The sequence below is a fragment of the Chimaeribacter sp. YP20170169 genome, from assembly GCF_056739715.1.
Genome location: NZ_CP176824.1, coordinates 2,515,661 through 2,631,003, shown reverse-complemented (window position 1 = coordinate 2,631,003; position 115,343 = coordinate 2,515,661). Strand labels below are relative to the sequence as shown.

Sequence of the window (115,343 nt, the reverse complement as noted above, 5' to 3'; positions counted from 1 at the left end):
GTGCGGCTCTGGGGCGCTTTTAACTTTGAGGGCAGCCTGGCGGTAGACCCGAAAGGCAACATCTTCTTGCCTAACGTTGGCCCGATGAAAGTTGCTGGCACGCCGAACGGCCAGCTCAACAGTCTGGTTACCAGCAAAGTGAAAGAGGTCTATCAGGCTAACGTCAACGTCTACGCCTCGCTGGTGCAGGCGCAGCCGGTCAAGGTATTTGTCACCGGTTACGTCAACAACCCCGGCCTCTATGGCGGCGTGGCCTCTGACTCGCTGCTCTCCTACTTGAGCAAGGCGGGCGGGGTGGACACCGAGCGCGGTAGCTATGTGGACATCGAGGTCAAGCGCGGTAACCGTGTGCGCAGCCACATCAACCTGTATGACTTCCTGCTGAACGGCAACCTCAGCCTGTCGCAGTTTGCTGACGGCGATGTGATTGTGGTCGGCCCGCGCCAGCATACGGTCAGCGTGCAGGGCGAAGTCTTCAACAGCTATGACTTTGAGTTCCGCGATGGCACGCTGCCGGTCAGCGAGGCGCTGAGCTGGGCACGTCCAAAGCCGGGCGCCACCCACATGACCATTATCCGCCAGCAAGGCACCGTCAAACGCAGCGAGTACTACCCGCTCAGTCAGGCGAACGGCCGCTTCTTACAGGATGGCGATCAGCTGATTGTCAGCGCTGACCGCTACGCCGGCACCATTCAGGTACGCATTGAAGGCGCGCACTCCGGCGAACACGCGGTGGTGCTGCCCTATGGGGCCACTATGCGCCAGGTACTGGCGCAGATCCGCACCAACAACATGTCACAGCTTAATGCCATCCAGCTGTTCCGCCGCTCGGTGGCGGAGCGCCAGAAAGAGATGCTGGACCTTTCCCTGCAGAAGCTGGAGGAGGCGTCACTCTCTGCTCAGTCCGCTACGTCGGAAGAGGCCAACCTGCGGATGCAGGAGGCGCAGCTGATCAGCCGCTTTGTTGCCAAGGCGCGCAACGTGGTGCCTAAAGGGGCGGTGGTGCTCAATGAGAACAACCTCGATCAGGTGATTCTGGAAGATGGCGACATTATCAACATCCCGGAGCGCACCTCACTGGTCATGGTGCACGGCGAAGTGCTGTTCCCGAATGCCGTAGCTTGGCAGAAAGGGCTGTCGCCGGAGGATTACATCGCCAAGGTTGGGGGCTTGACCCAGAAGAAGGGCAACGCGAAGGTCATCGTGATCCATCAAAACGGCGAAGCGGATGACGCCGACAATGTTGACACCCTGCAACCGGGCGATGAACTGATGGTGCTGCCGAAGTTTGAATCGAAGAGCATTGAGGTCACCCGTGGCATCTCGACCATCATTTACCAGATCGCCGTCGCCGCCAAAGTTATTTTGACACTGTAATAAACTACGCTTGAGTAAAGGATATTAGTAACAGATGAACGTATTGATTTGGAACTCACCATGGATTGCACAGGGCGATATTCTTTTTTATAAGAATTGTTTTGTGAAGCACTTGGTGCCTCAGGCAAATATGTTACTCAGCATTGGCCACAATGTAAGTGTCGTCACGCATGATTTGATCAGCGATGAAGCAAAAAAAATCAATGCGAAAGCTTGCATCATTAATCTGTCACTTTCTGACGTGATTGGCATGGTAGGAGTACTTTCCGACCCTTCACAGGCGTTGTATGCCGATGCGCAGGGTGAAAAAACTGCGGCCATCCAGGCCGGGCTGGAAGGGCGGCTTGACGACCATTACGATCTGATTTTAGTGTGGGAAACGCCAGTGCCATTCCTGGAGGCCCGTTACCCTGATGCACTGGTGGTACACCAAATGCCAGGTGCGTTCTGCCGGGCGCCGTTCCCTCATATGGTGACATTCGACCCAATCGGCCTTTACAAACAAGGCTCCCTGTACCGCTATTTTGATCAGATTGTGGCGGCAGGCAAAGGTTATAGCGTAAATAGCCCGGCCAGCCAGTTTACCTCCAGCGTAAAAGAAGCGATTGCCCAAGTTTCCCCGTTTAGCCCGCAGGATTTTGACCCTAAAGGGCAGTTCCGCAACCTAGCACTGCTGCCGCTGCAGACGAGCGGGCACTACGCTTTTCTGGCCGATACGCCCTATATCTCGCAGGCGGACTACCTGGTCGACGTGTTGAGCAAAACGCCGTCAGATACCGGGCTGGTAGTCACGCAGTATGTGACGCCGCGGGTAAAAGATACGGTTCTGAGCAATGATGTGCTGCATGCGCTAAAACAGCAGTGGCCGAACCTGATCTTCGATGAGAAGTTTGACCAGATCAACAGTATCTCCCAGTACATTCTACCGGCGGTGGATCAGGTGATCAGTTGCTCTTCATCGATCGCTTTGCAATCAATGATCTGGAATAAAGAGATCATGGTGCCGCATGAAACCTTTATCCGCCCGCTCTCTGCAGATGTGCTGGCTGAAAAAGGACTAGAGCGCCGCCACGCTTATGCATCGGTGCTGGATTTCATTATTAACCGCCAGCAGCCACTGGCGCAGAACATCCTGACCAATAAACACTTCTTCTCCACACTGATTGAGGACATGGTCGCGCGCAAGCAGTCCGGCAAAACCGGTCTCGATCTGTTCGCCAATTTCACTGACATCGACCCAGATTACCACCAGAAACTGCATGACCAATTCAATATCGGCCGTGCAGCCCGTGATATCGATCAGGCTAACAGCGCTCTGGCGGCACAAAATGCGGATGCCCTGAAGCTGGATCGCATTATCCGGCGTGAAGGGGTAGAGCATATTACCTTTGATGTGTTTGATACCCTGATTGACCGGCCGGTAGAAACTCCGGCAGATGCCTATAAGTTCCTGGAAACCAAGGCGTTGCAGCTCAGTAACGGCCTGACCGAGGATTTCTATAAAGTACGTCTCATGGCTGAGGTAGAAACCCGCGCCAATAGCAATGCTGGCGAAATTACTCTGGATGAGATCTATCAGGCGATTGCCACCCATTATCAGCTGGATGACACCCTGACAACCCGCATTAAACAGGCGGAAATTGAGCTGGAGATTGGGCTTATCCAGACGCGCCCGGCCGGTAAACGTCTGTGGGACACCGCGATGCGCTCTGGCAAACCGGTATCCATTATCTCCGATATGTACCTGCCAGCTTGGGTTATTGAGAAGATGCTGGAGAAAGCGGGCTATCAGGGTTATCAGAAACTCTATGTATCCAGCGAATATGGCGTTCGTAAAAAAGAGGGTGGCCTGTTTGACCTGGTACTGGCAGAGCTGGATGTGCCGCCGGAAAAAATTATCCATATCGGTGATAACGCAGCGGCAGATATCGCAATGCCGAAGGCGCGCGGTATGCTGACCTTCCGCCTGATGCGTGCCCTTGATCGGATGCGCGGCAACCGCTATTACAAAGAGATTTTCCACCCACGCCGCGGTGCAGGTGAAAAACCGCGCAGCATTATCGCGGGTCTAATCGCCACTAAGCTGTTTGATATGCCAGCGGGTGACGAAGGGGAAGATACCATGTTTATGGGCAGTGCTTATAACCTCGGTTATGCAGCGATTGGCCCGATGCTGGTAGGGTATATGCAATGGTTGACGCGTCAGGCGCAAAAAGCGGGATTAGGTCGGCTCTATTTCCTGTCACGCGAAGGCTGGGTACTGAAGCAGATCTATGATGCTCTGAACAAAGATAACCTGCAGGCCGTTCCAAGCCACTACCTTTACTCGTCACGCCGAGCGGTACGAGTTGCGTCAATCCGCAGCCGTAACGACATTCTGAACGTTGCATCGCAACCTTATAGTGAAGGGGTCACAGTTGGGCAGCTGCTCAGTTACCGGTTTGGTTTATCTGCCGAAAATATTGATGCAGAGGTGCTATCTGGTTTCGGATACCTAAGTTGTGATGAAAAGCTGGGGATCACCAGTGCAGATAAAGTGCGCTTTAGCCGCCTTTGCCAAGCGCTAGACGCTGACATCCTGGCGCAGGCAGCCCATGAGCGCGATGCCTATCTACGCTATCTCACTGAAGCAGGCCTGATGGATAATAAGGAAGCAGGGATTGTAGATATTGGTTGGAAAGCTAACATGCAAGGATCGCTGGGCGCGTTATTGGGCAAGCGCCTGCATGGTTACTACTATGCGACTTTGCAGGGAGCAGAAGTCTGGCTGGCGAAAGGGCAGCATCTGAGCGCCTATGCTGGTGACTTCGTGACGCTGGAAAACCGTAGTTCAGCAGTCAATAATCGCCATCTGGTAGAGTTCTTGACTTGCCACATTGAGCGTAGCCTGGTCTCTATGAGCGTGGACTCGGCTGGGAGTTTGGTGAGGACTTACCGTGATGAACCAAACCATGCCATGCGCGCCAAGCTAATCGACGATGTGCATAATGGTGCGATCTGCTTTGCCCGCGACATTTCTACCCGTTTCGGCGCACTGGCGCAACAAGCCTATATTGACTGGACGCTGGCAGAAAAAGTCTTCTCCTATTTTGTTAATAGCCCGGCAGAGTTGGATGCGCGTCTCCTAGTGGGGCAGAGTTTTGAAGATTCCTTTGGCGGTATCAGCAAAAAATTTGTCATCGGTAGCCGTGCCGATCAGCTCTCTGTCTGGAAAAAAGGCGAAGAGGTGATCTACCCAAAAGTTAAACCTGCCCCAGCGAAAGCTATCGCGAAAACAGCCGCGCCAAAACCTAAGGTCATTACACCGTCGCTTAATACGAAACCGCAGCTCTCACGCCAAGTGCCGGTGCCACGCATCTATACCGGGCTGGAAAAATTGATGTTTACGCTGTTCCTGTCGAAACGGAAGTACAGCAAATATCTCAAAGACCGTGACCTATTCTTTACGGATACAAAAGTGAAGATGCTCAGCCGCTGGTATGACATGACCATCCGCAGCGAATAAGGCAACGACACGATGAATATTCAGGATTACGGTTCAGGTAACGTGGTGCGTTTCCCAGAGGAAACGCCTCCCGTTATTAAAGAAAAATTCCAAATCACCTTCAAAGGCTCGAATAACAAACTCGTATTTGGCGAAGGAGTAACCGGCAAACGGCTGCTGGTGGATGTGAACGGTGATAACAACAAAATCTTGATTGGGAAAGCCTGTGTGTTAAACGGGGCGATCTCTATGAAAGGGGACAATAACACCGTCAACATTGGCAAATTTACTACCATGGTTTCCGCCCGAATTGAGTGCGAGCATGGCACTGCCATCACGTTAGGCGTCGACTGTATGCTATCGAAAGATATCGTCATCCGCTCAGGTGATAGCCACTCGATTATCGATCTGAAAACTGGAGAGCGAATCAATTACAGCGCGTCAGTGGAGATTGGCGACCACGTCTGGATCGGCTATGGCGTCAGCATTGGTAAAGGTGCGGTAGTGCAGCGTAATACCATTATCGGTACTGGCTCTTTTGTAAATAAAAACATTACTGAAGGCAACGTAATCCTTGCGGGCACGCCAGCTAAAGTAGTGAAGCGCGATGTAATTTGGGACCGCCGCTATCTTACGGGGCCAATTCCCTCTTCTCATTTGGAGGCTCTGAAAACGCGTTTTATGTTTGATGAGAGTCTGCGCATCGGCTAATCCAGCGCACTTTTCACCTCCAGAACAGTTCTCCTATACAGCTCCCTGGCCGCCCGGCCGGAGGGCTGCTTTGGGTGCAGTATAGGCAATGGCGTAAACGTGCAGGCAAACAGATGATCGGTATCCATTCAGCAGGTATCCGGCGTATTCCGGCGCTGGGCAATTTTTTGCGGCAAGCCTTTTGTCCGCTCTCTCTTTCACGCCGGTCGGCCGAAGGGCTAACCGCTGTGGCTGTCTGGGGGCAACGGCCTACGGCCCGACGGCCAGCGGCTTGGGCAGCACGGCACGGCATTCCTTTGCTGCGGTTGGAGGATGGCTTTATCCGCTCGCTGGGGCTAGGCGTCTCTGGCGATCCACCACTTTCGATGGTAATGGATAGCCTCGGCATCTATTACGACGCACGCCAGCCTAGCACGTTGGAACAGCTGATCCAGCAGCGCACGGATGATCCCGCGCTGATAGCGGCAGCCCAACAGGCGATGGCGTTTATCGTTGAACAGGATATCTCCAAATACAATCAGGCCGCACCGTTCACAGGTCGGATACCGACCGAAGGGGCGGTGCTGGTTGTGGACCAGACCTTTGGAGATATGGCCGTGGCCTTTGGCCAAGCTGGCGCAGAGGATTTCACTACCATGCTCTCTGCGGCGATAGCTGAGCACCCCAGCGCCGAGATCTGGGTCAAAATTCATCCGGATGTTTTGAGTGGCAAGAAGGGCGGCTATCTGGGGAAGGAAGCCTTACTTGCAGCTACCCGTAATAAACGGGTCAAACTGCTGGCACAGGATGTCAGTCCACAGTCACTGCTACGGCACGTCAGTGAGGTCTACGTTGTGACCTCTCAATACGGGTTTGAAGCTCTGTTGGCTGGGAAGAAGGTACATTGCTTTGGGCAGCCTTGGTATGCCGGCTGGGGCATAACAGATGACCGCCATCCAGAGGCAACAGCCCTTCATGCCCGGCGCGGTAGTGCCACGCTGATGGATCTTTTTATCGCCGCGTACCTGCGTTACAGCTGCTATATCAATCCAGTGACAGGAGAATCGGCGACCCTGCAAACCGTGCTCTACTGGCTAATGGCGGCCAGGGAATACCGGAAAAGCCGCACTGGCACGCTCTATGTGCCGGGCCTGAGTATATGGAAAAAAAGCATTCTGCATCCTTTCCTGCACAGTGACGGTGCTTCGATTCGTTACTGTGGACCCAAACCACAAGGAAGCGCCTGCGTGGTATGGGGGATAAAGGGAGAGCGTCGCTGGCAGGCACAGGCTGAGCAGTCCGGGCTGGTGGTGTGGCGAATGGAGGATGGCTTCTTGCGCTCTTCTGGACTAGGGTCTGACCTTTACCCGCCGCTCTCACTGGTGCTCGACAAGCGCGGTATTTATTACGATGCCACTCGTCTGAGTGACCTGGAAGTCTATTTCACCACCCAATCGGTAACTCTCGCACAACAGCAGCGGGCGCGGGCGCTGCGTACCCGCTTAGTGGCTGCGAAGCTCAGCAAATATAATCTTGGTGCCCCCTTTGCCTTACCGCTAGAGGCTGCTGGTAAGCAGGTGCTGTTAGTACCAGGGCAGGTTGAAGATGACGCCTCCATTGCGACAGGAGCATTGGGCATCGCCACTAATGAGGCACTCTTAGAGACAGTACGTACGCGCAATCCAGATGCGTTCATTATTTATAAGCCACACCCCGATGTACTGGCTGGTAACCGCCGCGGCCACATTGACGTCACGCTGATGGAGCAACTGGCAGACCAGATAGCAGAGGATGCCGATATCATCGATTGCATTCATGCCTGCGATGAGCTGCATACTCTGACTTCGCTTGCCGGTTTTGAGGCTCTTTTGCACGGCAAAAAAGTGTTTTGCTATGGGATGCCTTTCTATGCGGGGTGGGGGTTGACGGAAGATGCTCTAACTCTTGAGCGGCGTACCCTGAGACTGTCATTGGATGCACTGGTTTACCACACGCTGATCAGTTATCCCACCTACATCCATCCACAACGGCGCCAGCCAATGAGCGCTGAACAGGCAATCGACACTATAGAAATGATGCCGCGTGCCGATATGTCTATTGGTGATAAAAAATTCAGCACTCTGAGGCGCCAATACCGCAAGGCCCTGATGTTGATAAAAGTTAAGTTAAAAATTTTATAACTTATTTGAGTAGTTATGGAAAACACAGCGCTTCAGACCCTGCTTGCAGGAAAAAAATATCTTTTACTGCAAGGCCCGATGGGTCCCTTTTTCAGTGACATGGCAAACTGGCTGGAAAGCATGGGGCGGGAAGCCGTCAATGTCGTCTTTAATGGCGGTGACGAGCACTATTGCCGCCACCGTAATCCCTTGGTTTACCGCAAGACGCCTGATGAGTTTGCTTCATGGTTGAGAGAGCTTTATCGGCACTACCCTTGCGATACTATTCTCTGTTTTGGTGACTGTCGCCCTCTACACCGGGTAGCGGCACGTTGGGCAAAATCCAAAGGTATCCGTTTCCTGGCATTTGAAGAGGGTTACTTACGTCCGCACTTTATGACGCTGGAGCAGGGCGGCGTGAATGCGCACTCTACATTGCCGCGGGCCGCAGAATTTTACCGAGCACTACCGGAAGCGGCCCCGCTGGTAGTTGATGTGCTTTCGCCCTCATTTTCTCTGCGGGTGCGGCGGGCAATCGGTTACTACGCGCATGGCTGGCTGCGTCGCCATCGTTATGAGGCCTATCGCCACCATAAATCGTTCTCGCCTTGGTATGAGGCACGCTGCTGGCTGCGCGCTGGTTGGCGTAAACAGTGGTACCGGGTTCAACAGCGCGGAATAGTGCAACAATTATCGGGCAACTTAAGTCAGCGTTATTACCTCGCTATTTTGCAGGTATATAACGATAGCCAAATTCGTCATCACAGTCCTTATGAAGATGTCCGTGACTATATCAATGAAGTAATGCACTCCTTTGCCAAGAAAGCGCCAGCTTCAGAGTGGCTGGTGCTCAAACATCACCCTATGGATCGCGGCCACCGACTCTATGGGCCGTTAATCCGTCGTCTGGCCAGGCTATACAAAATAGAGGATCGGGTGCTTTATGTGCATGACCTGCCGATGCCGGAGCTGCTCACTCATGCCCGCGGCGTAGTAACTATTAACAGTACGGCCGGGCTGTCTGCGTTGATTCACCATAAACCTCTCAAGGTGATGGGCCGCGCACTTTATGATATTCGCGGATTGACCTTCCAAGGGCATCTTAACCAGTTCTGGGGCGCGGATTTTCAGCCGGATTGGGCCTTATTCGAAAAATTCCGCCACTATATGCAGCAGACCACCCAGATCAACGCCGTATTCTACGGAGAAAATCGGATACTGTTTGAATCACGGCATGTTGCGGGAGAAGAGGGGAGCCCGGTAGGGGCGGTATCCCTTAGACAGACGTCGGTGTTAGAGATGGAATAAAAAAGAGGGGCCTACAGCCCCTCATCCTGCTGGTACACTGTGATGGCCTCATCCACGGTGTCGTAATAGGTCACCTGGTTATCACGGCCGATAAATAGGGCGGCGTCGCAGTATTCACGCAGGCTGTTAAGGCTGTGGGAGACCATCAGAAAACTTGATTCGGCGTGACGTGCCTTGAAGAGTTCCGCACATTTCTGTTTGAAACGCGCATCGCCTACTGCCGTGACTTCGTCTACCAAGTAGTAGTCAAAACGGAAAGCCATGCTCAGGCCAAATCCAAGGCGCGATTTCATGCCGGAGGAGTAGGTCTTGATCGGCATGTCGAAATATTTGCCCAGTTCGGCAAACGCCTCTACAAAGGCCACTTTCTCTTTCAGCTCCGCCGCGGGGGCGTAGAGCCGCGCCACAAATTTTACGTTTTCTCGGCCAGTCAGACTGCCCTGAAAGCCGCCCGCCAGCCCTACCGGCCAGGAGATGCTTTTGCTGGTCACGACCCGGCCGCTGTCCGGGCGGTCGATGCCGCCGATCATTCGTAACAGTGTCGATTTCCCAGCGCCGTTGCGGCCTACTAGCGCCACGCTTTTGCCTTCAGGCAGTACCACGTTCAGATCTTTATAGACGTAGTGGCGGCCGGCCGGGGTGCGGTAGGATTTGGTCAGGTTCTCAATGGTGATCATGATGTCAGCATCGCCTCTTCGCGTACCCGGTAGAGCGCAAGCCCAATAAACAGTACCCCCAACGTGCAGATCGCCAGATAGCCCAGGCTGACGCCATCGCTAATGTAACCGGGCATCACTGCCTGGCGGCACAGTTCGACCACATGTACCAGCGGGTTCCAGAGCAGGTAAGGCCAGTACTCTTTGGGGATGCTGTGCAGCGGAAACATCACGCAGGAGATGAAATAGAGCGGCTTGATCAGAATCGGCAGAAACTTCTCTGTCTCAGGGAAGCTTTTTCCTACCACCATGAAAATCAGTCCGACACCGCTGGCAAACAGCACCAGCAGCAGCCAGACGCAGATCAAAGTGATCAGCTGTGTAATGGCAAACTGCTCGCCCAACAATCCGACGCCCAGCATCAGCACCAGATAGACCACGCCATAAATCACCAGCTCCAGCCCGGCACGCGCAATAATAGTGTCGATCGGTTTGACCGGGCGATAGTTAAACAGCCCTTGGTTGGCCTCTATCGCGCCAATTGAGCGGTTGCTGATGTTGCTGAAAATAAAGAACGGAATGATGCCGTTAATCAGAAATACCGGGAAGGAGATATCGGGCATAGTGCGGTGCATGATATAGCCGAATATCGCCAGCAGAATCACGATATGGGCCGCTGGTTCCAGCGCCGCCCAAAGATACCCCAGGCGATACTTACCGAATCGGGTTTTTATCTCGCGTAAAAAAAGCGCTTTTACTGCGGCTTTTTGTACTTCCAGTCCACTACGGGCCATGAAAAATCCATCAGATAATAAAAGGTGTCCATGCGCTGCCGCGCCCTACTGCAACCCATCAATCTGGGCGACGGGCATGATAGCAACACCGCCATGACAGGGCCGGATAGTGCGCAGCCATGCCGGTCAGAAGATAATAATTTGATTTAAGGTGGTGTAATGCGCAGATAAAGGCACCAAAATTATGGTTATTTACGCAACGGGTTCTGGAAACTGCGGGGCTATTATCCGGCGGGGTTCCATCAATACACCTAAACAAAGTGTGGCGCACGTTACAGGGAACACCGGAAGGGAGTAAAGATGCTTTGCGCTATCAATAATCATAAAATCATTCACTAGCCCTATCAATTTAAGATAAGTCTTAGGTGCTGTCTGAAATTAACTGTTTTTCATAAGCTTACAGATAGGCTGGAAAATAAAAAAGGCAACCCTGGGGGGTTGCCTCTCTGGCTGGCCTTGCAGGCCATCACGATCAAAGTGCTGTATAACAGCGCCGTGGCGCGGCGCTACGACAGTTACTCAATATTCGATTCAATGAACCACAGGAATTTATCTAGGTCGCGGGAAGCCGCTGTCAGGATGTCAGCGGTGTCTTCATCTTGCACCTGCGTAATCGCTTTGCGGGTTTCGTTCGCGGTCACCGCATAACGGTCTGCCAGCGCTTTGACATGCTCCTGCACACTGTGGATGTTGGTCGGGTAGCTTTTCAGCGGGGTCTGGTCATTGACCACCTGCACGGTGCCCAGTGCCACGCCGCCCAGCTGCACCACACGCTCTGCCATGGTGTCCTGGTGATCGGTGATGGTGGTACGGAAGCCGTCCAGCATCTCATGTACGCCGATGAAGTTGCCGCCGCGCATGTTCCAGTGCGCCTGTTTGGTGATCAGTGACAGATCAATAAATTGCGCGACCAGACGGTTCAGCACCCTGATGGTTTCCAGCTTGACGTTCTCGTCTACATCATTGCGCGTATAGAGGAGCTCAGAAGAATTGGTTTTTACCAGTTTAGCGGTACTCATGTCATTATCCTCTTGATTGTCGGTTGCTGACTCAATAGGGATTAAGTATAGCAGCCTTTCCCGATTCTGCCGGAAATGTCAGGTCAGTGTTAAAATAATCCCTGACGGCAGTTCCCTTCCCGGCGTGAGTAATTTTTTCGGCAGTGCCGTGTTGCTATAAATAAACCTAAGGGCGATGGAGGATGAATTCAAGGCCATGTCGGTAATTTTTTTATAGTTCGTTGATTTAAAATAAATTTTATAGGGTTTCTGTAGGGTTGGTGATTATTCATTGGTGGGGGATGAGAATGATAATCCGCTGTTTTAGGATTTCTCTTGCTTAGCGATGGATTTATTATGGCATGAAAAATAAATTCACTGATCTGTAACAAAAGATAACGTGTTTACGGCCAGAAAATTGGCCCGGCAGGACACGGAAAATAAACGCCAGGCCGGGCAGGGGGTTATATTTTTTTACGCGCGACGATAAACAGTCGCGGGAAGGCCAGAAGCACCCGGCCATCACGGCGGGTTGGGTAGGCGAGATCAATCTCCGACTGGTAGTGCTGGAGGAAGGTCTCCTGATCCACCTTATTGAGCGGCGCAAGGAAGGGGCGCAGACCAGTGGCGCGCACCCACTCCACCACCGACGCCGGGCTGGGCAGGCTATGGAAATAGGTGGTGCGCCAGATATCCACGCTCTCCGCCTCCGGGGCCAGCAGGTCATAGTACTCGCCAGCGCTCAGGATCTTCACCCGCCCGGCCGCTTCCGGCCCAATCTTCTCCCGCCATGCATCCCGCGCCGCCACTTCACGCATCAGGCGATGGGATGGCTCCTCGCGGTTGTCCGGCATCTGGATCGCCAGTGAGCCGCCGGGCGCCAGCAGCCCCATCAGCCGTGGCAGCAGGCTGGCGTGGTCATCCAGCCACTGTAGCGAGGCGTTGGCGTAGAGCAGATCCTGTGCCTGCGCTGGCTGCCAGGTAGCGATATCCGCCTGCTCAAACTGGCAGTCCGGCAGCCGGGTGCGGGCGCTCTCCAGCATGGTGCCGGAGTTGTCGATGCCCGTGATGGCGGCGTGGGGGTAGCGCTGCTTCAGCAGCTCGGTTGAGTTGGCTGGCCCGCAGCCCAGATCGGTGATGTGTTGCGCTGGCTGGCGGGCCACCCGCGCCAGCAACTCCTGCGCGGGCCGGGTACGTTCTGCCTCAAACTGGCGGTAAAGCGCGGGGTTCCACTCCTGCATACCATTCTCCTCGAGGATGCTGTTCCATGCCTTTCAGTATAGAGCGCCTCAGTGCGCCCGCTTCACCGTCATGGTGGCACCGGCAGAGGCGACAATGATGGCGCTCAACGCTAGCCACTGCACCAGCGTCAGGTGCTCATTCAAAAACAGGATGCCAGAGAGGGCGGCCATCGCTGGCTCCAGGCTCATCAGGGTGCCGAAGGTGCGCGCAGGCAGTTTGGTCAGCGCCACGATCTCCAGTGAGTAGGGCAGCGCGCTAGAGAGGATGGCGATAGCCAGCGCCACCGGCAGCAGGGCGGGGGCGAACAGCACACTGCCCGCCTGCATCACGCCAATCGGGCAGTAGATCAGCGCGCCAATCAGGGAGCCGGCGGCGACGGTGGCCGGGCCGTTCTGGCTCCCCGCCCGCTGGCCGGAGAGGATATAAATGGCCCAGCAGCCACCGGCACCCAGCGCATAGAGCGCGCCCACCGGGTCAATGGTGCTGGCGTCATGGCCGATTGGCAGCAGGAACCACAGCCCCAGCACTGCCAGCGCCACCCAGACGAAATCCACCGGCCGGCGTGAGGCCAGCATCGCCAGCAGTAGCGGCCCGGTGAACTCCAGCGCCACCGCCACGCCGAGCGGCACGGTGCGAATCGACTGGTAGAAGAGGAAGTTCATGCTGCCGAGCGCCAATCCATAGACCAGCAGCGGCAGGCGATTGCCCGCGTGGAGCTTCATCCGCCACGGTTTGAAAATAGCGACTAGAATCAGTGTGCCCAATCCGAGGCGCAGGGCGGTGATGCCCGATGCGCCGACGAGCGGGAACAGGGTTTTGGCCAGCGCCGCCCCGCCCTGGATGGAGGTCATGGCAATCAGCAGCAAACAGACCGATCCCCATACTGGGGCCGGGTTGGAGAGCGGCGGAACAGAGGCGGTGGTCTTCATGGTTTTCCTTATCAGCAGGGAAGCGCCCGTCAATGGGCCAAAACCTGAGTGTAAGGGAGGGGGGAGGGCGGCGGGAAGTGGAAAATCCATGTCTGCGCCCCTAAACCGTGGTTCAACGGGATGGTGAAAATCGTGCGAATGGTGACCAAATTTTTAGGATTTTTCTGTATTGGCGAAAAAGTTCAATAAGATTGTCTTATAATCTTCATAAAGAAAAATGCAGTAAAAAGAAGGCGATAGGTTGTATTGGAAATTTCCTGTTACACGATATTATGGCTTAGACACCTGAACTCGGGCAGAGTTTCCTACGGATTTTTGTTATATTTTAATCGTGAAGGTACTTAATTTCTCATTTGAGGTGGTTATGAAAAAAATTGCATGTCTTTCCGCTCTGGCTTGTGTACTGGCTGTAGGTGCAACTAACGCTTTCGCTGGCGAAAGCACCGTAACCGCAGGTTACGCGCAGGGCGACCTGCAGGGCGTAGTAAGCAAAGCTAAAGGCTTCAACCTTAAATACCGCTACGAGTTCGACGAGAGCCAACCGCTGGGCGTCATTGGTTCTTTCACCTACCTGGAGCACAACGATGATGTCTCTGGCGCATACCGCAAAGGCCAGTACTACGGCATCACCGCAGGTCCGGCATTCCGCATCAACGACTGGGCCAGCATCTATGGCGTCGTGGGTATGGGCGTAGGCAAATTCCAGAACAACGCCATCAACGCGGCAACCGCTGACGGCCGTGACAAAGAATCCTCCAGCGATGTAGGCATCTCCTACGGCGCAGGTCTGCAGTTCAACCCGATGGAAAACGTCGCGCTGGACTTCTCCTACGAGCAGAGCCGCATCCGCAGCGTCGATGTAGGCACCTGGATCGCAGGCGTCGGTTACCGCTTCTAAGCCATACCGCCTGGCCCCTCAGCCAGGTGTTATGCTGTGTCTATAAAAAATCCGCCCTCGGGCGGATTTTTTTATGCCTAGATGCCGCTGAACCAGTTGTAGCCCTGATCCTCCCAGTAGCCGCCGGGGTTGTCGTTGGTGACGCTGATCGCCGCGATGTGCTTGGCGTTTTTGAAGCCGAGCTTGGTCGGCATCCGTAGCCGCAGCGGGAAGCCGTACTCATCCGGCAGCGCCTGCCCATCGAAATCGAGCGCCAGCAGCGTCTGCGGGTGCAGGGCGGTCGCCATGTCGATGCTGGTGTAGTAGCGGTCGGCGCAGTGGAAGCCAACATACTTCGCCCGCGTGTCCGCGCCTACCCGTTGCAGCAGCAGCCGCAACGGCACGCCGCCCCACTGGCCGATGGCGCTCCACCCCTCAATGCAGATCAGCCGGGTGATCTGGCTGGCCTGTGGCATCGCCTGCAACCGCGCCAGCGTCCAGGGCGTTTTGTCCTGCACCTGGCCGCCCACCTCCAGCGTCCAGCTCGCCAGATCGACTGCCGGCACGTTGTACTCCGGGTAGAAGGCGTTGAACGGGAAGGGACGGGTGATCTCCGCTGGCGTGTAGGTCTGCGCCAGCTTCTGGCCGTGGAACAGCCACGCCTGCACCCGATCATTCCAGCGCGACATTGCCCACAACACCTTGTCAACGCTGTCGCCATCCTGCAAGTTGCAGCCGCTCAGCAGCGACACCGCACCGAGCGTCAGGCCGCCGCGCAGGAGCATACGGCGTTGCAGGTTGACCAACTGCTTGCGCTGGTCTGGCTCCAGCACCAGCCGCGTGCGCTTCTTACTCATCACTCATCTCCTTGCCGCCGGTGATCATGGCCGGCAGGGTTTTCGGCACCAGTAGCACCATCAGCACGTGGATCAACACAAACAGCAGCACGCCGCTCATGGCGAAGAAGTGGACGTAGCGCGCCACCGCGAACCCGCCCATCAGCGCCACCAGCCCGCTAAGCTGCACCGGTTTCCAGATTGCCAGCCCCGAGAGCACCAGCAGCGCGCCCAGCAGCAGCACGCCGAGGTACATCGCTTTCTGCACCGCGTTGTAGTGCCCTAGCCGGTGCGGCAGGCGCAGCGTCACCGCGCGCCACGTGTCCTGCCAGATGGCGCGAGGCGAGAGCGGCAACAGCGTGCGCCGCAGGTGGCCGCTGGCTATGCCCCACAGCAGGTAAACCAGCGCGTTGGCCGCCAGCAGCCACATCACCGCCAAGTGCCAGGCAATGGCGCCGCCAAGCCAGCCGCCCAGCGTCGCGCCGGGCGGGAAGGTGAAACCAAACAGCGGCGAGGCGTTGTAGATGCCCGAGCCGCTCATCACCATGGCGACCATCACCGCCACGTTGAGCCAGTGGCAGAGGCGTACCGGCCACGGGTGGGCCGGTCGGGAAGATCGGGTCATGATGCCCTCCTTGCGCCATTACATCGGCGGTACGATGCCATCCTTGCCCACGGAGATGCCGCGTGCCGCCAGCGAGCCATCGGCCTGCTTGTTGGCGAACAGCACCACGTGCGCCCCCGGCGTCAGCAGGCTGCGGTCGCCCGGTGCCAGCGTCACCACCGGCACGTCATCCGGCACGATCACCGTCTTCTGCTGGTCATGGTACTTCACGGTCAGGGTGCGGCCATTGGACTCCACCAGCTTGCCGACGGTGCCATTGGTCATGGTGTTGACCTTGCCATCCGCTGACTCAAACGGGTTGAAGCCCTCGCCGGAGCCGCGCAGGCTCGGCGCGAACACATGCACCTCCAGCGCCTTCAGGGTGCCGTCCGGTTGTGGCGCGGCGGCGGTGCCGATGAAGCTGTCAGGTTTGATGTCGCTGATCTTGCCGGTGGCGACGCTGTTGATTCGGGTCTGGTCGGTCAGGCCGACCTCCACTTTCGCGCCGCGGCGGTCGGTCAGGGTCAGGCTGTGGTCAGTCACCTGATCCAGAGTACCGCGCATCGGCTTGATGATGTCGCCCGCCGGGGCGGCGTGGGCCGCGCCGCTCAGGGCGAGGGCGGCAATCAGGGTAGTGGCGAGACGGGACAGGGTACGCATGGGATTCTCCTTGGCAAAAGCAGCCGGCGGCTGCGGGTTGACCTGACTACTGTGGCCGGAAAACCGGCACAGTGGGATGACCGTTGGATGACAATAATGTCATCAAAGCCGAGGGGCGAAACTGATAGACTCCAGTGATTAACCAGTGGGTGTGAATACGATGCGATTATTGGTTGTGGAAGATGACGCCAGCACTGGCGACTACCTGAAGAAGGGGCTGACCGAGGCTGGCTACTGTGTGGATCTGGCGCGCAACGGCACCGACGGGCTGTTTCTGGCGCTGGAGCAGGCGTATGACGCCATCGTGCTGGACGTGATGCTGCCGGGGCTGAATGGCTGGCAGCTGATGGAGGTACTGCGCAAAAAGCAGGAGACGCCGGTGCTGTTCCTCACCGCGCGCGATGACGTGCAGGACCGTATCCGTGGGCTGGAGCTGGGCGCGGATGACTATCTGGTCAAGCCCTTCTCCTTTACCGAACTGCTGCTGCGCCTGCGCACCCTGCTGCGGCGCGGTGCGGTGCGCGAGGCGGATGCCTACCAGCTCGCTGACCTGCATGTGGACGTGCTGCGTCGGCGGGTGACGCGCCGCGAGCAGCCGATCCTGCTGACCAACAAGGAGTTCATGCTGCTGCACCTGCTGCTGCGCCGTGAGGGCGAGGTGCTGTCACGCACGCTGATCGCCTCACAGGTATGGGACATGAACTTTGACAGCGACACCAACGTGGTGGACGTGGCGATCAAGCGGCTGCGCGCCAAGATCGACCGCGACTATGAGCCGAAGCTGATCCACACGGTGCGCGGCATCGGCTACGTCTGCGAGATCCGGCCATGAGGCGGCCGGTCTCCCTGACGCTGCGCAGCACGCTGCTGTTCGCGCTGGTGGCCTCGCTGGTGCTGAGCGCGGTGGGCGTCTGGCTCTACAGTGAGATGGCGCAACAGCTGGTGCGCCGCAGCGAGTACCAGGTGATAGGGCGGGTGCAGTACTTCCGCCACCTGCTGGCGGATGACTTCTTGCTGTCGCAGTTGCGCCACAACCCCGGCCTGTTTGAGAACATGCTCGGCAACGAGCACGATATCCTGCGCTTCAAGCTGCACGACGGCGAGACGCTGGTGGATGTCAACTCCGCCCGGCTGGTGCTGCCGCCGGTGGCGGCGCTGCCAGCCAGCCAGCCGCTGACGCTGGCGGCGGCCCACGCCAGCGAGACGCCAGACGGGGTGCCGCTGCGCTACGTGGTGGCGCAGGTGCGGCTGATGGATGGCCGCCTGCTGGAGATCACCGCCGCCCATGTGATGACCAACGAGCAGCACCTGCTGGCCGCCTTCCGCTGGTCGCTGGTGGGCGCGGTGGCGGTGGCCTTTTTGCTGATCGCACTGCTCGGCTATCTGGTGCTGCGGCGCGGGCTGCGACCGCTACGTCGGCTGGCGCGCGAGGTGGCGGCAATTCACCCGGCCAGCCTCAGCACCCGTCTGGATGAGGCAGGGATGCCGCGCGAGCTGCATTTGATGACCGGCGCCCTCAACGCGATGCTGGCGCGGCTGGCGGAGGGCTACCAGCGGCTGACGCAGTTCTCCGCCGACCTGGCCCATGAGATCCGCACCCCGGTCAACGCGCTGATGGGCCACTGCCAGGTGGCGCTCTACCAGACACGCAGCGCGGCGGAGTATGAGACGCTGCTGGCGAACAACATGGAGGAGCTGGAACGCATCTCACGCATGGTGGAGAACATCCTGTTCTTGGCGCGCGCCAGCGACGCGCAGGCGGGCGTCAAGCCGGTGCCGCTGTCGCTGGCGCAGGAGGCGCAGCGCATCTGTGACTATTTCGAAGGGGTGGCCGCCGAGCGCGACATGACGCTCCAGTGGCGCGGCGCGGGCGAGATCCGCGCCGATGGCCTGATGGTACAGCGCGCCCTGAGCAACCTGGTGGCGAACGCCATCCGCTACGGCGAGGCGGGCGAGATTGTGCTGACCATTGAGCCGCAGGCGGGTGGGGTGGCGCTGCACGTCGATAACCCCGGCGCGCCGATCCCGGAGGCGCAGCAGGCGAAGCTGTTTGACCGCTTCTACCGCGCCGATGCCGCCCGCAGCGACGGGGCCGCCAACGGGCTGGGGCTGGCTATCGTGCGCGCCATCATGGATCTGCACCAGGGCCGCGTCACCCCCGACTGCACCCTGCCGGGCCGGGTCAGGTTCACGCTCTGGTTTCCTGCTGCCGGTGGGCAGCAGGCGTTGAAAGGGGCACTACGGGGGTAAGGTCAGGCGTGGTGTGGGTTAATCGTTCACTAAAAACATCACGTTTCCCCGGTAATAGGCGGACACCGCCAGCCGTTGCTGCCAGTCAGCCGCCCAGTCGCCATGCTGGATAATGCCGATGCGAAACGGGAGTCTTAACGCCAGCAAGGCCGGTAGATAGTCGCGGTAGCGCGGCACGGTCTGCCGCCCCTGATAGGTCTGCACCACGATTTCATCAACCGGCAAGGTATTCAGTTGCCTGACATCCCCGGTGCTGGCCCAGTCCAGCAGGCCGGTAACGCTCAGCCCACATGCAGGTGGGAGATGCGAACGTACCCGGCGCAGGAACCCGGCATAACCCGCCAGCTGATAACTGCCTGCATCAAAATCGATCTGGATGCCTTTTACCCGGTTACCGGCGGCTTGCCAGCGGCGGCAAAGCCTGGCGAAGCCCGTCAATAGGGTATCAGGCAGCGCCAGCGTCTCCAGCCGGATCGTCAGCCACAGGGCAGGCACTTTTACCCGGCTGACCGGCAGGCCGGGATTCATCCAAACCGCGTTTCCCATCCGCTGAACGACCTCGCCCTGATAGAGATAAAGCTCTGTTGCCTGACGCAGCACCGGCTGTGGGCGCACACCTGCCCACAGCCAGAATGCCTGGTCGTTAGCCGCCGTGGCGCCGGCGCGCACGCCAGTCGCCAGCATCAGCAGGAGCAGTAACCCGGCCCTCACCAGTAATACTCAGTTTGCTGATCCCAGCGTGACCCCTTATACCCCCGTTTCAGCGCCTGGAACCACGCCTTCCGGGTCTCTTGCGGCACTTCATCACTGCCGCAATGGTTGTAACTGCTGGGTGCAAAGCAGTGGACGGCACGGTAAAGGGCGTAACTTTTGTCCTCTGGTTCAAGGCCCGGCATCTCAATCACCTGCCAATAGAAATCCAGCACGTCATGGGGTGTACCGGCAAAGGTGGCAGGTGCCTGGGTCAGTTGCCATTGCATTCTCCACTCCGGCGTATCATTAACCCTGAGGTCGGTGAGGCGGAAAAATTCGCCCATGCAGTTGAGGGCATGGCCATCGTGGCGATTTTTAGCCAGCGCTTCGGCGGTGGCGGTCAGCCCAGCACAGAAATAGCCCTCCTCAACGTCGCTGCCGTCCCAGTTGAACAGGCTAAGGTCGGTATCGGTCTCCGCCTCAGTCTCAGTCTGGCCGGCATCTGGCTTGCCCTCCGTCAGCCCGGCCAGCAGCGCCCGGTCTTGCAGGTAGTCCTGATAATGCCCATTGAGCAGGTCACGCGTCAGTAAAGTGTGTACCGCGATGATTCGCTCTTTCTCCGTCAGGCCGGAAACTGCCTGACGCCGCAGCACCGGCGCATCCGCGAGGCGCTTCAACACCAGCGCGCGGATGCGCAGGTTAGTCACCGGGCTGTCCGGTGCGAAGATTTTCCCCGGCTGTTCCTGGAAGGCCAGAGCATTGGCCAGCATCAGCTGGACGAAACGCTGCTGAATCGGTGTGATGCGGCGGGTCAGGAGATGCCGCCAGTGGGCCTCAGCCTGCGGCCACTTCTGCTGCTGATGCATGGCCAGCCCGCGCAGCGCCTGATGGCTGAACGCCAGCGTACTGGTCAGAGGTATCTCCCCGGCCGCAGGAATAGCCGCTTCCACCCCGGCGTAGTCCTGTTGCTGATAGCGTGACATTAACACCAGATAATGGCTGAAATCGGCGTGCTGCTGTTCAGTCAGGCGCGCCGGGATCAGGGTGAGTTCTTCTTGCGTCAGCGGGTGCTGGCGCGGGGTGCCATCCTCATGGGTACGCAGGCGGCGCAGGGATTGGATAAAGGTCAGGATGGGGCTTTCGTCATCACTGAGAAACAGCGGCTTGTCTTTGCGATAGTAAAAATATTGGCTCAATAAACGCTGATCCAGCTCATTACTCAAGGCGACCAGTTCCGGCATATCGCCTGCCTGATGCAGCGCCGCTTCGGCAGTTTCCGCCAGCTGCGGGAGATCGCCGGTTGTCCAATAGACGCGGCGGTAAAGCCCCTTCAGGGAGTGGAGCCAGCGCCCGTCCGGATAGGCAGCCTGATAGCGGTCGCCCGCCTCAATGGCAGCGGCGGCCGTGGCCTTGTCGCCGTAGCCTGGCCCAAAAAAGCCGTACTCATCCAGGGCGTTGGCGGTCAGTTTATTCAGGGCGACCCGGAACAGCATATAGTGCGCCGCCTCTGCCACCCAGGGCTGCGGGCTGGTAGTCAATGCACTGAAGCGCTGTTGCGCCTCGTCAAATTGCTGGGCGTAGAAGACGCCAGCCGCTGACAGGTAATCCGCCAGGGCCTGAGCGTGCGATCCGGCCGGGAACGTGGCCTCCTCGATCTTTTCCAGCGGATAACCGGCCAGCATTAACCGCTGATACGCCAGTTGCCGGCGCTGCGGCGGGCTCAGCGTGGTATCCGCCAGCAACGCCTGAATAAATTCACGTTCCGCGCGGTCATCTTCATGTATTACCGGCGTGGCGGTCTCTGGCGAAAGCTGGAGCCCCCACTCGCTGATCAACGCATGTAAAGGAATGACCGCGCCTGTTTCAGCGGGATCCGCTGCTGGGTTAATCAACGCAAACGGGTTGTCACGGCGTTCTGTGGCGCGCGTTGAGGAATCGGGGAAGGGCGCGCTCAAGCCTTTCAGGTCAGCCATCAGCATCACCAGGTTGGCGCGGGTATCATTATCAGCAGATAAAAACGGGTAAGCGTCAAGCTCACAGGAGGGGTACCAGAAGTCGCAGCCATCTTCATCCATGTCAAAAGAGGCCAGGGCCGGCTGGCCTGCCATTGCTGATAACAGCAACGCCAGAGAACACCATCGTTTCATGTTTCTTCCTTGAGAAAGCGGGATTGGAGGGCGAGCATACGTGGGGTCATAGCGGAACGGCATTGCGGCATATCAAGGGCGCGGGAGATTGGCGGCGTTTGATCATGATCCCCATCCTGTTGAATCACTCCAGCCGAATTAATGCCTTGCATCAAATTTGCGTGAAGGCGGGTATAGGTATCATAGGCCGATAACCTTAATAGAAGCAGGGTGATTCATCATCCCGCCAGAAAATCAGGGCCACTATGTATACCCAAAAAGGATGTTCGTTTTGCCGGCGTGTGGGGCTGCCGATATTACCGGTACGCCCGTCGGCCATGGAAAAAACGACTGCCTGCCTGCGTTGCCGGGAAGTATTACCGTTCCGGTGGCGGCAGAAGGTGACACTGAATACACCGCCCGGCTACTGCGTCTATTCCTGTGGGAGAAAATAATATTCCGGCAGTTTACAGCGAGAAGCATGAACTGGAGGCCTTTCAGGCCCTGAGCACGGAGGCAGCCCATGTTTAAGCGCCACGCTTTTGACCCTTCCTGGATTCACAGAGAAAAGTTCAGCACTATCAAAGATAAATGCATCCTGAGTCGTTACTCTCAGCAAATGGGCAACCCGGCGGTGCCGTCTATATCCGGGCTGGATAACGTAGTGCGGCTGAACTCCACCTATCTGGAGTTCGCCGACCGACAACATTTTTGGCGCGGGGCGTTAACATTGTGCGGTGGATTTTTCTTTGGCCTGATGTTTATCGCTATTTTTCTCTGGCAACTGGTTGATATTTTATTACAGGGGGGAATGGAGCCGCTGGGCTGGGGCATACTGATTGTGGTCTGGGCCTTTATTGCATTACCCGCGTCCTGGGCATCAGCCAAGCTGATGCTGGGTGAAGTGTTTTACAGCACCTACTACCCGATCCGCTTTAACCGTAAAAACAAGATGGTGTATGTGTATCGGGAGGGTAACCCGGTGCTGGCGGTGCCCTGGCAGGAGATTGTGTTTGTGCTGGCATCGAATGGCGGTAAGTCGGAAACTTGGTCAATTTATGGCTGTGTAACGGGTGAGGATGGTGAAACAGTAACCGCGATTATCCCTTTGCCGGTAAGCCTGAACTGGGGCGCAGAGTATCTGGCGATCTTCTGGGAGTTTATCCGTTGCTATATGGAAGAGGAGGCCTGTCTGGCCGACCTGGCCGATACCATCCCTTACTGTCTGCCGCTGGATAAGCAGAAAGAGGGCTGGCTGTTTGGCCTCGCCTATATTTGTAAGCAAAACGGCCGCCTGGGGCTGCTGGTGAACTTTCCGCTGTTCCCGCTGTTGCTGCTGGTCAGCATTTCCCGCTGGTTGGTGATGCTGACCTGCCGGATACCGGTCTGGCCGCCGGAGGTGGAGGCGGCCTGTGCGGTAGCCGCGGATGACCCCATCAATAGAGGGGCAGAGACTAACCCGCCGCAGGTCTGGCGGTCGATGCTGGCGGTACAGGGGAGAGCGCGCTATGCGCGGGCGTTGGCCCGAGAACGCGGGGCGATGGATCGGATCATTGCTTACCTGAAAGAAAAATATGGCGAAAAAGCATAGGGCAGCCGTTGAATTGACTGACTTAACCCTAAGAATGCACTGAATTTTCAGGCAGGTGGCTGCCCGGGTTGGCAAAAGCGCGCGCAGTGTCATATATCTTAAACATTACTGCGCGCGCGTGCGGGGTACAGAACAACCACCACCCTCCGGTCACAGGTCACCATGCAACATTTCAGACGCCTTTCCCAGCAGCAGGTCATGCTGTTTATCGCCATCTATGTCGGGGTGTTCCTTAACGCCCCGGTTTTCTACCGCCGCTTTATGCGCGAACCGCATGATGGCCTGCTGATGCTGGCCGCCGAGATGCTGGCCGCCTTCTCGCTGGTCTACTTCCTCTGCCTGCTCGCCTCGCTGGGCGGCCGCTGGCTGTTCCGCCTCTTGATCAGCATCATGGTGCTCTGCTCGGCGGCGGCCAGCTACTACATGGCGATTTTCAACGTCGATATTGGCTACGGCATCTTGGCGGCGGTGATGACCACCGATCTGGATCTGTCGAAAGCCTCCATCGGCTACCACTTTATTTTGTGGATTGTGCTGGCTGGCCTACCGCCGCTGGCGGCGCTGTGGCTCAATGTCGTGCCGTCGGCGAGGCCGGGCCGTCGGCAGTGGCTGCGCAAGGGCGGCGTGCTGCTGGCGGCGGCGCTCGGCTGCTGGCTGCCGCTCAAGCTGATGGGCGAGGTGCGGGTGATTGATGGCGGCAACCCGCAACTGGCCGAGCAGTATGATGACACCGTGGCCAGCACCTATCTGCCCTCCAACTGGCTGTCGGCGCTGGGGCTGTTCGCCTACAGCGCTTACACCCAGCCGGAGGAGATCGCCAACCTGTTCGACCCGGCCAAACACTTCACCTACCTGCCGCCGCAGGACGTGGATGACATCGACGTGGTGTTCGTGATTGGTGAGAGCGCGCGCCGCGACCACTTCGGCCTCTATGGCTATGGGCGCGACACCACGCCCAACCTGTCGAAAGAGAAGAATTTGGTGGCGCTGAATGGCACCTCCTGTGACACCTCCACCAAGCTGTCGCTGCGCTGCATGTTCGTGCGCCTCGGTGGCACCACCGAAGACCCCTCGCGCACCCTGAAGGAGATGAATGTCTTCTCAGTGCTGAAGCAGCAGGGCTTCAGTTCGGAGCTGTTCGCCATGCAGACCGAGGATTGGTTCTACAGCAAGACGCTGGCGGATCGCTATGTGCTGCGTGACAGCATCGAAACGCAGGCGCGCAACGCTGGCAAACCGATCGGCGACATGCTGCTGGTGGGGCAGATGCGTGGCTCGCTCGAGCGCCACCCGCATGGCCGCCACCTGATCATCCTGCACACCAAAGGCTCGCACTACCTCTACTCGGAGCGCTACCCGCGCAGCTTCGCCCGCTGGCAGCCAGAGTGCATGGGCATTGATGAAGCCTGCTCCACCCAGTCGATGATCAACGCCTATGACAACTCGGTGCTCTATACCGACGCCTTCCTGAAGCAGGTGATCGATCAGGTACGCGATCGCAAGGCGATTGTCTTCTACGCCTCTGACCACGGCGAGTCGATCTCCGACAATATCCACTTCCACAGCACGCCGCGTGACCGCGCGCCGCCGGAGCAGCGGGCGATTCCCATCATGGTGTGGGCCTCCGACACCTTTTTGGCAGATCCGCAGCACCATGCCGCTTTCGCCCAACTGCGCCGCATGGCGGCGGAGCAGCGTCCGGCGTTCCACGGCAAGCTGTTTGACAGCCTGCTGGGCTGCATCGGTTTCAGTTCGCCGGATGGCGGGCTGATCCCGCAGCGCAACTGGTGCCAGACCCCGCCGCCCGACTAAATTTCACGGCAAAGCCGGGCGGAAACCGATAACATGGGTGAATGTTTCAGGGGTCACAACATCAAGGATAAGTTGGGGAATGGAGAGTATGCGGATACTGTTCAGCGTATTGACGGTGATGTTGACCGTCCTGACGCTGTTGCCGTTTTGGCGTTGCCAGGTGTGGTGGGTACGGATTTGGGACTTCCCACGGTTGCAGATGACCACCCTTGCGCTGCTGCTGCTGTGCGGTGAACTGTGGCTGCTGCCCGGCTCCGGTGGGCCGTCGTGGGCTGGCATCTCGAGCGGCGATTTGATCGTGCTGCTGTCGTTGGCCTGCACCCTCTATCAGGCGCACTGGATTATCCCCTACACCCGGCTGTGGCCGGTGCAGGTGAAGCGCTCGCGCCTCAGCGGGCGGCCGACGCTGCGCATCCTGACCGCCAATGTCCTGATGACCAACCGCAACGCTGGCGCGCTGGTAGAGCGGGTGCGCCAGGCCCAGCCGGATGTGCTGGTGGCGCTGGAGACCGACCGCTGGTGGGAGCGCCAGTTGGACGCACTGGCCGACGACTACCCGCACCAGTTGCGCTGCCCGCAGGAGAACCTCTACGGTATGCACGTCTACTCGCGCCTGCCGATGAAGGATGCGCTGGTGCAGTATCTGGTGGCGGATGGCATTCCCTCGATGCACTTCCGCGTGGTGCTGGCGTCCGGCGACGAGGTGGTGATGCACTGCCTGCACCCGATGCCGCCCAGCCCGACCGAGGATGAGGAGTCCACCAACCGTGACGGCGAGCTGGTGGCGGTCGGCCACTGTGCCGCCCGCGCCCGCTACCCGACGGTGGTCACCGGCGATCTGAATGACGTGGCGTGGTCACGCACCACCCGGCTGTTTATGAAGGTGAGCGGGCTGCTCGACCCGCGCCGCGGCCGCGGCATGTTTAACACCTTTCACGCTGGCATCCCCTGCCTGCGCTGGCCGCTCGACCACGTGTTCCATAGCCGCGACTTTACGCTGGTGCGGCTAGAGCGGCTGCCGGACATCGGCTCTGACCACTTCCCGATCCTTGCCGAACTGGCGCTCAACCCGCGCGTTGGCCGCCTGCAACAGCCGATTGAGTTGGAGCCGGGCGACCGGTTGGAGGCGCGGGAGAAGATGGTGTCAGCGGGGATCGTCAGCCGTCAGGTGCACAGCGCGGAGAACTGATCCGCGCCGAAAGGTTAGCTGTGGTTGGCGTTATGGATGATAGAGAGCACCGAGTGGAGATCGCTGGCCTCAATCTGGCCGGGCGCGGAGGCCTGGCCGACCATGCCGAAGGTGAGGGCGGAGCCGGTCAGTTCGCCCGCCAGCCGTGACACCACGCCCGCGCCGCTCATCGCCATCGTTAGCAGCGGCCGCTCGGCGTAGCGGCTGTAGACCTCCCAGGTGGCGCTCATCAGCCGCAGCACGTCGCCGGAGTCATGCGGCATGGTGGCCATCTTCAGCACGTCCGCCCCCAGTTCCTGCTGGCGGCGCAGGCGCTGCACAATCTCCTCCGCCGGCGGCGTCTGCTGGAAGTCGTGGCTCGACATCACCACTGCGATCTTCGCGTGGTGCGCTCGTGCCACCAGATCGCGCACAATCGCCTCGCCACGGAACATCTCCACATCCAGCAGGTCAGCCTGCCCCTGCTCAATGATCGCCTGATAGAGCGCGGCGTACTCCTCGTCGCTGATGGCGGTGTTGCCGCCCTCAGCCTTGGTGCGGAAGGTCACCAGCAGCGCCTGCGTGGGCAGCAGCGCGTGGGCCTGACGGGTAAGGGCCACCACCTGCGCCTTGTCCCGCGCGATGTCGAGCGAGTCAACCCGCAGCTCCACCAGTTGGATCGCCGGGTCGCCAGCGTATTTCTTGATCGCCGCCAGCGCCTCGTCGGCGGTTTTAGCGGTGGTCGGCACAATTAGCTTTGGCTGCCCCTCGCCAATCACGATGCCCTTGATGGTCAGGGTCTTGATGGGGTTGTTGGCTGGCGGCATCAGGGCGCTGCCCTGCTCCGGGGTGGCCTGGGTGGCGGCGACGGCATGGCGCATCACCAGTGAGCCAGCCGCCAGCGCGGCGCCTGACAGCAACAATTCTCGGCGTTTCATCATCTTGTCCTCTGTTGGGTTCCCTCTCTTACAGTCTAGAAGCTGACGGAGAAAGCGCCCGCCGTCAGGGTTTGAAGTCCGGGATAAAGCGCGACACGTCCACCTCCTTGAAGCGCGAGCGCTGGAACTGCGCCTTCATCTTGAACGGCACCGTGCAGTCGAAGATGGTCTTGCAGGTGATGCCGTTGTCCTGCAACTGCGGGTTAAACTCGGGCGACTGCGACGGGTCTAGCGGGTGGCAGCGCACGCCGGGAATGAACAGGGTACTGACATCGCCCTGATAGCGGGTCTGCATCGCCCACAGCACGTCGTTGGTGTCGAAAATATCGACATCCTCATCCACCAGAATCACATGCTTTAGCTCACCGAAGGCGGCGAAGGCCAGCAGCGCCGCCTGCCGTTGCCGCCCCTCATCGGTCGGCGCCGCCTTTTTGAACTGCATCACCGCCAGATATTTGCCGCCGCCTGACGGGTGGGCATAGACGTTCAGCAACCGGCCCGGCATCGCGCGCTCCACCATCTCAAGGATGCTCGCCTCGGTCGGGATGCCTGCCATGTTGACGTGCTCCTCGCTCGGGCCAATCACCGTTTGCAGGATCGGCTGCTTGCGGTGGGTGATCGCCTTCACCTTAATCACTGGCACCGCGGGCTTGGCCTCGCCGGTGTAGCCGGGGAACTCCGGCATCGCTTTGCCGGTGTTGGTGTTCTGGTCTTCGCGCACCCGGTAGTCCGGCACCAGCTCGCCCTCAATCACAATCTCGGCGTTGGCGATGGCGCGCGCGTCCACCGAGACGCACTTCACCAGCTCCACCGCCCGATCGCGCAGGCTACCGGCCACCGCCAGCTCATCGTAGCCGAGCGGGGTGGTGGGCGGCTCGAAGCAAGCGCCAATCTCAATCGCCGGATCCACGCCGATGCTGATGGAGATTGGCAGCGCCTTGCCAGCGGCCTCCGCCTTCTGGCGGAAGGTGTCGAGGTGACGGCCGGGCACAAAGTACATTGAGATCTCATCGGCGCTCTGGATGCAGAGGCGGTGGATGGTGACGTCTGACTCGCCGGTCTCCGGGTCAGAGGCGTAGCACATGCCCATCGTGAAGTAGGGGCCGGCGTCCTCCTCGGTATTGGTCGGCGCGGGCAGCAGCTTGCGCACGTCAAAGCCTTCGTCACTGGCGCGGTGCACCACCTCCTGGCAGGGGGCGTGCTGGCTGTCGATCACCACCGGCGGGATGGGGTTGTTGACCGAGTCCTTCAGCAGGAAGCCCAGCTTCTCCGGCTCGGTGCCGAGCAGACGCGCCACGCGCTGGCGCGAGGCCATCAGGCCAATCAGCACCCGCACATCTTCATACCCTTTCACCTTGTTGAACATCATCGCCGGGCCGAGGCGGGTCGGGCGCATCACGGTGCCGCGCGCGCCAACATAGCGGTAGACGCCGCTGATCTCGGCATTCGGATCAGCCTCGACATCCGTGCTGATCACCTCATCCGGGTAGCGCGCCAGCAAGGCCAGGGCCGATCGCAAATCATAAACCGTGCCGCGTTCCAGTGTCGATTTCACCATGTTTTCACCGTATTCTTGAGGGGTTTGGAATAAGCATAGGGTGCCGCACTGGCAGTGGGTAATACCGTTTAGGCGACGTGCCCCATACCAAAAAGGTTGTTAACGGCAGCCATCCATACTGATCTGGCGGGCAGCCAATACCATCAGGGAGGAGATATGGATCTAAAACGGTTACGGTATTTTTGTGTGGTTGTGGAGCAGGGATCAATCACCGGCGCGGCGCGGGTGCTGAACATCTCCCAGCCGCCGCTAAGCCGGCGCGTGCAGGAGCTGGAGGAGGAGGTGGGCGTGCCGCTGCTGGTGCGTGAGGGCGGCGGCATCCGGCCCACCGAGGCCGGGCGGGTGCTCTACCAGTACGGTTGTGACATTTTGCGCAGCGTCGAGGAGGCGTGCAGCGCGGCGCGGCAGGCAGGCAGCCACACCACCCAGTTGGTGCGCATCGGCATCTCCTACCTCTACCAGCACTACTTCAGCCCGCTGGTGGCGGCCTTCTGCCAGCAGGGCGAGGGCTTCAGGATAGAGACGGTGATTGCCGACTCCAGTTCGCTGGAGGCGATGTTGGCGGAGCGGCGGCTGGACGTGGCGCTGATCCAGCAGCCGCAGCGGCAGGAGGGCTACCAGTGCATCAGCCTGCCACCGGTGGCAGCAGTGGCAGTCATCTCGCGCCAGTTGCTGGCCGAGCCACCCGCCGGGCCGATGCCGCTGGCCGAGCTGGGGCGGCTGCCGCTGATTGTGATCCGCCGCATCCAGGGCGAGGGCACCTTTGAGCAGATTGCCAACCAGCTGACCCAATTGGGCGTGCGGCCAGAGGTGATCCTCTCCGCCAATGAGCCACGCATGGTGTTCGACATGCTGGCGCAGGGCATCGCCGCCGCCGCGCTGATGCCCGCTTCCGAGGTGCCCGCCACGGCGCACGCCTTCTGCCACGTGGTGGCGCTCTCCCCGGCACCGAACCTCTTCTTCCCGACCTTTGTCCGGCTTGCCAGTGCGCCGCAGCACGCCGAGCTGGTCAATATTCTGTTGCGTCACTCGTTTGTCGGCGATGGGGAGGCAGAGCCGTCGCCTGCCGGATAATCTGGCGGCTCTGTTTCAGCATCTTTTTGATCAGGTCATTGTCGACGCGCGCCCAGAAGATCGCCTGATCCATGCCAGCCCACTGGTGCAGGGTATGGAGGCGGAACTGCAACACGCCGTCATGGTTATTGACCAAGGTGAGCTGGCGCTGGCGCGCGTCGGCCACCTGCTCCTGATAGAACAGGATGATGAAGCAGCGCTTGCCCCCCTGCTCAAAAAATTGCTTGAAGGTGGCAAGCTTGCGCGTCAGCAGGTCGAGGTTGGATTTTTGGGTGTAGCGGTGGTGGTAGAGAAAGACATAGTGCTTTTGCCCAATCTCCTCATTCATCCTTTTTACGCGGCGCATCAGTGCCGCTTTACTTTCCGGGTGGGCCAGCCAGTCGTGGTGGGTAAATTCAAACCCCTGCGTATGCAGTTCATGGTAAATATCATCATCCAGCGTGTAGCTGATATTCCTCAACACTTTCTCTTGATCAACATAGCCATAAGTGGCATTGGCATCGTCAAATAGGCCACGGTAACCCTGCCGGTGCATGGCAATATTATAATCAATGTTTGAACGCCCGGACGCATAAAGAGAGCTGTAGCTTTTTAGGTAAAACCTTTTCAAAATATCATCAGAGAGGCAATTTTCGCCCAGAGATATCCACACGACGCCATCATCCTGATTCATGGTACATCGCATGCGGATATATTTTTGCTTCATCGCTTTAAGCGTGTTTTTAACTTTTGTAGTCATGTTCGTTTCCCTGAGTCAGACAGAAAATAAAAAGGAATAGTGTTCCTTTGGTTAATTAAATTCATGTCCAATAATCCGAAAAAGATTACTCGTAAGAATAATTCATCATATGGCTTAAATTCCCTGCCCGCCGGGCAGGGGAAAAGGCGCACCCCAGCGGGTACGCCTGCGCGTCTTATTTCGCCAATGTTTCGCCGGCCAGCGCCATCGGCTGGCCCCGGTAGCGGGTGGAGATTTTCTTGATCAGCGGCTTCTCCAGCTTGAGGTGGAACAGGATGCCGCACACCACCGCGCAGAGGGAGAGGGCAATGCCAATCAGGTCATCATTCAGGGCGCTCTTGTCGCTCAGCAGCTTGCTGATGATGGCAAAATTGAGGTGGATCAGGTAGATGCTATAGGAGGCGTCGCCCAGCAGCATCAGCGTGCGTTTGAGGCGCGAGGGCGGCAGGTCTGTCGCCTGGATCAGCAGCAGCACCACCATAAAGGCCGGCAGGCCGTAGATCACCAGCCGAGGCAGCCCGTGGTTGGTCAACTGGGTGGTCAGCAGGGTCAGCGCCAGCACCCCCAGCGCAGCCACGCCAATGTTGAGGCGCAGCCTGAGGTTCGCCTGCACAATGAAGAAGCAGAGCGACCCCAGCAAGAAGTCGAGCATCAGCGGATCGCCCACCATAAACTGGAAGTTAGTCCAGCCCAGCCGCTCACCGCGCAGCTCCAGCAGGTTGACCGACAGCACCATTACCAGAATGATGGCGCAGGCGAGCAGGATCGCCTGTACCCGGCGGCGCGAGAGCAGGATGGCAGCGGCGTAAATAAGATAAAAGAACATCTCATACACCAGCGTCCAGGCAACGCCGAGCAGCGGGCCATAGGTGGGCGAGCCGGTAAAGGTGGGCAGCAGCAATAAATTGCCCAGCAGGTGATAGGAGGTGAGCGCCGCAAACAGATCGGGCGCGCTCGCCAGATATTTCAGCACAAACGGGATGAGCAGAATTAAGTAAACCGGGTAAATACGGATGATGCGTTTAATAATAAAGTCGATGGCGGCTTTTTTCGGGCTGGCAAAGGTCTCCTTGAGGGTATAGCTCATGATAAAGCCGCTTATCACGAAGAATATATCCACGCCGAACCCGCCCATATGCGCCAGCCCAAGGCTGGTCGAGATCGCGCCCTGTTGCCAGGTATGGTTGAATACCACCAGAAGCGCCGCAAAGGCCCGCAGGTATTGCAATGTATCGATTTTTCCGGTCACAGGTAAATCCTCACGGGGTGAAAGTAGAAGAATTACAGTGCTGAAAATAAGAAAAAGGGAGGCAATAAATTAGAGTTTTTATGGGTGTAAAACGCCAGTCGGATATTTATCACTCCATTAACCTAGCTGCTGGCCGATTATTCCGTCAATACCTGTTGGCCGTTTAGGAGTATTCCCAACGGGCAAAAAAAATGCCGGCACAGGCCGGCATGGTGACAAAAAACGCGTTATGTCGGGTAGGTGAGTACCGCCCCCGGCGCCTCGCGGTGGAGGTGCAGGAAGTGCAGGTGGCGCTCGTACTGGTCGAGGATGTCGTTGATCACCTGCTCCTTGCTGTAGTCCATCAGGTCATTGCCCTGCGTGCCCTCCAGCAGGAAGGTCTCCAGCCGGTAGTAGTGCGACTTGCCGGCCCGCGCGCGGTAGGTGAAGGCGGGCACCGAGTAGCGCTGCGGCCAGATCTGGTAGATGAAGTTCTGCTCATCCCCCAGCTGCACGTGCAGCTCCAGGTGGCTCAGGCGCTCATCGCCCTGCGGCGGCTGTTCGCTGAACTCCACGCGCGCGCCGCGTACCGCCAGCTCGCGCGCCACCTCTTCCATCGCCGGGCGGCAGACGGTGTCCAGCATCTTCTGGGTGTAGGTGGCACCGGGGTGGTTCATCACTCGCGCCAGACGCTGTTTCCAGTTCAGCACGCCATCGCGGGAGACTGGCACCGGCGCGTTCTGCAACGCACTCGCCTTGCGGTAATCCTCGACTTTCAGCGACTTATAGAGACCGGCCATCACGAAGAAGATCACGAAGCTAAAGGGCAGGCCCATGATCACCGTGGTGTTCTGCAATGCCGAGACCCCGCCTGTCAGCAGCATCCCCAGCGTCAGCAGGCCAATCGCCACCGACCAGAAGACCCGCAGCCAGTTTGGCGCGTCATTGTTGATGTCCGCCAGCTTGGAGGTGAAGTTGCCAAGCACCAGCGAGCCGGAGTCCGCCGAGGTGACGTAGAACAGCAGGCCGGTGATGGTGGCGACCGAGGCACTCAGGCTAAAGCCGGGGTACTGTGCCAGCAGGCTGTAGAAGCCGCGCTCCGGGTAGGCCATCACCTCTTGGGCAAATGCCAAATTGCCATGCAGGATCTGGTAGAGCGCGCTGTTGCCGAACACCGACAGCCACAGCAGGGTGAAGACGAACGGGATAATCAGCGTGCCGCAGACAAACTGGCGGATGGTGCGCCCGCGCGAGATGCGCGCCAGGAACAGGCCAACAAACGGCGACCACGCCACCCACCAGGCCCAGAAGAACAGTGTCCAGCTGTTCATCCACTGCGTCGGGCGGTCAAAGGCGAAGCTGTTGAGGGTCATGCCCATAAAGCGGTTGATGTAGTCGCCGACGTTGAGCACCAGCGCGTTCAGCAGGAACTCGGTGTCACCGGCGAACAGCAGGAACAGAATCAGCCCCAGCGCCAGCAGCACGTTCAGCTCCGACAGGAAGCGAATGCCCTTGTTGACGCCGGAGGTGACGGAGACCGTCGCCATGATCACCGACAGCAGGATCAGCGCCGCCTGCACCGTCAGGTTCTCCGGGATGTGGAACAGCACCTTCAGCCCGTAGTTGAGCTGCACCACGCCAATCCCCAGCGTGGTGGCGATGCCGAAGATGGTGCCGATCACCGCCGCGATGTCCACCGTATGGCCAATCGGCCCGTTGATGCGCTTGCCAAAGATCGGGTAGAGCGCCGAGCGAATGGTCAGCGGCAGGTTATAGCGGTAGCTGAAGTAGGCGAGGGCGATGCCCATCAATGCATACATCGACCAGCCGGTCAGGCCGTAGTGGAACAGCGTCCAAACCATTGCCTGTCGCGCCGCCTCCAGCGTCTGTCCCTGGCCCTCGGGCGGCATCATGTACTGCGTCACCGGCTCGGCCACCGAGAAGAACATCAAGTCGATGCCGATGCCCGCGGCGAACAGCATCGCCGCCCAACTCATCATGCTGAACTCGGGCTTGGACTGCTCCGGCCCCAGCTTGATGTCGCCGTAGCGCGAGCAAGCGATGAAGATCACGAACACGATGTAGAGGGTGGCGGCCAGCAGGTAGTACCAGCCAAAGGTGGCCGATACCCAGTTCAGGGTGGCGGTGATCCAGCGACCCGACTCGGCGGTGAAAAAGATGGTCATCAGCGAGAAGGCCAAAATCAGCCCCGCTGAGGTAAAGAACACGACGGGGTTCAGTTGATCGCGCTGTGGTTTAACGTCTCCGGGTGTACTCATGGTTTCCCCATTGTTGTCTCAAGCCAAACTCTGCCGGGCGAGGGAAGCGCGCTTAGCGCATGTCAAAGGGCGTAAAAAAACGCCTGTTACAGGGCATCCGCTGAGCTCACTGGCCATCACCCTCGGTCAGAATAAAAAGTTTGTTGTTTGCGTTAGATCAAAAAAGTGGCCGCAAATCAACGAGATTAATCCTTAAATTACACAATTACATAACGTGACGGTAATAAAATATATTCATTTTTAATTGAACGTTCAATCAAAAAAAAGTTTAATAGAGCTCGAACAACGCGCCGCAGCCGGAAATGTGTTGCCCGGTTCTGACGCGAATCCAGGCTTTTTTTACCCGGAGAGGGACCATGCCTAAGGTGGGAATGCAGCCGATCAGACGGCAGCAATTGATAGAGGCGACGCTGGCGGCGGTGAACGAGGTGGGGATGCATGACGCCTCCATTTCGCAGATTGCGCGCCGCGCCGGGGTGTCCAACGGCATCATCAGCCACTACTTCCGCGACAAGAACGGGCTGCTGGAGGCGACCATGCGTTACCTCATCAGCCATCTGGGCGAGGCGGTGCGCCAGCGGCTGCAACCGCTGAAGGGGTGCGACGCCCGGCTGCGGCTGCGGGCCATCGCCGAGGGCAACTTCGACGAGAGCCAGACCAACAGCGCGGCGATGAAGACCTGGCTGGCCTTTTGGGTCAGCAGTATGCACAGCCCGCAACTGAAACGATTACAACGGGTCAACAGCCGCCGGCTGTTTTCCAATTTATCTGCCGAGTTCCGCCGCAGCCTGCCAAAAGCGCAGGCGCGCCGCGCCGCCAAAGGGGTGGCCGGCATGATTGACGGCCTCTGGCTGCGCAGCGCCCTCAGCGGTGAGGAGTTTGACCGCCGCGAGGCGCTGGCGCTGACCTACGAGTATATCGACCAGCTTCTGGCTGCCCGATAGCCTCGGCATCCAACAGAACAGACAGGAGAGACGTATGTCCCGCTACGGTTTGCAAAAACTCTACATCAATGGCGCGTACACCGATGCCGCCAGCGGCGAAACCTTCGACGCGATCAACCCGGCCAATGGCGAAGTGATCGCCCAAGTGCAGGCGGCGGGCGCGGCGGACGTTGACCGGGCGGTGGACGCCGCAGCGAAAGGGCAGAAGGTGTGGGCGGCGATGACCGCCATGCAGCGCTCGCGCATCCTGCGCCGTGCGGTGGACATCCTGCGTGAGCGCAATGATGAGCTGGCGGCGATCGAGACGGCCGACACCGGCAAACCGCTCTCCGAAACCACCACGGTGGATATCGTTACCGGCGCGGACGTGCTGGAGTACTACGCTGGCCTGATCCCGGCGCTGGAGGGGCAGCAGATCCCGCTGCGCGACAGCGCCTTCGTCTACACCCGCCGCGAACCGCTGGGCGTGGTGGCGGGCATCGGTGCCTGGAACTACCCGATCCAGATCGCGCTGTGGAAATCCGCCCCGGCGTTGGCCGCGGGCAACGCAATGATCTTCAAGCCGAGTGAGGTCACCTCGCTGACCGCCCTGAAGCTGGCGGAGATCTACACCGAAGCGGGCCTGCCGGATGGCGTGTTCAACGTCCTGCCGGGCAGCGGCCGCCAAGTGGGTCAGGCGCTGACCGAGCACCCTGGCATCGCCAAAGTCTCCTTCACCGGCGGCGTGGTGAGCGGCAAGAAAGTGATGGCCAACGCCGCTGGCTCGACGCTGAAAGAGGTGACGATGGAGCTGGGCGGCAAGTCCCCGCTGATCGTGTTTGATGACGCCGATCTGGACCGTGCCGCGGACATCGCGATGATGGCCAACTTCTACAGCGCCGGGCAGGTCTGCACCAACGGCACTCGCGTATTTGTGCCAGCGGCGTTGCAGTCAGAGTTCGAACAAAAGATTCTGGCGCGCGTCCAGCGCATCCGCATCGGCCAGCCGACCCAGCCGGACGTCAACTTCGGCCCGCTGGTGAGCTTCGCCCACATGGAGAACGTGCTGCGCTTCATCGAGAGCGGCAAAAAATCCGGCGCACGCCTGCTGGCCGGTGGCGAACGCCTGACCGACGGCGTGCTGGCACAGGGTGCCTGGGTGGCACCGACCGTGTTCAGCGACTGCACCGACGAGATGAAGATTGTGCAGGAGGAGATCTTCGGGCCGGTGATGAGCATCCTCACCTACGAGAGCGAGGAGGAGGTGATCGCCCGCGCCAACAACACCAACTTCGGTCTGGCAGCCGGGCTGGTCACCCGCGATCTGGCGCGCGCCCACCGCGTCATCCACCAGCTGGAAGCGGGCATCTGCTGGATCAACACCTGGGGCGAATCCCCAGCCGAGATGCCGGTCGGCGGCTACAAGCACTCCGGCGTTGGCCGTGAAAACGGCATCAGCACGCTTGAGCACTACACGCAGATCAAATCCGTGCAGGTGGAGCTGGGCGACTTCAGCTCAGTGTTCTAACCCCCACCACCCTTTTGTCAGGGGCAGCAGGCCCGCCCGCCGGGCCTGTGCTTCCTTGCGCCGGGGTGTGCCATGCCGCACCCCCGGACGCCGCACCCGTTTTGCGGCCCGCCTTGCCCCGACCCACAGCAATCACATTGAGGAGACATTCAATGGAATACGATTACATCATCATTGGCGCCGGTTCGGCTGGTAACGTGCTGGCGACCCGCCTGACCGAAGATCCGGGTGTCACCGTACTGCTGCTGGAAGCTGGCGGCCCCGACCACCGCCTGGATTTCCGTACCCAGATGCCAGCTGCGCTGGCCTTCCCGTTGCAGGGCAAGCGCTACAACTGGGCCTATGAGACTGACCCAGAGCCGCACATGAACAACCGCCGCATGGAGTGCGGGCGTGGCAAGGGGCTGGGCGGCTCCTCGCTGATCAACGGCATGTGCTACATCCGCGGCAACGCGATGGACTTCGACAACTGGGCGAAAGCACCGGGGCTGGAGCACTGGAGCTACCTCGACTGCCTGCCATACTTCCGCAAGGCGGAGACCCGCGACATCGGCCCGAATGACTACCACGGCGGCGATGGCCCGGTAAGCGTGGCGACGCCCAAGGCTGGCAACAACCCGCTGTTCGAGGCGATGATCCAGGCTGGCGTGCAGGCGGGCTATCCGCGCACCGACGACCTGAATGGCTACCAGCAGGAGGGCTTTGGCCCGATGGATCGCACCGTGACGCCGAATGGCCGCCGTGCCAGCACCGCACGCGGCTATCTGGATCAGGCCAAGGCGCGCAGCAACCTCACCATCCTGACCCACGCCACCACCGACCGCATCCTGTTTGACGGCAAGCGCGCCGTGGGCGTCAGCTACTTCCACAAGGATGAGTACAACGCCAAGACCGCGCGCGCCAGCCGCGAAGTGCTGCTGTGCAGCGGTGCCATCGCCTCGCCGCAGATCCTGCAACGCTCCGGCGTCGGCCCGGCCGCGCTGCTCAACAGCCTGGATATCCCGGTGGTGCATGACCTGCCGGGCGTCGGCGAGAACCTTCAGGATCACCTGGAGATGTACCTGCAATACAGCTGCACCCAGCCGGTGTCGCTCTACCCGGCGTTGCAGATGCACAACCAGCCGAAGATTGGCGCGGAGTGGCTGTTCAAGGGCACCGGTGTGGGTGCCAGCAACCAGTTCGAGGCCGGTGGCTTTATCCGCAGCCGTGAGGAGTTCGAGTGGCCGAACATCCAGTACCACTTCCTGCCGGTGGCCATCAACTACAACGGCAGCAACGCGGTGAAGGAGCACGGCTTCCAGGCACACGTTGGCTCCATGCGCTCGCCGAGCCGTGGCCGCGTGCAGGTGAAGTCCAAGGATCCGCGCCAGCACCCGAGCATTCTGTTCAACTACATGGCGACCGAGCAGGATTGGCAGGAGTTCCGTGACGCGATCCGCCTCACCCGTGAGATCATGGCGCAGCCAGCGCTTGACCCCTACCGTGGCCGCGAGATCAGCCCCGGCGCGCACGTGCAGAGCGACGAAGAGCTGGATGCCTTTGTCCGTGAGCACGCCGAAACCGCCTTCCACCCGTGCGGCTCCTGCAAGATGGGTACTGACGAGATGGCAGTGGTGGATGGCGAGGGGCGCGTCCACGGCATGAATGGCCTGCGTGTGGTGGATGCCTCCATCATGCCGCAGATCATCACCGGCAACCTCAACGCCACCACCATCATGATCGCCGAGAAGATGGCCGACGCCATCCGTGGCCGCCAGCCGCTGCCGCGCAGCACCGCCGACTACTATGTGGCGGGCGACGCGCCAGTGCGCACCGAGCCGCTGAAGAAAACTGCCTGATTGTCAGGCCACTTCCCCGCGATGCCCAAGGGCGCTGCCGATGCAGCGCCCTTTTTTTGCGCACGTCCTGCCACACCGGGATGCCCCTCCCGTTATACGCTTCATATATGTTTCATATATACCGCGTAGAGTGACTGACCGATGGGCATCATCAAAATTTCTGACTTTATCCATGACGAACTGCGGGTCGCCAGCGACGCCTACTGCCGTTCCATCAATGCGCAGGCCGAGTACTGGCTGCGCATCGGCCGGCTGGCAGAGCAGAACCCCCACCTGAGCTATACGGAAATTACCCAGCAGCTGCTTACCCCCCAGCCTGCCACCGCCGACAAGGAGCAACCATGAACAACATTACCCTGCACACCGCCGCTGACATTGAGAAAGCGCGCCTCGCTGGCCACCTGGCAGCCGAGGTGCTGGCGATGATTGGCGAGCACGTCAAACCCGGCGTCACCACCGAGGCGCTGGACGCCCTCTGCCACCGTTACATTGTGGAGACGCTGGGCTGCACCCCGGCCAATATCGGCTACCACGGCTACCCGAAAACCATCTGCACCTCGGTCAACCATGTGGTGTGCCACGGCATCCCCACCGACAGCAAGACGCTGAAGGCGGGCGACATCGTCAACATCGACGTGGCGCTGATCAAGGATGGCTGGTACGGCGACACCAGCCGCATGTACTTCGTCGGCGAGCCGGGCATCCGCGCCAAACTGCTGGTGGAGACCACCTACGACGCAATGGTGGCGGGCATCCGCGCGGTCAGGCCGGGCGCGACGCTGGGCGACATTGGTTACGCCATCCAGAACGTGGCGCATGAGAAGGGCTTCTCCGTGGTGCGTGACTACTGCGGCCACGGCGTCGGCACCGAGTACCACACCGAGCCGCAGGTGCTGCACTATGGCCGGCCGGGCGAGGGGTTGGTGCTGAAACCGGGGATGATCTTCACCATTGAGCCGATGATCAACGCCGGCAAGGCGGCAACCAGCGTGCTGGCCGATGGCTGGACGGTGGTGACGCGCGATCGCTCGCTCTCCGCGCAGTGGGAGCACACGGTGGCGGTAACGGAGGAGGGAGTGGATCTGCTTACGCCGTGGCCGGACGGTCTGGGGAGTTACCCGCCGATTTAACGCGAGGGAACCCCTGCCCGGTGTGCCGGGCAGGGGAGGGGCTTACTTGGCGTAGGCTTCGGTGGAGATGGCAATCACCACGTCGTCGCTGACGGCCGGGACATATTTGTCCAGCTTGAAGTCAGAGCGCTTGATGGTGGCGGCGGCGTCAAAGCCAATCGCCTGCTTCTTCACCATCGGGTGCTCACCCTGCTTGTTCAGCACGGCGTGCAGGGTCACTGGCTTGGTGATGCCCTTGATGGTCAGGTTGCCCTCGACGTCATACTTGTTGTCGCCAGCGTGGGTCACCTTGGTGCTGTGGAAGGTGGCAGTCGGATATTTGGCGACGTCGAAGTACTCCGCGCCCTTGAACTCGCTGGTCAGCGCGGCGACGTGGGTGTCGATGGTGCTGATCGGCAGGGTGACGTCAACCTTGGAGTTGGCCAGATCGTCGGCGTCAAACACGAGGGTGCCGGTGACGTTGGAGAGGTCAGCGGTGGGGTGCGAGAAGCCGAAGTGCGTCCAGGCTACCACCACGGAAGTATGGCCAGGGTCCATCGCGTAGGTCTGGGTGGCCGCCAGCGAAACCTGGGAGTAGAGGCCGAGGCCCAGCATGGCAGGGAGCAGCACTTTTTTCATGACTGACATTATTACGTCCTTTTGCAGTGAATTCAGGGTCAACAAGACCAATCAGTCTGTAAGAGGGCGCGCCGCGCTGCCAGCTAATATATTTGACCGGTATATTCAAAAAATTTTACTAATGGATTGGGGAAATTGCTCTAGCGGCATGGCCCAATAAAAAAGGCTGCCTATCGGCAGCCTTTTTAATCGCCTCAAAAACTTACTTGAAGCTGACGTTGTCGCTGATCGCCTTAACCAGCGCCTCATGCGCGGCCATATCATCAGAGATGGTCATGATCTGGATATTGATCATCTGTGCATTCTGCTGGGTGGTCAGGCTGGTGCTGATGGCCGCCCGATCCTGCTGTTTGATTTTGGACTCAAACTGGTAGAAGGGGTGGCCGGAGAGGGAGACCATGCCTTTTTTCAGCACATTCACGCTGGAGTACTGCTTTTTGAAGGTCTCAAGCAGTTTCGGGCCATTCTCTTCCAGCGCCTTTTTCAGCGCCTCGCGGTCAGCCAGCGGCGTCAGGCCGCCGTAGTTGACCAGGGTGACCATCTGGTTGGTGGTAGGGTTGGCGAAGATGCGGGTCAGCACGCGATCGCCCTCTTTTGGCGCGGGGGAGCGATCGACAAAGCCCTTCGGCAGCGTGAAACTAAGGCGCGGCTGGGCAGCTTCTGCGGCTGCAGCGGGCTGCGCGGCGTTGTTGGCCGGGGCGGCTTTCGCGTCTGCGGCAGCTTGCTCGGCCGGGGCGGCTTTCGCGTCTGCGGCAGCTTTCTCGGCCGGGGCGGCTTTCGCGTCTGCGGCAGCTTTCTCAGCCGGGGCGGCGCTGGCGGCCGGGGCGGCTTTGTCAGTGGCAGGTTTCTCGGCAGCGTTGTCACACGCAGTCAGGCTGGTCAGCATCAGGGCCGCCAGGCCATATTTCACAATTGGTTTCATGGTTACGTTTTCCTGGAAAAAAGATTTGGCGGAATATACTCAGCTGATGAGCAGGAACAAGCGAATCATGATTTCACGATTGCTACATTGACGGAGTTGAGTATAATTATATGATTTTTAAGGGATAATATTTTCCGCCGGTGAGTGGGGAAAACGCGTGGGGAAAATAGGATTTTTATTATAAATAATCTAAATGATTAACTTGGGAATTATTATGGCTGACATGTATTGGCAAGATCTGCACCACAGTGAACTGGGCGCCGCGCCGCTCTACGCGCTGCTGGCGCTGCGTTGTGAAGTGTTTGTGGTGGAGCAGACCTGCCCCTATCTGGATGTGGATGGGCGCGATCTGGCATCGGGCACGCGCCACCTGCTGTGCTGGCAACAGGGGCGGCTGGCGGCCTACGCCCGCCTGCTGCCGGGCGAGGAGGTAGCGATTGGCCGGGTGGTGGTCGCGCCCTTTGCGCGCGGACAGCAACTGGGGCGCACGCTGATGGCGCAGGCCCACTTGCAAGCGTTCTACCGCGATTTTGGCTTCTCGCCCTGCTCGGAAGTCTATGATGAGGATGGGATTCCCCATATCGACATGCGCCGAACTGTCTGAATTTCACGCAGGCACGATTTTTTGTCAAAAAAATCGGGTAACGTGGGCCTTCCCCCTGCTTGCTGGAGAGAACCAAGATGCCAAGAACACTCTCCCGTTACCTGATGGTGGTCACCGCGCTGCTGGTGCTGGCCGCCTGGATGACCATCACTGCGCTGAGTGACCTGCCACCCAGCACGCCGGTGCTGCTGGCGGCGCTCTCCGCGCTGCTGGGGGCGCTGGCGATCTGGTGCCTCTACTATGCCGCGCTGGCACAGCCGGTGCGCCCGGCGTGGCCGGGCAGCAGCGGCCACCTGACCCATGTGGTGATGATCATCGCCCTCTGTGCCTGGACGGTGGGCAATGCGCACGTCATCGCCTACCCGATGCAGGCCACCCACCTGCCAGCCGCCTGTGTGCTGGTCGGCGCGCCGCTGGCCTGGCTGGCGGCACTGATGCTGTGGCAGTACCGGCGCGGCCTGCGGATACCACGCCAGCACCTGATTGGGCTGCTGGCGCTGGCGCTGCTACTGCCGGTAAGCGGCTATGCCGACCTGCTGACCACCAATGGTCTGGCGACGCTGATCCTGCTGGCAGTGCTGCTGTGGGAGCCGCTGGCGCGCAGCCGCCGCGCTGCCTGGCGATCGCAATAGGGCGCGGCGAGATGCCCGCCCACTTCCCGCCCACTTCCTGACCTTTCCTGCCTGAAAAGCCAGCAAACGGACGCCACCGATTGCGTCTGGCTAAGTAAACGATTGCGTGGCCGCAAAAAAACAGTATCTTTACGGCCCGTTACAGATTGTGATCGTCCTCACGAAAAACATGTATCACTATGCAACTAAAATTGACATTTTTTGACATAATCGCATATTAAGTGACACCTGATTATTGCCGGTAACAAGGTTTGGAGCGCCGCCCCTCATTACGGCTGCTCACCGACCGGCTAAGTGGCTCCTGATGACACACCTGAATGAGCAATAACGCTGCCGCATGTTGTGTGGTTCACCACATCCCCGTTTGGCAGGGAACCGCCCTTTAAAGCACTGGTAATGACAATGAATAAAACTCTTCTCGCCGCGGGCGCTCTGGCTGCCCTCTCTTACAGCGCCACCTCAATGGCGGATGACACACAGGGTGAGTACCTCTCCGACTGGTGGAAACAGAGCGTCAACGTGGTGGGCAGCTACCACACCCGCTTCGGGCCGCAGCTGAACAACGATCTCTACCTGGAGTATGAAGCCTTTGCCCACAAGGATTGGTTCGACTTCTACGGCTATGTGGACGTGCCAAAAGCTTTTGGCGTCGGCAATGGCAACGACGTCGGTATCTGGGACAAAAACGGCTCCCCGCTGTTCATGGAGATCGAACCGCGCTTCTCCATCGACAAGCTGACTGGCACTGACCTGAGTTTCGGGCCGTTCAAAGAGTGGTACTTCGCCAACAACTACATCTTTGACATGGGGCCGGACAGCGACAACCGCCAGAACACCTGGTACATGGGTCTGGGCACCGACATCGACACCCACACTCCGCTGAACCTGTCACTGAACGTCTACGCCAAGTACCAGTGGGAGAACTACAGCGCCGCCAACGAAAACAGCTGGGATGGCTACCGCTTCAAGGTGAAATACTTCCTGCCGCTGGGCGATGTCTGGGGCGGCCACGTCAGCTACATCGGCTTCACCAACTTTGACTGGGGCTCTGACCTGAACGAAAACGGCAACAAGGCGCGCACCAGCAACTCCATCGCCTCCAGCCACATTCTGGCGCTGAACTACGCGCACTGGCACTACTCCTTTGTGGCGCGTTACTTCCACAACGGCGGCCAATGGCAGGATGGCACCGAGCTGAACTTCGGCAAGGGCAACTTCGACGTCAAGTCCACCGGCTGGGGCTACTACGCGGTGATCGGCTACAGCTTCTGATCCCCGTCCCAGACGCGCAAACCCGGCCCCGGCCGGGTTTTTGCTTTTTTGGCTGACTTTTTGCCCGTCTGGCTAAGTTTTGCGCAAAATCCTGCGCGATCCCGCCTGCCGGTTGTGGCATAATGCGCGCCTCATCACATTCCAAACCAAGAGCGAGCGTTGTGTTAAGTACTAACAACATCACCATGCAGTTCGGCAGCAAGCCGCTGTTCGAAAATATCTCCGTCAAGTTTGGCGGCGGCAACCGTTACGGTTTGATTGGCGCCAATGGCTGCGGCAAATCGACCTTCATGAAGATCCTCGGCGGGGATCTGACGCCGAGCGCGGGCAACGTCTTCCTCGACCCGAACGAACGTCTGGGCAAGCTGCGCCAGGATCAGTTCGCTTATGAAAACTACACTGTGCTGGACACCGTCATCATGGGCCACGTCGAACTGTGGCAGGTGAAAGAGGAGCGCGACCGCATCTACGCCCTGCCGGAGATGAGCGAAGAGGATGGCTACAAGGTGGCTGACCTCGAAGTGGCCTACGGCGAGATGGATGGCTACACCGCCGAGGCGCGGGCTGGCGAACTGCTGCTGGGCGTCGGTATCCCGGTGGAGCAGCACTACGGCCCGATGAGTGAGATCGCGCCGGGCTTCAAGCTGCGTGTGCTGCTGGCTCAGGCCCTCTTCTCCGACCCGGAGATCCTGCTGCTGGACGAACCGACCAACAACCTGGACATCGACACCATCCGTTGGCTGGAGCAGGTGCTCAACGAGCGCAACAGCACCATGATCATCATTTCGCACGACCGTCACTTCCTGAACATGGTCTGCACCCACATGGCCGATCTGGACTACGGCGAACTGCGCGTCTATCCGGGCAACTACGACGAATACATGACCGCCGCCACGCAGGCGCGTGAGCGCCTGCTGGCTGACAACGCCAAGAAGAAGGCGCAGATTGCCGAGCTGCAATCTTTCGTCAGCCGCTTCAGCGCCAACGCCTCCAAATCCAAGCAGGCCACCTCGCGTGCGCGCCAGATCGACAAGATCCAGCTGGATGAGGTGAAAGCCTCCAGCCGCCAGAACCCGTATATCCGCTTCGACCAAGAGAAGAAGCTGTTCCGTAACGCGCTGGAAGTGCAGGAGCTGTCAAAAGGCTACGACGACGGCCTGCTGTTCAAGAAGCTGAACCTGATGGTGGAAGTGGGCGAGAAGGTCGCGGTGCTGGGTACTAACGGCATCGGTAAGACCACCCTGCTGAAGACGCTGGTGGGCGAAATTGCGCCAAACAACGGCACCGTGAAGTGGTCTGAGAATGCCTCCATTGGCTACTACGCGCAGGATCACGCCGAAGAGTTCGACTGCGACCTGACGGTCTTTGACTGGATGAGCCAGTGGAAATCCGAGAAGGAAGATGAGCAGGCGGTGCGCAGCATCCTCGGCCGTCTGCTGTTCGGCCAGGACGACATCAAGAAGAAGGTGAAGGTACTCTCCGGTGGCGAGAAGGGCCGTATGCTGTTCGGCAAGCTGATGATGCAGAAGCCCAACATTCTGGTGATGGACGAGCCGACCAACCACCTCGACATGGAGTCCATCGAGTCGCTGAACATGGCGCTGGAGATGTATGAAGGCACGCTGATCTTCGTCTCCCACGACCGCGAGTTCGTCAGCTCCCTCGCCAGCCGTATTCTGGAGATCACCCCGAACAAGGTGGTGGACTTCAGCGGCAACTACGAGGACTACCTGCGCAGTCAGGGCATCTACTGATCGGCCACGCCGAGCAGCCAGAGATAAAAAAGCCGGGGACGCCCCCGGCTTTTTTTATGCCTGTGTCTCAGCGCTGCCAGGTGTCGCCCTCGACGCCCTCCACCAGCAGGCGGCGGGTTTCACCAGCCGGCAGGGTGAGGCGCAGCGCCTGCCAGGCTGGCTGGTAGTGACCGCGGCGCTGGAAGGTGAGGCGGATCTCGGTGTCGGTGCAGGCCATCTCCCACGTCAGCCACAGCGCCTCATCCTGTTGGTAGCCCCATGACTCGCCATCATCCTCAAACAGGCTGCCGTGGCTGACGCCGTGGCCGCGCAGCGGGTAGAGGCGCAGCTCGCGCTGGTCATCGGCCTGTGCGTCAACGTGCGTGATGCGGCTGCTGTGCGGCAGGGCACTGCCAGCGCGCGCCAGTAGCGGCAGGCGCTCCAGCGGCGCGTCGAGGGTGACCCACTGGCCACCGGCGTACCACTGGCCGGTGTAGTAGTCATACCAGCCGCTCTGGTTGTCCGGCAGCCACAGGCGGCGCTGGCGCTCGCCCGGCTCCACTACGCTCGCCACCAGCAGGTCACGCCCCAGCAGGAACTCGTCGCACTCGGCGAAGGTCTGCGGATCGTGCTCATGGTCGAGGAAGGTGGGGCGCAGCAGCGGCTCATCCTCGTCATGTGCCTGCCACAACAGCGTGTAGAGGTAGGGCAGCAGCCGGTAGCGCAGCGCGATGGCGTCGCGGATCGCCGGGGTGACGGTCGGGTACATCCACGGCTCGTTGACCGTCTGGTCATCGTTCCAGGAGTGGATGGTGAAGCGCGGGTGCATCACGCCATTCTGTACCCAGCGCACAAACAGCTCGGCGTCCGGTTTGTCGCCAGAGAAGCCGCCGACGTCGTGGCCGACGTTGTACAGCCCGGACAGGCTCATCCCCAGCCCCATGCGGGTGTTGTAGCGCAGCGTCTCCCAGTTGGTGCGGTTGTCGCCGCTCCAGGTCTGCACGTAGCGCTGCATCCCGGCACAGCCAGAGCGCGAGATGAGGTAGGGGCGCTTCTCTGGGGCGAAGGCTTGCTGCGCCTCCATCGAGGCACGCATCATCAGCAGCGGCATCACCGGGCGGATGTGCTTGATGGCGATCTCGCGGCCAAAGCCATGGCAGCGCGCCTCGCCGTCCCACACCTCATACTCGTTGTTGTCATTCCAGGTGGAGTCGATCCCCTTTTCGAGCAGCTGGGTGGTGACGCCCTGTTGCCACCACGCGATGGCCGCCGGGTTGGTGAAGTCGAGGTGCGATCCCTCATCATCCCAGAAGCTGGAGCGCTCCGGGCAGGGCTGCTCGGAGTCGCGGATGAACAGCCCGCGCTCCGCCACCTCCTGGTAGCGCGGGTGATCCTGCAACAGGCAAGGTTTGATGTTCGCCGCCAGCTTCAGGCCAGCGTCATGGAAGGCGCGGCTCATCACTTCCGGCTGTGGCACCTTGTCGTAGTTCCAGTTAAAGACGTAGCGCTTGTTGTTGATGGAGGTGTAGCCGGAGGAGAGCTGGAACGAGTCGCAGGGGATCGCCTGCTCACGGCAGAGGCGGATAAAGTGCATTAGCTGCTGCTGGGCGTCCGGCGCGTCGGTGTAGTGCATGGTGGAGCCGCTGTAGCCGAGGCTCCACTTCGGGCCAAACAGCGTCTTGCCGGTCAGGCGCACAAAGGTCTTGGTGACATCCAGCACGCGCGGGCCGAGGAACAGGTAGTAGTCGATGTCGCCCGCCTCCGCCTGCCAGCGGCGGTAGGGCAGGTGGTAGTTGTCCAGCTCATTCCCCAGATCGAGCCAGCAACTGCTCAGGTTGTCATAGAACAGGCCGAAGCTGACGCCGGGGCGCTGGGTGATGGTGAACGGGATGTGCTTGTAGAGCGGGTCGGTGCTGGCGGCGTTGTAGCCCATCGCGTCCAGGTTGCGCATCTCATAGCGCTTGCCGGTGCGCTGCAACGGCCCGGCCTTCTCGCCCAGCCCGTAGTAGCGCTCCTCCGGGTAGCGGCGCTGGTAGTGCGCCACGCCGTCGCCGTGGGCGTTGAGCTGGTAGGCGCTGGTGGGGCGGTCGCTGGCCAGCGGCTGCCATGCGCCAGCCTCGTCGCGGTGGTGCCACTCCAGCCACAGCGGCTGGTGCACGGTAACGCGCAAGCGATCGGTGCTGACGCGCAGGCCGCCGTCGATCTCCTCCAGTTCAAAGCCGGGCAGGGTGAAGCCCGCCAGACTCTCGCGTGGCCGCCCCTCCCACGGCGTCTCCCCCTCTGGCGCGATGCTCCAGGTACGATCCAGCGCCAACTGGTTGCGGCGCTTGAGCAGCACGCGGAACATGCCGCTCTCCAGCACATAGAGGCAGAGGCGGTGGCTGCCCTCCACGGCCAGTTCCACGTGGTGGGCGTCTGATGACAGCAGTGACCAATTTTTCAGGATTTTCATCATTCACATTCCATTTCAGGCACGCGCGGTGCGGCGTTCAGCAATAAAGGCAATCAGGAAAATCGCGCCAATCAGGTCGAAAAAGCCCATGGCGATAAACAGCGGGTTGAAGCCGATGCGGTCGGCGGTGACGCCAATCAGCAGCGAAAACAGGAAGCTGGCGATCCAGGCGGCGGAGCCGCGCATCCCGTTCACCGTCGCCATCTGGCCGCGGTCGAAGGTCTCCACCACCAGCGCGCTCAACATGCAGGAGATGATCTGGTGGCCGAAGCCGCCAATCGAGATCAGCGCGATGGCGATATAGGGGTCTTCCGTCAGGGCGACCAGCGCCAGCGCCACCATCATGCAGGCACCGGTGACGGAACTGGCGACCACCGAGTTGATGCGGGTGCAGCCAAACAGCTTCACGTAGAGGCGGGTCAGGTAGCCACTGGCGGCGCTGCCGAGGTCGGCGGCGAGGAACGGCAGCCAGGCAAACATGGCGATCTGTTTCAGATCCATGCCGCGCTCATTGGCGAGGTAGAGCGGCACCCAGAAGCTGAGCACGGCCCAGGCCGGTTCCGCCATAAAGGCCGGGATGGCGATGCCGTAGAAGCGGCGGTTCTTCGCCACGTTGCGCAGCGCGGTCAGGAAGGGCTGCTTGACCGGCGGCGGCTCGTTGTCCTGCTGGATGAAGGCCAGCTCATCCTTGCTCAGGTTGGGGTGGCGCTCTGGGTTGTGGTAGCAGAGCCACCACAGCACCACCCATGCCAGCGCCAAGCCGCCGGTGAACATGAACGCGCCCTGCCAGCCGAAGGAGACGTGGGCGAAGTAGACGATGGGCGGGGCCAGCATCGCGCCGATGGAGAAGCCGACGCCCGCCCAACCGGCGGCGATTGGCCGCTCACGTTTCGGGAACCACTCACCAATGGTTTTGGCGTTGGCCGGGGTGGCCGCTGCCTCCGCGCCGCCCATGAAGAAGCGCAGGATCGCCAGATGCAGCCAGCTACCGGCCCCGGCGTGCAGGATGCAGATGATGGCCCACAGGGTGGCGCAGATCATGAAGCCCAGCTTCAGGCCAATCACGTCAATCAGCCAGCCGCACAGTGGTTGGAACAGGGTATAGGCGAGCTGGAAGGCACCGACAATATAGGAGTACTGCTCGGTGGTGATGCCGAGGCTGGTCTTCAGCTCGGGTGCCAGGATGCCGAGGGAGTTGCGGGTGATGTAGTTGATGGTAACGCCAAGCAGAAACAGCACCAGCACCCACCAGCGTAGGTGGCGGAAGGTGCGTTTCGCCTTCACGGCGGTGACATCCTGATTTATGCCATGACTCATGGGGGTCTCCACGTAGCAATGATTCTCGGATTGGTATAACAACTTAATTTGGCAATCAGTGGTTTAACTTTTTGAATTTAATCTTTTTTATGTGATCTGACGCAGCATTGCCGGGGCAGGCTGTTCGACAAGTCGAGACTAATTGAGTTATAAATCGACCAACAGAGGAATTTATGAAAGCTTTTTCACCGTTACGGTAAAAACCGGTTTACGCAGCGGGAAATGCCATAGGAAAAGCGCATTTTTCCACCGTGAAAATTTTTTCATTGGCCAAATGGGCAGAGATCACAAAATGGAGAAAAAGCTAAAAATCAGCCAGATCGCCGCCCAGACTGGGCTGTCGATCAGCACGGTATCGCGGGTGCTGGCGGGCAAGGCCAACACCAGCGAGGCGGCGCGGCGGCAGGTGCTGGCCTGCGCGCAGCACAACGGGGTGTTGCAGGGGCTGGCGGCCGGGCGGCTGCTGCTCAACAGTTTGGTGGTGTTTGCGCCGCAACGCGCCTTCGACGAGCGATTGGATGTCTTCTACTACCGGGTGATTCAGGGCATCAGCAAGGCGCTGGCCCCCCATGAGGTGCGGCTGCGCTACTGCGCGCTGGAGGAGCATGACAGCGACGCCAACCTGTTTTTGGCGAAGATGAGTGAGGCGGAGAGCGAGGCGGCGATCTTGATCGGCATTGACGATCCGCACATCCACGATTTGGCGGCGAACGTCGGCAAGCCCTGTGTGCTGGTCAACTGCCGTGACCAGAAGATGCGCCTACCGGGCGTAGCACCCGATCACCAGCTGATTGGCGCGGGCGCGGCCAGCTACCTGTTTGAGCAGGGACACCGGGCGGTGCTGAACCTGCTCTGCCTGCGGCGCTACACCATGGAGCTGCGGCTGGCGGGCATCCGTGACGCTTGGGCAGCGCATAACCTGCCGTTTGACGAGGCGCGGCACCTGATCGCCGCGCAGGGCTTCAGCGCCCGCGAGAGCGAGCAACTGATCGCCGACTATCTGGCGGCCACGCCACGCGGCCAGTGGCCGAGCGCGCTGCTGGTGGGTGGGGATTTCATGGCCGCTGGCGCGGTCAGCGCGCTGCAAAAGGCTGGGCTGCGGGTGCCACAGGATATGTCAGTGATGAGCATTGATGGCTTTAATCTGGCGGCGATCCATGACGTGCCGCTCACCTCGCTGCACGTGCCGCGTGATGAGCTGGGAGAGGAGGCGGTGCACATCCTGCAACAGCGGCTGATTCGCCCACAGGCACCGGTGGGCAACTGGCTGTTCGGCGGCACGCTGGCGGTGCGCGAGTCGGTGCGCCGGGTGCGTCTGCACCCCGGCCACAGCCCGGTGAAGGATGCCGGGCTGTATGATGAGTGACGGCTAGTGGCCGCCGCACACCTCGCATTTCGGGTTTTTCGGCAGTTTCAGGCTACGGAACTGGAGGGTCATCGCATCAAACAGCAGCACCCGGTGGGTGGCTGGTTCGCCGTAGCGCGTCAGCACCTTGATCGCCTCCATCGCCTGCAAGCTGCCCACGGTGCCGACCAGCGGGGCCATCACCCCGGCCTCGACGCAGGTCAGGGCATTCTCACCGAACAGGCGGCTTAAACAGCGGTAGCACGGCTCATCCTCCTGCCAGGTGAAGACGCTGAGCTGTCCCTCCATGCGGATCGCCGCACCCGAAACCAGCGGCGTGCGCGTGGCGAAGCAGGCGCGGTTGAGCTGGTTGCGAGTGGCCACGTTGTCGCTGCAATCCAGCACCACGTCGGCCGCCGCCACCTCTGCCGCCAGCGCCTCCTCCTCGAGGAGCTGGTTCAGGGTGCGGATACGCACATGCGGGTTGATGGCGGTGAGCGCCAGCGCCGCCGATTCCACCTTCGCCATGCCGAGGCGCGCATCGCTGTGCAGCGTCTGGCGCTGCAAATTGGAGAGCGACACGGTATCGAAATCGACCAGCGTCAGCGTACCGATGCCCGCCGCCGCCAGATACTGCGCTGCCGCGCAGCCAAGGCCGCCGAGGCCAATCACCAGCGCGTGGCTGGCCTTCAGCGCCTCTTGGCCGTCAAAGTCAAAGCCGCGCAGCACAATCTGCCGGTTGTAGCGCAGCGTCTCCTCGTCGCTCAGTTCCGGGTGCATGGTCAGCCCCCCAGCAGGGCGTTGAAGAACTGGATGGTGACGGTCTCGCCCTCCGCCACCGACCCGCGCTCGCGCTCCAGCACGATAAAGCAGTTGGCTTGGCTGAAGGAGCTAAAGATGTGCGATCCCTGATGGCCGGTGGTGCGCACCGCCAGTTCACCCTGCTCGTTGGTGAAGGCGATGCCGCGCTGGAAGTCGAGCCGGCCCGGCTGCTTCTTCAGCCCGCTGGCGGCGACGGCTTTGAGCATCGGCGGCAGTTGCCAGTCACGGTGGCCGGCCAGCCGGGCGATCAGGGGCTGCACCAACTGGTAGAAGGTGAGGGCGGCGGAGACCGGGTTGCCCGGCAGGCCGCAGAACCACGACTGGCTGAGGCGGCCAAAGGCGAAGGGTTTGCCCGGCTTGATCGCCAGCTGCCAGAAGCCGATCTCGCCCAACTCCTCCAGCATGGTCTTGGTGTAGTCCGCCTCGCCCACGGAGACCCCGCCGCTGCTGATCACCAGATCCGCCGCCGCGTCCGCCTGCTGGAACGCCTTGCGCAGCGCCTGCGGGTCATCCGGGATGATGCCGAGGTCAACCACCCGGCAGCCGAGCTGCTCCAGCATCAGCCGCACGCCGAAGCGGTTGGTGTCATAGATCTGGCCCGGCTGTAACGGCGTGCCGACCGGTTGCAGTTCGTCACCGGTGGAGAAGACCGCCACCGTCAGCGGCTCATAGACCGCCACGTCAGTGACGCCCAGCGACGCCAACAGCGGCAGTTCCGCCGCCCCCAGCCGCCGGCCCACCGGCAGCACCGTCGCGCCCTGGGCGATGTCCTCACCGGCACGGCGGATGTTCTGCCCGGCCTTCACCGGCGCGGTGAAACGCACGCCCTGATCCATCACCTCGCTCTCCTCCTGCATCACCACCGCCTCGCAGCCCGGCGGCACCGGCGCGCCGGTCATGATGCGGATGCAGTGGCCCGCTGGCCACTCGCCGTCAAAGGGCGCGCCAGCGAACGCCTTGCCCGCTACCGGCAGCGGCTGACCGCTGGCGGCCTCCTCCACGCGCACGGCGTAGCCATCCATCGCGGAGTTGTCGAACGGCGGCACCTGCACCGGCGAGGTCACTTCAGCGGCGGTGATGTGGCCAGCGGCACTGGCCAGCGGGATGCGGGTGGCGATGCGCTGGCAACTGACCTGCGCGAGCATCTTCTCCAGCGCGTCATCCAACGACAGCAGGCCGGCAAGGTGGGGGTGTTGTGGGGTCATCAATTACTCCGTTGTACGGCGGCCGCGCCGGGAGGGCAGGCGGCAAAAAATCGGGGGAATCTGCCCATTATGGCAGAGAACGCCGGGCTGACCAATCTGGCCGGCCACCCCGTTTTGCCCGGCGGCCAGAGAAAGCGGGCAGCGGCGCGCGGCGAAATCGGCGGCCCACGGGGCGAAATCCTGTGATTTTGGTCACAAAGCACGGGGGAAAGCGGCGAACTGGCGCGGCAAGGGTGCCAGCGGCGCGGCGGCGGCATAGCATAGCCCTATTGACGCCGCCCCCCGGCGGCCCCCAGCCATAAACCAAAGAGAGTACAGCGATGAGTCAATCTGATTGGTCAATTTCCCCGCCGTTACCGACGCTGGAGTTCCACTGGGAAGAGGGCAAGGACCCGCAGACCCCGCAGGAGGTAAATCAGTTTTTCTACAGCGACGCGCTTCAGGTGATCAAACAGCGGATGGTCGCCATTGGCCAGCGCATGTGGCAGAAAGACTACGTGGATGGCAACGGCGGCAACATCTCGGTGCGCGTCGGCGACAACCTGGTGCTCTGCACCCCCACGCTGATCAGCAAGGGTTTCATGACGCCGGATGATATGTGTCTGGTGGACATGGCGGGCCGCCAGAAGGCGGGCAAACGCCCCTCCACCAGCGAGATCAAGACCCACCTCGGCATCATGAGCCGCGTGCCAGCCGCCAAGTCCTGCGTCCACGCCCACCCGGTGCACGCCAACGCCTTTGTCATCACCGGCAGCGTGCCGCCGACCGGCATCATGCCAGAGCCGGACATCTTCTTTGGCGAAGTGGTGCAGGCGAAGTACGCCACGCCCGGCACGCCGGAGAACGCCGACAACGTTGGCTCGGTGTCGCCAGACCACCAGTGCATCTTCATGGAGAACCACGGCGTGATCGTCTGGGGCAACCATGTGGAGGATGCCTACTGGAAGCTGGAGAACGTGGACTCCTACTGCCGCATCCTGCTGCTGGCGACCCAGCTCAACCTGCCGATCCAGCAGGTCAACGCCGCCTCGATGCATGACTTTATCGCCCTGCGCAAAAAGCTCGGGATGCCGGACAACCGCGACCAGCGCGGCACGGACACCCTGTTCAACGCGCGCGAGTTTGCTGGCAAACCGCTGAAATCCCACCCGGACGCCTGATCTGCCCTGATGCCCCGCCTGCCGGGGCATTTTCCTGCCATCTGCCTGATGTTGCGCAGCAAAACCGTGATCCCCATTCCATAATTCCGTTCCGATCCCCAAATTGTCATGCGCCACAGAGTATGCTGCCGGAGTCATTGCCGACGTGGAGATTGACCGGAGCATGAAAAACACCCGCCATGAAGCACTGCTGAAATTGATCGCCGAACAGGATGTGATGAGCGTAAACCAGCTCTCCGAACAGCTGAGCGTCTGCCGGGAGACGATCCGCCGGGATTTGAGCGAGTTGCAGGAGCAGGGGTTGATCCTGCGCCGCCACGGCAAGGCCAAGCGCATCATCCAGCAGGATGACATTGGCATCCCCTTCACCCGCCGGGTGAAGAGCCACCTCCATGACAAGGATGACATCACCCGCCAGGCGCTGGCCTACATCGAGGCTGGCATGGTGCTGGCGCTGGATGCCAGTACCACCTGCTGGCATCTGGCGCGCAAGCTGCCAGATGTGCCGCTGACGGTGCTGACCAACAGCGCCCGCGTGGTGCGCGAACTGGAGCGCCGCCAGTATGTCAGCGTGGTCTGCACCGGCGGCGAGCTGCTGCGCAAGGAGGAGGTCTACCGCAGCCCGGCGCTGCTGTCGCTCATCAAGCACTATGAGATTGACCTGTTTATGTTCTCCTGCGAGGGGCTGGACAAGCAGGGTACGCTGTGGGACTCCAACGACCACAATGCCGAGTTCAAGGCGTTGCTGGTGAAGCGGGCGGCGCAGTCGCTGCTGCTGATGGACAAGAGCAAGCTGTGGCGGCAGGGCGTGGCGCGCATCTGCGCCTTGCAGGAGGTGGACATCATCATCAGCAACCGCGAGCTGTCGCTGCCGCACGCAAGCTGCGCCTGATCCCCGCCGCGCCGCTTCCCCGCTGGCGCGCGCTATTTCCCTGAATAACTTGCGTAAATATCCGCATAACGCAGGCTAAGTTTCTGCTTTACTTAGCTGGCGCGGCTAAATATAGTCAAAAAAAAGCAGTCCCAGCCATTCAGTGCCACACTGATTTATATGACGATCATTCCGCCTACGGATTGGTCGCGCTGGCTAAGCCACGAAAACACTGTGTCAGGACGCGCCAGAACGTGCGCGTTTTTTATGGATTGAGTGATTAACAGGGTGCAGGGCCTCATGCAGAGATCAATGATGACCGTTCATGACGGGCTGGCCGCACGGGCCATCTCCCCTCCGGCCGGGCAGGGCGGCCACCGGCCGCGCCGGTGGCGGGGGCGATGCGTTGAACGGCGGAAGTAAACCGGTAAACGCCGCCCACGCCTCGCTGGCTGCCATGCTGCCGGAGGAGCAGGTGCTGGCGGTGCGCGATCTTAGCGTCAGCTTCCGCGCCGGACGCCAGCCGGTGCAGGCGGTCAGCCAGCTCAGCTTTGATGTGCGGCGCGGCGAAACGCTGGCGATTGTCGGCGAGTCCGGCTCTGGCAAGTCCGTCACCTCGCTGGCGCTGATGCGGCTGGTGGAGCAGGGCGGCGGCGTGATTGACCAAGGGCAGCTGCTGTTCCGCCGTCGGCGCGGGCAGGTGCTCGATCTGGCGCAGGCCGCCCCCGGCACGCTGCGCAGCCTGCGCGGCGCTGACATGGCGATGATCTTCCAGGAGCCGATGACCTCCCTCAACCCGGTGTTCACCGTCGGCGAGCAGATTGCCGAATCCATCCGCCTGCATCAGGGCCGGGATCACCGGGGGGCGCGGCAGGAGGCGCTGCGGATGCTCGATCAGGTGCGCATCCCCGAGGCGCGCAACATCCTGGATCGCTACCCGCACCAGCTCTCCGGCGGGATGCGCCAGCGGGTGATGATCGCGATGGCGCTCTCCTGCAAACCGGCGCTGTTGATTGCCGACGAGCCAACTACCGCGCTGGATGTCACCATCCAGGCGCAGATCCTGCAACTGATCCGCGTGCTGCAACAGGAGTTGCACATGGGGGTGATCTTCATCACCCATGACATGGGCGTGGTGGCGGAGGTGGCCGACCGGGTGCTGGTGATGCACCGCGGCCAGAGCGTCGAGCAGAGTGACGTCAACAGTCTGTTTGCCGCGCCGCGCCACCCCTACACCCGCTCGCTGCTGGCGGCGGTGCCGAAACTCGGGGCGATGCGTGGCCGCACCTTCCCGGCGCGCTTTGACCTGCTGAATGCCGAGGGCCGCCCCGGCGACCAGTTCGCCTTGCCACAGGACACGGTGCCCGCGCGGGCGCAGCCGGTGTTGCAGGTGCAGGATCTGGTGACGCGCTTTGACATCCGCAGTGGCCTGCTCAACCGCGTCACCCGCCGGGTGCACGCGGTTGAGCGGGTGAGCTTCGACCTCTACCCCGGCGAGACGCTGGCGCTGGTCGGCGAGTCTGGCTGTGGCAAGTCCACCACCGGGCGCTCGCTGCTGCGGCTGGTCGAGAGCCAGGGTGGCAGCATCACCTTCGATGGGCGGCGCATCACTGACCTGCACGGCGCGGCGCTGCAACACCTGCGACGCGATATCCAGTTCATTTTCCAGGACCCCTACGCCTCCCTCGACCCGCGCCTGACGGTCGGTTACTCGATCATGGAGCCGCTGCTGGTGCATGGCGTGGCGCGTGGGAGGGCGGCCGAGGCGCGCGTCGCCGCGCTGCTGGAGCGCGTCGGACTGCTGCCAGAGCACGCCGCCCGCTACCCGCATGAGTTCTCCGGCGGCCAGCGCCAGCGCATCGCCATCGCGCGCGCGCTGGCACTCAACCCCAAGGTGGTGATCGCCGACGAGTCGGTTTCGGCGCTGGATGTCTCCATTCAGGCGCAGATCATCAACTTATTAATGGATTTACAGCGCGAGTTTGGCATCGCCTTCCTGTTTATCTCCCATGACATGGCGGTGGTGGAGCGCATCAGCCACCGGGTGGCGGTGATGTTCCTCGGCCAGATTGTGGAGATTGGCCCGCGCCGCGCCGTGTTCGAAAACCCGCAACACCCCTATACACGCAAATTAATGGCAGCCGTACCCGTGGCCGACCCGGCGCATCGCCGGCCGGAGCAGGCCCTTTTAGTGGATGAGATGCCAAGCCCGGTGCGGGCGGTCGGCGATGAGCCGATCGTCGCCCCGCTGGTGCAGGTCGGCGAGGGCCATTTTGTGGCGCGCCATCCGATTGCAGGTGCTTACTGACAGGGATAACCCCAGGAGAAGAGAGATGACCCAGCAGACCCCAACCCAACGCGCGCTGGTGGCCGGTGCCATCCTGGCCGCACTGGCCGCCGCCCCCGCCTGGGCGGCCAAGGATGCCACCATCGCCGTTGGCTCCAACTTCACCACGCTCGATCCCTATGACGCCAACGACTCGCTGTCGCAGGCGGTGGCCAAATCCTTCTATCAGGGGCTGTTTGGCTTCGACAAAGATATGAAGCTGATGAACGTGCTGGCCGACAGTTATCAGGTGAGCGACGACGGCCTGACCTACACCCTCAAGCTGCATCCGGGGGTGAAGTTCCAGGATGGCACCGACTTCAACGCCGAGGCGGTGAAGGTCAACCTGGATCGCGCCAGCAACCCGGACAACCGCCTCAAGCGCTATAACCTGTTCAAGATGATCGCCTCCACCGAGGCGGTGGACGCCACCACGGTGAAGATCACGCTGAAAGCGCCATTCTCGGCCTTTATCAACAACCTGGCGCACCCCTCGGCAGTGATGATCTCGCCAGCGGCGCTGAAGCAGTATGGCAAGGAGATCGGTTTCCACCCGGTCGGCACCGGCCCCTACCAGTTTGTCGCCTGGAACCAGACCGATTTCGTCAAGGTGAAGAAGTTTGACGGCTACTGGAAGCCGGGCCTGCCGAAGCTCGACAGCATCACCTGGCGTCCGGTGGTGGACAACAACACCCGCGCCGCGATGCTCCAGACCGGCGAGGCCGATTTTGCCTACCCGATCCCCTATGAGCAGGCCGCCATCCTGAAGAACAACGCCAAGCTGGATCTGGTGGCGACCCCTTCGATCCTGCAACGCTACATCAGCTTTAACGTCACCCAGAAGCCGTTTGACAACCTGAAGGTGCGTCAGGCGATCAACTACGCCATCAACAAAGAGGCGCTGATTAAGGTCGCCTTTGCGGGCTACGCCGTGCCAGCCGAGGGGCCGGTGCCGCCGAGCATTGACTACGCCGCCCGCTACCAGCCGTGGCCCTACGACCCGGCCAAGGCGCGAGAGTTGCTGAAAGAGGCGGGCTACCCGAACGGCTTCACCACCACGCTCTGGTCATCGCACAACCACAGCACCGCGCAGAAGGTGTTGCAGTTCGCCCAGCAGCAGCTGGCGCAGGTGGGCATCAAAGTGACGGTCACGGCGATGGACGCTGGCCAGCGCGCGGCGCAGGTGGAGGCGGTCGGCCAGAAAGAGGCCAAGGTACGGATGTTCTACACCGGCTGGTCAGCCTCGACCGGTGAGGCCGACTGGGCGCTGACGCCGCTGTTCGCCAGCCAGTCCGCGCCGCCGACCCAGTTCAACACCGCCTTCTACAGCAACCCGCAGGTGGACAAGGATCTGGCCGGTGCACTGGCGACCACCGACCGGGCGGCGAAAGCGAAGCTCTACAAGGATGCGCAGGACAAGATCTGGGCCGATGCGCCTTGGGCCTTCCTTGCCACCGAGCGACTGGTTTCGGCGCACAACAAACGGCTGACGGGCTTCTACATGATGCCGGATACCCTGTTCAGCTTTGATGACGCGGATATCCAATAGGGGCTGCGGCGGGCGCGCCGGGGTGCGCCCGCCGGGGACATAAGAGCCGATGCTGAACTACTTTTTAAAACGATTGCTGGGACTGGTGCCGACGCTGCTGATTGTGGCGGTGCTGGTGTTCCTGTTTGTCCACCTGCTGCCGGGTGATCCGGCGCGGCTGGCCGCTGGGCCGGACGCCGATGAGAGCGTGGTGGAACTGGTGCGCCAGGATTTGGGCCTCGACCAGCCGCTGCCGGTGCAGTTCCTGCACTTCTTTGCCAACGTGGTGCAGGGTGATTTTGGCACCTCAATGGTCTCCAAGCGGCCAGTGAGCGAGGAGATCGCCCAACGCTTCCTGCCGACGCTGTGGCTGACGCTGACCAGCATGGTCTGGGCGGTGCTGTTTGGCATGGCGATTGGCGTGGTCTCCGCCGTCTGGCGCAACCGCTGGCCGGATCGCCTCGGCATGACGCTGGCGGTCTCCGGTATCTCCTTCCCGGCCTTTGCGCTCGGGATGCTGCTGATGCAGATCTTCTCGGTGGAGCTGGGCTGGCTGCCGACGGTGGGGGCGGAGAGCTGGCAGCACTACATTTTGCCCTCGCTAACCCTCGGCGCGGCGGTGGCGGCAGTGATGGCACGCTTCACCCGCGCCTCTTTTGTCGAGGTGATGCGCGAGGATTACATGCGCACCGCGCGGGCCAAGGGGGTGCGCGAGAGTCTGGTGATCGTCAAGCACGGGCTGCGCAACGCCATGATCCCGGTGGTGACCATGATGGGCCTCCAGTTCGGCTTCCTGCTCGGCGGCTCGATTGTGGTGGAGAAGGTGTTCAACTGGCCGGGACTGGGCCGCCTGCTGGTGGATTCGGTGGAGATGCGCGACTACCCGGTGATCCAGGCCGAAGTGCTGCTCTTCTCGCTGGAGTTTATCCTGATTAATCTGGTGGTGGACGTGCTCTACGCCGCCATCAACCCCTCGATCCGCTATAAGTGAGGCCGTAATGAAATTGTGGAGACGGGAAGCCACGCTGGCCGGTATGCCGCTGGTGCGGGTGTCTGGGCTAGCGGCGGGCGGCGGGCGCACACCGTGGCGCGCCTTCTGGCAGCGCTTCTGCCGTCAGCCAGTGGCGCTGGTGGCCGGGCTGTTTGTGCTGCTGCTGGTGGTGGTGGCGCTGTTCGCCCCTTGGCTGGCGCCCTATGACGCCGAAAACTTCTTTGACTATGACCGCCTGAATGAGGGGCCGTCGCTGGTGCACTGGCTGGGCGTGGACTCGCTGGGGCGCGACATCTTCAGCCGCATCCTGATGGGCGCGCGCATCTCGCTGGTGGCTGGCGTGGTGTCGGTGGCGATTGGCGCGGCGATTGGCACGCTGCTCGGCCTGCTGGCTGGCTACTACGAAGGGTGGTGGGATCGCATCACCATGCGCATCTGCGACGTGCTGTTCGCCTTCCCCGGCATCCTGCTGGCGATTGGCGTGGTGGCCATCATGGGCAGCGGCATGGCGAACGTGGTGGTGGCGGTGGCGATCTTTAGCATCCCGGCCTTCGCCCGGCTGGTACGCGGCAATACGCTGGTGCTGAAACACCAGACCTTCATTGAGTCGGCGCGCAGCATCGGCGCGCCGGACCGCACCATCCTGCTGCGCCACATCCTGCCGGGCACCGTCTCCTCCATCGTGGTCTACTTCACCATGCGCATTGGCACCTCAATCATCACCGCCGCCAGCCTCTCCTTTCTGGGGCTGGGCGCGCAGCCGCCGACGCCGGAGTGGGGCGCGATGCTGAATGAGGCGCGGGCCGACATGGTGATCGCGCCGCACGTCGCCATCTTCCCCAGCCTCGCCATCTTCCTGACGGTGCTGGCCTTCAACCTACTGGGCGACGGCCTACGCGACGCCCTCGACCCGAAACTCTGAGCTGTCCGGCGCTAAACCGGGACACCGGGCCAGCCGGGGGGCAACTAATCCTAAAAATCCGCTCTCCGGCCCCCTTTCGCCGGAGAGTTGGCTATACCTAAAAGTCCTCCAACATCAATAAGGAGTCACTGATGAAGTATCGCCAGCTTGGCCACTCCGGCCTGTTTGTGTCTGAATTGACCTTGGGAACCCTCACTTTTTCCGGCAGCGACGGCTTTGAGAAGACCGGCCAGGTGGATGCCAACACCGCCCGCCGGATGATGGATATCGCCTTTGAGCAGGGCGTGAACACCGTGGACACCGCCGACCTCTACTCCAAAGGCGGCGCGGAGAGCGTGGTAGGCGAGGCGCTGGGCCGCGACCGCCAGCGCATCATCCTCGCCACCAAGGCGCGCAGCCCGATGAGCGATGACCCGAACGACAGCGGCGCGACCCGTTACCACCTGATCAAATCCTGTGAGAACAGCCTGCGTCGGCTGAAGACCGACCACATCGACCTCTACCAGATCCACAACTGGGATGGCGTGACGCCGGTCGAGGAGACGCTCTATGCGCTGGAGTCGCTGGTGCAGAGCGGCAAAATCCGCTACTACGGCACCTCCAACTACACCGGCTGGCAGATGATGAAGACGCTGGGCAAAGCCGAGCTGCTGGGCGTCAACCGCCCGGTCAGCCAGCAGATCAACTACACGCCGGAGTCGCGCGAGGCGGAGTTTGAGCTGTTGCCGCTGGCGCTTGACCAGAACGTCGGCACGCTGATCTGGGGGCCAATGGGCGAGGGGCTGCTGACCGGCACCGTACGCCGCGGCCAGAAGACGCCAGAGAGTTCCCGTCAGGGCAACGGCTGGCCGGAACCCTACGTGCATGACATGGAGCACGCCTACGACGTGATCGACACGCTGGCGGCGGTGGGCGATGAGCATGGGGTGTCGCCGGCGCAGGTCTGCCTCGCTTGGCTCAACACCCGCCCGGCCATCAGCAGCCTGATTGTCGGCGCGCGCACCGAGGCGCAGTTGCAGGACAGCCTGGCTTCCGCGCGTCTGACGCTGACGCCGGAGCAGATCCAGCGCATTGAGCGCGCCACCCGCCCGGCACCGCGCTACCCCTACTGGCACCGCTTCACCTCCGGTATGGATCGCATCGACCCGGCGGAGCAGCCGTTCCTCGATGAGTACCGCGAGACGGTAGAGCACCGGCAGCACCAGAACCAGTAACGCAAAAAGCCGGGCAGTGCCCGGCTTTTTCTTGCGCTCGCGAGGGATCAGGCGGTGTGGTTGCCGCCGGTCACGCCAAACACCTCGGCGGTGATGTAGCTCGACTCCTGCGAGGCAAGGAACACGTAGATTGGCCCCAGTTCAGCGGGCTGGCCAGCGCGTTGCAGCGGGGTGGCGCTACCAAACTCCGGGATGTTCTCCTGCAACTGGCCGCCAGCCACCTGCAACGGCGTCCAGATCGGGCCGGGCGCGACGATGTTGACGCGGATGCCCTTGCTGGCGACCTGCTTGGCCAGCGCGCGGCTGTAGGCGATGATCGCGCTCTTGGTCGAGGCGTAGTCGAGCAGGAATTTGCTCGGCTGGTAAGCCTGAATCGAGGAGGTGGTGATAATGGAACTCCCCTCCGGCAGCAGCGGCAGCGCCGCCTTGGTGATCCAGAACATGGCGAAGACGTTAGTCTCAAAGGTCTTGCGGAACTGCTCGGTGGTCAGATCGCTGATGTTCTCAATCGCCACCTGCTTACCGGCCACCAGCGCCAGAATATCCAGCCCGCCCAGCTGCTCATGGGCATCGGCCACCAGCTTCTGGCAGAAGATTTCATCGCTAATGTCGCCCGGCAGCAGCACGGCCTCGCGGCCCGCCGCGCGTACCAGCTCCGCCACCTCTTCAGCGTCACGCTGCTCGGCGGGCAGGTAGTTGATGGCGACATCTGCCCCTTCACGGGCGTAGGCGATGGCGGCCGCGCGGCCGATACCGGAGTCACCGCCGGTGACCAGCGCCTTGCGGCCTTCCAACCGGCCGCTGCCGCGGTAGCTCTCCTCACCGTGATCCGGAGCAGGCTGCATATTGACGGCCAAACCCGGCGCGGGCTGAGTCTGCTTTGGATAACGGTCATGCTTGTACTGGGTGAGTGGATTCTGGCGGGTATATTGGTCTGGTTTTGACATCGTTTCTTCTCCATTCACTTGAAACAACAGGAGGCACCCCAGCACTTTCGGGGCGCATGACATTCGCTTCTGACCATAAAGTGTAGTAGATCCCGACGGTTGCGCCAGCCGGCGTGCGGGAGAGCGGCCCCCACCGCGGGTAGGCGGGGGCCGGGGGAGGGGGCAAATCAGGCGAACAGGTGCTGCGCGTGGAAGCGCAGGTGATCCTCGATAAAGCTGGCGATAAAGAAGTAGCTGTGGTCATAGCCGGGCTGGGTGCGCAGCGTCAGCGGCCAGCCGTGCTGGGTCGCCAGCTCCTCCAGTTTGCTTGGCTGGAGCTGGTCTGGCAGGAACTGGTCGGCGTCGCCCTGATCGACCAGCATCGGCAGCGGCTCGGCCGGGCGGCTCGCCAGCAGGTGGCAGCTGTCATAGGCCAGCCAGCGCTGCTCATCCGCGCCCAGATAGGCGGTGAACGCCTTGCGGCCCCACGGCACCTGGCTCGGGTTGACGATGGGCGCGAAGGCCGAGGCCGAGCGGTAGCGCTGCGGGTTACGCAGCGCCAGCATCAGCGCGCCGTGACCGCCCATTGAGTGGCCACAGATGGACTGGCGGTCGCTGACGTTCACCTGCTCGCGCACCAGCGCTGGCAGCTCATCCACCAGATAGTCATACATCCGGTAGTGCGCCGACCACGGTGCCTCGGTGGCGTTCAGGTAGAAGCCCGCCCCCTGGCCGAGGTCATAGCTTTCATCATCCGCCACCCCTGCGCCGCGCGGGCTGGTGTCTGGCATCACCAGCACCAGCCCCAGTTCGGCGGCGACCCGCTGCGCGCCAGCCTTCAACGTGAAGTTCTCGTCGTTGCAGGTCAGCCCGGAGAGCCAGTAGAGCACCGGCGGCGGGGCGTCGTCGCGCGGCGGCGGCAGGTAGAGGCTGAAGGTCATGTCGCAGTTCAGGCTGCTGCTGGCGTGGCGGTAGCGCTGCTGCCAGCCGCCAAACAGCCGGTGTTCCTCAAGAAGCTCAATGCTCATCCGGTGCGCCCCGCTTACTGGTCAAAGTGAATGACGGAGCGGATCGACTTGCCCTCATGCATCAGGTCGAAGGCCTCGTTGATCGCCTCCAGCCCCATGGTGTGGGTGATGAAGTCATTGAGCTGGAACTTGCCGTCGAGGTAGTCCTGCACGATGCCCGGCAGCTGCGAACGGCCCTTCACGCCGCCAAACGCCGACCCGCGCCAGACGCGGCCGGTCACCAGCTGGAACGGACGGGTGGCGATCTCTTCGCCCGCGCCCGCAACGCCGATGATCACTGACTCGCCCCAGCCCTTGTGGCAGCACTCCAGCGCCGAACGCATCACGTTGACGTTGCCGATGCACTCAAAGGAGAAGTCCACGCCGCCGTCGGTCATCTCGACAATCACTTCCTGAATCGGCTTGCTGTGATCTTTCGGGTTCACCAGATCGGTCGCGCCCAGTTTGCGCGCCAGCTCAAACTTGCTGGTGTTGATGTCGATGCCGATGATGCGGCTGGCTCCGGCCATCTGCGCGCCGATGATGGCCGACAGGCCGATGCCGCCGAGGCCAAAGATCGCCACGGTGTCGCCCTTTTTCACCTTGGCGGTGTTCATCACCGCACCCATGCCGGTGGTGACGCCACAGCCCAGCAGGCAGACCTCCTCCAGCGGGGCCTCCTTGCTGATTTTTGCCAGGGAGATCTCTGGCACCACGGTGTACTCCGAGAAGGTGGAGGTGCCCATGTAGTGGAAGATCGGCTGGCCATCCTTGGAGAAGCGGGTGGTGCCATCCGGCATCAGCCCCTTGCCCTGCGTGGTGCGGATCGCCTGACAGAGGTTGGTTTTGCCAGAGCGGCAGAATTTGCACTCGCCGCACTCCGGGGTGTAGAGCGGGATCACGTGGTCGCCGACCGCCACGCTGGTGACGCCTTCACCCACGGCTTCCACCACGCCGCCGCCCTCATGGCCGAGGATCACCGGGAAGATACCCTCTGGATCTTTGCCGGAGAGGGTGTAGGCATCGGTGTGGCAGACGCCGGTGGCGACGATGCGTACCAGCACCTCACCCTTCTGCGGCGGCATCAGATCCACTTCCTCAATGGTCAGCGGCTGGTTGGGGCCCCATGCCACGGCGGCGCGGGTTTTGATCATCTCCATGTGTTGCTCCTTACAGGGTATTTAGGGGTGTCAGAACAGGGATGGCGCAATAAGTGTACGTCACTCACCGGCAATCGGGTGTTTCAGCGCCGGAACGACGCCATCGTTGTACTCAATAATGATCTCCTTCAGCGCCCGCACATTGGGGCTGAAGGCTTCACGCCGCCAGATCAGGTGGGTGGCGGTCTCCGCCACCTCCGGCGGCAGCGGGTGGGCGGCCACCTGTCCTTCACCGGGCAGCTGCGCCAGCACCGTGCGCGGCATCAGTGCGATGCCCGCGCCGCTGGCGACGCAGGCCAGCATCGCGTGGTAGGAGCGCAGGGTCAGCACGTTGCCGACCAGCACGCCAGCCTGTTTCAGCCAGGCCAGCAGGGTGTGGCGGTAGCTGCACCCTCGCCGAAGGCAAACACCGTCAGCGGGCCACTGCCCGCCACGGGCAGGGTGCGCCGGCCGGTGCCACCAGCAGCAGCTCCTCACGGAAGGCGACGCAGGCGTTGAGGTCGTCCGGCTCAACCGGGCCATCCACCAGTGCGGCGGCGAGGGTGCCGGCGCGCACGCGCTCAATCATCTCGCCGGAGGTGCCGGTCAGCAGCGACAGCGACACCGCCGGGAAGCGCTGGTGGTAGCGCGCCAGCAACAGCGGCAGCCGGGTGGCGGCGGTGCTCTCCATCGACCCCAGGGCGAACTGGCCAGCTGGCTCACCGGCGTGGGTGATGCTCATCGCCTCATCGCTTAGCGCCAGAATGCGTTGGGCGTAGTTCAGGAAGTTGTGGCCCATTGCCGACAGCCGCACGCGCTGTTTCTCGCGGATAAACAGGTCTGTGCCCAGCTCCTGCTCAAGCTGGCGCAAGCGGGTAGTGAGGTTAGAGGGGACGCGGTGCAGCTGTTCGGCTGCCTTTACCAGCGAACCGGTCTCCGCCACGCAGCAGAACATCCTAAGCTGGGTCAGATCCATGTTTTCTCTTTTCGTGAGGAAGTGAAAGGATGTTATTCATTTTTTGTGAGTGTAGCGATCTGGTGACGCGTTGGCAACTGGCGATAACCGGGCGGGCAGGGGAGCACCCATCCATGCCACCGATAACTTGCAGCTATTTCATCAATCACGAAGCGTAATCGCTGGATAATCGCCGTCTACTCAACTACAGTGAGGCACCAAATTTTGGCGTGATCCCAGCCAAAATTGTAATACCTGTAGGAGAAGAAGAATGGCAACGCTGAGTAAAGAAGCCGCACTGGTTCATGAAGCGCTGATGGCGCGCGGCCTGGAGACCCCCTTGCGGCCGGAACCGATGCTTGATCGGGAGACCCGTACCCGCCACATCCAGGAGCACATGACCAGCATCATGCAGTTGCTGAACCTCGACCTGAACGATGACAGCCTGGCGGAGACGCCGAACCGCATCGCCAAGATGTATGTCGATGAGATCTTCTCCGGACTGGATTACAGCAACTTCCCGAAGATCACCATCATCGAGAACAAGATGCGGGTGGATGAGATGGTGACGGTGCGTGACATCACGCTGACCAGCACCTGCGAGCACCACTTTGTCACTATCGATGGCAAGGCGACCGTGGCCTACATTCCCAAAGATGGCGTGATTGGCCTCTCCAAGATCAACCGCATCGTGCAGTTCTTCTCCCAGCGCCCGCAGGTGCAGGAGCGCCTGACGCAGCAGATCCTGGTGGCGCTGCAAACCCTGCTTGGCACCAATAATGTTGCGGTATCCATTGATGCGGTACATTATTGCGTGAAAGCACGCGGTATCCGTGATGCGACCAGCGCCACCACCACCACTTCGCTGGGCGGTCTGTTCAAGTCCAGCCAGAACACCCGCCAGGAGTTCCTGCGCGCTGTCCGCCACGTCTGAGTCCGCACCCCGTTACCGGCGACGCCCCAAGGCGTCGCCTGACCCTACAGGATGTTGTGACCTATGCGCCAACCACGCATCGCCCCCCTTGACTGCGCCCGCGGGATCGCCATCCTTGGCATTCTTCTGCTCAACATCAACTCCTTCGGCCTGCCACGCGCGGCCTACCTGAACCCGGCCTATCTGGGACAGCCCTCCACCGGCGACGCCTTGACCTGGGTCATCATGGATGTGCTGGCACAGGCCAAATTCCTCACCATGTTCGCGCTGCTGTTTGGCGCCGGGCTGCAATTGCTGTTGCCGCGTGGCTCCGGCTGGATCCAGGCGCGCCTCTCCTGGCTGGTACTGCTTGGGCTGGTGCACGCCATCTTCTTCTGGGAGGGGGACATTCTGCTCTCCTATGGGCTGATTGGGCTGGTATGCTGGCGCATGATCCGCGAGGCACCCTCCAGCCGCACGCTAGTAACCACCGGGGGGCTGCTGTTTGTGCTGGGGGTGGCGGTGCTGGCGATGTTCGCCTTTATCACCAGCCCAGAGCCGGGCAGCTTCTGGCTGCCGGGGGTGGCCGACCGCCAGTATGAGGCGCTGTGGAAGATGCAGGGCGGCCCCGAGGCGTGGCGCAACCGGCTGGATATGCTCTCCTCCATGCTGATCTCGATTGCCGCGCAGTATGGCTGGGAGCTGATGGGCACGATGATGGTGGGCGCGGGCCTGATGCGCAGCGGCTGGCTGCGTGGCAAGTTCAGCCTGCGCCACTACCGCAATACGGCGCTCTGTCTGATAACGCTTTCATGGCTGATCCAGATCCCGACGGCGCTGGTGCAGTGGCATTTGGGCTGGGAGTACCGCTGGAGCGGCTACCTGTTGCAGGCACCGCGCGAGATTGGCGCCATGCTGCAGTCGATTGGCTATCTGGCGCTGGTTTATGGCTTCTGGCCGACGCTGGCGCGCTGGCGGGTGTGCGACTGGCTGTCGCAGGTGGGGCGCATGGCGCTCACCAACTATCTGGTACAGACCCTGATCTGCACCACGATCTTCTACCGCTTTGGCTGGGTGCAGCACTTTGGCCGCCTGCAACTGCTGGCTTTTGTGCCGGCGGTGTGGCTGGTGAACCTGCTGCTGTCCGTGGCCTGGCTGCGCTTCTTCCCGCAGGGGCCAGTGGAGTGGGTCTGGCGCCGCCTGACAGCGCTCACCGCCGGCCGCTCCGATTCCGTCTCCTGATCCCCCGGTGCCCGGCCTCTGCCGGGCACCAGCATATTCCTCCCTCAGTGCTGTGCTTTGCCGCATAATTTCCCCTAAAAGTTAAAGAAATGTATGAAAACGTTTTCTTTCCTGTGACGTGATTCACGAAGGGGATCGGGCAAAGTCGCTAGGATAGCGACGTGCAGTCAGTGCCCCTTTACCAGCCGAATAACAGGAATCTCCATGATCGTTTCCCTTTTCATTGCCTTTTGCCCCCGCCTTTCGCCCCTGCCACCGGCAGGCGGGAGGCTGCAATGATCACCATCCGTGATGTGGCGCGCCGCGCTGGCGTCTCGGTGGCGACGGTCTCCCGCGTGCTGAACAACTCGGCCATCGCCAGCAAAGAGACGCGCGAGCTGGTGCTGAAGGCGGCGACCGAGCTGGGCTACCGGCCGAATGCCAATGCGCAGGCGCTGGCGACCCAGTCCAGCGACACCATTGGCGTGGTGGTGATGGATGTCTCCGATCCCTTTTTCGGCGCGCTGGTCAAGGCAGTGGATACCGTTGCCCAGCTGCACCACAAGTATGTGCTGATCGGCAATAGCTACCATCAGGCGGAGAAGGAGCGCCACGCGATTGAGGTGCTGATTCGCCAGCGCTGCAACGCCCTGATTGTCCATGCCAAAGCGCTGGATGACCGCGAGCTGATCGCCTTTCTGGAGCAGGTGCCGGGCATGGTGCTGGTCAACCGCATCATTGCTGGCTATGAGCACCGCTGCGTCGGGCTGGACAACGTCAGCGGCGCGCTGATGGCGACCCGGCTGCTGCTCAGCCACAACCACCGGCGCATCGGCTATATCGGCTCCAACCACCCGATTGAGGATGACGTGCAGCGCCGTGAAGGCTACCGGCGCGCGATGGCAGAGGTGGGGCTGGCGACGCCCGAGGCGTGGTACGCCGCTGGCTCGCCGGATTTGCAGGGCGGCGAGGCGGCGATGGTAGAGCTGCTGGGGCGCAACCAGCAACTGACGGCGATTTTTGCCTACAACGACGCGATGGCCGCCGGGGCGCTGGCGGTGCTAAAAGAAAACGGTATCAGTGTGCCGCAGGGCTGCTCGCTGGTGGGGTTTGATGACATCCCGATCGCCCGCTACACCAGCCCGAAGCTGACCACGGTGCGTTATCCCATCATGTCGATGGCCACCCTGGCGACCGAACTGGCGCTGAAAGGGGCGGCCAACGAGCTGGAGAGCGATGTAACCCACTGTTTTATGCCGACGCTGGTGCGCCGCCATTCGGTGGCGCTGCGCTGAAATGTGGAAACAGTCACGAAGTGTCATGATTGCCTTGTGTAACCGCTTTCAAATTGTGAACACATTCACAGTTAATTAACAATACAGCGATTATGATGCAAACGTTTTCTGTCAGGATGTGTCAACACGTTTACAAATAGTCACATCCTGGCAATTTCCCGCCGCGCCGCCACCGGCGACACCACACACAGCGTGCGCGGGGGACAGAGCGGCAACCCCTGGTTCTACCCTACATAAACCGGAGACGACAAATGAATAAGAAGGTCTTTACCCTGGCTGCAGTGGCCGCCAGCATGCTGTTCGGCGCAGCGGCACACGCGGACACCCGCATCGGCGTCACCATCTACAAATACGATGACAACTTCATGTCGGTGGTGCGCAAGGCGATTGAGAAGGAAGCCAAATCCTCTTCGGATATCGAACTGCTGATGAATGACTCGCAGAACGACCAGTCCAAACAGAATGACCAGATCGACGTGTTGCTGGCGAAGGGCGTCAAGGCGCTGGCCATCAACCTGGTAGACCCGGCGGCCGCGCCAGTGGTGATTGACAAGGCACGCGGCAATGACGTGCCAGTGGTGTTCTACAACAAAGAGCCGAGCCGCAAGGCGCTCGACAGCTATGACAAAGCCTACTACGTCGGCACCGACTCCAAAGAGTCCGGCATCATCCAGGGCGAGCTGATCGCCAAGCACTGGAAAGCCAACCCCACCTGGGATCTGAACAAAGATGGCACCGTGCAGTTCGTGCTGCTGAAGGGCGAGCCGGGCCACCCGGATGCCGAGGCGCGTACCAAGTACGTCATCGATACCCTGAATGGCAAAGAGGGCCTGAAGACCCAGCAGCTGCAACTTGATACCGCGATGTGGGACACCGCACAGGCCAAGGACAAGATGGACGCCTGGCTCTCCGGCCCGAACGCCGACAAGATTGAGGTAGTGATCGCCAACAACGATGCAATGGCCATGGGCGCGGTGGAAGCGCTGAAAGCCCACAACAAGACAAAGATCCCGGTCTTCGGCGTGGATGCGCTGCCGGAGGCCCTGGCGCTGGTGAAATCGGGCGCAATGGCGGGAACCGTGTTGAATGACGCCAACAACCAGGCGAAAGCCACCTTCCAGCTTGCGAAGAATCTGTCCGAGGGTAAAGCCGCGGCAGAGGGCACCAACTGGAAAATTGAAAATAAAATCGTACGTGTCCCTTACGTCGGTGTAGACCAGGATAACCTGGCGCAATTTATCGGTAAGTAATCCCCGTTTAGTCTAACGGTGCAGTAAGCAATACCCCGCCGCGGGTCAGGATGGCCGGCGGCGTCCGCCACCTCAGGTTGTCGCTGGGCAGGCAGGTGGTCACCGGTTCGTCCGGCCCGCCGCATGCGCCCAGGATACCCCGAACAGCAGACTCCATCTTTTAGCCAGGTGTAACTATGGCCGATATCAGTACGGGACAGCCGCGTGAGTGGCTGTTGGAGATGACCAATATCTCGAAGTCATTTCCGGGCGTAAAGGCACTGGATAACGTTAATTTAAAAGTCCGCCCCCACTCCATTCACGCCCTGATGGGGGAGAATGGCGCAGGCAAGTCGACGTTATTGAAATGCCTGTTTGGTATTTACAGCAAAGATTCCGGCAGCATCCTTTTCCAGGGGAGAGAGGTTGATTTCAAAAGCTCCAAAGAGGCGCTGGAGCAGGGCGTGTCGATGGTGCATCAGGAGCTGAACCTGGTGCTGCAACGCACGGTGATGGACAACATGTGGCTAGGCCGCTACCCAACCAAGGGCATCTTCGTCGATCAGGACAAGATGTACAGCGACACCAAGGCAATCTTCGACGAACTGGACATCGACATCGACCCCCGGGAGAAGGTGGCGAAACTGTCGGTGTCGCAGATGCAGATGATCGAGATCGCCAAGGCGTTCTCCTATGACGCCAAAATCGTCATCATGGATGAGCCAACCTCCTCGCTGACTGAAAAAGAGGTCAACCACCTCTTTACCATCATCCGCAAGCTGAAAGAGCGTGGCTGCGGCATCGTCTACATCTCGCACAAGATGGAGGAGATCTTCCAGCTGTGTGACGAGATCACCATCCTGCGCGACGGCCAGTGGATTGAGACCCGGCCGCTGAAGGGGATGACGATGGACCATATCATCGCCAAGATGGTCGGGCGCTCCCTCAGCCAGCGCTTCCCTGACCGGCAGAACACGCCGGGCGAAGTCATTTTGGAGGTGAAAAACCTCACCTCGCTGCGCCAGCCCTCGATCCGGGACGTCTCCTTTGACCTGCATAAAGGGGAGATCCTTGGCATCGCCGGGCTGGTGGGCGCCAAGCGCACCGACATCGTTGAGACGCTGTTTGGCATCCGTGAGAAGGTGAGCGGCACCATCAAGCTGCATGGCAAGGCAATCAACAACCACAGCGCCAACGAGGCGATCAACCACGGTTTCGCGCTGGTCACCGAGGAGCGCCGCTCCACCGGCATCTACGCCTACCTGGACATCGGCTTCAACTCGCTCATCTCCAACATCCGCAACTACAAGAACAAACTGGGGCTGCTGGATAACCGGCGGATGAAGAGTGATACCCAGTGGGTGATTGACTCAATGCGGGTGAAAACGCCGGGCCACCACACCCACATTGGTTCGCTCTCGGGCGGTAACCAGCAGAAGGTGATCATTGGCCGCTGGCTGCTGACCCAGCCGGAGATTTTGATGCTGGATGAGCCAACGCGCGGCATTGACGTCGGCGCCAAGTTTGAGATCTACCAACTGATTACCGAACTGGCGAAGAAGGAGAAGGGGATCATCATCATCTCCTCGGAAATGCCGGAGCTGCTCGGGATTACCGACCGCATCCTGGTGATGAGTAACGGGCAGGTCGCCGGTATCGTGAATACCAAAGAGACCTCGCAGAATGAAATATTACGTCTTGCCTCCTTGCACCTCTAATCTTGTTGAAGGTTCTTATTATGACTGCATTAAATAAGAAAAGTATGCTCACTTATCTCAAAGAGGGCGGGATTTACGTTGTACTGCTGGTGCTGCTGGCGATCATTATTTTCCAGGACCCCACCTTCCTGAGCCTGATGAACCTGAGTAACATCCTCACCCAATCCTCGGTGCGCATCATCATCGCGCTGGGCGTGGCGGGGCTGATTGTGACGCAGGGCACTGACCTGTCAGCGGGCCGCCAGGTCGGGCTGGCGGCGGTAGTGGCGGCCACCATGTTGCAGGCGATGGATAACGTCAACAAGGTGTTCCCAGACATCCAGACCGTGCCGATCCCGCTGGTGATCCTGACGGTGTGCGTGATTGGCGCGCTGATTGGCCTGCTGAACGGCATCATCATCGCCTACCTGAACGTGACGCCGTTTATCACCACCCTCGGCACCATGATCATCGTTTACGGCATCAACTCGCTCTACTACGACTTTGTCGGCGCGTCCCCGATTGCTGGCTTTGACAGTGGCTTCTCCTCCTTTGCGCAGGGCTTTATCCGCCTCGGCGGCTTCAAGCTCTCCTACATCACCTTCTATGCGATCATCGCCATCGTGTTTGTCTGGGTGCTGTGGAACAAGACCCGCTTTGGCAAGAACATCTTCGCCATCGGCGGCAACCCTGAGGCGGCCAAGGTCTCCGGCGTCAACGTGCCGCTGAACCTGATCATGATCTATGCCCTCTCCGGTGTCTTCTACGCCTTTGGCGGGCTGCTGGAGGCGGGCCGTATCGGCAGCGCCACCAACAACCTCGGCTTTATGTATGAGCTGGACGCCATCGCCGCCTGCGTGGTCGGCGGCGTCTCCTTCGCCGGCGGCGTGGGCACCGTGGCCGGGGTGGTGACCGGGGTGATCATCTTCACCGTCATCAACTACGGCCTGACCTACATCGGTGTGAACCCTTACTGGCAGTACATCATCAAGGGCGGCATCATCATCTTCGCGGTGGCGCTGGACTCGCTGAAGTACGCTAAGAAGAAGTAAGCCAAAGCCAAAAAAAAGGCGCCGTCAGGGCGCCTTTTTTATGGTTGCGGCTCGGTGGCCGGCGGGGAAGCAGGTGGCCGGGGTGGGGCGGCGGCGCTTCTGGCGCAGCGGGTTGGCCCGTGGCTTCCTGCTGCTGGCGCAACAGTTCCGCCTGCTCCTCTTCATGCTGCTGGCGCGCGCGGGTCAGCGCCTCCTGTTTCTCCTGCTCCTGTTGGCGCTCGCGCGCCAGACGCTGTTGCAGCTCCAGCAATTGCTCCGGCGTGACGGCCGGGTAGCCCTGCGCGTCCGCTGGCACCGGGTGCACCGCCGGGATCGGGATCAGCGGCCCAAGGAAGCGCGGCTCGCGCTTGAGCAGATAGAGGTCAGTCAGCGCGCCGAGGCGCGCGGCAATCTCGCGCACCCGCACCGTCAACATATCCTTGGGCGAGGGCACGGCGTAGCACTGCGCCTGAATGCCCATGTGCAGGGCGATGAACAGCGCCCGCTCGCAGTGGAAGCGCTGGGTGATGACGATAAAGTCATTGGTGTCGAACACCTTGCGGGTGCGCACGATGGAGTCGAGGGTACGGAAGCCAGCGTAGTCGAGCACGATGTCGCTGGCCGGGATGCCGGCGGCGATCAGGTCGCGGCGCATGGTCATCGGCTCATTGTAGCTCTGGAGCGCGTTGTCGCCGCTCAGCAGCAGGTACTTCACCTTGCCGCTGTTGTAGGCGTTGATCGCCCCCTGGATGCGGTAAAGGTAGTACTGGTTAATCACACCGGTGCGGTAGTACTTGGCAGTACCGAGCACCACGCCCACCTGGCGGTGCGGCAGGGTGCGCACATCCTCATAGATGTAGGCGGTGGTTTTCCAGCTCATCCAGCGATCGAGCGCAATAGCCGCCGCGCCGATCGCGAACACGATAAGCAGTAAGCTGGCTATCAGGCGTTTCCACATGGTTCAGGCCCTACGGGATGAGATTTGCTTGGGGTTCCAAGGCTACTTTACCTGTTTGCGCGACGCAAGGTATGCCGGGTTTGTGCGGCGGTTTCGCTGTATTTTTCATCAACTTGTGGGAAAAGCCAATAAAAAGGCAAGGGCGGGCGCCCTTGCCAGATGCGCGAAGCCCCGCTTAGAACGAGGTGCGCTTGTAGTTGCGGTACTTCGGTTGCCAGAAGTTGTGCTCAATCGCCGTGGAGAGCGCATCCTCAGAGGTCACTGGCGCCACACCATGCAACTGTGCGGCCTTGCCGACTTCCATCGCGATAACGCGCGACACGCCCTGAATGTCATTGACGTCCGGCAGCAGCGAGCCGTGGCCTTCGGTCGCCAGCGGCGAACAGTCGGCCAGCGCGCGGCTGGCGGCCATCAGCATGTTGTCGGTGACGCGGGTGGCACCTGACGCCAGCACGCCAAGGCCGATGCCGGGGAAGATGTAGGAGTTGTTGCACTGGGCAATCGGGAACACCTGATCCTTGTAGTGCACCGGGGCGAACGGGCTGCCGGTGGCAACCAGCGCCGCGCCGTCGGTCCAGCTGATGATGTCCTCCGGGCGGGCCTCAACGCGTGAGGTCGGGTTGGAGAGCGGCATCACGATTGGGCGCGGGCAGTGGCGGTGCATCTCACGGATAATCTCCTCCGTGAACAGCCCCGGCTGGCCAGAGACGCCAATCAGGATGGTCGGCTTGGCGTTGCGCACCACGTCCATTAGCGAGATGGCGTCGTTGCTGACGTCCCAGTCAACCAGATTGTCGCTCTTCTGGATCAGCTTGGCTTGGAACTCCAGCAGGTTCGGCAGTTTGTCCGTCAGCAGGCCATAGCGGTCTACCATGAACACTCTGGCGCGCGCCTCCTCTTCGCTCAGCCCTTCGGACTTCATCTGGGCGATGATCTGCTCGGCGATGCCGCAGCCAGCGGAACCGGCACCCAGGAAGGCCACGGTCTGGTCGCGCAGGCGGCAGCCAGCGGCGCGGCTGGCGGCGATCAGGCTGCCAAGGGTCACGGCGGCGGTGCCCTGAATGTCATCGTTGAAGCAGCAGATCTCATCACGGTAGCGGTTGAGCAGCGGGGTGGCGTTGGCCTGTGCGAAGTCCTCAAACTGCAACAGCACTTTCGGCCAGCGGCGCTTGATCGCCTGAATGAACAGCTCCACGAACTCGGCGTACTCTTCGCCGGTGATGCGCGGGTGACGCCAGCCCATGTAGAGCGGGTCGTTCAGGCGTTGCGGGTTATTGGTGCCGACGTCCAGCACCACCGGCAGGGTGTAGGCTGGGCTGATGCCGCCACAGGCGGTGTAGAGCGACAGCTTGCCAATCGGGATGCCCATGCCGCCGATGCCCTGATCGCCAAGGCCGAGGATGCGCTCGCCGTCCGTCACCACGATCACCTTCACATTCTGTTTGGTGGCGTTTTGCAGGATGTCGTCGATGCGGTCGCGGTTGGCGTAGGAGATGAAGATGCCACGCGCGCGGCGGTAGATATCGGAGAAGTGCTCACAGGCCAGGCCCACGGTCGGCGTGTAGATGATCGGCATCATCTCGCTCAGGTGGTTATCCAGCAGGCGGTAGAACAGCGTCTCGTTGGTGTCCTGAATGTTGCGCAGGTAGATGTGCTTGTCGATGTCGGTTTTGAAATCCTGGAACTGGCGCCAGGCGCGCTCCGCCTGCTCCTCAATGGTCTCCACCGCCTCGGGCAGCAGGCCGTGCAGGTTGAAGTGGGTGCGCTCATCGTCAGTAAAGGCGCTGCCTTTGTTCAGCAGCGGCGCTTCCAGCAGGATCGGGCCAGCATAGGGGATATAAAGGGGGCGTTTGCTCTCGTTTTCAAGTTCCATTGATCTACTCTTGGCGGTCTTAAAGAAAAGGTTGCGCGCTGATCCTAAAAGATAACGCCAATATGTACAGCAATTGTTATCAATGTATGACAAAAATCGTGCAGTCAGTAACCTAACTTAACGATTTACAAGCCTTTTGGCGGAGAGCGGGAGTGGTCAAACCATTGGGCCGGGCAGGGTGCCCGGCCAGGGGGAGGGGCAATTTTAGACCGCGATCACGGTCAGGTCATCACAGCCGAGGGCCGCCAGCGTGGCGCGGGTGGCATCAACCTGTGACAGCAGCGCCGACTCACGCTCAATCAGCACCGCACGGCGCAGGGTGGCGTGGTCACTGCCCGCCAGGTTCATCAGGTTCAGCGCGGCCTGCAGCGGCGGCAGGCTGGGGTTGAACGCGGCATTTTCGGCGTAGCGGCCGGGGAAGATTTTGCCCTCCGCATCCTCCAGCGCGATGCCGCAGTGGGCGTGGCTGTAGGGGGCGTGGCTCTGGTTCATCGCCGCCAGGGCATACTTGGTCAGCGCATCGCCCTCCGCCTGATAGCCGTGATCCACTTGGTCCATCAGCAGGGTGGTGATGGCCAGATCGCGCGGGCCAAAGGCATCCGGCAGGTAGTGGCCAAGGGAGGCCACTTCACGGCCCGGCAGGTGGACGGCCAGTTGCACGCCGCTGTTCAGCTCATTCATAAACTGGCGGCAGTGGCCGCACGGCGTGTAGTTGACGGTGATCGCCTCTAGCTGGCGCTCGTTGCGCAGCCAGGCGTGGGTGACCGCCGATTGCTCCGCGTGCACGGTCTGTTGCAGCGGCGCACCGGTGAACTCCATGTTAGCGCCGAAGTACCAGTTGCCACTGATGCCACGGGCGATGGCCCCTACCTGGAAGTGGGAGACCGGTGCCAGAGAGCAGGCTGCCGCCAATGGCAGCAGGGCGAACGCCAGCGCGTCGGCGGAGAGGCCGCTCTCCTGTTGCAGTCGGGTAACCTCTGCTGCCGTGAAAAAGGCGGGGAAATCATTATGGCGCAGCAGCGGCTCCAGCGCCGTGGCCAGTTCCATTGAGAGCGCGGAAAACGCGGTATGAAATCGTGCGTGCATCGGTCCTTCCATCTTATGGCAACATTCGGGCAGCCAGTGTAGGGGGACGCAATGGATTGCAGTGTGATTAGTATCACATTTCTGGTGAAATTCATGCAAATGACATGGGAAAGTGAGCGAAGTCACGCAATCTGGCGCGGAGCGATCAGGCGGGAAAATGTCCCCCGCCGGAGCGGGGGAGCGGGATCACTGTGGGAACCACTTGTCGTTGATCGCCTTGTAGGTGCCGTTGGCCTTGATCGCCTCCAGTGCGCCATTCAGTTTCGCCAGCAGCGCCTGATTGTCCGGGCGCACCGCGATGCCGAGGCCGGTGCCGAAGTATTGCGCATCGGTCACGTGCTCGCCCACCGGGGCCAGATTCGGGTTGCTCTTCAGCCACTCATTGACCACGGCGGTGTCACCGAATACCCCATCCAGACGGCCATTTTTCAGGTCAAGGATGGCGTTCTGGTAGCTGTCATAGGCAACGGTGGTGATCTCCGGGTGCTTCTCTTGCAGGTACTTCTGGTGGGTGGTGCCGTTCTCCATGCCAACGCGCTTGCCCTTCAGGTCAGCCAGCGTCTGGAACTTGCCCTTCTGGGCGATGACGATGGCCGAGTTGGCGTAGTAGGGCTGGGTGAAGGCCACCTGCTTCTGGCGCTCTGGGGTGATGTCCATGCCGGAGATCACTGCGTCAAAACGCTTGAATTTCAGCGCCGGGATCAGGCTGTCAAAGGCCTGATTGGTGAAGGTGCAGTTGGCCTGAAGCTGTTTGCAGAGTGCGTTCGCCAAATCAATGTCAAAGCCAACCATCTGGTTGCTGGCATCCAGCGACTCAAACGGCGGGTAGGTGGCGGAAGCCGCGAAGCGGATGGTGTCAGCCGCGCTGGCGGTAAACGCGATGCCAGAGAGCAGGGCGGCGAGCAGCAATTTTTTCATGGTGATACTCCAGATTATTGTTGTGGTCCCCTGCGCCAGCCGGGATGGCCTGCGGAACGGGCAGCACTGCACGGTGGCCGGGACAGGTCTCTACGCTGACATTATTTGAATTTATATGCAATAAAATTGCTTAAAAAATTAGATGAGTGGGTGAGTTTTAATCAGGTGGGCAAGATGGCAGGCAAAAAAAGGGGCGGCCAATGCCGCCCCTGGAGGTCAGTTGCGCTGTTCAAAGCGCAGCGCACGGCGCTCGATCAGCCGCATCAGCAGCGTTAGCAAACCATTGACGCACAGGTAAACCAGCCCGGCCGCGCCAAACACCATCACATCGTAAGTGCGGCCATACAGCAGCTGGCTGTGGCCCATCACCTCCATCAGGGTGATGGTGTAGGCCAGCGAGGTGCTTTTGAACACCAGCACCACCTCATTCGAGTAGGAGGAGAGGGCGCGCTTGAAGGCGAACGGCAGCAGGATGCGCAGCGACTGCATCTTCGACATGCCGAGCGCCTCGCAGGATTGCCACTGGCCGGCGGGGATGGCGCGCAGCGCGCCGTGGAACAGCAGCGTGGTGTAGGCCGCGCTGTTGAGCGACAGTGCCAGCACCGCGCAGAGCCACGGCTGCGACAGCAGGTTCCACAGCCACGGGTAGTGCTGGATGGCGGGGAACTGGCCGGGGCCGTAGTAGATCAAAAAGATCTGCACCAGCAGCGGCGTGCCGGTGAACAGCGTGATGTAACCGCGCACCAGCTGGCTGATGACCGGCGTGCGCAGCGCCAATATCAGGGTGAACAGCAGCGACAGCACCAGCGCCGCCAGCAGCGAGGCGACCGTCAGCGTCAGGCTGGTGTGCAACCCCTTCAGGATCTCAGGTAAGTACTCCAGCATCAGTGCAGCCTCTGCTCAAAACGGGTGGTGCGCTGCTCAATGCGCCGCAGCACAGCCTGGCTGAACAGCGTTACCAGCAGGTAGATCATGGCGGCGATCAGATACCAGTTAAACGGCTCCTGGGTGCGGGTGGCGATGCTTTTGGTTTGCAGCATCAGGTCATTGACGCTGATCAGCGACACCAGCGCGGTATCCTTCAGCAGCACCAGCCACTGGTTGCCGAGGCCGGGCAGCGCGTGGCGCCACATCTGCGGCATCACCAGCCTGAAGAAGATGGCGGCCTTGCTCATCCCCAGCGCCTGCCCGGATTCACGCTGGCCGTGCGGCACGGCCTTCAGCGCGCCGCGCAGCGTCTGCGAGGCGTAGGCGGAGTAGAGCAGCGCCAGCGCCACCACGCCGCATAGGAACGGGCTGACCTCAAAGTTCTCAATGTTGAGCTGCACCGGCAGCTGGAACAGGTAGAAGTTGAGGGTAAAGCCGTCCGCCAGCAGCATCAGCACCTGAGAGGAGCCAAAGTAGATGAACAGCACCACCAGAATCTCCGGCAGGCCGCGCAGCAGCGTCACCAGCCCGGTGCCAAGCCAGGCCACCGGCCGCCAGCGCACCGACTCCCAGACGGCGAACAGCATCGCCAGCGCCAGACCGAGCACCAGCGAGCAGAGCGCCAGGCCGACGGTCATGCCGGCGGCGCTGAGTAGGGGTTGGAATTCACTCATCGGGAATTACTGCTGAAACCATTTCTGGTAGATGGTTTGGTAGGTGCCGTCCTGTTTCACCTTCGCCAGTGCGGCGTCCAGCTTGCCCAGCAGGTCGCTGTTCTGCTGACGCACGGCGATGCCAAGGCCAGTGCCAAAGTAGGCGGCGTCCGTGACCTTGTCGCCCACGGCGGAGAGGTTCGGGTTCTGTTTCAGCCACTCATTCACCACCGCCGTGTCACCAAACACCGCGTCCAGGCGGCCATTTTTCAGGTCGAGGATGGCATTCTGGTAGCTGTCATACGGCACCGGGGTGATGTCCGAATGCTTCTCGGTCAGGTACTTCTGGTGGGTGGAGCCATTTTGCATACCTACGCGTTTGCCCTTCAGCGCGGCGAGGTCAGCGAACTTGCCCTTCTGCGCGACAAACAGTGCGGAGTTGTCATAGTAGGGCTTGGTGAAGGCGACCTGCTTCAGGCGCTCCGGGGTGATGTCCATACCCGAGATCACCGCGTCAAAGCGGCGGAACTTCAGGCTGGGGATCAGGCTGTCAAAGGCTTGGTTGGTGAAGGTGCAGTTGGCCTGCATCTCTTTGCACAGCGCCTTGGCGAGATCGATGTCGAAGCCCTGGATCGTGTTGCCAGCGTCCACAAATTCAAACGGAGGGTAGGAGGCTTCCGTGGCAAAGCGGATGTTCTCGGCGGCGGAGGCGGAGAGGCTGAGACCGGCAAGCACCGCGGCAACGATATATTTTTTCATTATGAACTCCGAACCAACTTAATGGGAAAGATAACTTGCAAACGCATCGGTCTGCGGCTGTGTAAAGCGGCTGGCGTCGCCCTGTTCCACGATATGCCCATTCTCCATATAGACCACGCGGCTGGCAGTTTTGCGCGCCACCTCCACCTCATGGGTGACGATCACCTGAGTGATGCCGGTACCGGCCAGCTCGCGGATGATGTCCACTACCTGGGCGGTGATGGCCGGGTCGAGGGCGGCGGTCGGTTCATCGAACAGCAGCACCTGCGGCTCCATCATCAGCGCACGGGCAATCGCCACGCGCTGCTGCTGGCCGCCCGAGAGGTGCAGCGGGAAGCGATCGGCATAGTCGGTGAGCCGCAGGCGATCCAGCAGCTTTTTCGCCCGCGCGTGCGCCTCATTCTTGCTGAGGCCAAGCACCCGGCAGGGGGCTTCCATCAGGTTTTGCAGCACCGTCAGGTGCGGCCAGAGGTTGTATTGCTGGAACACCATGCCGACATTCTGGCGCAGGGCACGGATCGCCTTTTCGCCAGGGGGCTGGGCGAAATCGAAGCGATTGCCGGCAATCTGGAGCTGGCCGGAGCGTGGCATCTCCAGCAGGTTCAGCACCCGCAGCAGCGAGCTTTTGCCCGCGCCGCTCGGCCCGAGCAGCACCAGCGTCTCACCGGCCGGGCATGAGAGCGTGATGTCAGACAGCGCCTGATGGGCGCCGTAAAAGCAGTTGATGCCGTTAAGTTGAATACTCATGCGCAGAATTTGAATAGCAATTGATGCCGCAAATGTTAACTTCCACAGAATAGTTATGCAATCATTGTGCGTTAAAATTTATTAACCACCTTGAAAGAACGGGGCGGGCAGCACAAGATGCGGTGATGGCTCCGCGTCGGCGGGATTTGTCGCCCCGCTGCCATTTAGGATAGAGAATTTGCTTGTTTTGTGCGAATTGTGAACGCGATTTGCGCCCATCGCGCAAAATCAAGCGGTTATCCTGTTGGCAGCGGCGCGTGGGACGTTAGCGCCGCTCCAGCACCTGGCGCAGGGTGCCGCTGGAGGCGAACTCCCACGGCCCGAGGTAGCGGATGTCATCCACCGTCCAGCACTCCCCCTCGCGCACCATCAATATCTCATCCTGCCACTGGGTAGCGCTCTCCGCGCCCGGCTTTTGGTTGACCAGATTGACGCGCAGCGGGATGTTGCGGGCATCGCGATTCGGGATGGTGGAGGCGTCAGCAACCGCCACCTGGGTCGGGCCATCAAACAGGCTGGAGAAGAGATCGCCATCGCCCACGCCCGGTTTCTCATTCGGCGTGGCGGCGACATCCACCCGCCGATCCTGGTAGGCGTGGCGCAGCGCCTCATACAGCGCCTGGCTCAAGTAGGGGCGGTAGGCGGCCAGCGTGGCGCTGTCTGGCACGCCGTTGCTGCGCTGCTGGATGCGGAAATCGTAGAACTGCTGGGCCACGGCATCTGGCCCGCCCGCCACGCAGGCGGTGGCGTGGCTGCCATTCTCATTGGCCTTGAAGGCCGGCTCAACGGGGGTGGTGCAGGCGCTCAGCAACAGTGCCAATGGCAGGACGGCGGCGATTACATTATTTTTCATCTCATTGCCCTATTGGAGTTTTCTACCTTGAAGACGTTAGCTTAGAGTATACGTCTGATTTCTGCTGTTGCAGGGTTTCTCGCCCGCGGCGGCACGCCATTTCCCCCATAGAAGGAGAGCCTGATGCAATTCTCAACCACCCCCACTCTGGAAGGTTTTACCATCACCGATTACTGTGGCGTCGTGACCGGCGAGGCGATTCTGGGCGCGAACATCTTCCGCGACTTTTTTGCGGGCGTGCGTGACATCGTGGGCGGCCGCTCGGGCGCCTATGAGAAGGAGCTGCGCAAGGCGCGGCAGATCGCCTTCCGTGAACTGGAGGAGCAGGCCAAGGAGCTAGGCGCCAATGCCGTGGTGGGCATTGATATCGATTATGAGACAGTCGGCAAGGAGGGCAGCATGTTGATGGTCAGCGTGACCGGCACCGCCGTGAAGGTGGCGCGCTGAGCGTGCGGCGCGCGTGGCTGCTGGCGACGGCGCTGCTGCTCACCGCCTGCCAGAGTGCGCCACCGGCCGGGCTGGAGGCGCGCGGCAATCTGTGGGTGAACCACGCCCACCCGGCGCAGGGACAGGAGCCGCGCATCCGCTTTCTGGTGATCCACTACACCGCCGATGACTTCCCGACCTCGCTGGCCACCCTGACCGAGGAGCATGTCAGCGCCCACTACCTGATCCCGGCCACGCCGCCGCAGGCTGGCGGCAAACCGGTGGTGTGGCAGCTGGTGCCGGAGTCGCAGCGCGCCTGGCATGCGGGCGCGAGCGGCTGGCGCGGACGCATCAACCTCAACGACACCTCGATCGGCATTGAGCTGGAGAACCCCGGCTTCCGGCGCACGCTGCTGGGCCGCCGCTGGTACGCCTTCCCGCCGGGGCAGGTGGCGACGCTGGCGGAACTGGCTGGCCAGATTGTGCGCCGTTATGGCATCGCGCCGCAGAACGTGGTCGGCCATGCGGACATCGCGCCGCTGCGCAAGCCCGACCCCGGCCCGCGCTTCCCGTGGCAGGCGCTGGCGGCACAGGGCATCGGGGCCTGGCCAGACCCGGCGCGCGTCACCTTCTGGCTGGCGGGGCGCGACCCGCGCCAACCGGTGGCGGAGGCCGCGTTGCTGGCGCGGCTGGCGGCCTATGGTTACCCGGTCACACCGGGGATGGATGCGCAGGCGCGGCGGCAGGTGATTGCCGCCTTCCAGATGCACTTCCGCCCGGCGGAGTACAGCGGGCAGGCGGACGCGGAGAGTGAGGCGATTGTGCGGGCCTTGCTGGAGCAGTACCCGCCGCGTGGCTAGCTGACGGCGTTCAGGCCGCGCAGTTTGCCGTGGTCACGCAGCCAGTGGGCGGTGCGCAGGATGCCCTCATCCAGCGACACCAGCGGGCGGTAACCCAACTCCTCCTGGGCGCGGCGGGTGTCCAGCGTCAGGTCAAAGTTGAGCTTGGCGACGCTGTAGTGGGTCAGCGTTGGCTCCTTGTTGGAGCTGGCGTTGAGCCGCTCCATGCCGCGCGCCAGCACATCCAGCAGGGTATAGGGCACCGAGCGGATGCGGCACGGCATCCCCAGACACTCCATCAAATGGCGCACCAGCGTGCGCAGCGGGCGCGCCTGCTGGTTGGTGATGTTATAGGCGCGGCCAGAGGCGGTGCGGCTGTTTTCGGTCGCCAGCCACATGGCGTGCACGACGTTCTCGACATAGGTCATGTCCACCAGCGCGTCGCCGCCGCGCGGCAGCAGCAGCGAGCCGTGGCGGATCATCTGCAACAGGCGCGGCAGTAGCACATTGTCATGGGCACCAAACATCCCCTGCGGGCGCAGGATGGTGAAGTGGGTCTGCGGGTTGGCGAGCGCCAGTTGCTGGATCACTTCCTCGGCCGCCGCCTTGCTGCGCGCGAAGGCGTTGGCGAAACGCTGCGGCCGGAAATCCTCATGGATATCGCGGTGGTGGCGAAAATCGAAATAGATCGCTGGCGACGAGATGTGGACGAAATTACGCACGCCATAGGCGGCGGCCCACTCACCGAGGCGGCGGGTGGCGCGCACGTTGGCTAGCTCAAAGGTCTCTTCGGCACCCCACGGCGCGGAGAAGCCGGAGCAGTGCCACAGCGTCTCCACCTCGGTCAGCATGGCGCGCGCCTGCGAGGAGACCAGATTGGTGAGGTCAGTGTGGATAAACTGCGCCCCGGATTTGGCCAGCAGCGCGCCGATGGCCGGGTTGCTCCCCGCCGCCCTGACCTTTATCCCGCGCTGTTGCAGAGAGTCGACTGCATTCCTGCCCAGTCCGCTGGTTGCCCCGGTAACCAAAAACGTCATAAATCCATCCACCAAACCCGTGCTGCGTAGGGGCGACAGCCGCCACTGCAAATAGGGTGCCATTCTTTCGTGAAAATGTGCGGCAGGCAATCCCCCCAGCGGAGCCAGAAGGGGAAAAGGCGCGCGACCGGGTGAAAAATAGGCGCGCAGCCGGGGAGCGCCAGCCTGTTATGGAGGGAAGTATAGCAGGGAGGGGCCGCCAAAAATGCGGCCCCGCCGGGGTCAGGCGTATTCCGCCATAAAGCGTTGCCACAGTGCCACCAGCCGTTGCAGATCCTGACGCGTGACATCCAGATGGGTCACGATGCGGGTCACTGGGCCAGCGCTGAGCAAGATGCCCTGCGCGCGCATCCACGGGCCAAGTGCCGCGGCCTGCGCTGGTGGCACCCGCACGAACAGGATATTGGTCTGCGCGCCCGCGCCGACCATCTCCAGCCCCAGCGCGCGCAACTGCTGCTCCAGCCACTGCGCGTTGTCATGATCCTCTTGCAGGCGCGCCACGTGGTGCGTCAGGGCGTAGCTGCCGGCCGCCGCCATGATGCCGATCTGGCGCATACCGCCGCCAGCCATCTTGCGCCAGCGGCGGGCGCGGGCGATGTAGTCGGCGCTGCCGCACAGCAGCGATCCCATCGGCGTGCCCAGCCCCTTGGAGAGGCAGAGGGTGAAGCTGTCGCAGTAGCGGGTCAGCGCCTCCAGCTCGACCCCCAGCGCCACGCAGGCGTTCATGATGCGCGCACCATCAATGTGCAGCGCCAATTGGCGCTCGCGGGTGAACTGCCACGCCTGTTGCAAGTAATCCAGCGGCAGTACCTTGCCGTTGTGGGTGTTCTCCAGACTCAGCAGCCGGGTCGGCGCGAAGTGGATGTCATCGGGCTTGATGGCCGCCGCCACCCGGTCGAGGAGCAGGGTGCCATCCTCGGCCGCGTCAATCGGCTGGGGCTGGATGCTGCCGAGCACCGCCGCGCCGCCAGCCTCATACAGGTAGTTGTGCGCCTTCTGGCCGACGATGTACTCCTCGCCGCGCTGGCAGTGGCTCAGCAGCGCCACCAGATTGGCCTGAGTGCCGGTCGGCAGGAACAGCGCCGCCTCTTTGCCAGCGCGCTCCGCCAGTTGCGCCTCCAGCGCATTCACCGACGGATCGTCGCCATAGACATCATCGCCCACCTCCGCCTGCGCCATCACCTGACGCATGGCCGCGGTTGGCCGGGTTACCGTATCACTGCGTAAATCGATCACCACTGCTCTCCTTTTCAACTGGGAAACGCCGCCCCGGCTCGGGACGGGCAGGGTTATCATAACCGGAATGGCGTGGGACAGCAGGGGGCAGTGGGGAAAAAATGTGCGGGCGGAGGTCAGCGCAGCAGGTTCTCCTTCGCCAGCTCCACCACCTCGTCACCGCGGCCATTGATCAGCGCGCGCAGCATATAGAGGCTAAAGCCCTTCGCCTGCTCGAACTTGATGGCTGGCGGCATTGCCAACTCCTGCGTGGCGGTGACCACATCCAGCAGCACCGGGCCGGGGTGCGCCAGCGCCTCTTCAATCGCCGCGTCCAGCGCCATCGGGTCCGTGACGCGGATGCCGCGCACGCCGCACGCCTCGGCGATGCCAGCAAAGTTCGGGTTGTGCAGTTCGGTGCCGTCAGTCATGTAGCCGCCAGCTTTCATCTCCATCGCCACAAAGCCGAGCGAACTGTTATTAAACACCACCACCTTCACCGGCAGCTTTTTCTGCGCCAGCGTCAGGAAGTCGCCCATCAGCATCGCAAAGCCACCGTCGCCGCACATGGCGATCACCTGCCGCCCAGGGTGGGTGGCCTGCGCGCCAATCGCCTGCGGCATGGCGTTGGCCATTGAGCCGTGGTTGAAGGAGCCGAGCAGGCGGCGCTTGCCGTTCATCTCCAGATAGCGCGCCGCCCAGACGGTGGGGGTGCCGACGTCGCAGGTGAACACCGCATCTTCGCTGGCGTGGTGGCTGAGCCGTTTCGCCAAATATTGCGGGTGGATCGGGTGGCCTGCCTTGGCGCTGGCCAGCGCGTCCAGATCGCGGCGCGCCTCGCGGTAGTGCGCCAGTGCCTTGTCGAGGTAGCGACGATCCTGCTTCACCTCCAGCTTCGGCAGCAGCGCCGTCAGGGTGGAGTGCACGTCACCCATCAGTGCCAGATCCACCGGGCAGTGCGCGCCGATGCTGCCGGGATTGATGTCAATCTGGATGATGGTGGCATCCGTCGGGAAGAAGGCGCGGTAAGGGAACTGGGTGCCGAGCAGCACCAGCGTGTCGGCGTTCATCATCGCCTGATAGCCGGAGGAGAAGCCAATCAGCCCGGTCATGCCGACGTCGTAGGGGTTGTCCCACTCCAGATGTTCCTTGCCGCGCAGCGCGTGAACAATCGGTGCCTTCAACGTCTCCGCCAGCTGCACCACCTCATCATGCGCGCCAGCACAGCCACTGCCGCACATCAGGGTGATGTTTTTCGAGCGGTTGAGCACCTCCGCCAGCGTCTCCAGCTCGCTGATGTTGGGCAGCATCAGCGGTGGCTGTGGGGCCGTCCAGCTGATGCGAGTCTCGGGTGCCGGCTTCAGAGCCACGTCGCCCGGCAGCACAATCACCGAGACGCCCCGGTTTAAAATCGCCTTGCGCATCGCAATCTCCAGCACCTGTGGCAGCTGGTCTGGGTGGGTCACCAGCTCACAGTAGTGGCTGCACTCACGGAACAGCTCCTGCGGGTGGGTCTCCTGAAAGTAGCCACTGCCAATCTCACTGGAGGGGATGTGGGCGGCAATCGCCAACACTGGCGTATGGTTGCGCTGGCAATCATACAGGCCGTTAATCAGATGCAGGTTGCCCGGCCCACAGGAGCCAGCGCACACCGCCAGCTCGCCGGTCAGCGCAGCCTCCGCACCGGCGGCAAAGGCCGCCACCTCTTCGTGGCGGGTGCCCATCCACTCAATGGTGTTCATCCGGTTGAGGCTGTCGGTCAGGCCGTTGAGTGAATCGCCGGTGACGCCCCAGATTCGTTTTACGCCTGCTTTTTCCAGTGTTTGCGCCAGCAAACTGGCAACTGTCTGTTTCATGGCTTCCCCTAATGTCTGAGATGGATGACGAAGATCTGCCGGGAGATCCCTTTCACATTTTTCTGCACAGCTAAGCATAGACGATGGCGACACGTCCGCCGGTCAGCGGAAGATCGCAGGATGGTGGCGTTCCCCTTGACCGGATGCCCGGTTTATCGCCATGCTCAAGCCAGGCGGTGTAGCCTCGGAGGCGAGTTCATGATCCTGGAACAGATTGATATTGTGGGTTTTCGCGGCATCAACCGGCTGTCGCTGTCGCTGCTTGGCGAACGCCAGCCCGGCAGCACGCTGCTGATTGGGGAGAATGCCTGGGGCAAGTCCAGCCTGCTGGATGCGCTGACGCTGCTGCTGTCACCGGAGCCACGGCTCTACCGCTTTACCGCCGGCGATTTCCACGCCCCGGCTGGCGAGGAGGGAAGCCGCGCCCGCACGTTGCAGGTGGTGTTTCGCTTTACCGAACCGGTGCCCGGCCACCTCGACCTGCCGCGCTACCGCGCGCTGGTCAGCGCCGCGGTGGCAGGTGAGGGGAACCATCGGCGGATCTACTACCGGCTGGAGGGGGCGCTGGAGGCAGATAACAGCGTGCTGACGCTGCGCAGTTTTCTCAACGCCCAGGGGGAGGCGCTGCCGCTGGCGGAGATTGACAGCCTGGCGCTGACGCTGGCGCGGCTGCACCCGGTACTGCGGCTGCGCGATGCACGTTTTATCCGCCGCCTGCGGGATGAGGCGCTGCCGCCGGACGAGGAGGGGCCGCGGCAGGCGCTAACGCGCCAGATCGCACAGCTCACGCGGCAACTGGGGCGCAACCCGCAGCGCCTCAGCAACCGGGCGCTCTACCAAGGGGTGGCGGTGATGCAGCAGCTGCTGGAGCACTACTTCACCGAACAGCATGTCACCGAGCCGCCGCAGCCCGGCCGCCACAAGCCGCCGCGTGAGGCGCACACCGAGCCGCGGCTGGCGTGGCGTTCCCTCGACACCCTCAATCAGGCACTGGCCGGGCCGGACAGCCGTAGCATCCGCATGATTATGCTTGGCATCTTCGCCGCGCTGTTGCAGGCGCGTGGCGCGGCACGGCTCTCGCCGGAGGCGCAGCCGCTGCTGTTGATTGAAGACCCGGAGACCCGGCTGCACCCGATTATGCTGTCAGTGGCTTGGGGGCTGCTCAACCAGCTGGCGCTGCAACGCCTGACCACCACCAACTCCGGCGAACTGGTGTCATTGACGCCGCTGGAGGAGGTGAGTCGGCTGGTGCGCGAACCGGGGCGGGTGGCTGCCTACCGCCTTGGCCCAACGGGGATGAACCCAGCGGACAGCCGCAAAATCACCTTCCATATCCGCTACAACCGCCCGGCGGCGCTGTTCGCCCGCTGCTGGTTACTGGTAGAGGGGGAGACCGAGGTGTGGATCCTCGGCCAGTTGGCGCGCCAGTGCGGCTTCCACTTTGAGGCGGAGGGGATCAAGGTGATTGAGTTTGCCCAGTGCGGTTTGCGTCCGCTGCTAAAATTTGCCCGCCAGATGGGCATTGAGTGGCACGCGATGGTGGATGGCGACGAGGCCGGGAAGAAGTACGCCGCCACCGCTCGCGAGATGGCCGGGCGCGCCAACGAGCCGGAGCGCGATCGCCTGACCGCGCTGCCTGCCCCGGACATGGAGCACTTCCTCTACCGCGCCGGGTTCAGCGACGTCTACCACCGGGTGGCGAACCTGCCGGCCACGGTGCCGATGTCCGCGCGCCGCATCATCCACCGGGCAATCCAGCGCAGCTCCAAGCCCGATTTGGCAATTGAGGTGGCGCTGGCCGCCGGACAGCGCGGGCCAGAGGCGATGCCGCCGCTGCTGCGGCAGATGTTCTCCCGCGTGGTGTGGCTGGCGCGCGGCCACGCCGACTAACGCGCCGGGAAGTGGTGGTCAACGCCCGCGTCAATGCCATCCAGCAGCGCGTAGCGGCGGCGATACTCGGCGCGCTTCTTGCTGGCGATCTCCTCCATGCTTTTGCGCGCGGGTGTCAGCGGCAGGCTGAAGTAGCCCTCGGCCTGCTGCTCCGCCCCCAGCGAACGCCAGAAGCTGTCATAGTCGGCGTGTAGCTGTCCCTGCTTCTTCTTGTTGTAGCGCCAGCTCTGGTAGATGTGGGTCTGGTTGCCGACCGCCAAGATCTGCGTCATGCCCAGCTGGCTCGCCAGCCGGCAGAGCGCCTGCACCGCCAGCCGTTTCGGGAACAGCCCCTGACAGGCCTTGGTCGCCAGCTGGATGGCGTCATGCCCCAGCTTGCGATGCGCGCCCTGCAAGCCGCCAATGAACAGCGTTGGCTGCCCCTGATAGTGCATCAGCGTGAAGGTGATCTCTGCCAGAACGGTGCCATCCTGCTGGCTGAAGAGCAGCGTCGCCTCGCCCTCTTTGTCCAGCTTGCCGATAGCGCTGAGCGCCAGGGTGTAGCGCTCGCCCTCCTTGCCCTCCACCTCGGCCAGCGGGTAGGGCTGGTGGTCGAGGTAGCCGAGGCGCATCGCCTCCGGCATCGCATGGTTGATCAGCTGATAGTGATCGCACAGCGCCTGCAACGCCTGCTGGGTGCCGAGGTTGACCGCCAGATAGGGGCGATGCAGCTTGCAGGGCAGGTTGGGCTGGGCGCGCATCATCTCCGGCAGTAGCGGGTGCTGCACCAAGGCATTGAGCAGGGTGCGGGTGGTGCGCAGGTGCAGCGCGCTGCGCAGCAGGAACTTGAAGCGGTAGCCGGTGAACTGCCAGAGGAAACCCGGCATGATGCGGCCGCTCACCAGCCCGGTCGCCAGCCGCCAGGGCGTTTGTCGGCGCAGGTGGGTAAGCGGCAGGTAGAGGTGTGTCATGGCAATGGTCCAAAAAAAGTGCGTTGGGCGCATTTCAGCAGGCACTGACTAAACCGCGCCTCAATACCGGCGGGCGAAGGGAAAAAGTTAACGGGGAGTTGAGGTCTGGTTTATGTTGCGTGGCAGCGCGAGGGTGAAAAAAGATGAAAATTTAACCTTGAAAGCGCCTGCGACGCCCCCATCTGTAAAAATGCCAGTCAATTGACTGGCATTTTGAGGGACGTCGCCACAATCCAGGCAGTCAGGCAAGCGCGTCGTTGGTCTGAGGAATAATGAGGCTCGCATGGTTTCCTTTCGGCCCCTGATGGACATCGAAGCTGACCTGCTGTCCTGCTTTCAGTGTCCGGTAGCCATCCATCTGGATGGTGGAATAGTGGGCAAAGATATCTTCGCCGCCATTCTGCGGGCAGATGAAACCGAAGCCCTTGGCATTATTGAACCACTTAACAGTACCCGTCTCCATGCTTCTACATCCCTCGCGTCTCTTTTGTAGGTGAGAGGTAAGTTTTTTTATTGCGTGAAGGCTGATTGATTAAAACTCCATCAGTTCACGATTTTACACTCTAGTGGAATTGATTTTCACGTCAAGGGATCGCCATTTTCTCGGCCCGACCAGTTGTTTAAACTTTGAAGCAGATAACGCTATTGGCTTTCTGCGGACAAATTTTATACTCTCAGCGAAGGGGCCGCGCCGCCGCGCATCAGCGCGGGAAGATGGTAAACTAAGGAGTGAAGCGTGTACGCTGTACAGACATCCCCCGCCCCGGCGCGGGCATCCAACACAGACAATTGATGACGAGCAAGCAATGGGCAATAATCAGGATTGGCTAAATTTTGAGCACTTAATCCAGGATCAGCATTTGGATGCGGTAAAACCGCCGTCCATGTATAAAGTTATACTTAACAACGACGATTATACGCCGATGGAATTTGTGATTGACGTTCTTCAAAAGTTCTTTTCTTATGATATTGAACGTGCAACGCAACTGATGCTCACTGTGCACTATAAAGGAAAGGCCATCTGCGGCGTCTTTACCGCCGAAGTGGCAGAGACCAAGGTCGCGCATGTGAATCGCTACGCGAGGGAGAACGAGCATCCGTTGCTTTGTACGCTGGAAAAAGCCTGAAAGGGCAATCTATTGGGGAGGTGCTTATGCTCAATCAAGAACTGGAACTCAGTCTCAACATGGCTTTCGCCAGAGCGCGCGAGCACCGACATGAGTTTATGACCGTGGAGCACCTGTTGCTTGCGCTACTGAGCAACCCTGCGGCGCGCGAGGCCCTTGAGGCTTGCACCGTCGATCTGGTGGCGTTGCGTCAGGAGCTGGAAGCCTTTATCGAACAGACCACACCGACCCTGTCGGCCAGTGAAGAGGAGCGCGACACCCAGCCGACGCTTAGCTTCCAGCGCGTGTTGCAGCGGGCCGTGTTCCACGTTCAATCCTCCGGGCGCAACGAAGTCTCCGGCGCCAATGTCCTGGTCGCAATCTTCAGCGAACAGGAGTCGCAGGCTGCTTATCTGCTGCGCAAGCATGACGTAAGCCGCCTTGACGTGGTGAACTTCATTTCCCACGGCACGCGTAAAGACGAACCGGGCCAGGCTCCCAATGCGGAAAACCCGGTCAACGAAGAGCAGTCGGCAGGGGAAGACCGTATGGAAAACTTCACCACCAATTTGAATCAGCTGGCGCGCGTCGGCGGTATCGATCCGCTGATTGGCCGCGACAAAGAGCTGGAGCGCGCCATCCAGGTGCTGTGCCGCCGCCGTAAAAACAACCCACTGCTGGTGGGTGAGTCTGGCGTCGGCAAAACCGCCATCGCGGAAGGGCTGGCCTGGCGCATCGTGCAGGGTGACGTGCCGGAAGTGATGGCTGACTGCACCCTCTACTCCCTCGATATCGGCTCATTGCTGGCCGGCACTAAATACCGCGGCGACTTTGAGAAGCGCTTCAAGGCGCTGTTGAAACAGCTCGAGCAGGATCAGAACAGCATCCTGTTCATCGATGAGATCCACACCATCATCGGCGCGGGCGCGGCCTCCGGCGGGCAGGTGGATGCCGCCAACCTGATCAAGCCCCTGCTGTCGAGCGGCAAGATCCGGGTGATTGGCTCCACCACCTATCAGGAGTTCAGCAACATCTTTGAGAAAGACCGTGCGCTGGCACGCCGTTTCCAGAAGATTGACATCACTGAACCGACCGTGGAAGAGACGGTACAGATCATCAACGGCCTGAAGCCGAAGTATGAGGCCCACCACGACGTGCGTTATACCGCGAAAGCGGTGCGTGCTGCGGTGGAGCTGGCGGTGAAATATATCAATGACCGCCACCTGCCGGACAAGGCGATTGACGTGATTGACGAAGCCGGCGCCCGTAGCCGCCTGATGCCGGTCAGCAAGCGCAAGAAAACCGTCAACGTTGGTGACATTGAATCCGTGGTGGCGCGCATCGCGCGTATCCCGGAGAAGACCGTCTCCGCCAGCGACCGCGACGTGCTGAAAAATCTCGGCGACCGCCTGAAGATGCTGGTGTTTGGCCAGGATCCGGCCATCAGCGCCCTGACCGAGGCGATCAAGATGAGCCGCGCTGGGCTGGGCCACGACCGCAAGCCGGTTGGCTCCTTCCTGTTTGCCGGGCCAACCGGGGTCGGGAAAACCGAGGTGACGGTACAGCTCGCCAAGGCGCTGGATATCGAATTGCTGCGCTTTGATATGTCCGAGTATATGGAACGCCATACCGTCAGCCGCCTGATTGGTGCGCCTCCGGGCTACGTCGGCTTTGATCAGGGCGGCTTGCTGACCGATGCGGTGATCAAGCATCCGCACGCGGTGGTACTGCTGGATGAGATCGAGAAAGCGCACCCGGATGTCTTCAACCTGCTGTTGCAGGTGATGGACAACGGCACGCTGACCGATAACAACGGCCGCAAGGCGGACTTCCGCAACGTGATTCTGGTGATGACCACCAACGCCGGGGTACGTGAGACTGAACGTAAGTCGATTGGCCTGATTCAGCAGGACAACAGCACCGACGCGATGGAAGAGATCAAGAAAGTGTTTACCCCAGAGTTCCGTAACCGTCTGGATAACATTATCTGGTTCAACCACCTGTCGAGCGAAGTTATCCAGCAAGTGGTCGACAAGTTCATCGTCGAGTTGCAGGCCCAGTTGGATGCGAAAGGCGTCTCGCTGGAGGTCAGCGACGAGGCCCGCGACTGGCTGGCAGTGAAAGGCTACGACAAAGCGATGGGTGCCCGCCCGATGGCGCGCGTCATGCAGGAGAACCTGAAGAAACCGCTGGCAAACGAGTTGCTGTTCGGCAGTCTGGTCGATGGCGGCTCGGTGAAGGTCGAGTTGAACAAGGCCGAAGACCGGCTGACCTACGAATTCCTCAGCGCGCAGAAACGCAAAGAGGAGGGGGTCGTCCACTGATCCCGGTCTGAAAAAGCCGAAAGAGCGATAGTGATATCGCTCTTTTTTTTCGCCCAAAACCGGCTGGCGGCGCACATAACAAAACGCCCTGACCGTTGCCGGCAGGGCGGTTGGGACTTAGGTCCTGAGTATTTCGCCGGGAATCAGCGAGACGTGCGCCGATTAACGGCTACGGAAGACAATGCGGCCTTTGCTCAGGTCGTACGGGGTCAGCTCAACAGTGACTTTGTCGCCCGTCAGGATACGGATGTAGTTTTTACGCATTTTACCGGAGATGTGCGCGGTAACCACGTGTCCGTTTTCCAATTCAACGCGGAACATGGTGTTCGGCAGCGTATCAAGCACGGTGCCCTGCATTTCAATATTGTCTTCTTTGGCCATCGAGTCCTCTAGGTTTTACTACCTTAGTTTTTAACCGGCAAGATAATGCCGAAAATCCCACATTATGTAAAGGAGGCATTCGCTCCGCCCTAAATGGTTGTTAAACCGGGCCTGGTGGGAGAGGCAGCCAAAAACATACATAAATCAGGGGTATGGTGTATAGAAATGATACCATACTTCTGCCGGGGACATGGAATTAATTTCACACACTTGCCGGCAGTTGCAGCGCCTGTGGCTGCCAACAGCCAGCCGGCAGCGCTTGCCGTTGCAGTTGCCGCAAGGCAGAAAGAAAGTGGTGGCGCGGGATCTCCGTTGCCCCCAATGAGGCGGTGTGGTCATTCAGCACCTGGCAGTCGAGCAGTTGGCCGCCCTGCTGCACGAAGTGGTGGCAGAACATCACCAGCGCCGCTTTGGAGGCGTTGGTGCGGCGACTGAACATCGACTCGCCGCAAAACAGCGCCCCCTGCGCCACGCCATACATCCCGCCCACCAGCTCACCCTCCTGCCACACCTCAATTGAGTGCGCGATGCCCTCCCGGTGCAGCTGCTGATAGGCTTCCGCCACCGCCGGGCCAATCCAGGTGCCGTCGCTGCGTGCCTCGGCACAGGCGGCAATCACCTGGGGGAAGGCGTGGTTAAGGGTGAACTGGAACGGGCAGTGGCGCAGGAAGCGGCGCATACTGCGGCTGATGTGCAGCGCATCGGGGAACAGAACCGCGCGCGGGTCGGGCGACCACCACAAAATCATCTCGCCGGGGTTGTACCACGGGAAGATGCCGCTCTGGTAAGCGAGCTTCAGCCGGGCAGGGGAGAGATCGCCACCCACCGCCAGCAGTCCGTTAGGCTCCCGCAATGCCCCTTCAGGCGGCGGGAAGAGCAGGGAGTGGGGGGTGAGTTGCACAACGCGCATAGTGATCCTTACTTAACCCAGACGCCGCATAAAGTGGGCATACCGGCCACCGGCTGCCAGCAGTTCGGCATGGTGGCCCTGTTCAATGATGCTGCCATTTTCCATGACGCAGATGCGATCCATCTCCTGAAGCCCGTGCAGGCGGTGCGTGACCATCACCAGCGTTTTGCCAGCGCAGTGGCGGCGCAGTAGGGCAAGGATCTGCCGCTCGGTTTCTGCGTCCAGTCCTTCGGTCGGTTCATCCAGCAGCACCAACGGCGCATTGTGCAGCAGGGCGCGGGCGATGCCGATGCGCCGCTGCTCGCCGCCGGAGAGCGGGCGGCCGCCTTCGCCCAGCCAACCGTTCAGGCCGCTTCCCTCCAGCAGCGCCCACAGCCCCACCTGGCGCAGCACCTCGGCCAATTGGGCGTCATCGGCGGTGGGTGCCGCCAGCCGCAGGTTGTCGCGCAGCGTGGTGTTGAAGATGTGCACCCGCTGTGGGATCAGGGTGACCTGCCGCCGCAGCGTGGCTTCATCGTACTCCGCCAGCGCGTGACCGCCGAGCCGGATCTGGCCCGCGGGCGCATCCCAGGCGCGGGTCAGCAGTTGTAGCAACGTTGACTTGCCGCAGCCGGTACGCCCCAGCAGGGCGATATGCTCGCCTGCCGCGACCGTCAAATTTAGCCCCTCAAGCACCGGCTGCGGCTGACCGGGGTAACTGAAGCGCACGTCCGCCATTGCCAGCGTTGGTGCACCCGCGGGTGTCACGCCAGCGGCCGGAAAACGTACCTCTGGCGGCTGGTGGGTAACGGCATGGAGCCGCTCAGCGGAGGCGATGACATGCCCCAGATGCTGGAAAGCGGTGGCGACTGGCCCTAGCGCCTCAAACGCCGCCAGAGTAGTGAACAGTACCAGCGCCACCTGTGCGCTGCTCTCTCCCAGCTGCCCGGCGGCCAGCCAGAACATCAGGGTCACGGTCAACCCGGTAGCCGCCAGCAGCAGCGCCTGTGCCAGTCCAGTGAGCATCGCCTGCCGCTGCTGTTGCCGCTGCCACTGCTGCTCCGTTTCGGTCAGCGTTGCGCGAAAACGACCGGCCGCGCCGTAGAGGGCCAGCTCCGCTTGCCCCTGTAACCAGGCGGTGAGCTGGATGCGATAGTCAGCGCGTAGCCCGGTCAGCGCCCGGCCAATGGGTTGGCCAGCGCGGTAAAACAGCAGCGGCAGCAACAGCAGCAGCGCCAGCAGGATGACCGCCAGCGTCAGCGCCAGTGTGATATCCAGCCAGCCGAGGGCCGCGCACACCACCACAATCACCGCCAGCGCCGCCGCCAGCGGCGAAAGCACCCGCAAATAAAGGTGATCGAGCGTATCGACATCCGCCACCAGCCGGTTGAGCAGATCCGCCTGACGGAAACGCGCCAGCCCCGCCGGCGACAGTGGCAGCAAGCGGGCGAAGGTGTCCACCCGCAGGTGGGCAAGCACCCGGAAGGTGGCATCATGGCTCACCAGCCGCTCGGCATAGCGCCCGGCAGTGCGGAAAATCGCCGCCCCACGCACCCCGGCGGCGGGCAGCATATAGTTGAAGCTGTAGAGGCCCGCCAGCCCGGCCAGCGCCGAGGCGGCCAGGAACCAGCCGGAGAGCGCCAGCAGGCCGATGCTCGCCAGCAGGGTAATGATTGCCAGCAGCAGGCCGAGCAACATCCGACCACTGTGGCGGCGGTAGAGGGCCAGATAGGGCAGAAGCACACGCATCAGAGTTCCCCGTCGCGTTGGGCCAGCAGGCGTGCGAAGGGGCCGCCTTGCTGTTGCAGTTGCTGATAGGGGCCGCGTTCGACAATCGCGCCCCGTTCCATCACCCAGATCTCATCGCAGTGCCGGGCATCTTCCAGCTGGTGCGTCACCAGCAGCGTGGTCTGGCGCGCCGCCGCCATGGTCAGCGCGGCCATCACCCGCTGTTCACTATGGGCGTCGAGGCTGGCCGCTGGCTCATCCAGCAGCAGCAACTGGCTCGGCGCCAGCAGCGCCCGCGCCACCGCGACACGTTGCGCCTGGCCGATGGAGAGGCCGGCGGCATGGTCACCCACCGGTGTCTCCAGTCCGGCTGGCAGCAGCGGCAAGAACTCATCGACATACGCCTGTGAAACCGCGTGTGCCACCTCCGCCTCGCTGGCCTGTGGGCGGCCCAACGTGATGTTCTGCCGCAGCGTCGCCGCTGGCAAATGCGGGTTCTGCCCCATCCACGCGAGGTGCCGCCGCCAGCTGGCTACCTCCAGCGTATGCAGTGGCTGCCCATTGGCATCCAACTCACCACGGTAGGGCAGGAAACCGAGCAGGGCGTTGAGCAGCGAACTCTTGCCCGCGCCGCTTAGCCCGACAATCGCCACCCGCTGGCCGGCCGCGATCTGGAAGCTCAATGGCCCTGCCAGCACCGTGCCCTCCGGCGAAAGGATCTCCAGCCCCTCCGCTTTCAGTGCAATCGGCGCATCCGTTTCAAAGGAGACCTGCCCCTGCCCATGTTGTGGTGGCGTGGGCGCCTCCTCAAGGAGTGTGAACAGTGACTCGGCAGCACCCACTGCCTGCGCTTTGGCATGGTAGAAAGTGCCGAGATCGCGCAGCGGCTGGAAGAACTCTGGCGCGAGGATCAGCGCCAGAAAACCCGCGAACAGCGTCACGCCACCGCCATAGCTGCCGAAGTGCAGCTCGCCCAGATAGGAGAAACCGAAGTAGACCGCGACCAGTGCGATGGAGAGGGAGGCGAAAAACTCCAGCACGGCGGAGGAGAGGAATGCCAGCCGCAGTACTTCCATTGTTCGGGCGCGGAAATCCTCGGAGGCGTGGCGGATGGCGTCGGTTTCGGCGGCGGCGCGGTGGAACAGGCGCAGCGTCTCCAGGCCGCGCAGGCTGTCCAGAAAATTGCCGCTCAACCGCGCCAGCGCGGCGAAGTTACGGCGGTTGGCATCTGCCGCCCCCATGCCGACCAGCGCCATAAACAGCGGGATCAGCGGTGCGGTGAGCAGCAGAATCAGCCCGGCCGCCCAGTTGATGGGGAAGAGGCATAGCAGAATCAGCAGCGGGATGACACCGGCCAAAAACATCTGCGGCAGATAGCGCGCATAGTAATCTTGCATATCATCAATCTGCTCAAGCACCAGCGTCGCCCAGCTGCCGGCCGGGCGGCCATTGATCCAGGCCGGGCCGAGTTGCGCCAACCGGTCGAGCACCGCCTGGCGGATCTGTCGGCGCACGCTCAGGCCGCAGCGGAAGCCCACTTGCTCACGTCCTAACGCCAGCAGCGCGCGTAGTAAAAAGGAGAGGGCTAGCAGCAGAAACAGCGGAAGCAGGCGGTTATGCGGTGTCGCTTCCATGATCAGCCCATGCAGCAGGGCCGCCATCAGGCCAGCCTGCATCAGAATCAGCAGCGCGCTGAACAGGCCCAGCAGCATGGAGAGTTGCAGCCAGCGACGCGCGGGCGCGCGCTGCTGCCGCAGCCATCGAAGCAGTTGTTGTTGTCGAGTTTTTGTCATCAGCCATCTGTCATCGCACAACATGCAGGACGTGCATGGCGGTCACATGCGCCCTGGCGCATGGAAGTTATGGCACGAGGCCAAATCCCTGATCGTTTGGAGGTCTATTTCGATCGCGCACATGTTACCGCGTCCGTGGGGCGGCTGAAAATAATAAGGCGGCCCGAAGGCCGCCTTTTTTTGCGTGAGGAGCGGGGCGCGGGTTACTCGTTGTTGCAGGCCGCGGCTAGGCCGTCCAGGTAGCGCTCCGCATCCAGCGCGGCCATGCAGCCGGTGCCGGCGGAGGTGATCGCCTGACGGTAGTTGTGGTCCATCACGTCGCCGGCGGCAAACACGCCAGGGATGCTGGTCTGGGTAGCGTTGCCGTGGATACCGGACTGCACCTTGATGTAACCATTCTCCAGCTCCAGCTGGCCGTTGAAGATGGCGGTGTTCGGGCTGTGGCCGATGGCAATGAAGACACCCGCCACATCAACTTTCTCCAGCTGGTCAGTCAGTGCGTTGCGCAGGTTGACGGCGGTAACGCCCATCTGGTCGCCCAGCACTTCATCCAGAGTTTTGTTGGTGTGCAGCACGATGTTACCGCTGGCCACTTTGTCGTGCAGCCGGTCGATCAGGATCTTCTCGGCGCGGAAGGTGTCGCGGCGGTGAATCAGATGCACTTTCGCGGCAATGTTGGAAAGGTAGAGCGCCTCTTCCACGGCGGTGTTGCCGCCGCCGACCACGGCGACTTCCTGGTTGCGGTAGAAGAAGCCGTCACAGGTGGCGCAGGCGGAGACGCCGCGGCCCTTGAATGACTCTTCCGACGGCAGGCCCAGATAGCGGGCAGATGCGCCGGTGGCGATAATCAGGGCGTCACAGGTGTACTCGCCGTTGTCACCCGTCAGGCGGAACGGGCGGTTCTGCAGATCCACGCTGTGGATGTGGTCAAACAGGATTTCAGTGTTGAATTTAGCGGCATGTTCATGCATACGCTCCATCAGCAGCGGCCCCGTCAGTCCTTCCGGATCGCCCGGCCAGTTCTCAACGTCAGTGGTGGTGGTCAACTGGCCACCTTTCTCCATGCCGGTAACCAAAACCGGATGCAGGTTGGCGCGCGCTGCATAGACCGCAGCGGTATAACCTGCCGGGCCTGAGCCTAAAATCAACAATTTACTGTGTTTAACCGTACTCATGAATTCTTATCTCCGCGTGGGACGACATGCAATGAAAACGATTGTAGGGAAATAATCGCGTTAACAAAAGCCTCAGCCGCTGTTGTTATCAATTTGTTTGATAGTTTTTGCCTATTTTTGATGGGTTGATACAGGAAATTTTCGCCAAAGTGTGCTACCCACCAAATTTGGCTGGGTGTGCCATGTGCCAGTAGGAAGTGCTGCCATTTCAAGCCCCATCGGCTCTGGGCCGTGATGGCCCTCTCGTCAGGTAGTAGGGGAATTCACTGCAAAAATGGGAGTGATTATTTTTTAATCTGGCACGTTCTTCTGATTTTGGTTCTTTTACTTTGACAATCGGCTACGCATTTGCGAAAACATCTGTGTAAGAAGAAATTAAACCCGCGCAAATGGCCCCGCCAGTCGCAACTGGCAGGACATTCAGTGATTAATTCTTCTCTCAGCCAGATTTCATCGTGGCAAGGTACCAGTTGACAGGCAGGGGCCAGGCTGACGATGGGCAAGGGCAATTGGGTATTCGCTTGGGACAACCCTTAACACATTGAAGTTGGCAGGGTGTGTAAAGACAGGGAAGAACAGAAGAGAGACAATAATAATGGCAGACAACAAAAAACGACCGGGAAAGGACCTCGACCGGATAGATCGCAACATCCTGAATGAATTGCAGAAGGATGGCCGCATCTCCAACGTCGAACTTTCCAAACGGGTAGGCTTATCCCCTACGCCATGCTTGGAGCGTGTCCGTCGCCTGGAACGGCAGAATTTCATTCATGGCTATACCGCACTGCTCAATCCTCACTATCTGGATGCCTCGCTGCTGGTCTTCGTGGAGATCACGCTGAACCGTGGCGCACCGGATGTTTTTGAGCAGTTCAACGCCGCCGTACAGAAGTTGGAAGATATCCAGGAGTGTCATCTGGTCTCCGGTGACTTCGACTACCTGTTGAAGACCCGTGTGCCGGATATGTCCGCGTACCGCAAGCTGCTGGGTGAAACGCTGTTGCGCCTGCCGGGCGTGAATGACACCCGTACCTATGTGGTGATGGAAGAAGTCAAACAGAGTAACCGTCTGGTCATCAAGACCCGGTAAACGCTGCAGGTGCAAAACCTGAAGAGATTCGCTACACTGCTGTTTATCCATACAGCCCACGCGCCGGGAAGGGTTCCCGGCGCGGTTGTTATTTCCGTTCACAGGAACCTGGAGAGCCTTTCTTGAGCCAGGAATACACAGAAGATAAAGACATTGGCCTGAAAAAGCTCAGCAGCAGCCGGCGGCTCCTTGAAGCCTTGCTGGTGGTGATTGCGCTTTTCGGGATTTATCTCATGGCAGCGCTGCTCAGTTTCAACCCTTCTGACCCAAGTTGGTCACAGACAGCGTGGCATGAGCCCATCCATAATCTGGGGGGCGGGGTAGGGGCGTGGTTGGCCGACACCCTGTTCTTCACCTTCGGCGTGTTTGCCTACGCCATTCCACCGCTGATGGTTGTCAGCTGTGTGGTGGTCTACCGGCAGCGTGGCAGCCGTGACTACATCGATTTCTTTACGCTCTCCCTGCGGCTGATCGGCCTCCTGGCGCTGGTGCTTACCTCATGTGGCCTGGCGGCGCTGAACGTTGACGATCTCTATTACTTCGCCTCGGGCGGGGTAATTGGCAGCCTGATAAGCAACGCGTTGACGCCGTGGGTCAATGCCATGGGCGCCACGCTGGCGCTGCTGGCGGTATGGGCGGTAGGGTTTACCCTGTTCACCGGCTGGTCCTGGCTGACCATCGCCGAGCGCATCGGCGCGGTGGTACTGGGTGCCGGTACCTTTATGACCAATCGCTCCCGCCGTGACGATCGTTATGAGTATGATGACGAGGATGAGGCGTTCGATGACGCGTCCACACCGGCCAGCCACGCCCGTGAAGAGGCGCCACTGCCGCACCTGACGGCTGACGACGACGTACTTTTCTCTGCGCCTTCTGCCGCACAACCTGCGTCTTCAGCCGCACCCTCTGCGCCAGCTGCCGCGCAGCCTGTGGCCCAACCCTCCGCGGCCCCGGCTGTGCCAGCAGAGGCCACGGCCGTAGCGGCAGAGCGTGTGACGGCGGCTGCCAGCGTAGAGGCGGCACCTGCACCGGCCCTGCACCACGTCGAGGTGCAGACTGCCGCACCACAGACTACGCCTGCGCCAACCCAACCTACGCTGCCAGCGGCAGAAGAGGATGAGGGGCCACGGCTAGGGAATTGGCATGAGACAGAGAGCGCCCGTTCGCCATTCGATTTCAGCGCCGCACAGCGCGACAGCGATGAGCTTCCCGCCAGCGATGCCACGGGCAGTGATGGCGACGTACCCTTTATGCCAGCCTTCAGTGCGGTCAGCGACACCAATCCACAGGTGAAGCAGGGCATTGGCCCAGAGCTGCCCCGCCCGAACCCGGTACGTATCCCGACCCGTCGGGAGCTGGCCTCCTATGGCATTAAATTGCCTTCGCAACGTCAGGCGGAGCAGGCCGCACGTGAGGCTGCTGTCTCCTCCTCGCCGGAAGAAGAGGAAGCTGGCGAACAGGAAGCACTAGGACGGGCCTTCGCCGAGCAGCAACAGCAACGCTATGGCACACCGTCTGCGCCTGAGGCCGTGCACGCCGAGCCGGATGAAGAGGCGCAGCAGGCTGAACTGGCACGCGCTTTTGCCGCTCAGCAACAGCAGCGCTATGGCAGTGAAGAGCGTGAGACGCCACCTTCCGTGCCAGTGACTGACGCCCTGCACGAGGATGAGGACGCGCTTCGCCAGGCCTTTGCGGCCCGCGAAGAGGCGCGCTACGGTGCTTCGCCGAAGGCAGCCTCGCCGCTCTCCTCCGTCACGCCAGCCGCCGTGGCGACGGTAGCGGCCACTACGGCGGCTGTCAGCCAGGCGGGCAGTGCTTTTACCTTCTCTCCAGTAACGGATGAGACCCCGTCTGAACCGCTGTTTACGCTGCCGACTGAATCTTCCACACCTGCGCCCGCCTTTGCCCCGGCTTCGGCCGCGCAGCAGACGGCCTCTTACCGCGCGGAAACCACGTCCTTCACGCGCCCTAATGCGCCGGTACAAAGCGAAACCGCTGAACCACGTCCGGTTACGCCGACCAGTTCTTCGTATCGCAGCGAAACCGCTGAAGCGCGTCCGGTTGCGCCAGCGAGTTCTCCGTATCGCAGCGAAACCGCTGAAGCGCGTCCGGTTGCGCCAGCGAGTTCTCCGTACCGTAGCGAAACCGCTGAAGCGCGTCCGGTTGCACCAGCGAGTTCTCCGTATCGCAGCGAAACTGCTGAACCACGCCCGGTTACGCCGACCAGTTCTTCGTTCCGTAGCGAAACGGCTGAACCACGCCCGGTTACGCCAGCGAGTTCGCCGTACCGTAGCGAAACCGCTGAATCACGCCCGGTTACGCCGGCCAGTTCGCCGTACCGTAGTGAAACCGCTGAATCACGCCCGGTTACGCCGGCCAGTTCGCCATACCGTAGCGAAACCGTTGAATCACGTCCGGTTGCGCCAGTGAGTTCTTCGTATCGCAGCGAAGCGACAGGCACCTCCTACACAGAGGAGCGGCCTGCCGCCAGCCGGCCGGTGATCGCGCCGCAGGTTGAGGAGACCTACACGCCGCCTGCGGAAGAGGCGCCGAAACAATCGGCAATGGACAGCCTGTTCCACCCGTTTTTGGTGCGCAACGACCAGCCGCTGGAGAAGCCGACCACGCCGCTGCCGACGCTGGATCTGCTGACCGCCGCCCCAAAAGAGGTGGCACCGGTGGATATGTTTGCCCTTGAGCAGAAGGCCCGACTGGTGGAAGCCTCGCTGGCGGACTACCGCGTCAAGGCTGATGTGGTGGACATCCTGCCGGGGCCGGTCATTACCCGCTTTGAGCTGGATTTGGCACCGGGTGTTAAAGCCGCACGTATTTCAAACCTTTCACGCGATTTGGCGCGCTCGCTCTCTACCTCCGCAGTGCGTGTGGTGGAAGTGATCCCTGGCAAGCCTTACGTGGGCCTGGAACTGCCTAACACCAAGCGTCAGACCGTTTACTTGCGTGAAGTGCTGGACTGCCCGGCCTTCCGGGATAACCCGTCGCCGCTGTCGGTGGTGCTGGGGAAAGATATTTCGGGTGAGCCAGTGGTGGCTGACCTAGCGAAAATGCCTCACCTGTTGGTGGCCGGTACTACCGGCTCCGGTAAATCGGTGGGCGTTAACGCCATGATCCTCAGTATGCTCTACAAGGCGAAACCGGAAGATGTCCGCTTCATCATGATCGATCCGAAGATGCTGGAACTGTCCGTGTATGAGGGCATCCCGCACCTGCTGACCGAAGTCGTTACCGATATGAAGAAGGCTGCCAACGCGCTGAACTGGTGCGTGGGCGAAATGGAGCGTCGCTACAAGCTAATGTCCGCGTTAGGCGTGCGTAACCTCGCCGGTTACAACGAACGGGTGGATCAGGCCGAAGCAATGGGCCGGCCCATCCCAGACCCGTTCTGGAAACCGACTGACAGCATGGACATCACGCCACCGGTATTGGAGCGCGAGCCTTATATCGTGGTGATGGTCGATGAGTTTGCTGACCTGATCATGACGGTCGGCAAGAAAGTGGAAGAGCTGATTGCGCGCCTGGCGCAGAAAGCCCGTGCCGCCGGCATCCACCTGGTGCTGGCGACGCAGCGGCCGTCGGTGGATGTGATTACCGGCCTGATCAAGGCCAACATCCCGACCCGTATCGCCTTCACCGTGTCGAGCAAAATCGACTCCCGTACCATTCTGGATCAGGGTGGCGCGGAGTCTCTGCTCGGCATGGGTGACATGCTCTATATGGCGCCAAACTCCTCAATACCGGTACGTGTGCATGGTGCCTTCGTGCGTGATCAGGAAGTGCATGCCGTAGTGCAGGATTGGAAAGCGCGTGGCCGCCCGCAGTATATCGACAGCATCACCAGTGGTGCGGAAGAGGGTGAGGGCGGCGGCGGCCTGGATGGGGACGAGGAGCTGGATCCGCTGTTCGATCAGGCGGTCGCCTTTGTCATCGACAAGCGCCGCGCCTCTATCTCCGGCGTGCAACGCCAGTTCCGCATCGGCTACAACCGGGCGGCGCGCATTATCGAGCAGATGGAGATGCAGGGTATTGTCAGCGAGCCGGGCCACAACGGCAACCGCGACGTGCTGGCCCCTCCGCCGCACGAATAACCTCCAACGTTAAGGGCCGCTTTTGCGGCCCTTATGCAAAGATGCGTAAAAGCCAGCGTTTTGAGATAAATAGCCTACCTGCCGTGCAAAATAATCCGTTAAAGTTTCTTCACTTAGCTAACCTTAACGTTAGCCGGATGGGTAATGATGGAAGATATGAGGTTATGATAAGTATGAAAAAATGGTTAGTAGCAGGCTGCCTGTTGGCATCCTTTAGCTCATCAGGGTGGGCAGACGCCAGCAGCGATTTGAAAAGCCGCCTGGGCAAGGTAAACAGCTTCCATGCTAGCTTTACGCAGCAGGTCACGGCCGATGATGGCTCCGAAGTGCAGCAGGGCGAGGGCGAGCTGTGGGTAAAACGTCCCAATCTGTTCAACTGGCACATGACCTCGCCAGACGAAAGCGTACTGGTCTCCGACGGTGAAACCCTATGGTTCTATAATCCCTTTGTGGAGCAGGTTACGGCAACCTGGCTGAAGAGCGCCACCGGCAACACGCCGTTTATGCTGATTACCCGCAACAACAGCAGCGACTGGGCGCAGTATCAGGTTTCCCAGAAGGGCGATGATTTTGAGCTGACGCCGAAATCCGCCAATGGCAACCTGAAGCAGTTCGCCATCACTGTGACCCGCGACGGTACCATCAAAAGTTTTACGGCGGTGGAACAGGATGGGCAGCGCAGCGCCTATCACCTGAAAAGCCAGCAAAATGGGCCGGTAGCCGCAGACAAATTCAAATTTACCCCACCGAAGGGGGTGACGCTGGACGACCAGCGCCAGTGAGGTGCGCGTGAGTAACCTATCACTCGATTTTTCACAGAATGAGTTCCAGCCCCTGGCCGCCCGGATGCGGCCAAGCACGCTGGGGGAGTACATCGGCCAGCAGCACCTGCTGGCACCGGGCAAACCCCTGCCGCGGGCGATTGAGGCGGGCCAACTGCACTCAATGATCCTGTGGGGGCCGCCCGGCACCGGCAAGACCACGCTGGCGGAGGTGATTGCCCGCTACGGCAACGCTGACGTGGAGCGCATCTCGGCGGTCACTTCTGGCATCAAGGAGATCCGTGAGGCGATCGAGCGCGCCCGGCAAAACCGCAATGCCGGCCGCCGCACCATCCTGTTCGTGGATGAGGTGCACCGCTTCAACAAGAGCCAACAGGATGCCTTCCTGCCGCATATCGAAGATGGCACCATCACCTTTATTGGCGCCACTACAGAAAACCCCTCGTTTGAACTGAATTCGGCGCTGCTCTCGCGTGCGCGTGTCTACCTGCTGAAGGCGCTCACCGTCGAAGAGATTGAGCAGGTGATTGAGCAGGCGATGAATGACAGCGCCCGCGGCCTTGGCGGCCAGAAGATTGTGGTGCCGCAGGAGACGCGCCGGATGCTGGCGGAGCTGGTCAATGGCGACGCACGCCGGGCGCTCAACAGCCTGGAGATGATGGCCGACATGGCCGAGGCGGATGCCAGCGGGGTACGTACCCTGACGCCGGAGCTGCTGCGCGAGGTCTCGGGTGAGCGTAGCGCCCGTTTCGACAACAAAGGCGATCGTTACTATGACCTGATCTCGGCGCTGCATAAATCGGTGCGCGGCTCCGCACCGGATGCCGCCCTCTACTGGTATGCGCGCATCATCACTGCCGGGGGTGACCCGCTCTATGTGGCGCGACGCCTGCTGGCCATCGCCTCCGAAGATGTTGGCAACGCCGATCCACGGGCAATGCAGGTGGCGATCGCGGCCTGGGACTGCTTCACCCGTGTCGGCCCGGCGGAGGGGGAGCGGGCCATCGCTCAGGCGATTGTCTACCTGGCCTGCGCGCCCAAAAGCAATGCGGTCTACACCGCCTTCAAGGCCGCGCTGCGTGACGCCAAGGAGCAGCCTGACTTCGATGTGCCGGAGCATTTGCGCAATGCCCCGACCAAATTGATGAAGGAGATGGGGCTGGGCGCGGAGTATCGCTACGCCCATGATGAAGCCAACGCCTATGCCGCTGGCGAGAACTATTTCCCACCCCAGATGGCCGCTGCCCGTTACTATTTCCCCACCAGCCGTGGGCTGGAGGGGAAAATTGGTGAAAAGCTGGCATGGTTGTCTGAACAGGATCAAAATAGCCTGATAAAACGCTACCGCTGATGGATGGCTTGCGGTAAGGTTATTCCGTTATTATTCCCAGGATACCGCGCTGATTCGCGGTATCTTTCGTTACATATCATTCAATAACTACAAGCACAGGATTAGCATGCTCGATCCCAATCTGCTGCGTAATGAGCTAGACGCAGTCGCCGAAAAACTGGCTCGCAGGGGCTTTACGCTCGACGTGGAAAAATTACGTGCCCTGGAAGAGCACCGTAAAGTTTTACAGGTCGACACCGAAACGCTTCAGGCAGAGCGCAATGCGCGATCGAAATCGATCGGCGCGGCAAAGGCCCGTGGTGAGGATATCGAGCCCCTGCGCCAGGAAGTGAATGTGCTGGGCGAGAAGCTGGATAACGCGAAAGCGCAGCTGGACGCACTGCAAACTGAGATCCGTGACATTGCCCTGTCCATCCCAAACCTGCCTGACGACAGCGTGCCGAACGGCAAGGATGACAGCGAAAATCAGGAAGTCAGCCGTTGGGGCGAACCGCGCCACTACGATTTCCCGGTGCGTGACCACGTTGAGCTGGGCGAAATGGCCGGCGGACTGGATTTTGCGGCCGCTGTGAAACTGACCGGCTCCCGCTTTGTGGTGATGAAAGGGCAAATCGCCCGTCTGCATCGTGCGCTGGCGCAGTTCATGATTGACCTGCACACCGAGCAGCATGGCTACCAGGAGACCTACGTCCCTTATCTGGTGAACCACGATACCCTCTACGGTACCGGCCAGCTGCCGAAGTTTGGTGAGGACCTGTTCCATACCAAACCGCTGGAAGAGGAGTCCACCAGCAGCAACTATGCACTGATCCCGACCGCTGAGGTGCCGCTGACTAATCTGGCGCGTGATGAGATCCTCGATGAAGAGTCTCTGCCGCTGAAATTGACCGCCCACACGCCGTGCTTCCGCTCTGAGGCGGGTTCTTACGGACGTGATACCCGTGGGCTGATCCGTATGCACCAGTTCGACAAGGTCGAGATGGTACAGATCGTGCGCCCGGAAGAGTCCATGCAGGCACTGGAAGAGCTGACCCACCATGCGGAGAAGGTGCTGCAACTGCTGAACCTGCCTTACCGTAAAGTGCTGCTCTGCACCGGCGACATGGGCTTTGGCTCCACCAAAACCTACGATCTGGAAGTGTGGCTACCGGCGCAGGACACCTACCGTGAAATCTCCTCCTGCTCCAATATGGGTGATTTCCAGGCGCGCCGTATGCAGGCCCGCTGCCGCAGCAAAACCGAGAAGAAGCCGCGTCTGGTGCACACCCTGAACGGCTCCGGTCTGGCGGTTGGCCGTACGCTGGTGGCAGTGCTGGAGAACTACCAGCAAGCCGATGGCCGTATCGAAATCCCTGAAGTGCTGCGCCCTTACATGCGCGGCGAAACCCATATCGGTTAATGGATTACCCCTCCTAAAAAGCGCCTACGGGCGCTTTTTTTGTGTCTGTCTCACGCAATTCTTTGAGTTACCTCCCACTTTTCATTTCTGCCCAATTTAGCGTCCCATTTTGTTGATGGAAAACAAAAAAAACTCCACCTCGCAAGCGTAAAACAGCACACCTCAGCCGCGCGTCGGCCCTGTCTATAGGTATCGATAAGGAGAAAATATGAATGCTGCAAAAGTCCCTCTGCTGGCTATCAGTCGTCGAGCCCTGTTGAAAGGGAGCCTGGCGACGAGCGCGCTGGCGATAGCAGCAGAGGGCATCGCCTTGCCTTTCCAACAGGCAGAAAAAACGCTGGCTGGGGCAGGGGAGCCACAGACAGAACGGGTAGTCTGGAGTGCCTGTACGGTGAACTGTGGCAGCCGCTGCCCATTGCGAATGCATGTGACTGCGGGCGAGATCCGCTACGTCGAGAGCGACAATGGCCGTGACGATAGCGAGTTGCGACAGGTGCGCGCCTGCCTGCGCGGGCGCTCCATGCGGCGGCGCATCTACCATCCCGATCGCCTGAAATACCCGATGAAACGCGTCGGCAAGCGGGGCGAGGGGCGCTTCAAACGCATCAGTTGGGAAGAGGCATTCGATACCCTCGCGGGCACGCTGCAACGCATCATCCGTGAGTATGGCAATGAGGCCGTCTACCTCAATTATGGTACCGGCACCCTCGGTGGCACCCTGACGCGCTCCTGGCCGCCCGGCAGTACCCTGATCGCGCGTCTGATGAACTGCTGTGGCGGCTACCTTAATCACTATGGCGACTATAGCTCCGCCCAGATCGCCGCCGGCCTGAACTACACCTATGGCGGCTGGGCGGATGGCAACAGCCCGACTGATATTGAAAACAGTAAACTGGTGGTGCTGTTTGGCAATAATCCGTCGGAGACGCGGATGAGCGGCGGTGGGGTAACCTATGCGATGACACAGGCCCGGCAGAAGTCGGGGGCACGGCTGATTATCATCGATCCGCGTTATACCGACACCGGCGCGGGTCGCGAAGACCAGTGGATTCCGCTGCGGCCGGGTACAGATGCCGCACTGGCTTCGGCACTGGCCTATGTGATGATCACGGAAGGATGGGTGGATCAGCCCTTCCTTGACACCTACTGCGTCGGCTATGACGAAAAGACCCTGCCGCCCGGTGTGCCAGCTAACGCCAGCTACAAAGCCTACATCCTGGGGCAGGGACGAGATGGGATAGCCAAAACCCCGACATGGGCCGCCGGCATTACCGGCGTGCCGGAAGAGGTCATTATCCGGCTGGCTCGTGAAATTGGCTCGACCAAACCCGTCTTCATCAGCCAGGGATGGGGGCCACAGCGCCATGCCAATGGGGAGCTGACCACCCGGGCCATCGCGATGCTGGCAATCTTAACCGGCAACGTCGGTATTCCAGGCGGCAACTCCGGCGCCCGTGAAGGATCCTACGCCCTGCCATTTGTCAGGATGCCGACGCTGGAGAACCCGGTAAAAACCAGCATCTCAATGTTCCTGTGGACAGAAGCGATAGCCCGCGGGCCAGAGCTAACGGCCCTGAAAGATGGCGTGCGGGGCAAAGAGAAACTGGATGTGCCCATCAAATTCATCTGGAACTATGCAGGCAACTGCCTGATCAACCAACATGCCGACATTAACCGTACCCATCAGATCCTACAGGATGAGAACTGGTGCGAAATGATAGTGGTGATTGATAACCACATGACCGCCTCCGCGAAATACGCCGATATCCTGTTGCCGGACTGTACCACGGCGGAGCAGATGGACTTCTGTTTGGATGCCTCCAGCGGGGAAATGGGTTACGTCATCTTTGCCGATCGGGTTATTGCACCGCGTTTTGAGTGCAAAACCCTCTATGAAATGACCAGCGAACTGGCAAAACGGCTGGGTGTGGAAGCGCAATTTACTGAAGGGCGCAGCCAGGAGGAGTGGTTACGCCATCTCTACCAACAGTCACGAGAGGCGATACCTGCATTACCTGAGTTTGAACAGTTTCGTCAGCAGGGGATCTTCAAGCAACGCGATCCTGAGGGCCACCATGTGGCCTACCGTGCTTTCCGCGAAGACCCTATTGCCAATCCCTTAGCCACACCATCAGGGAAAATTGAGATCTACTCAGCGCAGCTGGCAACTATTTCGTCCACTTGGCAACTTGACACCAGAGATGTCATCGATCCTTTACCGATCTATGCCGAAGGCGCTGAGAGCTACAACGATCCTTTGAATCATCGTTTCCCGTTGCAATTGACAGGTTTCCACTACAAAGCGCGCACCCATTCCACCTATGGCAATGTGGATGTGCTCAGCGCTGCCTGTCGTCAGGAGCTCTGGATCAATCCGATCGATGCACAAGCACGTAGGATCAAAAATGGCGATCCGATCCGTGTCTTGAACGATCGCGGTGAAGTGCGTACCACTGCACGGGTGACACCACGGATTATACCGGGTGTGGTGGCGCTGGCGGAAGGCGCGTGGTACTCCCCCGACACACAGCGAATTGATCACGGCGGTAGCATTAACGTACTGACTTCCCAACGTCCTTCACCGCTGGCAAAAGGCAATCCTTCCCACAGCAACCTGGTGCAGGTTGAGAAAGTGCATGTGTAAGGAGCAGACACAATGACCCAATATGGTTTCTATATCGACGCCAGCCGGTGCACCGGCTGTAAAACCTGTGAACTGGCCTGCAAGGATTATAAGGATCTGACGCCGGAAGTGAGTTTTCGCCGTGTCTATGAGTATGCCGGCGGTAGCTGGCAGCAGGATGGGGCAGGGTGGCGGCAGAACGTATTCGCCTACTACCTCTCCATCGCCTGTAACCACTGTAGCGACCCGGCCTGTACCAAAGTCTGCCCTAGCGGCGCAATGCATAAGCGGGAAGATGGCTTTGTGGTGGTCAATGAGGAGGTTTGCATCGGCTGCCGTTACTGTCATATGGCCTGTCCCTATGATGCTCCCCAATACAATGCCAGCAAAGGGTGCATGACTAAATGTGACGGCTGCTATGAACGGGTCGCCGGTGGGAAGAAGCCAATCTGTGTTGAATCCTGTCCGTTACGGGCGCTGGAGCTGGCACCCATTGACGAACTGCGAGCCAAATACGGTGAATTGGCGGCCATTGCCCCGTTGCCAGCCGCACACTTCACTCAACCCAATATTGTCATTAAACCCAATGCCCATAGCCGCCCGTCAGGTGATACCAGCGGCTATCTGGCGAACCCGAGGGAGGTGTGAAATGGGAACCGGATGGAGTGAATGGCCGTTGGTGTTCTTTACCGTGCTCAGCCAGTGCGTCATAGGGGGTTTTGGGGTGATGGCATGGGCACTGGGGCGCAGCGAGCAAGATGCGGCGCAGGTACGCGCGCTGCATTGGCAGATGCTTTACCTGTGGCTAATGATGGGCATCGCCTTCTCTGCCTCAATCCTGCATCTGGGCATGCCATTGCGCGCGCTAAACGCACTGAACCAGCTTGGCACGTCGCCGTTGAGCATGGAGATCGCCAGCGGCTCCCTCTTCTTTGCACTGGGTGGACTCTACTGGTTGCTCGCCATGCTGGGCAAACTTTCACCATCGATCAGGCAGGGCTGGCTGGCTGTTACCGGGCTGATTGGGGCCATTTTTCTCTATGCCATGTGCCGGGTCTACACCATTGAAACGGTTCCTACCTGGGACACGCCCTATACGGCACTCAGCTTCTTGTTAACGGCGCTACTGGGCGGTTCGCTGCTGGGCTACCTGCTGCTTCATGCCGCCGGAGCCAGCATCAGTGGGGCTTTGCGCCTGCTGCCGGCCGTTGCGCTCTGTGCGTTGGTCGCCAGCTCTGTTTTTGGCTTTGGGCAGTTGGCGAGCCTTGGGCAAATTCAAAGTTCCGTCCAGCATGCAGCGGCGCTGATCCCTGATATAGGCACGCTGACCGGGATACGATTAATACTGCTCAGTACAGGGCTGGCTTGCTGGTTAGTGCCTCTGTTGAAAGCTAAAACGCCTTCGATAGGCTGGATGATGGCGGGCTTTATGCTAGTGCTGGCGGGAGAGTTGCTGGGGCGTTCCCTCTTTTATGGCCTACACATGACCGTAGGAATGGCGTATGGGAGTTGAGATGGCCGGAAGCGAGGAGCACGCGGTTGTCCTGGAGGCCATCGCCATGACAGGCCGCCTGCTCGGTGTACTGCTGCTGCACTCACCTGAACAGCCAGACTTCTCGGCCACTGCGCCACTGTTTGCCAACCCAGCTTGGTGTGCGTCCTGGCCCTATGGCACTGCGGAGGAGCTGGCCTATGTCGCTCGGCAATTTACCCAGCAGGCTGAGGAGTCACTTACAGCCGCGTATCAGCGGCTGTTTATTGGGCCAGAGGCACTGGCCGCACCGCCGTGGGGTTCGGTCTATCTGGATAGGGAAGAGGTGTTGTTTGGTGATTCGACATTGGCATTGCGCCACTGGTTAGCGGAGCACCAGATTCAGATGCTGCACAACCCACGGGAGCCAGAAGATCACATTGGCCTGCTGCTGTTGATGACGGCCTGGCTGGCGGAACAGCGGCCTTGCCTGCTGAATGACTTTTTAACCCGCCATCTTTTTCCGTGGTCAGAGCGCTACCTGACACGTCTGGCCGCTGCTGCCGAACACCCCTTCTATCAAGCCGTGGCAAGGTTGGCGATGATCACTTTAGCCGGCTGGCAGCATGAGGTGCCACAGATGCCAGCAGCAGGTACAGACAATGTCGCCCCGTAATGAGCGTTACTATCGTGCCTGGTTGAGTCACCGGCAGATCAGCCGCCGTGGTCTGCTGCGCAGCGTGCTACGAGCAGGGCGGCCTGAGCCAGCACTCGCGGTGCGTCAGGCGGCCAGGCCGCCGCAGGCGCAGCCAGACGCACTGTTTTTGGCACGTTGTGATGGCTGCGGTGCCTGCGTGGCGGCATGTCCATTAGGCATGATCAAGGTGGCAGGAGGAAAAGCGGAACTGGATCCAGAGACCGCTTTCTGCGATGGCTGCCTGATGTGTACTGCCGCTTGCCCCACTGGCGCATTGGCACCTGACCGTAACAGGGAAACAGGGCTACGTCCGATAATACGCGAACACTGTTTTGGGCAAACCACCGGCGGGTGCCGACTCTGCATAATGGCCTGTCCCAGCTCGGCAATATTTTTTAATCAAGAAAATCATCCAGCGCTAAGCGAAGCGCGTTGTTGGGGCTGTGGGGCATGTAAATTTGCTTGTTATCATGGGCATATCCAATTGGCGTTATCTCCACAGGCATTCAATAAGAATTAGTTAATAAATAATTTCAATCATCAAGTAACACTTTGTGCGGGAGCCTTTTTTTAGCCAATTGACTTTTCGCAGCTCGGTGGCATGATGCGCGCACTTTCCTTCTTGTGTTTATCATCACCCATTATGTCTGCCTACTCTCGCCCAGTGCTGTTATTGCTCTGTGGGCTATTATTGTTGACCGTGTCGATCGCGGTATTGAATACGCTGGTGCCGTTATGGCTGACCCATGCGTTGTTACCTACCTGGCAGATTGGGCTGGTAAGCTCATCCTATTTCTGCGGCAACCTGGCCGGTACGCTGGTGGCAGGTGCCATCATCAAACGTTACGGTTTTAACCGCAGCTACTACCTCTCGTGCATTATCTTTTCCCTGGCGACAGCAGGGCTGGCTTACTCTACAGAGTTCTGGAGCTGGTTGGCTTTCCGCTTCATTGCTGGGATTGGGTGTGCCTTGATTTGGGTGGTGGTCGAAAGCGCCTTGTTACGCAGCGGCACGGCACAAAACCGTGGGCAACTGTTGGCCGCCTACATGATGACCTACTACCTCGGCACCGTGGCTGGGCAGTTGGTCTTGGGCATGATGCCGACTGCACTGTTTAGTGTGTTGCCGTGGGTGACCGCTATGATTGTGGTGGCTATGCTGCCGCTCTTCTTCGCTGCTTTCGGCTATGAAGACCTGAATCAACCGCAGGCGTCAGTGTGGCCGATGCTGAAGCGTCGTGACGCCCGTCTGGGCATCAACGGCTGCATCATTTCCGGTATCGTGCTCGGCTCACTGTATGGCCTAATGCCGCTCTATCTGTCGCATCAGGGGATGAGCGACGGCAACGTGGGCTACTGGATGGCACTGCTGGTGAGTGCTGGCATTGTTGGACAGTGGCCGGTAGGCCGATTGGCCGATCGCTATGGGCGCTTGCTGGTACTGCGGATCCAGGTGTTTGTTATCATCCTGGGGTGCATGGCAATGCTGAGTGGCTATGCGATGGCGCCTACGCTGTTTATTCTGGGCTGTGCCGGTTTTACCCTTTATCCGGTGGCAATGGCTTGGGCCTGTGAACGCATTCCGCAGCATGAGCTGGTGGCAATGAATCAGGCGCTGTTGATGAGCTATACCATTGGCAGCCTGACCGGCCCGACCATGACGGCCGTGCTAATGCAGCACTATTCAGATCAACTGCTGTTTGTGATGATTGCTGCGGTGGCACTGATCTACATGATTATGCTGTTCAGAAAGCCGGGACACTCTCCGACACCTTTCGCAGCAGCGTAACGCTTCTGACAGGGCGGATAACCGCCCTGTTATCGTATGGTGTGGTCAGTACATGACTTTGTGGCCATACCCTTCCAGAATCTGTTTCACCCGATCCATAGTCTCTTTTGGCGGCGGCCTGACGCCATCCAGTTTGTACTCTTCCCCCATCGCTACCCATTTATGCTTACCCAGCTCGTGATAGGGTAGCAGCTCAATCTTCTCAATATTCCCCATGTCGCGGGTAAACTCGCCCAGTCTATGCGCCGAGTCATCATCATCAGACCAACCCGGCACCACCACATAACGGATCCAAGTGCGCTGGTTACGCTTCGCCAGATAGCGGGCAAAGTCCAGAGTACGATGATTCGAGACCCCCACCAGATTTTGGTGGATATCATCATTCATCTGTTTCAGATCCAGCATCACTAAATCGGTAACGTCCAGTAGCTCATCAATTACTGGATCGTAGCGCCGGACAAAGCCGTTGGTATCAAGACAGGTATTGATGCCCTCTGTCTGGCAGGCACGAAACCAATCACGTACAAATTCAGCCTGTAAAATCGCTTCACCGCCAGACGCCGTGACCCCACCGCCGGAAGCATTCATAAAGTGGCGATAGGTCACCACCTCCTTCATCAACTCTTCGACGGTGATCTCTTTGCCGCCGTGGGTGTTCCAGGTATCGCGGTTATGACAGTAAAGACAGCGCATCAAACAGCCCTGGAAAAACACAATAAAGCGAATGCCGGGGCCATCTACTGTGCCGCAGGATTCAAAAGAGTGGATACGACCTTTTACTGACATTGCGGGCTCTCCAAAATGTGACTGTTCAAATGC

Annotated in this window: 94 protein-coding genes and 3 pseudogenes (1 of these 97 cut by a window edge); 51 read left to right on the top strand and 46 right to left on the bottom strand. The window is 60.7% G+C overall.

Going from position 1 to position 115,343, the window contains the following annotated elements; all coding sequences use genetic code 11:
• The 5 genes from ACK3SD_RS11900 to ACK3SD_RS11880 form a co-directional block, all read left to right on the top strand.
• Positions 1-1,377, top strand: the 3' portion of a protein-coding gene (locus tag ACK3SD_RS11900) for a polysaccharide biosynthesis/export family protein (RefSeq protein WP_481127545.1). Its footprint begins 297 nt before the window's first position; 1,377 of the gene's 1,674 nt are visible here — the last part of the coding sequence; its start codon lies beyond the left edge, outside the window; the stop codon is at positions 1,375-1,377.
• A 34-nt stretch (positions 1,378-1,411) separates the two neighbouring features.
• Entirely contained in the window at positions 1,412-4,882 is a 3,471-nt protein-coding gene (locus ACK3SD_RS11895; RefSeq protein WP_481125624.1) for an HAD family hydrolase, read from the top strand.
• A gap of 12 nt (positions 4,883-4,894) precedes the next feature.
• Entirely contained in the window at positions 4,895-5,572 is a 678-nt protein-coding gene (locus ACK3SD_RS11890) for an acyltransferase (protein WP_481125623.1), read from the top strand.
• Between the two features lie 113 nt (positions 5,573-5,685).
• Positions 5,686-7,731: a capsular polysaccharide biosynthesis protein gene (locus ACK3SD_RS11885; protein ID WP_481125622.1), complete on the top strand. Its 2,046-nt coding sequence runs from the start codon at positions 5,686-5,688 to the stop codon at positions 7,729-7,731.
• 15 nt (positions 7,732-7,746) lie between these two features.
• A complete protein-coding gene (locus ACK3SD_RS11880; RefSeq protein WP_481125621.1) occupies positions 7,747-9,018 on the top strand; it encodes a capsule biosynthesis protein in 1,272 nt (423 codons plus the stop codon).
• Positions 9,019-9,029: 11 nt separating this feature from the next.
• Here ACK3SD_RS11880 and ACK3SD_RS11875 read toward each other — a convergent pair whose 3' ends face one another.
• The 5 genes from ACK3SD_RS11875 to rhtA form a co-directional block, all read right to left on the bottom strand.
• Positions 9,030-9,695 carry an ABC transporter ATP-binding protein gene (locus ACK3SD_RS11875; RefSeq protein WP_137763745.1) on the bottom strand — a complete coding sequence of 222 codons (666 nt, stop codon included), beginning with the start codon at positions 9,693-9,695 and terminating at the stop codon, positions 9,030-9,032.
• Complete coding sequence (locus ACK3SD_RS11870) at positions 9,692-10,468, bottom strand: ABC transporter permease (RefSeq protein WP_137763744.1); 777 nt, start codon at positions 10,466-10,468, stop codon at positions 9,692-9,694. The genes ACK3SD_RS11875 and ACK3SD_RS11870 overlap by 4 nt, the downstream gene beginning before the upstream one ends.
• Positions 10,469-10,983: 515 nt before the next feature.
• Positions 10,984-11,487, bottom strand: a complete 504-nt coding sequence (dps, locus tag ACK3SD_RS11865) for a DNA starvation/stationary phase protection protein Dps (protein WP_137763743.1) — start codon at positions 11,485-11,487, stop codon at positions 10,984-10,986.
• Between the two features lie 443 nt (positions 11,488-11,930).
• Positions 11,931-12,707 (bottom strand): trans-aconitate 2-methyltransferase, encoded by a 777-nt coding sequence (gene tam, locus ACK3SD_RS11860; RefSeq protein ID WP_481125620.1) that lies wholly within the window; start codon positions 12,705-12,707, stop codon positions 11,931-11,933.
• A gap of 48 nt (positions 12,708-12,755) precedes the next feature.
• A complete protein-coding gene (gene rhtA, locus ACK3SD_RS11855; RefSeq protein WP_481127544.1) occupies positions 12,756-13,559 on the bottom strand; it encodes a threonine/homoserine exporter RhtA in 804 nt (267 codons plus the stop codon).
• 442 nt (positions 13,560-14,001) lie between these two features.
• Here rhtA and ompX point away from each other — a divergent pair, with 442 nt between their 5' ends.
• Positions 14,002-14,535: an outer membrane protein OmpX gene (gene ompX, locus ACK3SD_RS11850; protein WP_137763740.1), complete on the top strand. Its 534-nt coding sequence runs from the start codon at positions 14,002-14,004 to the stop codon at positions 14,533-14,535.
• A 77-nt stretch (positions 14,536-14,612) separates the two neighbouring features.
• Here ompX and ACK3SD_RS11845 read toward each other — a convergent pair whose 3' ends face one another.
• Genes ACK3SD_RS11845 through ACK3SD_RS11835 form a run of 3 tightly spaced genes read right to left on the bottom strand, consistent with a single transcriptional unit; the run spans position 14,613 to position 16,614 of the window.
• The gene (locus ACK3SD_RS11845) at positions 14,613-15,371 is read right to left on the bottom strand and encodes a molybdopterin-dependent oxidoreductase (protein WP_481125619.1); all 759 of its coding nucleotides are present in this window, start codon (positions 15,369-15,371) and stop codon (positions 14,613-14,615) included.
• Complete coding sequence (locus ACK3SD_RS11840) at positions 15,364-15,975, bottom strand: cytochrome b/b6 domain-containing protein (protein WP_481125618.1); 612 nt, start codon at positions 15,973-15,975, stop codon at positions 15,364-15,366. Before ACK3SD_RS11840 ends, ACK3SD_RS11845 begins: the two co-directional genes overlap by 8 nt.
• An 18-nt stretch (positions 15,976-15,993) precedes the next feature.
• Positions 15,994-16,614, bottom strand: a complete 621-nt coding sequence (locus ACK3SD_RS11835; protein ID WP_137763737.1) for a hypothetical protein — start codon at positions 16,612-16,614, stop codon at positions 15,994-15,996.
• A gap of 160 nt (positions 16,615-16,774) precedes the next feature.
• Between ACK3SD_RS11835 and ACK3SD_RS11830 the strand changes: the two genes are divergently transcribed.
• Together ACK3SD_RS11830 and ACK3SD_RS11825 are read left to right on the top strand one after the other, a co-directional pair.
• Positions 16,775-17,446, top strand: a complete 672-nt coding sequence (locus tag ACK3SD_RS11830) for a heavy metal response regulator transcription factor (RefSeq protein ID WP_137763736.1) — start codon at positions 16,775-16,777, stop codon at positions 17,444-17,446.
• Positions 17,443-18,864 carry a heavy metal sensor histidine kinase gene (locus ACK3SD_RS11825; RefSeq protein ID WP_481125617.1) on the top strand — a complete coding sequence of 474 codons (1,422 nt, stop codon included), beginning with the start codon at positions 17,443-17,445 and terminating at the stop codon, positions 18,862-18,864. Before ACK3SD_RS11830 ends, ACK3SD_RS11825 begins: the two co-directional genes overlap by 4 nt.
• A gap of 18 nt (positions 18,865-18,882) precedes the next feature.
• On the opposite strand, the gene ACK3SD_RS11820 is transcribed toward ACK3SD_RS11825, so the two are convergent.
• Complete coding sequence (locus ACK3SD_RS11820; protein ID WP_481127543.1) at positions 18,883-19,548, bottom strand: DUF3142 domain-containing protein; 666 nt, start codon at positions 19,546-19,548, stop codon at positions 18,883-18,885.
• Positions 19,549-19,571: 23 nt separating this feature from the next.
• Positions 19,572-21,704, bottom strand: coding sequence for a PA5441 family protein (locus tag ACK3SD_RS11815; RefSeq protein WP_481125616.1), 2,133 nt, complete (start codon positions 21,702-21,704; stop codon positions 19,572-19,574).
• A 502-nt stretch (positions 21,705-22,206) separates the two neighbouring features.
• On the opposite strand from ACK3SD_RS11815, the gene ACK3SD_RS11810 reads away from it, so the two are divergent.
• The 3 genes from ACK3SD_RS11810 to ACK3SD_RS11800 all read left to right on the top strand — a co-directional run bounded on the left by ACK3SD_RS11810 (position 22,207) and on the right by ACK3SD_RS11800 (position 26,275).
• Entirely contained in the window at positions 22,207-23,274 is a 1,068-nt protein-coding gene (locus tag ACK3SD_RS11810; RefSeq protein ID WP_481125615.1) for a DUF6708 domain-containing protein, read from the top strand.
• Positions 23,275-23,436: 162 nt separating this feature from the next.
• A complete protein-coding gene (gene eptB / locus ACK3SD_RS11805; RefSeq protein WP_481125614.1) occupies positions 23,437-25,086 on the top strand; it encodes a kdo(2)-lipid A phosphoethanolamine 7''-transferase in 1,650 nt (549 codons plus the stop codon).
• A gap of 79 nt (positions 25,087-25,165) precedes the next feature.
• On the top strand, positions 25,166-26,275 hold the full coding sequence (locus tag ACK3SD_RS11800) for an endonuclease/exonuclease/phosphatase family protein (RefSeq protein ID WP_481125613.1): 1,110 nt from the start codon (positions 25,166-25,168) through the stop codon (positions 26,273-26,275).
• Between the two features lie 14 nt (positions 26,276-26,289).
• On the opposite strand, the gene aroD is transcribed toward ACK3SD_RS11800, so the two are convergent.
• Entirely contained in the window at positions 26,290-27,192 is a 903-nt protein-coding gene (gene aroD / locus ACK3SD_RS11795) for a type I 3-dehydroquinate dehydratase (protein ID WP_481125612.1), read from the bottom strand.
• A gap of 64 nt (positions 27,193-27,256) precedes the next feature.
• A complete protein-coding gene (locus ACK3SD_RS11790) occupies positions 27,257-28,750 on the bottom strand; it encodes a UbiD family decarboxylase (protein ID WP_481125611.1) in 1,494 nt (497 codons plus the stop codon).
• Positions 28,751-28,906: 156 nt separating this feature from the next.
• On the opposite strand from ACK3SD_RS11790, the gene ACK3SD_RS11785 reads away from it, so the two are divergent.
• Positions 28,907-29,824: a LysR family transcriptional regulator gene (locus tag ACK3SD_RS11785; RefSeq protein ID WP_481125610.1), complete on the top strand. Its 918-nt coding sequence runs from the start codon at positions 28,907-28,909 to the stop codon at positions 29,822-29,824.
• Here the strand turns inward: ACK3SD_RS11785 and ACK3SD_RS11780 are convergent.
• The 3 genes from ACK3SD_RS11780 to ACK3SD_RS11770 all read right to left on the bottom strand — a co-directional run bounded on the left by ACK3SD_RS11780 (position 29,760) and on the right by ACK3SD_RS11770 (position 34,070).
• The gene (locus ACK3SD_RS11780; protein ID WP_481125609.1) at positions 29,760-30,563 is read right to left on the bottom strand and encodes a DUF1796 family putative cysteine peptidase; all 804 of its coding nucleotides are present in this window, start codon (positions 30,561-30,563) and stop codon (positions 29,760-29,762) included. The genes ACK3SD_RS11785 and ACK3SD_RS11780 overlap by 65 nt on opposite strands.
• Before the next feature lie 175 nt (positions 30,564-30,738).
• Positions 30,739-31,812 carry an acyltransferase family protein gene (locus ACK3SD_RS11775; RefSeq protein ID WP_481125608.1) on the bottom strand — a complete coding sequence of 358 codons (1,074 nt, stop codon included), beginning with the start codon at positions 31,810-31,812 and terminating at the stop codon, positions 30,739-30,741.
• 227 nt (positions 31,813-32,039) lie between these two features.
• Entirely contained in the window at positions 32,040-34,070 is a 2,031-nt protein-coding gene (locus ACK3SD_RS11770; protein ID WP_137763728.1) for a choline transporter, read from the bottom strand.
• 356 nt (positions 34,071-34,426) lie between these two features.
• Between ACK3SD_RS11770 and betI the strand changes: the two genes are divergently transcribed.
• From betI to map, 5 genes are all read left to right on the top strand, one after another.
• A complete protein-coding gene (gene betI, locus ACK3SD_RS11765) occupies positions 34,427-35,014 on the top strand; it encodes a transcriptional regulator BetI (RefSeq protein ID WP_481125607.1) in 588 nt (195 codons plus the stop codon).
• A gap of 34 nt (positions 35,015-35,048) precedes the next feature.
• Positions 35,049-36,521, top strand: a complete 1,473-nt coding sequence (gene betB / locus ACK3SD_RS11760) for a betaine-aldehyde dehydrogenase (protein ID WP_481125606.1) — start codon at positions 35,049-35,051, stop codon at positions 36,519-36,521.
• A gap of 152 nt (positions 36,522-36,673) precedes the next feature.
• Complete coding sequence (betA, locus tag ACK3SD_RS11755; RefSeq protein WP_137763725.1) at positions 36,674-38,359, top strand: choline dehydrogenase; 1,686 nt, start codon at positions 36,674-36,676, stop codon at positions 38,357-38,359.
• Positions 38,360-38,500: 141 nt separating this feature from the next.
• Entirely contained in the window at positions 38,501-38,704 is a 204-nt protein-coding gene (locus ACK3SD_RS11750; RefSeq protein WP_137763724.1) for a ParD-like family protein, read from the top strand.
• Positions 38,701-39,489, top strand: a complete 789-nt coding sequence (gene map / locus ACK3SD_RS11745; protein WP_481125605.1) for a type I methionyl aminopeptidase — start codon at positions 38,701-38,703, stop codon at positions 39,487-39,489. Before ACK3SD_RS11750 ends, map begins: the two co-directional genes overlap by 4 nt.
• Positions 39,490-39,531: 42 nt before the next feature.
• Here the strand turns inward: map and ACK3SD_RS11740 are convergent, their stop codons facing one another.
• Entirely contained in the window at positions 39,532-40,116 is a 585-nt protein-coding gene (locus tag ACK3SD_RS11740; protein ID WP_481125604.1) for a YceI family protein, read from the bottom strand.
• A gap of 193 nt (positions 40,117-40,309) precedes the next feature.
• A complete protein-coding gene (locus ACK3SD_RS11735) occupies positions 40,310-41,029 on the bottom strand; it encodes a DcrB/PsbP domain-containing protein (RefSeq protein ID WP_481125603.1) in 720 nt (239 codons plus the stop codon).
• Positions 41,030-41,252: 223 nt separating this feature from the next.
• Between ACK3SD_RS11735 and ACK3SD_RS11730 the strand changes: the two genes are divergently transcribed.
• The 4 genes from ACK3SD_RS11730 to ACK3SD_RS11715 all read left to right on the top strand — a co-directional run bounded on the left by ACK3SD_RS11730 (position 41,253) and on the right by ACK3SD_RS11715 (position 45,291).
• Complete coding sequence (locus ACK3SD_RS11730) at positions 41,253-41,633, top strand: GNAT family N-acetyltransferase (RefSeq protein WP_481127542.1); 381 nt, start codon at positions 41,253-41,255, stop codon at positions 41,631-41,633.
• A gap of 77 nt (positions 41,634-41,710) precedes the next feature.
• Positions 41,711-42,265, top strand: a complete 555-nt coding sequence (locus ACK3SD_RS11725) for a low temperature requirement protein A (protein WP_481125602.1) — start codon at positions 41,711-41,713, stop codon at positions 42,263-42,265.
• Between the two features lie 402 nt (positions 42,266-42,667).
• A complete protein-coding gene (locus ACK3SD_RS11720) occupies positions 42,668-43,537 on the top strand; it encodes a nucleoside-specific channel-forming protein Tsx (protein WP_137763718.1) in 870 nt (289 codons plus the stop codon).
• A 161-nt stretch (positions 43,538-43,698) separates the two neighbouring features.
• Positions 43,699-45,291 carry an ABC-F family ATPase gene (locus ACK3SD_RS11715; RefSeq protein WP_481125601.1) on the top strand — a complete coding sequence of 531 codons (1,593 nt, stop codon included), beginning with the start codon at positions 43,699-43,701 and terminating at the stop codon, positions 45,289-45,291.
• A gap of 67 nt (positions 45,292-45,358) precedes the next feature.
• Here ACK3SD_RS11715 and ACK3SD_RS11710 read toward each other — a convergent pair whose 3' ends face one another.
• Both ACK3SD_RS11710 and ACK3SD_RS11705 read right to left on the bottom strand, forming a co-directional pair.
• Entirely contained in the window at positions 45,359-47,722 is a 2,364-nt protein-coding gene (locus ACK3SD_RS11710; RefSeq protein ID WP_481125600.1) for a glycoside hydrolase family 31 protein, read from the bottom strand.
• A 15-nt stretch (positions 47,723-47,737) separates the two neighbouring features.
• Positions 47,738-49,039 carry an MFS transporter gene (locus ACK3SD_RS11705; protein ID WP_481125599.1) on the bottom strand — a complete coding sequence of 434 codons (1,302 nt, stop codon included), beginning with the start codon at positions 49,037-49,039 and terminating at the stop codon, positions 47,738-47,740.
• 292 nt (positions 49,040-49,331) lie between these two features.
• On the opposite strand from ACK3SD_RS11705, the gene ACK3SD_RS11700 reads away from it, so the two are divergent.
• Positions 49,332-50,405, top strand: a complete 1,074-nt coding sequence (locus tag ACK3SD_RS11700; RefSeq protein ID WP_481125598.1) for a LacI family DNA-binding transcriptional regulator — start codon at positions 49,332-49,334, stop codon at positions 50,403-50,405.
• Positions 50,406-50,408: 3 nt separating this feature from the next.
• Here the strand turns inward: ACK3SD_RS11700 and moeB are convergent, their stop codons facing one another.
• Complete coding sequence (moeB, locus tag ACK3SD_RS11695; protein WP_481125597.1) at positions 50,409-51,164, bottom strand: molybdopterin-synthase adenylyltransferase MoeB; 756 nt, start codon at positions 51,162-51,164, stop codon at positions 50,409-50,411.
• Positions 51,165-51,166: 2 nt separating this feature from the next.
• Positions 51,167-52,411 (bottom strand): molybdopterin molybdotransferase MoeA, encoded by a 1,245-nt coding sequence (gene moeA / locus ACK3SD_RS11690; protein ID WP_481125596.1) that lies wholly within the window; start codon positions 52,409-52,411, stop codon positions 51,167-51,169.
• A gap of 320 nt (positions 52,412-52,731) precedes the next feature.
• On the opposite strand from moeA, the gene ACK3SD_RS11685 reads away from it, so the two are divergent.
• The 7 genes from ACK3SD_RS11685 to ACK3SD_RS11655 all read left to right on the top strand — a co-directional run bounded on the left by ACK3SD_RS11685 (position 52,732) and on the right by ACK3SD_RS11655 (position 61,423).
• Entirely contained in the window at positions 52,732-53,571 is an 840-nt protein-coding gene (locus ACK3SD_RS11685) for a class II aldolase/adducin family protein (protein WP_137763712.1), read from the top strand.
• A 163-nt stretch (positions 53,572-53,734) separates the two neighbouring features.
• On the top strand, positions 53,735-54,463 hold the full coding sequence (fucR, locus tag ACK3SD_RS11680) for an L-fucose operon activator (RefSeq protein ID WP_481125595.1): 729 nt from the start codon (positions 53,735-53,737) through the stop codon (positions 54,461-54,463).
• Between the two features lie 436 nt (positions 54,464-54,899).
• Positions 54,900-56,750, top strand: coding sequence for a dipeptide ABC transporter ATP-binding protein (locus ACK3SD_RS11675; protein ID WP_481127541.1), 1,851 nt, complete (start codon positions 54,900-54,902; stop codon positions 56,748-56,750).
• Between the two features lie 25 nt (positions 56,751-56,775).
• Positions 56,776-58,317: a glutathione ABC transporter substrate-binding protein GsiB gene (gene gsiB, locus ACK3SD_RS11670; protein ID WP_481125594.1), complete on the top strand. Its 1,542-nt coding sequence runs from the start codon at positions 56,776-56,778 to the stop codon at positions 58,315-58,317.
• Between the two features lie 49 nt (positions 58,318-58,366).
• Positions 58,367-59,287 (top strand): glutathione ABC transporter permease GsiC, encoded by a 921-nt coding sequence (gene gsiC, locus ACK3SD_RS11665; RefSeq protein ID WP_137763708.1) that lies wholly within the window; start codon positions 58,367-58,369, stop codon positions 59,285-59,287.
• 7 nt (positions 59,288-59,294) lie between these two features.
• Entirely contained in the window at positions 59,295-60,209 is a 915-nt protein-coding gene (gsiD, locus tag ACK3SD_RS11660; protein WP_481125593.1) for a glutathione ABC transporter permease GsiD, read from the top strand.
• Between the two features lie 131 nt (positions 60,210-60,340).
• Positions 60,341-61,423, top strand: coding sequence for an aldo/keto reductase (locus ACK3SD_RS11655; RefSeq protein WP_481125592.1), 1,083 nt, complete (start codon positions 60,341-60,343; stop codon positions 61,421-61,423).
• A 47-nt stretch (positions 61,424-61,470) separates the two neighbouring features.
• Here ACK3SD_RS11655 and ACK3SD_RS11650 read toward each other — a convergent pair whose 3' ends face one another.
• From ACK3SD_RS11650 to ACK3SD_RS11630, 5 genes and pseudogenes are all read right to left on the bottom strand, one after another.
• Entirely contained in the window at positions 61,471-62,370 is a 900-nt protein-coding gene (locus ACK3SD_RS11650; RefSeq protein WP_481125591.1) for an SDR family oxidoreductase, read from the bottom strand.
• A 167-nt stretch (positions 62,371-62,537) separates the two neighbouring features.
• Positions 62,538-63,377, bottom strand: a complete 840-nt coding sequence (gene fghA / locus ACK3SD_RS11645) for an S-formylglutathione hydrolase (protein WP_481125590.1) — start codon at positions 63,375-63,377, stop codon at positions 62,538-62,540.
• 14 nt (positions 63,378-63,391) lie between these two features.
• Positions 63,392-64,516, bottom strand: coding sequence for an S-(hydroxymethyl)glutathione dehydrogenase/class III alcohol dehydrogenase (locus ACK3SD_RS11640; protein ID WP_481125589.1), 1,125 nt, complete (start codon positions 64,514-64,516; stop codon positions 63,392-63,394).
• A 60-nt stretch (positions 64,517-64,576) separates the two neighbouring features.
• Positions 64,577-64,915, bottom strand: a pseudogene (locus ACK3SD_RS11635) (LysR substrate-binding domain-containing protein); the annotation flags it as partial.
• A gap of 72 nt (positions 64,916-64,987) precedes the next feature.
• Positions 64,988-65,471, bottom strand: a pseudogene (locus ACK3SD_RS11630) (LysR family transcriptional regulator); the annotation flags it as partial.
• 250 nt (positions 65,472-65,721) lie between these two features.
• Between ACK3SD_RS11630 and folE the strand changes: the two are divergent.
• The 6 genes from folE (at position 65,722) to mglC (ending at position 72,857) form a co-directional block, all read left to right on the top strand.
• Entirely contained in the window at positions 65,722-66,384 is a 663-nt protein-coding gene (gene folE / locus ACK3SD_RS11625; protein ID WP_137763700.1) for a GTP cyclohydrolase I FolE, read from the top strand.
• A 63-nt stretch (positions 66,385-66,447) separates the two neighbouring features.
• On the top strand, positions 66,448-67,605 hold the full coding sequence (gene yeiB / locus ACK3SD_RS11620; RefSeq protein WP_481125588.1) for a DUF418 domain-containing protein YeiB: 1,158 nt from the start codon (positions 66,448-66,450) through the stop codon (positions 67,603-67,605).
• A 275-nt stretch (positions 67,606-67,880) separates the two neighbouring features.
• Entirely contained in the window at positions 67,881-68,879 is a 999-nt protein-coding gene (galS, locus tag ACK3SD_RS11615) for an HTH-type transcriptional regulator GalS (protein WP_481125587.1), read from the top strand.
• Between the two features lie 251 nt (positions 68,880-69,130).
• Entirely contained in the window at positions 69,131-70,129 is a 999-nt protein-coding gene (mglB, locus tag ACK3SD_RS11610; RefSeq protein WP_481125586.1) for a galactose/glucose ABC transporter substrate-binding protein MglB, read from the top strand.
• 176 nt (positions 70,130-70,305) lie between these two features.
• Positions 70,306-71,826: a galactose/methyl galactoside ABC transporter ATP-binding protein MglA gene (mglA, locus tag ACK3SD_RS11605; protein ID WP_481125585.1), complete on the top strand. Its 1,521-nt coding sequence runs from the start codon at positions 70,306-70,308 to the stop codon at positions 71,824-71,826.
• Positions 71,827-71,846: 20 nt separating this feature from the next.
• Positions 71,847-72,857, top strand: a complete 1,011-nt coding sequence (gene mglC / locus ACK3SD_RS11600; RefSeq protein WP_137763695.1) for a galactose/methyl galactoside ABC transporter permease MglC — start codon at positions 71,847-71,849, stop codon at positions 72,855-72,857.
• Positions 72,858-73,065: 208 nt separating this feature from the next.
• Here the strand turns inward: mglC and sanA are convergent.
• The 9 genes and pseudogenes from sanA to ACK3SD_RS11555 form a co-directional block, all read right to left on the bottom strand.
• Positions 73,066-73,794 (bottom strand): annotated as a pseudogene (sanA, locus tag ACK3SD_RS11595) (outer membrane permeability protein SanA); the annotation flags it as partial.
• 175 nt (positions 73,795-73,969) lie between these two features.
• Entirely contained in the window at positions 73,970-75,667 is a 1,698-nt protein-coding gene (locus ACK3SD_RS11590) for an NAD-dependent malic enzyme (RefSeq protein WP_481125584.1), read from the bottom strand.
• A gap of 204 nt (positions 75,668-75,871) precedes the next feature.
• On the bottom strand, positions 75,872-76,753 hold the full coding sequence (gene cdd, locus ACK3SD_RS11585; RefSeq protein ID WP_481125583.1) for a cytidine deaminase: 882 nt from the start codon (positions 76,751-76,753) through the stop codon (positions 75,872-75,874).
• A gap of 186 nt (positions 76,754-76,939) precedes the next feature.
• On the bottom strand, positions 76,940-77,671 hold the full coding sequence (locus ACK3SD_RS11580) for an arginine ABC transporter substrate-binding protein (RefSeq protein WP_137763691.1): 732 nt from the start codon (positions 77,669-77,671) through the stop codon (positions 76,940-76,942).
• Between the two features lie 216 nt (positions 77,672-77,887).
• A complete protein-coding gene (gene artM, locus ACK3SD_RS11575) occupies positions 77,888-78,556 on the bottom strand; it encodes an arginine ABC transporter permease ArtM (RefSeq protein ID WP_137763690.1) in 669 nt (222 codons plus the stop codon).
• Positions 78,556-79,272: an arginine ABC transporter permease ArtQ gene (gene artQ, locus ACK3SD_RS11570; protein WP_481125582.1), complete on the bottom strand. Its 717-nt coding sequence runs from the start codon at positions 79,270-79,272 to the stop codon at positions 78,556-78,558. The genes artM and artQ overlap by 1 nt, the downstream gene beginning before the upstream one ends.
• Before the next feature lie 6 nt (positions 79,273-79,278).
• Positions 79,279-80,010: an arginine ABC transporter substrate-binding protein gene (gene artJ, locus ACK3SD_RS11565; RefSeq protein ID WP_481125581.1), complete on the bottom strand. Its 732-nt coding sequence runs from the start codon at positions 80,008-80,010 to the stop codon at positions 79,279-79,281.
• An 18-nt stretch (positions 80,011-80,028) separates the two neighbouring features.
• Positions 80,029-80,757, bottom strand: a complete 729-nt coding sequence (artP, locus tag ACK3SD_RS11560; protein ID WP_481125580.1) for an arginine ABC transporter ATP-binding protein ArtP — start codon at positions 80,755-80,757, stop codon at positions 80,029-80,031.
• A 265-nt stretch (positions 80,758-81,022) separates the two neighbouring features.
• Positions 81,023-81,610, bottom strand: coding sequence for a lipoprotein (locus ACK3SD_RS11555; RefSeq protein WP_137763686.1), 588 nt, complete (start codon positions 81,608-81,610; stop codon positions 81,023-81,025).
• A 123-nt stretch (positions 81,611-81,733) separates the two neighbouring features.
• Between ACK3SD_RS11555 and ACK3SD_RS11550 the strand changes: the two genes are divergently transcribed.
• Both ACK3SD_RS11550 and ACK3SD_RS11545 read left to right on the top strand, forming a co-directional pair.
• On the top strand, positions 81,734-82,057 hold the full coding sequence (locus ACK3SD_RS11550) for a heavy metal-binding domain-containing protein (protein ID WP_137763685.1): 324 nt from the start codon (positions 81,734-81,736) through the stop codon (positions 82,055-82,057).
• A 2-nt stretch (positions 82,058-82,059) separates the two neighbouring features.
• On the top strand, positions 82,060-82,896 hold the full coding sequence (locus tag ACK3SD_RS11545) for an N-acetylmuramoyl-L-alanine amidase (protein ID WP_481125579.1): 837 nt from the start codon (positions 82,060-82,062) through the stop codon (positions 82,894-82,896).
• Here the strand turns inward: ACK3SD_RS11545 and ACK3SD_RS11540 are convergent.
• The 3 genes from ACK3SD_RS11540 to poxB all read right to left on the bottom strand — a co-directional run bounded on the left by ACK3SD_RS11540 (position 82,893) and on the right by poxB (position 86,983).
• Positions 82,893-83,912 (bottom strand): NAD-dependent epimerase/dehydratase family protein, encoded by a 1,020-nt coding sequence (locus tag ACK3SD_RS11540; RefSeq protein ID WP_481125578.1) that lies wholly within the window; start codon positions 83,910-83,912, stop codon positions 82,893-82,895. The genes ACK3SD_RS11545 and ACK3SD_RS11540 overlap by 4 nt on opposite strands.
• Positions 83,913-84,134: 222 nt before the next feature.
• Complete coding sequence (gene ltaE, locus ACK3SD_RS11535) at positions 84,135-85,151, bottom strand: low-specificity L-threonine aldolase (protein ID WP_481125577.1); 1,017 nt, start codon at positions 85,149-85,151, stop codon at positions 84,135-84,137.
• 113 nt (positions 85,152-85,264) lie between these two features.
• Positions 85,265-86,983, bottom strand: coding sequence for a ubiquinone-dependent pyruvate dehydrogenase (gene poxB / locus ACK3SD_RS11530; protein ID WP_481125576.1), 1,719 nt, complete (start codon positions 86,981-86,983; stop codon positions 85,265-85,267).
• Positions 86,984-87,181: 198 nt separating this feature from the next.
• On the opposite strand from poxB, the gene ACK3SD_RS11525 reads away from it, so the two are divergent.
• Positions 87,182-88,873, top strand: a complete 1,692-nt coding sequence (locus tag ACK3SD_RS11525; protein ID WP_481125575.1) for a DUF2813 domain-containing protein — start codon at positions 87,182-87,184, stop codon at positions 88,871-88,873.
• Here ACK3SD_RS11525 and ACK3SD_RS11520 read toward each other — a convergent pair.
• Together ACK3SD_RS11520 and cspD are read right to left on the bottom strand one after the other, a co-directional pair.
• The gene (locus tag ACK3SD_RS11520) at positions 88,870-89,823 is read right to left on the bottom strand and encodes a VirK/YbjX family protein (protein WP_481125574.1); all 954 of its coding nucleotides are present in this window, start codon (positions 89,821-89,823) and stop codon (positions 88,870-88,872) included. The genes ACK3SD_RS11525 and ACK3SD_RS11520 overlap by 4 nt on opposite strands.
• A gap of 241 nt (positions 89,824-90,064) precedes the next feature.
• Positions 90,065-90,286: a cold shock-like protein CspD gene (cspD, locus tag ACK3SD_RS11515; protein WP_137763678.1), complete on the bottom strand. Its 222-nt coding sequence runs from the start codon at positions 90,284-90,286 to the stop codon at positions 90,065-90,067.
• 343 nt (positions 90,287-90,629) lie between these two features.
• On the opposite strand from cspD, the gene clpS reads away from it, so the two are divergent.
• A complete protein-coding gene (clpS, locus tag ACK3SD_RS11510; RefSeq protein ID WP_481127540.1) occupies positions 90,630-90,950 on the top strand; it encodes an ATP-dependent Clp protease adapter ClpS in 321 nt (106 codons plus the stop codon).
• Positions 90,951-90,976: 26 nt separating this feature from the next.
• Positions 90,977-93,253: an ATP-dependent Clp protease ATP-binding subunit ClpA gene (gene clpA, locus ACK3SD_RS11505; RefSeq protein ID WP_481125573.1), complete on the top strand. Its 2,277-nt coding sequence runs from the start codon at positions 90,977-90,979 to the stop codon at positions 93,251-93,253.
• A gap of 162 nt (positions 93,254-93,415) precedes the next feature.
• On the opposite strand, the gene infA is transcribed toward clpA, so the two are convergent.
• The 5 genes from infA to trxB form a co-directional block, all read right to left on the bottom strand.
• Entirely contained in the window at positions 93,416-93,634 is a 219-nt protein-coding gene (gene infA / locus ACK3SD_RS11500) for a translation initiation factor IF-1 (protein WP_002211347.1), read from the bottom strand.
• 202 nt (positions 93,635-93,836) lie between these two features.
• A complete protein-coding gene (gene aat / locus ACK3SD_RS11495) occupies positions 93,837-94,544 on the bottom strand; it encodes a leucyl/phenylalanyl-tRNA--protein transferase (protein WP_481125572.1) in 708 nt (235 codons plus the stop codon).
• A 12-nt stretch (positions 94,545-94,556) separates the two neighbouring features.
• Entirely contained in the window at positions 94,557-96,272 is a 1,716-nt protein-coding gene (cydC, locus tag ACK3SD_RS11490; protein WP_481125571.1) for a heme ABC transporter ATP-binding protein/permease CydC, read from the bottom strand.
• A complete protein-coding gene (cydD, locus tag ACK3SD_RS11485) occupies positions 96,272-98,044 on the bottom strand; it encodes a heme ABC transporter permease/ATP-binding protein CydD (RefSeq protein ID WP_481125570.1) in 1,773 nt (590 codons plus the stop codon). The genes cydC and cydD overlap by 1 nt, the downstream gene beginning before the upstream one ends.
• Before the next feature lie 203 nt (positions 98,045-98,247).
• On the bottom strand, positions 98,248-99,219 hold the full coding sequence (gene trxB, locus ACK3SD_RS11480; protein WP_481125569.1) for a thioredoxin-disulfide reductase: 972 nt from the start codon (positions 99,217-99,219) through the stop codon (positions 98,248-98,250).
• Positions 99,220-99,814: 595 nt separating this feature from the next.
• Between trxB and lrp the strand changes: the two genes are divergently transcribed.
• From lrp to ACK3SD_RS11425, 11 genes are all read left to right on the top strand, one after another.
• The gene (gene lrp, locus ACK3SD_RS11475) at positions 99,815-100,309 is read left to right on the top strand and encodes a leucine-responsive transcriptional regulator Lrp (RefSeq protein WP_072925842.1); all 495 of its coding nucleotides are present in this window, start codon (positions 99,815-99,817) and stop codon (positions 100,307-100,309) included.
• 122 nt (positions 100,310-100,431) lie between these two features.
• The gene (locus ACK3SD_RS11470; RefSeq protein WP_481125568.1) at positions 100,432-104,412 is read left to right on the top strand and encodes a DNA translocase FtsK 4TM domain-containing protein; all 3,981 of its coding nucleotides are present in this window, start codon (positions 100,432-100,434) and stop codon (positions 104,410-104,412) included.
• A 173-nt stretch (positions 104,413-104,585) separates the two neighbouring features.
• Positions 104,586-105,194 (top strand): outer membrane lipoprotein periplasmic chaperone LolA, encoded by a 609-nt coding sequence (lolA, locus tag ACK3SD_RS11465; protein ID WP_481125567.1) that lies wholly within the window; start codon positions 104,586-104,588, stop codon positions 105,192-105,194.
• A 7-nt stretch (positions 105,195-105,201) separates the two neighbouring features.
• A complete protein-coding gene (locus ACK3SD_RS11460; protein ID WP_481125566.1) occupies positions 105,202-106,545 on the top strand; it encodes a replication-associated recombination protein A in 1,344 nt (447 codons plus the stop codon).
• Between the two features lie 106 nt (positions 106,546-106,651).
• Positions 106,652-107,944 (top strand): serine--tRNA ligase, encoded by a 1,293-nt coding sequence (serS, locus tag ACK3SD_RS11455; protein ID WP_481125565.1) that lies wholly within the window; start codon positions 106,652-106,654, stop codon positions 107,942-107,944.
• Between the two features lie 208 nt (positions 107,945-108,152).
• On the top strand, positions 108,153-110,588 hold the full coding sequence (locus tag ACK3SD_RS11450; protein WP_481125564.1) for a DMSO/selenate family reductase complex A subunit: 2,436 nt from the start codon (positions 108,153-108,155) through the stop codon (positions 110,586-110,588).
• A 12-nt stretch (positions 110,589-110,600) separates the two neighbouring features.
• Positions 110,601-111,215, top strand: coding sequence for a DMSO/selenate family reductase complex B subunit (locus ACK3SD_RS11445; protein WP_137763667.1), 615 nt, complete (start codon positions 110,601-110,603; stop codon positions 111,213-111,215).
• 1 nt (position 111,216) lies between these two features.
• Entirely contained in the window at positions 111,217-112,080 is an 864-nt protein-coding gene (locus tag ACK3SD_RS11440; protein WP_481125563.1) for a DmsC/YnfH family molybdoenzyme membrane anchor subunit, read from the top strand.
• On the top strand, positions 112,070-112,714 hold the full coding sequence (dmsD, locus tag ACK3SD_RS11435) for a Tat proofreading chaperone DmsD (RefSeq protein WP_481125562.1): 645 nt from the start codon (positions 112,070-112,072) through the stop codon (positions 112,712-112,714). Before ACK3SD_RS11440 ends, dmsD begins: the two co-directional genes overlap by 11 nt.
• Positions 112,665-113,255 carry a 4Fe-4S dicluster domain-containing protein gene (locus ACK3SD_RS11430; RefSeq protein WP_481125561.1) on the top strand — a complete coding sequence of 197 codons (591 nt, stop codon included), beginning with the start codon at positions 112,665-112,667 and terminating at the stop codon, positions 113,253-113,255. Before dmsD ends, ACK3SD_RS11430 begins: the two co-directional genes overlap by 50 nt.
• 123 nt (positions 113,256-113,378) lie before the next feature.
• Complete coding sequence (locus ACK3SD_RS11425; protein WP_481125560.1) at positions 113,379-114,524, top strand: MFS transporter; 1,146 nt, start codon at positions 113,379-113,381, stop codon at positions 114,522-114,524.
• A gap of 45 nt (positions 114,525-114,569) precedes the next feature.
• On the opposite strand, the gene pflA is transcribed toward ACK3SD_RS11425, so the two are convergent.
• The gene (pflA, locus tag ACK3SD_RS11420) at positions 114,570-115,310 is read right to left on the bottom strand and encodes a pyruvate formate lyase 1-activating protein (protein WP_137763663.1); all 741 of its coding nucleotides are present in this window, start codon (positions 115,308-115,310) and stop codon (positions 114,570-114,572) included.
• Positions 115,311-115,343 lie beyond the last annotated feature (33 nt).

What these genes read in the sequence shown, in the direction of transcription:
- ACK3SD_RS11895 (WP_481125624.1), top strand. Translation starts at nt 1,412, where the DNA reads ATGAACGTATTGATTTGGAACTCACCATGGATTGCACAGGGCGATATT.
- mglB (WP_481125586.1), top strand. Translation starts at nt 69,131, where the DNA reads ATGAATAAGAAGGTCTTTACCCTGGCTGCAGTGGCCGCCAGCATGCTG.
- ACK3SD_RS11650 (WP_481125591.1), bottom strand. Translation starts at nt 62,370, where the DNA reads ATGTCAAAACCAGACCAATATACCCGCCAGAATCCACTCACCCAGTAC.
- ACK3SD_RS11730 (WP_481127542.1), top strand. Translation starts at nt 41,253, where the DNA reads ATGTATTGGCAAGATCTGCACCACAGTGAACTGGGCGCCGCGCCGCTC.
- ACK3SD_RS11740 (WP_481125604.1), bottom strand. Translation starts at nt 40,116, where the DNA reads ATGTCAGTCATGAAAAAAGTGCTGCTCCCTGCCATGCTGGGCCTCGGC.
- cdd (WP_481125583.1), bottom strand. Translation starts at nt 76,753, where the DNA reads ATGCACGCACGATTTCATACCGCGTTTTCCGCGCTCTCAATGGAACTG.
- ACK3SD_RS11725 (WP_481125602.1), top strand. Translation starts at nt 41,711, where the DNA reads ATGCCAAGAACACTCTCCCGTTACCTGATGGTGGTCACCGCGCTGCTG.
- ACK3SD_RS11580 (WP_137763691.1), bottom strand. Translation starts at nt 77,671, where the DNA reads ATGAAAAAATTGCTGCTCGCCGCCCTGCTCTCTGGCATCGCGTTTACC.
- ACK3SD_RS11430 (WP_481125561.1), top strand. Translation starts at nt 112,665, where the DNA reads ATGAGGTGCCACAGATGCCAGCAGCAGGTACAGACAATGTCGCCCCGT.
- clpS (WP_481127540.1), top strand. Translation starts at nt 90,630, where the DNA reads ATGGGCAATAATCAGGATTGGCTAAATTTTGAGCACTTAATCCAGGAT.
- map (WP_481125605.1), top strand. Translation starts at nt 38,701, where the DNA reads ATGAACAACATTACCCTGCACACCGCCGCTGACATTGAGAAAGCGCGC.
- gsiC (WP_137763708.1), top strand. Translation starts at nt 58,367, where the DNA reads ATGCTGAACTACTTTTTAAAACGATTGCTGGGACTGGTGCCGACGCTG.
- ACK3SD_RS11525 (WP_481125575.1), top strand. Translation starts at nt 87,182, where the DNA reads ATGATCCTGGAACAGATTGATATTGTGGGTTTTCGCGGCATCAACCGG.
- ACK3SD_RS11790 (WP_481125611.1), bottom strand. Translation starts at nt 28,750, where the DNA reads ATGGTGAAATCGACACTGGAACGCGGCACGGTTTATGATTTGCGATCG.
- gsiD (WP_481125593.1), top strand. Translation starts at nt 59,295, where the DNA reads ATGAAATTGTGGAGACGGGAAGCCACGCTGGCCGGTATGCCGCTGGTG.
- moeB (WP_481125597.1), bottom strand. Translation starts at nt 51,164, where the DNA reads ATGCACCCGGAACTGAGCGACGAGGAGACGCTGCGCTACAACCGGCAG.
- ACK3SD_RS11815 (WP_481125616.1), bottom strand. Translation starts at nt 21,704, where the DNA reads ATGAAACGATGGTGTTCTCTGGCGTTGCTGTTATCAGCAATGGCAGGC.
- cydD (WP_481125570.1), bottom strand. Translation starts at nt 98,044, where the DNA reads ATGACAAAAACTCGACAACAACAACTGCTTCGATGGCTGCGGCAGCAG.
- poxB (WP_481125576.1), bottom strand. Translation starts at nt 86,983, where the DNA reads ATGAAACAGACAGTTGCCAGTTTGCTGGCGCAAACACTGGAAAAAGCA.
- cydC (WP_481125571.1), bottom strand. Translation starts at nt 96,272, where the DNA reads ATGCGTGTGCTTCTGCCCTATCTGGCCCTCTACCGCCGCCACAGTGGT.
- cspD (WP_137763678.1), bottom strand. Translation starts at nt 90,286, where the DNA reads ATGGAGACGGGTACTGTTAAGTGGTTCAATAATGCCAAGGGCTTCGGT.
- yeiB (WP_481125588.1), top strand. Translation starts at nt 66,448, where the DNA reads ATGCGCCAACCACGCATCGCCCCCCTTGACTGCGCCCGCGGGATCGCC.
- ACK3SD_RS11450 (WP_481125564.1), top strand. Translation starts at nt 108,153, where the DNA reads ATGAATGCTGCAAAAGTCCCTCTGCTGGCTATCAGTCGTCGAGCCCTG.
- gsiB (WP_481125594.1), top strand. Translation starts at nt 56,776, where the DNA reads ATGACCCAGCAGACCCCAACCCAACGCGCGCTGGTGGCCGGTGCCATC.
- ACK3SD_RS11750 (WP_137763724.1), top strand. Translation starts at nt 38,501, where the DNA reads ATGGGCATCATCAAAATTTCTGACTTTATCCATGACGAACTGCGGGTC.
- ACK3SD_RS11550 (WP_137763685.1), top strand. Translation starts at nt 81,734, where the DNA reads ATGCAATTCTCAACCACCCCCACTCTGGAAGGTTTTACCATCACCGAT.
- artM (WP_137763690.1), bottom strand. Translation starts at nt 78,556, where the DNA reads ATGCTGGAGTACTTACCTGAGATCCTGAAGGGGTTGCACACCAGCCTG.
- ACK3SD_RS11590 (WP_481125584.1), bottom strand. Translation starts at nt 75,667, where the DNA reads ATGGAACTTGAAAACGAGAGCAAACGCCCCCTTTATATCCCCTATGCT.
- ACK3SD_RS11705 (WP_481125599.1), bottom strand. Translation starts at nt 49,039, where the DNA reads ATGAGTCATGGCATAAATCAGGATGTCACCGCCGTGAAGGCGAAACGC.
- ACK3SD_RS11655 (WP_481125592.1), top strand. Translation starts at nt 60,341, where the DNA reads ATGAAGTATCGCCAGCTTGGCCACTCCGGCCTGTTTGTGTCTGAATTG.
- trxB (WP_481125569.1), bottom strand. Translation starts at nt 99,219, where the DNA reads ATGAGTACGGTTAAACACAGTAAATTGTTGATTTTAGGCTCAGGCCCG.
- mglC (WP_137763695.1), top strand. Translation starts at nt 71,847, where the DNA reads ATGACTGCATTAAATAAGAAAAGTATGCTCACTTATCTCAAAGAGGGC.
- ACK3SD_RS11445 (WP_137763667.1), top strand. Translation starts at nt 110,601, where the DNA reads ATGACCCAATATGGTTTCTATATCGACGCCAGCCGGTGCACCGGCTGT.
- pflA (WP_137763663.1), bottom strand. Translation starts at nt 115,310, where the DNA reads ATGTCAGTAAAAGGTCGTATCCACTCTTTTGAATCCTGCGGCACAGTA.
- fucR (WP_481125595.1), top strand. Translation starts at nt 53,735, where the DNA reads ATGAAAAACACCCGCCATGAAGCACTGCTGAAATTGATCGCCGAACAG.
- ACK3SD_RS11685 (WP_137763712.1), top strand. Translation starts at nt 52,732, where the DNA reads ATGAGTCAATCTGATTGGTCAATTTCCCCGCCGTTACCGACGCTGGAG.
- ACK3SD_RS11425 (WP_481125560.1), top strand. Translation starts at nt 113,379, where the DNA reads ATGTCTGCCTACTCTCGCCCAGTGCTGTTATTGCTCTGTGGGCTATTA.
- moeA (WP_481125596.1), bottom strand. Translation starts at nt 52,411, where the DNA reads ATGACCCCACAACACCCCCACCTTGCCGGCCTGCTGTCGTTGGATGAC.
- ACK3SD_RS11880 (WP_481125621.1), top strand. Translation starts at nt 7,747, where the DNA reads ATGGAAAACACAGCGCTTCAGACCCTGCTTGCAGGAAAAAAATATCTT.
- dmsD (WP_481125562.1), top strand. Translation starts at nt 112,070, where the DNA reads ATGGGAGTTGAGATGGCCGGAAGCGAGGAGCACGCGGTTGTCCTGGAG.
- ompX (WP_137763740.1), top strand. Translation starts at nt 14,002, where the DNA reads ATGAAAAAAATTGCATGTCTTTCCGCTCTGGCTTGTGTACTGGCTGTA.
- ACK3SD_RS11820 (WP_481127543.1), bottom strand. Translation starts at nt 19,548, where the DNA reads ATGCTGGCGACTGGCGTGCGCGCCGGCGCCACGGCGGCTAACGACCAG.
- aroD (WP_481125612.1), bottom strand. Translation starts at nt 27,192, where the DNA reads ATGAAACGCCGAGAATTGTTGCTGTCAGGCGCCGCGCTGGCGGCTGGC.
- ACK3SD_RS11785 (WP_481125610.1), top strand. Translation starts at nt 28,907, where the DNA reads ATGGATCTAAAACGGTTACGGTATTTTTGTGTGGTTGTGGAGCAGGGA.
- ACK3SD_RS11640 (WP_481125589.1), bottom strand. Translation starts at nt 64,516, where the DNA reads ATGGAGATGATCAAAACCCGCGCCGCCGTGGCATGGGGCCCCAACCAG.
- lolA (WP_481125567.1), top strand. Translation starts at nt 104,586, where the DNA reads ATGAAAAAATGGTTAGTAGCAGGCTGCCTGTTGGCATCCTTTAGCTCA.
- ACK3SD_RS11885 (WP_481125622.1), top strand. Translation starts at nt 5,686, where the DNA reads ATGATCGGTATCCATTCAGCAGGTATCCGGCGTATTCCGGCGCTGGGC.
- ACK3SD_RS11735 (WP_481125603.1), bottom strand. Translation starts at nt 41,029, where the DNA reads ATGAAACCAATTGTGAAATATGGCCTGGCGGCCCTGATGCTGACCAGC.
- clpA (WP_481125573.1), top strand. Translation starts at nt 90,977, where the DNA reads ATGCTCAATCAAGAACTGGAACTCAGTCTCAACATGGCTTTCGCCAGA.
- aat (WP_481125572.1), bottom strand. Translation starts at nt 94,544, where the DNA reads ATGCGCGTTGTGCAACTCACCCCCCACTCCCTGCTCTTCCCGCCGCCT.
- ACK3SD_RS11770 (WP_137763728.1), bottom strand. Translation starts at nt 34,070, where the DNA reads ATGAGTACACCCGGAGACGTTAAACCACAGCGCGATCAACTGAACCCC.
- mglA (WP_481125585.1), top strand. Translation starts at nt 70,306, where the DNA reads ATGGCCGATATCAGTACGGGACAGCCGCGTGAGTGGCTGTTGGAGATG.
- ACK3SD_RS11780 (WP_481125609.1), bottom strand. Translation starts at nt 30,563, where the DNA reads ATGACTACAAAAGTTAAAAACACGCTTAAAGCGATGAAGCAAAAATAT.
- tam (WP_481125620.1), bottom strand. Translation starts at nt 12,707, where the DNA reads ATGCAGGAGTGGAACCCCGCGCTTTACCGCCAGTTTGAGGCAGAACGT.
- ACK3SD_RS11825 (WP_481125617.1), top strand. Translation starts at nt 17,443, where the DNA reads ATGAGGCGGCCGGTCTCCCTGACGCTGCGCAGCACGCTGCTGTTCGCG.
- ACK3SD_RS11810 (WP_481125615.1), top strand. Translation starts at nt 22,207, where the DNA reads ATGTTTAAGCGCCACGCTTTTGACCCTTCCTGGATTCACAGAGAAAAG.
- ACK3SD_RS11830 (WP_137763736.1), top strand. Translation starts at nt 16,775, where the DNA reads ATGCGATTATTGGTTGTGGAAGATGACGCCAGCACTGGCGACTACCTG.
- rhtA (WP_481127544.1), bottom strand. Translation starts at nt 13,559, where the DNA reads ATGACCTCCATCCAGGGCGGGGCGGCGCTGGCCAAAACCCTGTTCCCG.
- artP (WP_481125580.1), bottom strand. Translation starts at nt 80,757, where the DNA reads ATGAGTATTCAACTTAACGGCATCAACTGCTTTTACGGCGCCCATCAG.
- dps (WP_137763743.1), bottom strand. Translation starts at nt 11,487, where the DNA reads ATGAGTACCGCTAAACTGGTAAAAACCAATTCTTCTGAGCTCCTCTAT.
- galS (WP_481125587.1), top strand. Translation starts at nt 67,881, where the DNA reads ATGATCACCATCCGTGATGTGGCGCGCCGCGCTGGCGTCTCGGTGGCG.
- fghA (WP_481125590.1), bottom strand. Translation starts at nt 63,377, where the DNA reads ATGAGCATTGAGCTTCTTGAGGAACACCGGCTGTTTGGCGGCTGGCAG.
- infA (WP_002211347.1), bottom strand. Translation starts at nt 93,634, where the DNA reads ATGGCCAAAGAAGACAATATTGAAATGCAGGGCACCGTGCTTGATACG.
- eptB (WP_481125614.1), top strand. Translation starts at nt 23,437, where the DNA reads ATGCAACATTTCAGACGCCTTTCCCAGCAGCAGGTCATGCTGTTTATC.
- ACK3SD_RS11840 (WP_481125618.1), bottom strand. Translation starts at nt 15,975, where the DNA reads ATGACCCGATCTTCCCGACCGGCCCACCCGTGGCCGGTACGCCTCTGC.
- folE (WP_137763700.1), top strand. Translation starts at nt 65,722, where the DNA reads ATGGCAACGCTGAGTAAAGAAGCCGCACTGGTTCATGAAGCGCTGATG.
- ACK3SD_RS11700 (WP_481125598.1), top strand. Translation starts at nt 49,332, where the DNA reads ATGGAGAAAAAGCTAAAAATCAGCCAGATCGCCGCCCAGACTGGGCTG.
- artQ (WP_481125582.1), bottom strand. Translation starts at nt 79,272, where the DNA reads ATGAGTGAATTCCAACCCCTACTCAGCGCCGCCGGCATGACCGTCGGC.
- ACK3SD_RS11870 (WP_137763744.1), bottom strand. Translation starts at nt 10,468, where the DNA reads ATGGCCCGTAGTGGACTGGAAGTACAAAAAGCCGCAGTAAAAGCGCTT.
- ACK3SD_RS11710 (WP_481125600.1), bottom strand. Translation starts at nt 47,722, where the DNA reads ATGAAAATCCTGAAAAATTGGTCACTGCTGTCATCAGACGCCCACCAC.
- ACK3SD_RS11890 (WP_481125623.1), top strand. Translation starts at nt 4,895, where the DNA reads ATGAATATTCAGGATTACGGTTCAGGTAACGTGGTGCGTTTCCCAGAG.
- ACK3SD_RS11540 (WP_481125578.1), bottom strand. Translation starts at nt 83,912, where the DNA reads ATGACGTTTTTGGTTACCGGGGCAACCAGCGGACTGGGCAGGAATGCA.
- ACK3SD_RS11720 (WP_137763718.1), top strand. Translation starts at nt 42,668, where the DNA reads ATGAATAAAACTCTTCTCGCCGCGGGCGCTCTGGCTGCCCTCTCTTAC.
- ACK3SD_RS11675 (WP_481127541.1), top strand. Translation starts at nt 54,900, where the DNA reads ATGCTGCCGGAGGAGCAGGTGCTGGCGGTGCGCGATCTTAGCGTCAGC.
- betI (WP_481125607.1), top strand. Translation starts at nt 34,427, where the DNA reads ATGCCTAAGGTGGGAATGCAGCCGATCAGACGGCAGCAATTGATAGAG.
- ACK3SD_RS11835 (WP_137763737.1), bottom strand. Translation starts at nt 16,614, where the DNA reads ATGCGTACCCTGTCCCGTCTCGCCACTACCCTGATTGCCGCCCTCGCC.
- serS (WP_481125565.1), top strand. Translation starts at nt 106,652, where the DNA reads ATGCTCGATCCCAATCTGCTGCGTAATGAGCTAGACGCAGTCGCCGAA.
- ACK3SD_RS11845 (WP_481125619.1), bottom strand. Translation starts at nt 15,371, where the DNA reads ATGAGTAAGAAGCGCACGCGGCTGGTGCTGGAGCCAGACCAGCGCAAG.
- ACK3SD_RS11555 (WP_137763686.1), bottom strand. Translation starts at nt 81,610, where the DNA reads ATGAAAAATAATGTAATCGCCGCCGTCCTGCCATTGGCACTGTTGCTG.
- ACK3SD_RS11440 (WP_481125563.1), top strand. Translation starts at nt 111,217, where the DNA reads ATGGGAACCGGATGGAGTGAATGGCCGTTGGTGTTCTTTACCGTGCTC.
- ACK3SD_RS11520 (WP_481125574.1), bottom strand. Translation starts at nt 89,823, where the DNA reads ATGACACACCTCTACCTGCCGCTTACCCACCTGCGCCGACAAACGCCC.
- ACK3SD_RS11800 (WP_481125613.1), top strand. Translation starts at nt 25,166, where the DNA reads ATGGAGAGTATGCGGATACTGTTCAGCGTATTGACGGTGATGTTGACC.
- lrp (WP_072925842.1), top strand. Translation starts at nt 99,815, where the DNA reads ATGGCAGACAACAAAAAACGACCGGGAAAGGACCTCGACCGGATAGAT.
- ACK3SD_RS11875 (WP_137763745.1), bottom strand. Translation starts at nt 9,695, where the DNA reads ATGATCACCATTGAGAACCTGACCAAATCCTACCGCACCCCGGCCGGC.
- betB (WP_481125606.1), top strand. Translation starts at nt 35,049, where the DNA reads ATGTCCCGCTACGGTTTGCAAAAACTCTACATCAATGGCGCGTACACC.
- betA (WP_137763725.1), top strand. Translation starts at nt 36,674, where the DNA reads ATGGAATACGATTACATCATCATTGGCGCCGGTTCGGCTGGTAACGTG.
- artJ (WP_481125581.1), bottom strand. Translation starts at nt 80,010, where the DNA reads ATGAAAAAATATATCGTTGCCGCGGTGCTTGCCGGTCTCAGCCTCTCC.